Below are 95344 nucleotides of genomic sequence, written 5' to 3'. Positions count from 1 at the left end.
CGCCTGAACAAATTGGTGAAACTGCAGCAAAAGTTGGTGTTACATTTGGATTAACGGTAATTGTTAATGTTGTTGTTGTAGCACATTGTCCTGCTGTTGGTGTAAATGTATAAGTCGTAGTAGCTGTGTTGTTTAGGGCTGGCGACCAAGTTCCGTTGATTCCATTAGTAGAAGTCGTTGGCAAAGCTAATAAAGTAGCACCTGAACAAATTGGTGAAACAGCTGCAAAAGTTGGTGTTACATTTGGATTAACAGTAATTGTAACATCTGAAGTACAAGATAAATCTGAAGCAGTCCATCTAAATACATTTGCACCAGTAGAAAGACCATTAACTACGGTATTTGGATTAGTATTAGAAACAAAAGTTCCAGAACCAGAAACAACACTCCATGTCCCAGTTGCTGGTGATACAGCAGCTAAAGTAGTGGATGTAATATTACATAAAGCTTGATCCGGACCTGCATCACAAGTAAATTCTGTAGTAAAACTTCCTGCTTCTATATACACAACACTGTCATAAGTAGCATCACCTACATCAGTAATTATAAGTTTAATATGATACGTTTGACCTGGAGTTAAACCAGTTTGACTTGCTGTTAGAATTCGAGTATTTCCATTTAATTGTGTACCATCAATAGTTCCTAAATATTCAGCCGTTGGAGTATTTTGTACCCATGCAGCATTTGCAGCTAAACAATTAGCCGCACTAGGAGCACCTCCACTTGATCCTACAACACCAGAATTTACCGAGTTAATAGAAACTTCAGAGCCATTTCCTAAACGTGCAATATTTCTAGCATTATTTGAGAATCCTTGACCACCAACAATGCCTGGCCCACTAATTAAAAATCCAAATTTATCATTATAAGTAGAACATTGATGATTTATAAATCCTGAATTATCACTGTATTCTTCTGATCCAAAAACATATCTAAATGAAACCGAATTTTCAACTGGTACAAAATCAAACTCTAAAATTGCACCATTGAAATAATTACTTGCACCAGCTAAAACATCTAAATCTTGAATTATTGGTGGAGCTGGTGTTCCTGTTTGTCTTAACTCTCCAGGTGTCCCAGAAGTATATGCTGTAGCCATTTGTGATGCTCTAGGATTTGAACCTAAAGCAAGTGGAATTGTTGATGTATTTCCTGTAGTTAAAACAATACCATTAGAAAAACCCATTTGTGCCAAGGTAGTAGTTGCTGTAGAAAAATAACCAACTTGGTATCGGGAAGAATTATTATAAACTCCTCTAAATTGAACATTTGAAATTACTGTACCACTAGTTGAAGGAACTAAAACCCCATCTACTAATTGAGTTGGCGTATATAATGTATTATTAATTGTAATTTGAGCAAATGAGTTAAACATACTCAAAGTCAATATAAATGACACTAAAACTATTCTGAAATTTACTTTCATTTTACTAACTTGTTAATTTAAAATTTTTATAGATTTTTTAACTCCATTTTCGCAAACCACGTTTAGAATATAAACGCCGTTTGAAACAGCAATGTTTTTATGAAAAAATTGTGAGGTATTATTAATTTCATTAATGAAAATTATTTTTCCAGTAACATCATATAATTCAACTTTTGAAATATTAATATTACTTTCAATACTTAGCAATCCATTATTTAAGAAGGCTATTACAGAAGTTTCATCTGAAATATTTTCATTAATATCATCTTTATTTAACTTGTAAACAATTTCAAATCTATCCTGAGTACCATCTTCATAAAAGAAATAATCTGACTGGGTTAAATCATGATAAAAGTTTAATTTTTTATCAAATAAATATATTTTTTGGGTGTTAAAAATACCTTCTTTTTTATTTAAACTTATTGTTAACATTGAAGTTGGATTCGTAATTGAATAATTTACCAACACTTTATCCGTTTCAACAAATTCACCTCTACCCTGAATAATTAATTTTTCATTTCCTAAAACAGAATAAAATTTAATTCTGGAAAGAGAATTAATTGGTCCATCGTATGCTTCATCAAAATCATTCGTAGCCTCTTTAATATATCCAATTAGCAATTCATTATATTTCCCATTTGAGTCTAATAAACGTAACCAAAATCTATCTTTTTCTTGACTTACACCTCTGTAAAATTGATTATTACTCGGTATATCTTTTGTTCGTTGAGAATTTGCAAACAATACGGTACCACTAACTTTAGCTCGCACCATAAAACCTTGCGCAGAAGCAATATAACCATTAGGCAATAATCCGTTAGGAGATTGTGAAGAAGCACCTGGCACACCAACTCCACCTGTTAAATTGAAAGAGGCATAATCCGCTTGTTGATAAAGTCCCATTCCAGGATATGGAGTATTTGCTGACCATAAATATACAGTGCCATAAATTTTATCTTGATTATCGTTATAAAAATTTTGAAAATTAATTGCGCCTGGATATGGATTTCCTAGTAATGTGAAGTTTCTAAAAGCATTATGTTCTGTATCGTAATATTTAATAATTGCTGTATAGTCACCATTATTTGAAGTGCCAGAATAATTTAAAGTTATATTAGTTGGTGTAGTTCCTGCTGATGATTTGACTCTAGTAATAAATCCTGTACCTATTGTTGGTTCACTAACTAAACTTCTCCAACCTTCATAACTAAAATTAACACCATTAACACAAAAATCTGGATCCCAATAATATTTTATATCAAATTTTGAATTAAATACTGGAAGAATTGAATTGCTTACTGGTTTAGACCAATAAACATAATCCCATCTTATTTTGTTTCCTGTGTTTTTTGTGAAATTAATATTTGGTGTAGCAATTGGCTCATCATTTAAATCTAATGGATGGTTAACCTGCACTAAATTAGCTTTAGAAGTAACATTAATTGTACCATTATTAAATATAGAATTTACAACATATACATAAGTTCCATTAGTATCGTCAACAATATCAAGTGTAACACCCGACTTAACTGTCATTTGACATGCGTTTATATTACCATTGGTTTGTGTATTGTAATTAGCATTTAAAATAACATGTTGGAAAATAGTTGGAGTACCTTTAGACCATGTAGAACCGTCCCATTTATTTTCAGTAACACAAGTTATTGTTGCAGATGCTGTTCCACAAACTCCATCAAAACGATCAATACAAGTTGTAAGAGGTAATGAAGTTGGTAAACTAGAAGATGACTCTGTAAATGCTCCGGACATTTCTGGTTTATCAATTGAAACTCCATTTGGAGATGCAACAATATCACCATTTCCACTTGTTCCTGTAGGAGTTAGTAAACCTTCAAATTTAATTGATGCCGCAGGAAAATCTACGTTATGTATATTTACTTGAGTTCCACTATATACTGTAAAAAAAGTATTGTTTTTAAAAGTGACATTAAATGTTGGTGAAAAACTTTGATCAAAATAAATATCTTCGCCTCTATCTGCACAACTATTAGTAGTAAAAGAACATGTTGTAAAATTAATATTACAAGTAACACCACTTGTGTTTTTTACACTTATAGCTCCACCATCTGCACTTGCATTATTTGCTTGATTGTTTGTAAAACTAGTATTACTTATATTGACATTTGTTAACGCTCCAGGCTGAATAAAAATTGCTCCTCCTCCATCTATGTTAGAGTTTCCTGCTGCTATATTTCCAGTAAAACAAGAATTATTAATATTTACGGTACCTGCAACTATGCACATACCTCCTCCTGCTTGTGAGGAATTATCATCAAATGTACATTTATTTATAGTTACATTAGCGGTGGTGCCTTCAACTCTTAGTCCTCCTCCATTGAAAGAAGTTACAACATTGTTATTAATACTGCAATTATCAAATACAACCGTAGAACCAACAATTTTATAGCCTCCTCCATAATTGGCAGACAATATACGATTACAAGGACTTCCTGAATTTCTAAATGTTACACTAGTAGCAGCACCAGAAACCAATACAGCACCTTGACCTGCACTACCAATATTAGCGTATACAAGAACTCTATTAAACTCAATTTCAGTTCCAGATGTAATAGAAAGAGCAATTCCATCACTTGCCAAATTATAATTTGTGATAGTTAATTTAGAAATTTTAACATTACTAGCTGAAACTACACCCCATCTATTTACTCCAGATGTACGTTTAAAAACTGTCAACTCTTCGCCTAAACCAATAATTTCTACTGATTTGTTAATATTTAAACCTACTTCATTATATTCTCCATAATCAACAAATATTCTGTCCCCATTTGAAGCTGCACTTATAGCAGCTGCTAAAGTAGCTTTAGGCAATGCTGCTGTCAAACCACTATTTGCATTATTCCCAGCAGCAGTTGTATAAACATCATCAGCTGTAAGCGCATTGTTTACAAAATAATCTGTTGCAAAAGCATTTCCACTTAAAGTAAAAACGAATAAAAATAAACATGTTTTAAGAGAGAGTAATTTTATTTTCATATATTTTAATGATTATTTAACTATTTATTAATCAATTATTCAAAAGTAAATAAAAAAAACTAAGTAGTATTGAAAAAAAACCTTATTTTTGGACTTTAGAATATACACTATATGATCATAGAAGAATGTAAAAAAATCATAGAATCAATGTCTATGAACGAAAAAAGATACTTTAAAATATTTATTAATAAAAATATTTTTGGAAGTCAGAATAAATACCTACTACTTTTTAACATTATTAATAGTAATGATATAATTAATGAAGAAACGTTAAAAAAACATGTAAAAGAACAAGATTATTCTGATAAAAACATTTCATATGATATAAATTATTTAAACAAAATAATTCTTAGATCATTAAATGAATTTCATCATGATAAAACTATAAGTTTAAAACTTCAAAATCATATAAAATCTGTAGAAATTTTATTTTATAAAGGTTTGTATGACGAATGTTTAAAGATCATTAGAAAAGCCAAAAAACTAAGTCTTAAAAATGAAAACGAAATTCTTATTTTAGAACTTCTCAACTGGGAAAAAAAAAGCATGGGATATTCTAAAGGATTTTATGGAGCCATGTCGGTAAATGAAAAAATTGACTCCTATTTTAACTATATAAAAGAGAATAGAGAAATTACGGATTTATATTATCATAGCTACTTTTTAAAAAATAATGTAGGTAAAATGCCTTTTGATAAAATTATTGAAGAATTTGATTCTATTATAGGGAATCCTATTTTTAAAAGAGATGGATTTGAACTCCATTCTGTTCAATCGAAAATATTTTATTTTTTAACTATTGCAAATTATTTTAATATTCTACAAGACAAAGATAAAGAAACCATTAACTTGGAAAAAACCATTGATGTTTTTGATCTTAATCCTTTTTATAAAGAAGAAAATCCTTTAGATTATATTTCTGTTTACACTAGAATTATTGATATTTATAAAAAGAGTGACGATATTACATTTCACAATAAAATTGAAGCTTTACGTAGTTTTGAGAATATTTTAGATTTTCAAAAGAACGTTGCAAAAGAGCGTATATTTTTCCATACACATCACTCTGAATTAGAATTCTTAATCTTTAATAATAATTTTGAAGAAGGAACAAAAATAATGCAAATCGTTATAAAATCTTTAAAAGAAAACAAGTACAATATAGAACCGTATTATTTCATTGGAATCTATTATCAATTTGCTTGCATTCATCTTATAAATAAAAATTTATCTCAAAGTTTAAAATATGTAAACTTAATTTTAAACGAATTTAAACTAGATGAACGACCAAAATCATTCATAAAAACTGAGATTTTAAATATGATTATTCATTATGAATTAAAAAATTACAAATTAGTTCTTCATAATTATAATGCATTCAATAAAAAATATAAAAAAGTGTTTAAATTAAATTATATTGAGAAAAAAATTATTGAATTAATGATTCAAATTTCTGAAAATCCCTATTCAAAAAACGAAACTATTGAATTTAAAAACACGTATAAGAAAATCATTAAAAAAGAAGTTTTAGAAGACAATATTTCAAACAAGATTTACATGAATTATTTAGTTTCTAAAACTAATCCTCAATAACTTTATTTTATATAGTATATTATAAATAAACTTTGTTTTGTAAAAAATAATCGGCCAAAACCAAAGCTGCCATTGCTTCTACAATAGGAACAGCTCTTGGAACAACGCAAGGATCATGACGGCCTTTACCTTGTTGTTCTATAATTTCACCTTTATTATTTAAGACTTCTTGTTTTTGTAATAATGTTGCTACTGGTTTAAAAGCTACTCTAAAGTAAATATCCATTCCGTTTGAAATGCCACCTTGAATTCCTCCAGAAAGATTTGTTTTGGTTGTGCCATCAGAATTGAATAAATCGTTATGATCACTTCCTTTCATTTTAGCTCCACAAAATCCACTACCAAATTCAAATCCTTTAACAGCATTTATAGATAACATTGCTTTTCCTAATTCGGCATGTAATTTGTCAAAAACGGGTTCGCCCAATCCAATTGGTACATTTTGAATAACACAAGTTATGGTTCCTCCTATTGTATCACCTTGTTTTTTTATCTCCTTAATTAGCACCTCCATTCGTTCAGCAGATGCACTATCAGGGCACCTAACTGCATTACTTTCTGTCTTAGAAAAATCTAATTCTTGATAGGGTTTATCTATATAAATTTCCCCTACAGAAGATACAAAAGCATTAATTTTAATGTTTGGAATAATTTGCTTTGCAATTGCACCAGCTACTACTCTGCTTGCTGTTTCTCGAGCTGAACTTCTACCTCCACCTCTGTAATCTCTAATCCCATACTTTTGTTCATAAACATAATCTGCATGACTTGGTCGATATGTTTCTTTTATATGTGAGTAATCGTCAGATTTTTGATTAGTATTTGGGATAATAAAACCAATGGAAGTTCCTGTGGTTTTTCCTTCAAAAATTCCGGATAAAAACTGCACCTGATCTTCTTCTTTTCTTTGTGTAACAATAGCAGATTGACCCGGTTTTCTTCTTTGCATTTCATTTTGAATAAAATCAAAATCTAATGATATTCCTGCAGGGCATCCGTCTATAATACCACCTAAAGCTTCTCCGTGCGATTCACCAAAAGTGGTTAATTTTAATAATTTCCCAAAAGTATTTCCCGACATTACAGTTGATATTTAATGATTCTTATAATACTCACAAAGTTAGTATTTTTGAGTTATTATTAAACTTTTTAAGTCTATATTAAATAGTTACTAAATACTTTTATATATTAGCGTATTCCAAAAATTAAAAAAAATGAAAAAAATAAGTTCCTTACTAGTTCTATTTTTAATTGCTATTTTATACTCTTGTTCTAGCGATGATTCTGATTCAGGTAGCTCTACTACTTTTTCAACTCCTTTAGCAATAGGTAACTATTGGACTTATGATGTAGAATCACAAACTGGAATAAGTAGAGATTCATTATTTATTGATAGTGAAAACACAATAAACAACAATATTTACAAAGTTTTTAAAACAAAAAATGATGTTGCAACTGGATTTTATTCATCAACACTCAGAAATAATTCACTAAGAGAATCTAATGGTAAATTATTATTAACAGGAGATTTAGCAATTGCAGCCAATCAAACACTCCCTTTTACGATAGATTTATCGTTAAATGATTTTATTATTTTTGATAAAAATGCTTCAAATAATCAAACTTTAAACGCTTCACCAAAAGCTGGAACTATAAATGAAACCGTAAATGGTTATCCTTTATCTATAAATTATTCTTTACAAACTTATGGAGGAGAAACGCTTACTAATTTTACTTCTCCAGATGGAACTCTTTATACAAATGTAAAATCTACTAAAATAAAATTAAACTTAAATATAACTACAGTTATTACGGTTTTAGGATCACCTCAAACTATAACAGCTTTAGCGCCACAAGATGTATTAATTTCTACTTTATATTTAGCAGATGGAATTGGTGTTGTTTACGGAAATACCGTTACTTCATATACAATTAGCAGTTTTATTGCAAATGAATTACTTGTGCCTGAAACCGATACACAAACACAAGACGAATTTTTAGACACTTATGTAATTAATTAGTCTTAAAATACTAAATATTATATCATAAATATGAAGATAGATTTTAAATTTAATTTATCCATAAACAAATCTTCTTCTTTTTTTACATACAAAGAATTGTAAGCTTTTTCTAATTGATAGTTTTGGCACAAATTTTGTAAATAAAAGGCTATATTTGTAAAAATTTTTTAAACATGAAGAAATTAATTTTATCAGCTTTTATGCTATTAGGTTTAGCATTCAGCACACAAGCACAGGACATTTCTAAAAACGCGTTAGGATTACGTTTAGGTGATAACGATGGTTTTGGAGGAGAAATTTCTTACCAACGAGGAATGGGGTCTAACAATCGTTTAGAAGTAGATTTAGGATGGAGAAACAGTAAAGATATTGATGCTTTTAAAATCGTAGGTTTATACCAATGGGTATGGAATATTGATGGTGGTTTTAATTGGTACGCTGGTGTTGGTGGTGGTATAGGAAGCTGGAGCGTTAACAATGACGGATTTAAAGATAGCGGAAGTTTTATATTAGGTGCCGGAGATATTGGTATTGAATATAATTTTCAAGAAGCTCCAATTCAATTATCATTAGATTTTAGACCCGAATTATATTTTGGTGGAGATTATGCCGATTTTAGAGACGGATTTGGTCCGGATATTGCTTTAGGAATCAGATACAGATTTTAATTATAATTCAAAAGTCCCAATTTAATTGGGACTTTTTTTATTCAACAATTATTTTATTTCCTTTAGGAATTAATGCAATACAATATGGCGTAGTAATTACTGATGTAGCCATTTCTCCTTTTTTAGGTCCAGTTTCTTTCTTCTTTACAATAATGGTATTATTATCATTTACAATAGATTCGATAGTAATTTCATAACCACCTGAATTTTTCTGACCTTGATTTAAAACCAATACGTTTTTCTTTTTAAAGTCAACTTTTAAAAAATTAGCAAATTGAGTTTCTTCTAATTTTAAAGATTCGATAAATTGAATATACGATTCATTATCTTGAATTACCATATGTCCGGCATTTTCAGAACCACCTATTTGGTTATTATAAATAATAGTAAAAGTGGTATCCATAATTTTTTTAGGCGGACTACATGAAATTATTAAAAACAAAAAAGGTAAAATTTTGATCATTATTTCGAATTTAAAGCTTTAAAATACACTTGTTCATATAAAGGTAATATGTTTTGAATATCAAAAAGTTTAGCTGTTGCTAAAGCATTCTCTTTAAACTCAGCTAATTTGGTTTCATCTTTAAGTAAAGCAATTGCATCTGAACTCATTTTAGCTATATCGCCAACATTACTTAGATAACCCGAAAAACCATCTTTATTTACTTCTGGCAATCCACCTGAATTACTAGAAATTACAGGAACCCCACAAGCCATTGCTTCAAGTGCTGCAAGTCCAAAACTTTCGGTTTCTGAAGGAAGTAAAAACAAATCAGAAAAACATAAAATCTTATCTATTTCATTACTATTTCCAAAGAAAATTACTTTATTTTGAATACCTAATTGTTCGCATAAATATTCTGCATTTTCTTTTTCTGGTCCTTCTCCAACCATCATTAATTTTGAAGGGACCTCTTTTTGGATTTCAAAAAATATTCTAACAATATCTTCAATTCGTTTTACTTTTCTGAAATTAGAAATATGGGTAATAATTTTTTCATTTTCAGATGCCATTAAAGAACGATGACACGGAATATTTACATTTATTTCCTCTTTATTTAATTCAATAAAATTTGGAATAACTTCAATTTCATTTTTTATATCAAATAAACGATACGTATCATCTTTTAAACTTTGAGACACACTTGTTACTATATCTGATTTATTGATGCTAAAACTTACTGCTGGCTTATAAAAAGGATGATTTCCAACTAATGTAATATCGGTTCCATGAAGTGTAGTTACCATAGGAATATGTATTCCTTCGTCGGCTAACATTTGCTTTGCCATATAACCTGCATAGGCATGTGGAATAGCATAATGAACATGTAGCACATCTATTTTATACAATTTCACCATATCTACTAGCTTACTCGAAAGTGCTAATTCATAAGGTTGGTAATGAAATAATGGATATTCGGGAACGTGCACTTCATGATAATGAACATTCGGATTCAATAAAGCTAAACGAACAGGCTGGCTGTACGTAATAAAATGGATTTCATGACCTCTTTTGGCTAATTCTAAACCAAGTTCGGTTGCCACAACTCCACTTCCTCCAAAGGTTGGATAACAAACAATTGCAATTTTCATTTAAGTTAATTTTGAAATAAAATTACCATTTATAAAATTGGCAACTCTAAAACATTTGTTAAAAATTATTTTTTAAAAGCCGCTTCGTATGTAGCAATCCAATCGGCTACTGTGATTTTTTTTACTAGTTCACCAATCAATTCAAACGGAATATTTTCAGGCTTTTTAATTCGTATGCAACTTTTTCCTATATCTAATTTTTGCTTAGAATATTTTGGATATTCCGAAACAAACCAATTGTATAATTCAGGTTGAGCATAAATTCCCATATGATAAAAGTTGATGCTATTTTTTTGACTAGCAAATGACATAAACGGTAAAGGCAGTTTTGAATCACAATGATAACCAGCAGGGTAAATAGTATGTGGCACAACATATCCAACCATTCCATAACTAATACATTCTTGAAAGCCTTCTGGAAGGTTCTCTAAAATTATATTCCTTAATTTTTGCAACGCTTCTCTTCTATCTTCTGGAGCTTCGTTAATATACTGTTCTGGTGAATTTGTAGCTGATGTCATACTTATTCAATAATTGCTTCGTAAATTACTTTCTGAATGTTTTCTCTTATATTTTCTTTAGACAACTTATTACTCGCATTAGAATCGGGAAAAGTTCTATTTGATAAGAAAACATACACAATTTCTTTTTCTGGGTCTGCCCAAGTCATGGTTCCTGTAAATCCAGTATGACCAAAACTCGTTAACGAGACACAGCCACAAGTTGGTCCTTCATTTCCTAATTGCGGTTTATCAAACCCAACTCCTCTTCTATTTCCTTCTTTGCAGAAATAACACGTATTAAATTTATTAAAAGTATTTTCTGTAATATAAGTTCTACCTCCGTAGGTTCCTTTTTGAAGATACATTTGCATTACTTTTGCAACATCTAAAGCATTTGCAAATAAACCAGCATGACCCGAAATTCCTCCTTGCATTGCAGCAGCCATATCATGCACATAACCTTGCACTAACTGATGTCTAAAATAAGTATCATTTTCGGTTGGAATAATTCTATTTGCATTTATTTTTCTCAACGGATTATACATAATAGAACTAGCACCAAGCGGCTCGTAAAAGTTAGTTTGAGCTAAATATTCAAGAGATTTTTTATGATGTAATTCTAAATATTCTTTAAACAGAATAAAAGTAAAATCGCTGTATTTGTATTGCTTTTTAGGCAATAATTCACTTTCTAAAATAGTTTTAATTATAGTGTCGTTATATCCTTTCTTTAAAAACAAATTATCGGCAACATGAATAGGAAATTCATCAGAAAATTCGCTTCTATAAAAATGAGTACTTGGTCTATTTAAGCTATCTAAAGTTGCTTTATAAAATGGAATCCAAGGCTGAAAACGTGCTTGATGCGTTAACATATCTAAAACAGTGGCATTGGCTTTATTTGAATTTTTAGCTTCAGGCAACATGCTTTTTAATTTAGTTTCTAAAGTCAAATGTCCTTGATCAAACTCTTGCATTATATTTGGCAATGTAGCCACAATTTTTGTTAAAGATGCAATATCATAAACATCTGTATTGTTTACTTTTTGAGTGGCTTCATAAGTATGATTTCCGAATGATTTTTGATAAATTACCTTTCCTTTTCTGGCTACAACAACCTGTATTCCAGGTGTCATTTTCTTAGAAATGGCATAGTTAGCAATCGAATCTATTTTAGTTAAAATTTTCGAATTCATACCTACATTTTCAGGAATTTCAAATCCTAAACGCTTCACTTCTAGTGTTTCAATTCCTTCATTAACTTTAAATTCATCATCTATAGAAACAGGTAATTTTCCCTTTGCTCCCATGGCACCAAAAATAATTTGAGGAGCAATCGTTTGTGTTATATCGTTATTTTGATACGCTACAATAATTGTTTCAATTTCTTCAAAGTTTTTTAAGTTTGTTAACGAGTAAGGTTTTGTAAAACAAGTTAAAATAACGTCGTTTTGTTTTGCAATTTGATTAATCCAAAGCATTTCTTTAAAGTTCAAATTGTGATTTCTCCACGCACCATCTTGTTTGTGATAACCTATAATTACTTTCGTAAAATCTTGTAATTGAACTAAAACAGAATCTAAATTTTTATTTGAAATTTCAGTTATTGAAGCATAATTTCTCAAATTAGCCAAAAACGTATCTGAAGTGTCATTTCCTAATTTTATATAGGCAATTTTTTCTTTTTCAATATCTCGAATCGGAATTAACTTATCATGATTTTTTATAACAGTTATTGCATTTTCATAAAGTTTATAATTTAAAGCATCAAATTCAATTGCATTCAAATCTTTGTATAAATTATCCAAAACAATTGGTTGATAGTTGTTTAAATTGGCTTTGTATTTATAAATTAAAATTTTCTTTACCGAATACATTAAGCGTTCTTCAGTAATAATTCCTTTATCAAAAGCTTCTTTAAATTTTTTAATGGCTACCGGAACATTTTCGGCAAATAGCAAAACATCATTTCCAGCTAAAAATGCTTCTAAATCAATATCGCCAGGCTTTTTAAAATTACTTGCACCTTTCATATTTAATGCATCCGTAAAAATTAAACCTTCAAAATTTAATTCTTTTTTTAATAAATCGGTTACAACAGCATATGAAATTGAAGTAGGATAATTTTTTCGAGGTTCTAAACTTGGTACATTTAAATGCGCCACCATAATACTCGATAATCCATTTTTAATTAGTTCTTTATATGGAAACAATTCTACTTCATTTAATCGTTTTCTATCAAAATTTACAACAGGTAAAGTATGATGAGAATCGGTTGAAGTATCGCCATGACCTGGAAAATGCTTTGCAGTTGCAAAAACTCCTTCGTCTTGTAATCCTTTCATAAGAGCCAATGCTCTTACAGTAACATTATCTTTAGTTTCTCCAAATGAACGATTTCCAATTATCGGGTTTTTAGGATTGGTGTTGATGTCTACCACTGGAGCAAAATTAAAATGAATCCCAATTCTTTTTGATTGTTTTGCCATTTGATTTCCGGCTTTTTCAATCAATTTCATATCTTGAACAGCACCTAATGTCATGTTCCAAGGATAACGATAAGTAGAATCTAAACGCATACTCAATCCCCACTCTGCATCAATTCCAACAAATAATGGCACTTTAGCTTTTGATTGATATCTATTGGTTAAAGTAGCTTGACGAACTGGCCCGCCTTGAAAAAATATTAAACCTCCAATTTTATACTCTTCAACTAATTTATCGATGGATTTATTATGAGCTTCGTCTTTATTAGAATAAGCAGCTACCATAAACAGTTGTCCGACTTTTTCTTCAAATGAAAATTGATTATAAACACTATCAACCCATATTTTTTGAGCAATTTCTTTTGAATTTACCTCAGATAAGGAAGTGTTTTGAGAGAAGGATATAGATATTGAAACTATTGAAAAAAATAGTATAAAAAAATGTCGCATAAATAAAAGTTTGATTTTTTGTACTAAGAACTAAATCTATGCCAAATTACTATATTTCTCTTTTAAATTAAAGGGTGTTAGGTTTATTTTATGAAGAAAGTTGTTAACGACATTAATTGTTCTGGAAATTTGTCAATTTTAATTAAAAAAGATTATTGTAAAAGATCAATATGTCTATCATGATAACCTAACAAATAAAGAACACCGTCTAACCCAATACTAGAAATAGCACTTTGAGCATTATCTTTAACTTTTGGTTTTGCATGAAAAGCAATACCTAAACCAGCTAAATTTAACATTGGTAAATCATTAGCACCATCACCTATTGCAATAGTTTGACTAATATGAATACCTTCTTTCTTTGCTAATTCTTTTAATAATTCTGCTTTTTTATTTCCATCAACAATTTCGCCAATGTAGCCTCCTGTTAAAGCTCCATCTTTAATTTCTAATTGATTTGCAAAAACATAATCGATACCTAATTCTTTTTGAAGATAATTACCAAAATAGGTAAAACCTCCTGAAAGTATGGCTGTTTTAAAACCATATGCTTTTAATGTGTCTATAAGTCTTCTTGCTCCTTTAGTAATTGGCAAATTAAGAGCAACTTCTTCTAAAACATCTTCTTTTAAACCTTTTAAAAGTTGCATGCGTTGTTTAAAACTTTCGTTAAAGTCTATTTCGCCTAGCATAGCAGATTCTGTTATAGCTCTTACTTGTTCTCCTACTCCTGCTAGTTCGGCAAGTTCGTCTATAACTTCCGTTTGAATTAAAGTAGAATCCATATCAAAACAAACTAAACGTCTGTTTCTTCTATAAATATTATCTTCTTGAAAAGCAATATCAACATCTAAGTCTCTTGAAATTTGCATGAATTTTTCTGTAAATTCAGACTTATCTTTAATTATTCCTCTAATTGATAATTGAATTGATGCTCTAGGATAATCATCTTCTTTTACTAAGGAAGATCTTCCTGTTAAACGTTTTATAGCATCAATGTTTAGCTGTTTGTCTGAAATTACTTTTGTTACTTCAGAAATTTGTTCGGCAGTTAATTTTTCTCCTAAAAGAGTAACTATATAACGATCTTTTCCTTGAAGCCCAACCCAATTTTCATAATCTTCAAGAGAAATAGGTTTAAACTTGGCTTTAATTCCAAGTTCATACGATTTGAATAATAAGTCTTTTAAAACAGCAGCTGATTTTTTTCCAGATTTGATTTGAAAAAGAATTCCTAAAGATAAAGTATCATGAATATTTGCTTGACCAATATCTAACACTTTAGCATTGTATTCTGCCAAAACAGCTGTTAAAGATGAAGTTAATCCGGGTTTGTCTTGTCCTGATATATTTAATAAAAAAATATCGCTAGCCATAATGTTTTAAAAGTACGTTTAATAAGAAATATTTACTAAAAAAATCTATTGTGCCAACTTTCGCAAGCAGGAACTTCCCAGAAATCTTTCCATTCACCTAATGTATTTAATAAATTATTAAACACAATTGTATTTTCTGAAACGGCTTTTTCTTTAGCTAATTTTTTAAATTCTAATAAGGGTTTAAATGCAACGTGTTCACCTATTTTAAAAGTCACGTTCATTTTATCTAGTAAATCAACATTGTATTTTTGCTCTAAATTCTGAATTAACTGAACTGACGCATCAATAGAACAGCCTGTAGCTGCTTTTACTTCTTGGTTAACAGCAATTATTATGAATCGATTATAACGAGTAACAAATGACGATTCAAGATGTTCTCCATGAGAAGTCCAGTTTTCTAAAAAAAGTTTTAATTCTGTTTCAATTTCCTGAATTTCTTCATCAGAGAATTTTCTATTCGACTGATAAATCCATATTTTAGAATCTTCTGGTAAAGTATCAAATGGTACAAACATGATTATTTTTTTATGATATCAGAAACAATTTTGTATGATATAAATTGACCTAATTTAGCATCAAATAATTCCATTTCGTAATATGTAACATCTACAGCATCAGCTACTTTTAAAACCTTATCTGTTAATAAGAAAGCGTTTTCAAAATTACTTAACAAGATGAATTGATTTGTTTTTCCAGAATCTTCTTTGATAATAAAAGTTATAAATTGTTCTGATTTGATTTCTGAAACTTTTCCAGAAACTTCAAATTGTTCATCAGCATCATTATCTTCTTCCAAATCATCTAACATAAATTTAAAAACAACAGGACATCTTAATCCCATTTTTTTTCCAACTTCATATCCTAACTCTTCCATTTTTAAATCGTTAGAAATAATGTCTTTTCCATAATGTTTTTCAACATCTTTTTCATAAGCACTAATACCTTCTAACAAACAAATTCCAATTGTTAATTCGAAATTTTCTTTTGTAATTTCTTGTTTTTCAGCACAGCCACAAGCTTTTTCAGCTAATTTTTCAGATAACTGCTCTTTTGTTAGTTTTTGAGCAAAAGTAATATTTCCAACAAGTACTAATAATAATAGTATTTTTTTCATTTTAAGTTTTTAATTTATATGTTTTGTGCATTTGCAATTATTTCTGCAATATCTAACACTTTAACTTCGTTTTCTTTGTGGGCAAATTTCACTCCATCTGTCATCATTGTATTACAATAAGGACAGCCTGTAGCTATAATATTTGGAGTAGTTTCAAGAGCATCTTGTGTTCTTAAAACGTTAATTTCCATATTCCCTTTTTCAGGTTCTTTAAACATTTGAGCTCCACCAGCTCCACAACATAAAGCAGAACTTTTACTTCGTTTCATCTCAACAATTTGTGCACTTGTTTGAGATAATATTTCTCTTGGAGCTTGGTATTCATTGTTAGCTCTACCTAAATAACAAGGATCATGAAAAGTAATACGACTGCCTTTATAAGTATCTTTATTAAAATCAATACGTCCTTCTTTTAAAAGCTGTTGAATAAATTGAGTGTGATGTAAAACTTCATAATTTCCACCTAAACTAGGATATTCATTTTTTAAGCAATTAAACGAATGAGGATCGCAGGTTACAATTTTCTTTACTTCGTAAGCATTTAACAATTCAATATTCATTAAAGCTTGCATTTGAAACAAAAATTCATTTCCAGCTCTTTTTGCAACATCTCCTGTACAACTTTCTTCTGTACCTAAAACTGCAAAATTTACATTTGCTTTATTTAAAATTTTAACAAAAGCTCTTGTAATTTTTTTTGCTCTGTCATCGAAACTACCAGCGGAACCTACCCAAAATAAAATTTCAGGTTGTTTTCCTTCGGCCATCATTTCGGCCATTGTTGGTACAATTAAATTTTCAGACATAATATATACTATTTATGATAGTTAATGTAAAATTATTCGTTTACCCAATTTAAACGATCCATTTGATTGTATTGCCAAGGCGCTCCATTGTTTTCAATATTACTCATCATATTGTTTAGCTCCATTGGTGCCGCACTTTGTTCCATTACCAAATAACGACGCATATCAATAATAATTGATAACGGACTAATATTAATAGGACATTCTTCAACACATGCATTACAAGTTGTACAAGCCCATAATTCTTCTGGCGTAATGTAATCGTTTAATAAAGATTTTCCATCATCTACAAAAACACCTTTATTTAAGTCGATATTTCTTCCTACTTCCTCTAAACGATCACGCGTATCCATCATAATCTTACGAGGCGATAATTTTTTACCTGTTTGATTTGCCGGACAAGAAGAAGTACAACGACCACACTCGGTGCAGCTGTAAGCATTTAATAATTGTACCCAATTTAAATCTTGAACATCAGAAGCTCCAAATTTAGCAGGAATTGCATCTGGATTTGCAGGAGCTGCAAAAGGATCTGCTGTTGGGTCCATCATTAATTTTACTTCATTTGTAACACTTTCTAAATTGTTTAATTTCCCTTTTGCATTTAAGTCGGCATAAAAAGTATTAGGGAAAGCTAATAAAATGTGTAAGTGTTTAGAGAAATATAAATAGTTTAAGAAAACTAAAATTCCTGCAATATGCAACCACCATGCAGCTCTTTCAATAATAAAAACTAAACTTGAATTTACTCCATTAAAAATTGGTGCTATAAATTGTGAAATTGGAAAACTTCCATGAGCACTATAATCTTTAAATCCTCCTGGAACATTCTGCAAATGAAAATCCGCAGCATTCATCAATAAGAATAACGTCATTAATACTACTTCAAAATATAAGATATAATTGGCGTCATTACTTGGTTTACCTTTTAAATCAGTACTTGTAAAACGAGCTAATTTGGTAACATTTCTTCTAATCCAAAAAATAACAACTGTAATTAAAACTAATAAAGCTAAAATTTCAAATGTACCAATAAGTATATTATAAAATCCGCCCATAAAAGATAACACTCTATGAGTACCAAAAAGTCCATCGATTATAATTTCAATAACTTCAATATTAATTACAACAAAACCTACGTATACAATAATGTGTAAAAAACCAGCGATTGGTCGTTTTACCATTTTAGACTGTCCTAATGCAACCATAGTCATATTCTTCCATCGTTCAGAAGCATTATCAGTACGATCTACATCGTGGCCTAATTTTATATTACGAATTAGTTTTTTTACATTAATTGCAAAATAACCTATACCAATTGCTAAAAGCAATGCGAAGAAAATATTATCTAAAAAATTCATCGTATAAAATTTATTTTTTTATTGAATCATTAACTGGTGCAACATAAGGTTTGTTTTTCTTTCCAAAAAGAGAAACATTTACGTATCGCGTTGGATGTAGTCTTACATCTTGCAATAACAATTCTAATTCTTTAGAAGTATTAGTAAAGTTAGTATACATAGCATCGTCTTTCATTAATTTACCCATTGTTCCTTTACCACTATCAATGTCAGACATGATTTTATCTACATTAGCTAATGTTTTTTCTAAATTTTTAACCGTTTGCCCTAAGTTAGCAGAAGCAATTGAATCTGAAATTTTTGAAAAATTAGCTGTTGTTTTATCTAAGTTAGTCAAGGTAGAATTTAGTTTGTTCTTGTTTTCTGCCACTAAACCATTAAGATTTTTGGAAACCTCACTAAATTCAGAAAGGGTTTTATTTAATTCAGATATACTATTTTTAAGATTTTGCTTCGTTTTTTCGTCTAAAATATCATTTACGTTTGCAAACAATACATCAGCATTGTCTAAAAGTTTTTGAACTTTAAATTGTAAAGGTTCTAGCTGTTGTGCTAAAGCATCTGTAATTCCTAACTTACTACTAGCTTTTAAATAATCGCCTGTTTTAATATAATTTTTATCTTGGAAATTAGGTTTAATGGCAATTTGTCTTCCTCCTACTAATCCAGAATCATAGATTTCAGCAATACTAGAATTAGAAATTGGAAAATCGGTATTAATTTGCATTTCTACTAATAACTTTCCATCAGGTTGAATGGTAATAGCGTTTACTTTACCAATTGCTAAACCGTTTAAAGTTACTGGAGCCGAATTTACAAGTCCGGCTACATTGTCATAAACAACATAAACGCGTGTACTGCTTTCAAATAAGTCTTTTCCTTTTAAAAAATTATATCCCCAAATAAATAAAAATATAGATACAATTACTAGAACAGCGGTTTTAATTTCTTTTGTTAGTTTCAAAACATTATAATTTTTAACAAAAATAAACTTTTATTTTATTTTATTGCGTCGGTTACGTTTATTTTTATTCCATCTTTATAAGCAACAATAAAAGCAGTTGAATAACCTTTTTGTTTGGCTTCTTCTAATTTTTGCTTGGCATCATTGTAATTATTTTCTAATGCATAAAAATATTTATAAAGACTTCCCGTAAATTCTACTGAAATTGGCTTTAATCCCTTGAAATTTGAAGGTGTAGTTTGCAATTCTTTTGAACTAGCTGCAATTTGAATTTTAAACAAAATACCTTTTTCATTACTCTTTTCAACCTTCTTAGGAGTTTCTTTACTAACAATTTCTTCTTTTGGTTCTACAACTTTTACATCTTCTTTTACATTATCAGTATTTGATGGGTTAAAGAATTCATTTTTATAATCTAAGATAGAACCCGCAATAGCTTCGGCTAATTTAGCTTGGCCTGATTCTGAATTTAAAAATTCGCCTTCTTCTTTATTAGAAACAAATCCCATTTCAATTAGTACTCTAGGCATGGTTATTTGTCTTAAAACTAAAAAACCTGCTTGCTTTACACCTCTGTTTTTACTATCTGTTTTTTTTGTGAAAAATTGTTGTACTCTACCAGCTAATTCTATACTTTGATCTAAATGTTCTTCTTGAAGTATAGAAATTCCTATAACAGATTCAGGAGAATTCGGATCAAAACCATCATATTTAATTTTATAGTCGGTTTCCAGAGTAACCACCTCATTTTCACTTTTTGCAACTTCTAAATTGGATGCATTACGAGTAATACCCATTACATACGTTTCATTACCTGAAGCCGATTGATTTTTATTTGCATTACAATGCATGGAAACAAAAATACTTCCTTTAGATTTGTTAGCAATTGTAGCTCTTTGCTGCAACTCTATAAAAACATCCGATTTACGTGTATACACGACTTCAATTTGTGGATCTTTTTCTAGAATAGCACCTACTCTTAGCGCTGTTTGTAAAGCAATATTTTTTTCAATATTACCATGATAAACAGCTCCGTAATCTTTTCCACCATGACCTGCATCTAAAATTACTTTAAATTTTTGTGTTTGGCTATACCCCGATAAAAAAAGCATTGTGGAAAATACAAATACAATTTTATTCAACATCTTCAATTAATTTTTAATTTGTGAATTTAACAATATAAGCCGTAGTAAAGCCTTTTTTCTTTGCTTCTTCTAGTTTTATTTTACAAGTATCATAATCGGTTTCTTTTCCGTAAAAATACTTGTATATTTTTTTCTCTTTTTCAAAACTAATAGGTTTTAAACCTTTAAAATTTGAAGATTTTGTTGCAACTTTTTTACTAAGAGCGCAAATTTGAACTTTGTAATAAACTTTATTAGAATTTGAATTATTACTTTCAGTTGTGTTAGAGTTATTATCTAGCGTAGATGAATTATCCGAAGATGTTTGTGTTTGAGTTTCTCCTTCGGAAACAGTGTTATAAAATTTGTTTTTATAGGTAATAATTGCATTTGAAATTGAACTAGACATTTCTTCCTTTCCTCCTTCAGAACTAATATAACTTCCTTCTTCAGGATGAGAAACAAAACCCAATTCTATTAAAACTCCAGGCATTACCGTTGCATCTAAAACCCAAATAGGCTGCTGTTTTACACCTCTAGAATAACGATTATTTTTTGAAACAAAATTATTTTCTATATCAGACGCTAATTCAATACTTTGATTTAAAAATTCTTCTTGCAAAATTTTCAACCCTAATAGCGTTGCCGGATTATTAGGATCAAATCCTTTATATTTTTCATTGTAGTTTTCTTCTAAAAAAATTACCCCATTTTCTTTTTTAGAAATATCTAAATTAGTATCAGTTCTAGACATTCCCATTACAAATGTTTCAGTTCCTTTTGCCGCTGTACTTTTTACACCATTACAATGTACCGAAATAAATAAATTGGCTTTGGCCTTATTTGCAATATTAGCCCTTTCTCTTAATTCGACAAAAACATCTGTTTTACGAGTATATATAACGGTTATATCTTTGTTTTGTTCTAATATTTTACCAATTTTTAATACAACAGCTAAAGCAATATCTTTTTCTTTAATATTTCCCCTCATTGTTCCTGGATCTTTTCCTCCATGACCGGCATCTAAAACAACTTTAAATTTTGTTGAATTTTGAGAGAACACAAGAGTTGAACTCAAAATATATAAAAGAAAAAGTAAGGATTTGATGTTTATTTTATACTTCATAGATAATATCAGTCTTTTTATAAGTTATAATTTTATTAAAACATTATTTTTGCAAAAAAATATATGTAAGTTTGACACTTCAAAAAGTGAGCCAAATTTTTACAAAAATACTATTAAAAGCATTGCATACAAAGTTATTTCATATCGTTTTTTCAGTAATTTTACTAACATTAGGAAGCGCATCTGTTTTTTCTCAAGAAACCCCAATTCTTAAAACAGTTACTTTACCAAAACCAGTTTTAGAAAAAACAAAAGATTCTACCGTAGTAGACACTGTTAAAAAGTCCAAAGCTTTTTTAGATGGTGTCGTAAAAATGAAGGCTAAAGAATATGAAAAGCTAGATCAAAAGAAAAAAACAGTTACTCTTCATGACGAAGCTGAAATATATTATACTGATTTTGAACTTAAAGCTGGTAGAATTGTTTTAGATTATGAAAAAAACTTAGTCTATGCAGGAAGATTAAAAGATTCTGCCGGAAACTATACGCAACGACCTGTATTCAAACAAGGTGAAAATGTGGTAGAACCCGATTCTATAATTTTTCACACCAAATCTAAAAGAGCCAAGGTTTGGAATTCAAGAACAAATCAAGGAGAACTTTTTATAAAAGCTGAAATTTCTAAAAAAGAAAATGATTCGGTTTATTTTATGAAAAATGCTCGACTTACCACATCTAAAAACATTGATGATCCTGAATACTATTTTTTAGTAAAAAGAGTAAAATTTGTACCTCAGAAAAAAGTAGTTATCAATTCTACTCAAATGTACATTGCTGATGTGCCTACTCCTATTTGGTTGCCTTTTGGATATTTTCCAATGTCTGAAAAAAGCACATCCGGATTTATTATGCCAACTCCAGGTCAAAATAATCAACAAGGTTACTTCTTACAAAATGGAGGTTATTATTTTGCATTAAGCGATTATTATGATTTAGCCGTTTTAGGAGATTATTACACCAATGGTAGTTATGGTTTACGAGCCGAAACAAGTTATGCAAAACGCTATAAATTTAATGGCCGTGCTAATGTACGATTTGAAAACAATATTCAAAGTGAAAAAGGTTTTCCTGATTATTTAAAATCTAGACAATATAACATTCAGTGGTCGCATAACCAAGATTCAAAAGCATCACCAAATTCAAGATTTTCTGCTTCTGTAAATTTAGGAAGTAGTCAATATTATAGACAGTCTGTTAATTTAAATAATATTGGATCAACTGTAAACAACAACTTAAGTTCTTCTGTTGCATATTCAAAAACTTTTAAAAGTGTTCCACAGGTAAATATGTCGATATCTGCAACTCACTCACAAAATACAAATACCCAACAAATCGATATGACACTTCCTACATTTCAAGCAAGTGTAGATCGAATTTTTCCATTTGCTCCTGGTGATGGAATAAAAAAAGGTATCATCAAAAACATAAGTTTACAATATAATATTAGAGGAGAAAACAGAATTCGTACTACAGATTCCTTGTTTTTTAAACCTCAAATGTTTAGAGATGCTAGAACCGGATTTCAACATTCTATTCCAATTAGTACCAACTTTAAAATTTTAAAATATTTTAGTGTAACTGCTAGTGCAAATTATAATGAAGTATGGGCATTAAATACAATTGAAAAATCTTTTAGCACTATAGAAAACAAAGTAGTTACAGTTGATAAAAATGGGTTTGAATCATTTAGAACTTACAATTTTAACGTAGGTATTGGAACAACAATATACGGAACATTTAATTTTGGAGAAGACAAAAAAATTGAAGCTATTCGTCATGTACTTCGACCTAATATTTCTTACGGATATACTCCTAGTTTTGATCAGTACTTTGAACGATATGCTTTAGATGCTACCGGAATAAATTTTTCAAACTATACAAAATTTGATAATGGTCTTTTTGGAGCGCCTTCAAATAGTATTTCAAATGCTATGAATATTTCGGTTAGTAATACTTTTGAAGCTAAAGTAAAAGACAAAGAGAGTAAGAAAGGCGAAACTAAAAAAGTAATGTTATTAAATAATTTAAACTTTGCCACTCGTTATGATTTTAATGCCGATTCGTTAAAATTAAAAGAAATTTCTGTTAGCGGTGGAACACAATTATTCAAGCAAAAAATGAATATAAATTTCGCTGCAATTCTTGACCCTTATGCTATTGATAATTCAGGGAAAAGAATTGAGAAATTTAATATAGACAATGGCGGTAGTTTATTGAGATTACCACGAGCAAATATTACATTAAATTATAGTTTTTCAAGTTCAAAAGGTGACGATAAAAGCAAAACATCTGAACAAAATGTTCAAAACGGCGGTCGTGGAGATGATTTATTTGGTGTAGGTGCCGATTTAAGTGATAACCGACAAAGTTTATTTGGAAATGACGAAGATGGCAAGAAAAAAGAACCCAATTCTGATTGGTATCGAACAAAATTGCCTTGGGATTTAAGAATAGCCTATTCTATGAATTACAATAATGCAAATAGACAAGATGAAATTGCTTCCCATTCTTTAATGGCTTCTGGAAATATTGAATTAGCACCAAGATGGAAAGTAGGTTTTTCATCTGGATACGATTTTGTTCAAAAAGGAGTTACATTTACTCAATTACGATTTGAACGAGATTTAGAAAGTTGGAGAATGAGCTTTAACTGGGTTCCGTTTGGTCAAAACACCTATTGGGGATTCTTTATTGGCATTTCTTCTTCTATTTTAAGCGATATTAAATACGACAAACGACAATTACCAGATCGTGTTTTTAGACAATAACAAACGTAACCTATTATGAAAAAAATTATTTTTACAGAAAAAGCTCCTGCTCCTATTGGTCCATACAACCAAGCAGTTTTAGTTGGAAACACTTTATATTCATCAGGACAAATTGCTTTAGATCCTGCAACAATGGAATTGGTTTTAGATGATATTGAAACCGAAACTAAACAAGTTATGGAAAATTTAAAAGCGGTTTTAGAAGCTGCCGATATGAACTTTGAAAACGTAATAAAAACTTCCATTTTTATTATGAATATGGTTGATTTTGCTCGTATTAATGCGGTTTACGGAAGTTACTTTAACGAGGCAACTGCTCCTGCAAGAGAAACGGTACAAGTAGCCTGTTTGCCAAAAAATGTAAATATTGAAATTTCAATGATAGCTGTAAAATAATAACGGTTTCTTAATACAATTACAATCCTCCAATTTATACTTGTGAGGATTTTTTTTATAATTTAGTTTAAATGAAATCGATAGATAAAATAATAATATTACTTTTTATAATAAGCGTAACGTTTGTAAATGCTCAATATAGAGAAAACAACGCCTTATATACTTCTGGTGAACTAAATTTAGGTAATTATATTGGGGTTGATATTAATTTAAACTATATCTATAAAGAAAATTATAGTTTTAAAATTGGATACACAGGAAATATACGAAAACCTAAATCACAACCCGAAGATTATTCTTCTGGTTTAACCGGTGTTTTACTTTTTGGTGCGGCAAATCCTTATGATCAATTAGAGAATTATCAAATTGGAGTTGGGAAAATATATAAACTTAACCCTAGTGGAACTATTAGAGCAAATATTTCTTTAGGAGTAGGTTATACAATTATAAAAGAACCAGAAAATTGGGTAAGAATTAATAATGGATTTTTAGCTGAAAATTACACTTGGAATTATAATAGATATAGTACTTTTAGTTTGATACTAAATCCCAAAATAGAATTTCCCTTTTCAAGATTTTATGGGTTAACCCTTTCTCCTCTACTCCAAATAAACAAAGACCGAACTTATATTGGAATTGGTGTTGGACAAATGATTGGATTATTACGAAAAAGAAAATAATTTCAAATTAAATCTCGTCTAATCCTAACAATAACAACTGAGCCGTAGCTTCATTAGTAGCTAATGGCACATTATGAACGTCACAAATACGTATTAACATATTAATATCTACTTCATGTGCGTGACTTGAATTTGGATCTTTAAAAAAAAGTACCATTTTAGTTTTACCTTCAGCAACTCTGGCTGCAATTTGAGCATCACCACCTAAAGGTCCAGATAGCATTTTTTTAACTTTAAAACCAGCAGCTTCAGCTTTTCCACCGGTTGTACCTGTTGCAATAATTTTGATATTTTCTTTTGATAAAATAGCTTTGTTTTTGTTTAAAAACTGAACCATATCTGCTTTTTTTCCGTCGTGTGCAATAATTGCGATTTCCATAGTAATATTTTTCAACCCTAAATATAAAAAAAAATCCCAAATCAATTGAACAAAGATTTGGGATTGAATAAATTTTAAGAAATTACTTATTTAATATATGATATGCGATTAAGCCATCAATAGGTCTTCTAAGTACATTTCCAATTTTCATATCATACTTGTTAAGAATTGCTGTTAATTCATCAATCAAATAAAAAGCAATAGAACCAATAAAATGTACAGGAACATCTTTTGCATTTTCATATTGCATAATGTAATTTTTGGTAAACTTTTTTAATTCTTTTTTAATGATTTTTTTACAATACGGATGATCTTTATGCTTAATAATAAACTTAGCAAATGTTGCTAAATAAGCATTTGGATTTGATTCTTTATATAAATTATGCTTAATATAATCGGCATCTAAATTGTATTCTTCTTGAAATTCTTTAGCTAAATCTGCTGGCATTGTATTAAAATAGTATCCTCTTATTAAATGTCTGCCAAAACGATTTCCAGAACCATCATCCATTGCAATATATCCTAACGATTGTACTTTTTGATGCAAAGTTTTACCATCAAAATAACTGCAATTAGAACCTGTACCTAAAATACATACAATGGCTTCTTCGTCTTTAGGAGTTGTTGCATAAACGGCCGCAAAAGTATCTTCGTGAACCGTAATTTTAGCATTTAAAAAATAGGCTTGAAAAATATCATTTAAATAATTTTTCATTCTATCAGTACCGCATCCTGCTCCATAAAAAAACAAATGAGTTGCTTTTAGTTTGTTGTGCGAGATATCAAATTTTTCTTCAAGACGATGAATAATTTGATCTTTGTCTAACACCTCTGGATTTAGACCTAATGTTTGAGTTGTGAATAATACTTTACCATTATCATCAATTGCTATCCAATCAGCTTTTGTAGATCCACTGTCAACTAATAATTTCATAATAAACTTGTGAGTTAAAGTAAATTAGAATTTAAAAAATCCTAATAGCTTTTATGTTAGTGTTAAATTACAAAAATCCCGTAAATAAATTACGGGATTTTGAAAATATATAAATTATAAACCAGCTACGTGAACAGATAAATCAATTAATTTGCATGAATAACCATATTCATTATCATACCAAGAAACAATTTTAAAGAAAGTAGAATTTAAACCAATTCCGGCTTTAGCATCAATAATTGAAGTTCTAGAATCAGAAATAAAATCTTGAGAAACCACTAAGTCTTCTGTATATCCTAAAATTCCTTTTAATTCGTTTTCTGACGCTTTTTTTAATACCGCCATCATTTCGTCATAAGTAGTTTCTTTTGCTACTTTTACGGTTAAATCTACAACAGAAACATCAACAGTAGGAACACGCATTGACATACCTGTTAATTTACCATCTAATTCAGGAATTACTTTTCCAACAGCTTTTGCTGCTCCTGTAGAAGAAGGTATAATATTAACTGAAGCAGCACGACCACCTCTCCAATCTTTTTTAGACGGACCATCGCAAGTCATTTGAGTTGAAGTAGTAGCATGAACCGTTGTCATTAATCCTTCAACAATACCAAAGTTATCATTAATTACTTTAGCCAAAGGTGCTAAACAATTCGTTGTACAAGATGCGTTAGACACTACAGTATCAGCCGCAGTTGCATTCATATGATTTACTCCCATTACAAACATTGGCGCATCTGCAGAAGGTGCAGAAATAACAACTTTCTTAGCTCCTCCAGTAATATGAGCATTAGCTGTTTCAATAGTAGTAAAGAAACCTGTACACTCTGCTACAACATCTACATCTACTTTAGCATCATCCCATTGAATTAATTTTGGATCTCTTTCTGCTGTAACTCTAATGAATTTATCATTAACGTATAATTGACCATCTTTAACTTCAACTTTTCCATTAAAACGACCATGAACTGAATCATATTTTAATAAATAAGCTAAATGATCTACATCTAATAAATCATTAATAGCTACAACTTCTACATTATCTCTATTGAATGTTTCTCTAAAAACAATTCTTCCAATTCTACCGAAACCGTTAATTCCTAATTTTACTTTTGACATTTTATTCTGTTTTATTTTTTTATTATTATGATGATACAATATCTGAAACTTTTACAAGTTCCATATCTATTTCATATTGTCCTTTTATGGCTTGCTCTAAAGGTGTTAGAGTAACTTTATCTTCATATAAACCAACCATAAAATTTGATTTACCTTCTAAAAGACTTTCTACTGCTTTTACACCTAATCTAGATGCTAAAACACGATCAAAACAAGAAGGCGAACCGCCACGTTGCATGTGTCCTAATACAGAAACTCGAACATCATACTCTGGCATATTTTCTTCAATGTAATCTTTTAATTCGAATACATTTTTACCAATTTTATCTCCTTCAGAAACAACAACGATACTTGATGTTTTACCTGATTCTTTACTTCTTTTTAAAGAGTCAACTAAACGATCCAATCCAAAAGCTTCTTCCGGAATTAGTATTTCTTCTGCTCCTGCTCCAATTCCTGCGTTTAATGCAATATGACCAGCATCTCTACCCATTACTTCTACAAAAAACAATCGATTGTGAGAATTTGCAGTATCTCTAATCTTATCAATAGCATCGATTACAGTGTTTAAAGCTGTATCATATCCTAAAGTATGACTTGTACCAAAAATATCATTGTCAATTGTTCCTGGAATTCCTATAACCGAAAAACCATATTCTTCATTAAAGATTTCGGCACCTGTAAAGCTTCCATCACCTCCAATTACCACAAATGAATCGATACCTGCAGCAACAAGATTATCGTATGCTTTTTTTCTACCTTCGGGAGTTCTGAATTCTTTTGAACGAGCCGATTTTAAAATAGTTCCTCCTTTGTTAATGATATTTTTAACATCTCTAGGTCCCATAGGTTTAAAATCGCCTTCAATCATTCCTTGATATCCTCTATAAATACCAACACATTCTACATTATAATACGCACAAGCTCTGACAACAGCTCTAATAGCAGCATTCATTCCTGGTGAATCTCCACCTGAAGTTAAAACGCCTACTTTCTTAATCTTATTAGCCATAATTTTTGTTTGTTTATGTAAAGTTATAAAACGAAATATTAAAAAAGAGTATTTTTTGCTAACTATTTAATAATAGCAGCAAATTCAAACGTTTTCGTTAATAACTTTATGATTTTTGTACTAAAAAAATACGAATTAATCGATTTCTGGAACTTTAATTGGTTCCTCTTTTAAAGCTTCAGCAGATTTAGCTTTTCGCTGATTTATGAATTCGATAAATTCTGGTGGAAATTCAGAATCTGGAAAATCATCTTGAGATTTTGATGGATCTACTTTCTTATTGCTTCTGAATATTTTTTGCATCATTTCTTTGAATGTGTCAAATTCAACATTATAAGTAATTCCTAAGCCTTGCGTATATCCTATTCCTTCTCCTACGTAGTTGATATCGTTTTCTCTATTAAATACATGAGCATTTAATGTACCATCTTCATTAATTTGAATTAGAACTTCTAAATTACCAACAATAACGGTTTCTGTTACACCACCAACGGGAACCCCAACTTTACCATTAATAGTAATTCTATCATTAATTCTTGTATTCATAGTAACACCAACTCTATCAGAAATATCGGTTAATCTATTTCCTTGTGAATAATCTAAACCTAATTGTAAGTTACTGTCTTGGTCTGCAAAAAGACCATTAATAATAGAGCTAGCACCTTCTATAAGTGAACCATATGCAGCGTTTCCTGTTGATTCTGCTGTAACAAAAGAACCCGTTGCCATTAATGCAAAAGCTTGAGTTTGTCGTGTATCTTTATCTTGTAATTTGTAGTCTATTTCACTTTTTAACACCGAACTTACGGTTGGGAAATCGATATTAAAATCGGGTTGTGGATTACTTAAATTTCCATTTAATAAGATAGTAACATTAGTATCTACTTTTCTGTTAAAAGAAGCACTTTCTACTAAAACAGCAGGGTTAGCCATTGTTTTATAAGTTGCTTTTAAATCTAAAACAGCATTCATTGGATCTCCATCCCAACGTATAGTTCCTCCTTTATCTACACTAAATTTTTTATCTATAATGCCACCATATTTAAAATTATATTGACCCTCTTGAACAATAAAATCTCCGTTCATTTGAAATTTACCTAATGTGTTAATTTCCATAAACATAGATCCTACTCCAGTACCTTTCATAGCGTGGCCTGTTTCGCGATTTAAAATAATTTCAATTTCGGCATCCGTATCAATATCAAAATCAAATTCAAGTTCTATACCTTGGTAACGATTTTCTTTACTCTTATTTTCAGTTAATGATTTTTGAAATTCTTCAACTGTCATAAAATTAATAAACGAATTATCGCCAATATCTTCATCATCGTTAACCGGAATTTTAATGGAAGTTCCTTTCTCAGATTCTCCTGCTACTTTAATATTTAATGCATCTATAGATCCTGTAATACTTGCTTTACCCTTCATAAATGCAGTTCCGTAATAATAGGCATCATCTGAATCTTTTGTATCTAAAGCTAAAATATTATCCGATATTAAATGTAAATCTAGTCCCCAATCGCCTAATTTATCATGTTTTATAGTTCCATCAATTACACCCTTAGTTTTGTATTTGGTATCGGTAACTTCTATTTTTCTTAAACTAAATTGATGTTCTGTTAAATCTACTATGGCATTTTTTTCAAAATCATAGTCGACATTTAAATACGGAACACGCATACCTGCGTCATTAAGGTAGAGTCTACCATCAATTTCGGGTTCCGTTAACGAACCTTCAATTGTTGTTCTTCCGGTTGCATTTCCTCTTACATCAGACAAAACATTGCCCAGTAATGAACCAAATGGCGCTAAATTAAATTTTTCAAAACCTGCAACTAAATCTAAAGTCGATTGATCTCCAACAAAGTTAATATCTCCATCTAGAAAAAAGCGTTCATCACCATCTTGTTTTAAGCTAGAATTGACTTTAAACTCGTTAAAATTTTCATTTCCTTCTATTCTAAAATCTAAATCGCCTAACAAAAATTTATTTATCTTAAGACTATCAATTGTTATATTAGAAATAGGTTCATATAAATTTTTACTTTGTTTATATGTTATATTTCCATTTATCTTTCCACCAAAATCTAAACTATCTAATGTTGGGGTTACTTTATTTAGATCTACATCATCAAATGACAATTTAAAATCTTTATAAGTTGAATCTCTCATTGTTCCAAAAAAATCAATTTTTTGATCGTTATGAGATAAACTTAATTTTTCAAAATTGAAATTTTTAAAATTCTTATCAAAAACTATTTTATTATCATTGTTTTCTCCTTCATTAATAAACCACAAATAGTCTTTGAACTTAATTTCTGATTTTTTAAAACCTAAAATAGATTGTTTTTCCTCGTTAATAGTATGATATAAATTTAAATCATATGAATCTTGACTCTTTGGACCACCTTTAAATTCTGAACGTACAAACAAAGTATCATTTAACGTTACATTTATAAGATTAAAATCGGCAATTTTATAGGTGCTATTTTTAATAGAGTCAACGGTAATGTATGCGTTATATAAAGGATTTTTGTTATCGATATCTATTTTTATATTTTCAATGATATTTTCATAAGCTATTATATTTGGTGATGTAAAATCGAATACAAATCTTCCTTCATCTCCATTAATTTTACCTTCTAGTTTAGTATTTTCAGAAATTTTTACATCTGGCACAAACACTTCTACAATTTTATCATAAATAGTTAAATCAAAATCTAAGAATTGTCCTTTATCTAATTTATTTGGAGAATAATTAGCATACAAACTTCCAAGAGCATTTTCTACCATTTTTTGAAGTTGGTTAACTTTATATTTCCCTACAATTTGTCCGGTAATTATATCAGGTGAATTAATATCAATAGTTCTAACTCTTTCAGAATCAAAAGAAGAGACTACTTCAAAATCTTCAAAAAAGTAAGCATTTTTGCTATTTTGATACGAAACATCTTTAATATTTAATATTCCAGCTATATCATCAATAGAATTTCCATCTGCTTTAAAACTAATATTTCCTTTAAAAATAGAAACAGAATCATTATCCACTAAATTCAAAACATACAAATCGGCATAATCAATTTGAGCTTTAAAATCATATTTTTTAGCGGTCAAACTTAAATCGATAATACCATCAAAATCCATTTTTAAATTAGGATCATTACTATTAAAATAACCTTTATAATATGGCATTTTCATACTACCATCAACCGTTATATTTTGGTAATTATAACCATTATAATAAAACTTTTGAATATCGCCTTTTATGGCTGTGTTTAGTAATTTTTGCGTAAATCCTCTTCCATCTACTTCCAAGTTTACAGTAGCTTTTCCGATATCTTGCTTTCCTAATAAAGTTCCTAAATCAAAATTATTTAATACTAAAGTTCCTTTATACAATGCATTATCTATAAAATCTATATTTTGCATAGAAAGATTACTTTCTAACTCGCCCAACTTAGACATTAAATAAACATCGGCATTTATATATTTCTGAGTCAATTCTACTCCTCCAACCATATTTACGGTTCCTAACTTATCTAAAGTAGAAGGTAAATTTTTTCCAAGAATTTGAGGTAAAATTGCTACTAAACGCTGATAACTTGAAGTTAGTCTATCAAAATTACCTTTCATGTAAAAAGTTTGATTTCCTTTTCCAAAAAGATTTTTAAAATTAATTGATCCTATAATTTCGGATTGATTTTTATCAACTAATTTTAAATTATGTGTAGTAAAATTATTTAATGTACCTACTAAATGTGTATCAACATAAAATACATTGTTCTTTCCAAACTCATTATAAAAATAATTCAAATCGTTAGTAGCTATTGATGCTTTATCAAATTGAACATCAAAAATTACTTTATTATTAAAATCTGAAAAATCTTTGCGATTATATTTTAACTCTACTCTACCAATCATTTCAGACTCGGTAGTTTTCATTGTTAAATCATTCAGTAAAATATTCTTTTTGGTGTAAGTAAAATCAGATGTAATATTTTCAACCTTTAATCCTCTATGATCTTGAAATGATAATTTGTTTATATATGTAGTTACATTTGCTCCTTTTATGAAAAAATCTTCAATTACACCGTTAAGCTGAGTAAAATCGAGCATTTTTGGAGTAGAAAGATTATAATCTATATATTGAAAACGACTAGTAAAAACGGTCATTTTATTAGCTTTCATCCTAAATTTACCCGAAGAAGGAGAACCATCATCAAAAGCTTCAATGAATTTATCTAAATTAGTATAATTTTCATTTTTATAATTTATGATACGAACATCTAAACCATGCATTATCACATCTTTTAGATACGGGTGTCCTGGATCATAAATTTTTTTGAAACTCAGAATAGATGTATTTAGTTTTTTTATATAAAATAAAGTGTCTTTATGATGGTCCAAAACCAATACTTCGCCTAATTTAACACTTCCAAATGGAGTAACGGCAACTGTACCAATAGTAATGTTTGTTCCAAATGATTTATTTATGCTTTCTGTTGCATATTTACCTAAATACGTTTGAACTGAAGGTAATGACAAAAGAACTCCCAAAAGAAGTAACAACAGGAGAATTCCTATTATAATTCGAAATACTATTTTTTTAAATTTTTTGATACAATCTTTTGTTTTAAATTTGCAATCAATTACCTCTTGAGTAGTAATCCAACAAAAATAAGGAATTTTGTAAGATAATTTACAATATCTTTAATTCAAATTTCGTGCCTAAAAATGCTAGAAAAAAAAATATTTACTTTAGCCATAGAAAGTTCATGTGATGATACATCGGCAGCCATACTTTGTAACGATATTGTTTTATCTAATATTGTTGCCAGACAAGCAATACATGAAGAATATGGTGGCGTTGTTCCTGAACTCGCTTCAAGAGCACATCAGCAAAACATTGTTCCTGTAGTTGATATAGCAATTAAAAAAGCAGGGATTACAAAAGAAGATTTAAATTGTATTGCTTTTACTCAAGGTCCTGGATTAATGGGGTCGTTACTTGTTGGAGGTTCTTTTGCGAAGTCTATGAGTATGGCTTTAGACATTCCTTTAATTGCTATAAATCATATGAAAGCGCATATTTTAGCTCATTTTATTGCAGAAGAAGGTTACGAAAAACCAACATTTCCGTTTTTAGCTTTAACTATTTCAGGCGGACATACTCAAATTGTAAAAGTGACTAGTTTTTTTGATATGGAAATTATTGGAGAAACAACAGATGATGCTGTAGGAGAAGCATTTGATAAATCGGCAAAAATACTAGGACTTCCCTATCCTGGCGGACCATTAATAGATAAATTTGCTCAAGAAGGTAATCCAAAAGCATTTCCTTTTACCAAGCCAAAAGTTCCTGGATTAAATTTTAGCTTTAGTGGTTTAAAAACTCAGATTTTATATTTTATTCAGAAAAATGCGGCATTAAATCCTAATTTTATTGAAGAAAACAAAGCCGATATTTGCGCTTCTATTCAATCTACCATTATCAATATTTTAATGGATAAGTTGAAATTAGCTGTTGCCGAAACTGGAATTAACAAAATTGCCATTGGTGGTGGTGTTTCGGCAAATTCAGGCATTAGAACCACATTGAAAGAAGCTGAAAAAAAATACGGTTGGAAAACTTATATTCCAAAATTTGAATACACAACCGACAACGCAGCCATGATTGGAATTGTAGGTTACTATAACTTTTTAGAAGGGAATTTTAGTAATGCCGAAATAACATCAAAAGCACGAATTGAATTTTAATATATGAAGAAAATTATTTTATTATTATTATTTTCAATAACCTCTTTTTCTCAAAAAAAGCCAGAAGATTTCGGTTATAAACATTTGCTATTAGATTATAAAAAACTAACCGTTGATGTTATAATTAAGTCAAAAAAAGGGGAAGAAAACATTCAGAAACCATTATTTTTTTGGTGTCAAGGAAGTATGCCACAACCCGTTTTAAAATACGATGAAACTGGATTATATGGAACTTTTCCATTTGATGAAAATGATTTTTTAACAGATTTTCATTTGATAATAATTGGAAAACCAGGTATTCCTGTAATTTCTGATGTTAAAGATTTAAAAAATAATTATCAATATTTAGTTGAAAACGACAGTGTTCCTAAAGTTTATTCAGATCATAATTATTTAGATTATTATGTGGAAAGAAATGATTTTATAATTAAAAAACTTTTAAAAGAAAAATGGGTTTCAAAAAACAAATTAGTTCTTGCAGGCCATTCAGAAGGAAGCACAATTGTTGCAAAATTAGCAACAAAAAATAAGAGAGTTACACATCTAATTTATTCAGGAGGAAATCCATATGGTAGAATTTTAAATATGCTTGAAGAAGAAATTTTTAAACAAAAAAGCTATGAAATAATTGAATATTGGAATTTCGTTGTTGAAAATAAAAACAATTTGGAATACAATGGTGGGGATACTTATAAAGCAACTTATGATTTTTCTCAACCATCAGCTAAATATCTTAAAAAACTTAAAATTCCTGTTTTAATTACTTATGGCACAAAAGATTGGAATGCGCCATATAACGATTTGTTACAAATAGAGGGTATTCAACTGGGATTAAAAAAAATAGAATTTAAACCATATTTCGATGTAGAACATAACTTTTTTCCCGTTAATGAAAAAAGAGAACCAAACCACGAAATTTACAATTGGGAAAACGTAGGAAAAGATTGGAAAAACTGGTTAGATAAAAATTAAAAAAATATGCAACTATTCTATAATTCCGAAATAAAACAAGGAGATTCAACCTACTTTTTTGATAAAGAAGAAAGTAAACACATAGTTAAAGTATTACGTAAAAAAGAAGGTGATACAATATTTATCACTAACGGATTAGGTTTTTTATTTGAGTCGGAAATTATTTTGGCTTCCGAAAAAAAATGCGAAGTTAAAATTGCAAAAGAAACTTTTCAAGAACCTGTTGCTTTTTACACACACATTGCGGTTGCTCCTACTAAAATGAACGACCGATTAGAATGGTTTTTAGAGAAAGCTACTGAAATTGGTATTCATGAAATTACCCCAATTATCTGTGATCATTCAGAACGAAAAGTATATAAAATTGATAGAGCTGAAAAAATTATTCAAGCTGCTATGAAACAATCGTTACACTATTATTTACCTAAAATAAACGAACCTATCTCATTTTCTCAGTTTGTAAAATTGAATTTCGAAGGACAAAAATTTATTGCGCATTGTGAAGAAACAGATAAAAAATCGTTTAAAAATGAAATCAAACAAAACTCAAAAATCACGATTTTAATAGGTCCAGAAGGTGATTTTTCTACAAAAGAAATTAATTTATCGATTGCTAATCAATTTATTCCAGTAACTTTGGGAAATACAAGATTACGAACAGAAACTGCCGCTTTAGTGGCTTGTCATACAATTGCATTACAGAATGAATAAATTAATTTTAGTTGGAATTTTGTTACTTTGGAATTGGGGAATTTCCCAAGAAATTGCAGTTGCCAAATATGCTGGTGGTGGCGATTGGTATGCAAATCCGACATCATTACCTAATTTAGTTAAGTTTTGCAATCAAAATATAAACACAACATTAAATACAAAAGTAGGAACTGTTGAAGTAGGAAGTGCCGAAATATTCACCTATCCTTTTATTCACATGACCGGTCATGGAAATGTTGTTTTTAGTGCTAACGATGTAATTAATCTTAGAAACTACCTTACTTCTGGTGGTTTTTTACATATTGATGATAATTATGGAATGGACGAATTCATTCGAAAAGAAATAAAAAAAGTATTTCCTGATAATCCATTAACAGTAATTCCTGCCAATCATATTATCTTTCAAAAACCTTACGCTTTTCCAAATGGTTTGCCTAAAATTCACGAACACGATAATAAGCAGCCACAAGCTTTTGGGATATTTATAGAAGATAGAATCGTTTTACTTTACACGTATGAAGCCGATTTAGGCGATGGATGGGAAGATACAGAAGTTCATAACGATCCACAAACAGTAAGAGAAAAAGCACTTAAAATGGGTGCTAATATTATAAACTACGTTTTTAAAAATTAAGCACATGACTTCAAAAGATATTACCGTAGGAATCGTAAAAGCAGTTGCAATATTGTTAGTCAGTTGTTTAGCATTATTTTTTTTGTACAAAATAACAACCGTTATAATTTATTGTCTTGTAGCAATTGTAATTTCTTTATTATTAAATCCTTTAGTAAATTTTTTAAAAAGAAAATTTAAGTTTAAAAATACTATAGCAGTTATAACTGCTATAGTTGTTGCGTTTATAATCATTTCAGGCTTCATTTTACTTTTTGTTCCGCTTATACTTGCACAAAGTGAAAATTTATCTTTATTAGATGTTAGTTCACTAGAAAGAAACTACCATTTACTTCTTGAAAACATTACTGTTTTTTTAGATTCTTATAACATAAACACAAAACAATTAATAGAAAGCAGTAAATTATCTTCGTTTACAACTTTTGAGTTTATTCCTAATTTTTTAAATAGTTTTTTAAACACAATAGGAAATTTTAGTGTAGGATTTGCTTCTGTCCTTTTTATAACTTTTTTCATTTTAAAAGAAAATCATTCCTTTTATAGTAAGTTTAAAAAACTACTCCCTGAAAATCAAAAAGAAAAAATACTAAACTCTATTCATGATATAAATCGTTTATTATCAAGTTATTTTCTTGGTTTATTATTGCAATTAACCATAATTATGATTTTATACATCATTATATTCTTTATTTTTGGTGTAGAAAACGCTATCATAATAGCCTTACTTTGCGCCATATTTAATATTGTTCCTTATGTAGGACCATTAATTGCTTCAATTGTAGCTAGTTTATTAATTATGACAAGCGGAATTGGAACTGGGGCTGATTTTGCATCCGAAACTTTGCCAACAGCAATTTATGTCTTAATTGGAATGTCATTAGTTCAAGTTATCGATAATAATTTCACTTCTCCTCTAATTTTTTCCAAAAGTACCAACTCACATCCTTTAGAGATATTTTTAGTAATTTTAATTACGGGCATTTTATTTGGCATCGTAGGAATGATTATTGCAGTTCCGTTTTACACTTCATTAAAAGTAATTGGCAAAGAATTTTTCCCAGATAATAAGTTTATTAAAGTACTTACAAAAAACTTATAGATTTGAATATAGATGGTATATTACATAATGATATTCAGGATTTTATAAACGAGAATCTTAATACAGATAGCACAAAATTAGCTTTAAAGAAAAATTTATTTCCCGAAGTTTCTTATGCCGAAATCATCAATCAAATCATTGCAAAAAAGAAAGCAAAAGATAAACTTCCCACGTGGTTTTCTACAGAAAATATCATTTATCCAGAGAAAATATCTATTGAACAAACATCTTCAGAAACTACAGCAAAATACAAAGCTTCATTGGTTTCAGGAGAAAAATTAATCGATTGTACAGGCGGATTTGGGATTGACGATTACTACTTTTCAAAAGTTTTTAAATATTTGATTCATTGCGAGTTAAATTCTGATTTATCGAAAATTGTAAAACATAATTGTGAAGTTTTAAAAGTAAGTAATATTGAATGTCATCAAGGCGACAGCACAAAAATTTTAGAACAATTAAATCAGAAATTCGATTGCATTTACATAGATCCTTCCAGAAGAAATGACGCCAAAGGGAAAGTATTCATGTTGGCCGATTGTTTACCTAATGTAGTGGAATTACAAGATTTTTATTATCAATTCACTAATACCCTTTTAATTAAAACTGCTCCTATTTTAGATCTTCATGCCGGTTTATTGGAATTGAAAAATGTTGCTGAAATTCACGTCGTTGCAGTTGATAATGAAGTTAAGGAGTTACTTTGGAAAATTGAAAAAGACTTTACAGAATCACCCGAAATTATAGCGGTTAATATTGAAAAAGAAAAACAAACGATTACTCGAATTGAAAGTTCAAAAAACTATTCTGCTCGTTATAGTTTGCCAAAAAAATACGTATACGAGCCAAATGCTTCTTTAATGAAATCAGGAGCTTTTGAAGCCGTTTCTGAGTTGTTCTTAGTCAATAAATTGCACCAACATTCTCATTTATATACTTCTGATGAAATAGTAGAATTTCCGGGTAGAAAATTTAGTATTGATGCGATTGTTCCGTTTCAAAAGAAAGAAATTTCAGCCTACATTCAAGGTAAAAAAATGAATGTTTCAACCCGTAATTTCCCCATAAAACCTGAAGAAATAAAGAAAAAATATAAAATTCAAGATGGTGGAACAATTTTTGCATTTTTTACCACGAATATGAATAATGAAAAAATAATTTTACTTTGCACCAAATTATAATCCAAATGAAATACCTTTTATCGCTTTTATTATTACTTACGTTAAGTGTTACCGCTCAAAAAAAAGACTGTATTTACGATATTGAAGAAAAAACAGACTCTACTTCTTTAAAAGTATTACCAAAAGTATTAATGCACGAAAAAATATTTGGCAACTCTAACGAATACTTATTTTTTTCTCTATTGAATAATAATGATATTCCAATGTTGAGCATTCAACAATTACAAAAAAGTAAAGATTTTATTAAAACCAATTGTATTACAAAAAAATCAAAAATTATATTGCAATTGGCTAATGGTAAAATCTTAACTCTATTAAGCGCAAACGATGAAAATTGTAGCGAATTAATGTATGATGAAAATGAAAAAAACAACATTAGAATATTAACCAGTTATTTTTATTTCACAAAAAGTAATTACGAAGATTTAAAAACTAGTCCCATTAGCATAATGCGAATTCAATTTGACGCAGAAACTAAAGATTACATCTTAAAAAGTGAATTAATATCTGAAAATTTACAATCAAAAACCAAACCAGATAGTTATTTTATAGAGTTTTTGAAGTGTGTGGAGTAATTGGAGCTTGAATAATTTAAAATAAGTAATAATCAATTAATTTTTTGAATTTTCTTATTGCTCTCAGAAAAAACACATACAATAAAATCTATTTTTTGACCAGTAAAAGAATTCCATGAATCAATTTTAATGTTAACATCGTAATCTTCCCATTCTGATTTATTTGAAATTAAAATTAAATCATCAAAAATAGTTTTATTACAGTATATCCAACCACTAAAATTATCCTTACTGAATCCTCTGAAGTCAATATACTGATTTAACTTCCCAAATTTCTCATCAAAATCATTTATTATATCTTGGTGACTTTTTAAAGTATCATTTTTAAGTGTTATACTAATGTAAGCCTCTCCTTCATAATCTATCCAATCATTAAATCTCTTATCAGGGTAATAAACTCCTTGTTTTGCGATTATTTTATGATGTATTTTTCTTGCTTCTTCAATTGAATTTGAAGAAAAACACTTTCTATAAATAGGTTTATCAACTTTTAATTTTTTAAAAGGATTACCTTCAAAAACACAAGTTTTACCAATTCCAGACGCAAATACAAATCCACAACTAATATTAATATACATCGTTCCTATGATAGAATCTTTATTAATCACATAAATACTATAATCATAACCACATTCCATTAGTTCATCTGTTTCTTCAGTTACAATCCAGTTATTCTGTAATTCAATTAATTCTTTTTTATCTGAAATCACAAAATCTTTAAATGTATGAGAAATTTGATTAATTGTATCGTAAGCTCTTTCATGAGTAAAGACTAGTTTATATTCATTTTTTGAAAAATCAATATCACTCAAGACTTTAACTTGAGAAAAAGATAAAATTGGAAATATGATTAGAAGGATTCTTTTCATAAAGGAGTATTGCTCATTATATTCTCAAATATATAAAACTTTTCACCAAAACAAAAATATTATAAGAAACTACCAAAAACAAAAAAGCCTTGCAAATGCAAGGCTTTTTGTGATCGCGCCAGGATTCTAATGCACACTGATTGACAGCGAGTTATATTATAAGCGTGTCATTTTCGTGACACAATATGTTCTAATTCATTAATTCTTTCCTTAATTTCTTCTATTAGATCCTCACTACGTTTCTTATAAACAGTATCTTCTTCATTCACTTGAAATAATACCTCTGCATCTTTTAAAAAATAATTATAGTCAAGCTGTGGAAAATATTTTAACATTTTTTCTAAAAAAGCAGTAGACAAATCATCTTTATTCAGAACTTTTGAAATCATCGTTTCTGAATAACCATCCATAATCTCTGAAACTTGCCTATTTGACAAACCTTGAGATTTAAAATACTCTTTTACTTTCTTATTAAAACTCATAAACAATTATTTAGAACTATTATAAATTACAACCAAAAAGGAAAACTTTTACATAAAAGTTTGCTTATATGGTTGAACTTTGGATAACTTTGTAACAAATAAGGAAAACTTTAATACAATGTTACAACAAAAAAAGCAAACAAAAAATATGCACTTACACATTGAGAATGTGTATGGCTTCTTAGATGAACATTTACCATATTCTTATGTTGATGAAGTAATTACAATTATGAAAAAAAAACGTGGTATAAAACTACCTTCTAAATCAACAATTAGAAAAGTAAGGTCGAGAACATCTCCCTCTCATGAAAAAAGATTAGACATTCTTAACGCACTGGTCGACTTGGCGAAAAGAAATAAATCAGATAAAGAAAAATTAACAGAAAAAATTTCAGCTTAAAATTCACTTAAAAATTTACAATTATGAACACAACAATCTCAACTAATGCAAAAGTTTATCCTGGTATGATATGCGATTCGGTAGAATTTTTTCTACACGAAAATCAATTGAAAGCTATTCAAAACGGAAAGATTAAAACATTTTCAGAATTATCATTCGCAACTATTGAAGTCTTAAAAGAAGAAATTAATAAAGACATAGAAGTTAAACTAGCTCTTCATGAATTTCATCCCACATCTGATATTAAAAGAATAGAACAATTTGCCATCTGTAGATTTGGGGGCTTGGACTTTCAAGGAGATATAAAAAATGGAGAATTGCAAAATGGTGAATATTGGCCATGTCCTAATCACGGGAAGTGTCAATTTGAAGGTATTCTTTGTAAACTTCCATTAGTAAATGGACAACGATTAACAAAACAAGAAGTTGATTTAATTAAACTCTCCAGTACTGACAAAACAAATGATGTGATTGCTGAAGACTTAGGAATACCTCTTGGAACATTTCATCAACTAAAACATAAGCTTTATGAAAAGTTTGTAGTTCAAACTAAACAAGAACTTACAAAGCTATCTGCCTTAATAAATATTATTTAAAAATACGTTCTTTTTTTTCAAGCTATGTGTGCTTACATAGTGATTTTCAAACACTCCCTTTTCGGAGGGAGTTTTTAAAACTAATAATTATGACTAAAGAAATTATAAAATCAAAAATCAATGCTGTTGAAGCTCGAATTCAACAAATTAAAGAGAGTGATTTATTTACTCCAGCTCAAAAAGAAAAGTTAGTAAGTGTAAATGAAAAAGAATTAAATCAATTAGAAACTCAATTGGCACTTCAGATAGAAGTGATTAATCCTGAAAGTCTATAACTATGGGGTATATAAAAAGAGAATTTATAGACAAAATACTTGACATTGCAATAATTCAAGATGTGATTGCAGATTTTGTTGAGTTAAAACGTTCTGGGGCTAACCTTAAAGGTAAGTCGCCATTCGTAGAGGAAAAATCACCATCGTTTATGGTGTCTCCAGTAAAACAAATTTGGAAAGATTTTTCATCAGGAAAAGGTGGAAATCTTATCAACTTTTTAATGGAGCTAAAAGGTTGGAGTTATCCTGAAGCTATAGAGTATTTAGCACAGAAATATAATGAAAGTATTCATTACGAAGATTCTGAAATGGCACAAAAGAAAGCGGCCGAAATTTCTAAAAAGGAAGAAATTCGACCTGTTTTAAAAGCAACACTTGAACAATATCAAAAACAGTTCCATCAGCTTCAGGATAATCATCCAGCCAAACAAGAAATTTTTGAGAAAAGAAAATATACTCAAGATGATATTATTGAATGGGGAATTGGTTATGCTCCTGAAAATTTTCTTTATGATTTACTTAAAAATTCTGGAAGAGTAAAAGAAGGGATTAAATTAGGACTTCTAGGAGAAGGACAGCACAATGTGTATGATAAATATACAAATCGTGTAATCTATCCTATTCACGACAAAAATGGATTATTAATTGGTTTAGCTGGAAGAGATTTATCAGGCAAAAAAGAAGCTGCTAAATGGATAAATCCAAAAGTAGATTCGGACAATATACTTTATGACAAAAGTAAAGTATGGTTTGGCTTACATAAAGCACGTACAGAAATCCGTAAACGCAATGAAGTTTTTATTGTAGAAGGTTACAATGATGTAATTGCGATGCATAAATACGGATGCATCAATACCGTTGCACCTTGTGGAACTGCTATTACAGAACAACAAATGAACGAACTTAGAAAGTTATGTGATAAAATTGTTTTTGTAATGGATCCTGATGCAGCAGGAAAACGTTCGGTTGTAAAGCATGCTGAAATATTTTTGAAGCTTGGTTTCCGTGTTGAAGTTATTACATTGGATTTTGACCCTGATGATTTCTCAAGAGCATACGCTGATGTTATTTCGTTGTGCGGTGGTTTACAGGTTATGTTTAATCACGAAATAAGAAAAGATGCTTTTAAAATTTTGATGGAAGAAAAACTACAAGGTTCTGACATTGATAAAAGTAAAGGCGCTCAAAGTTTAGCCGAACTTATTGCACAAATTTCAGACAGTGCAATGGTCGAAATTTATGCAGGATGGCTTCAAAAAGAAAGTAAAATTAAAATCACTTCTATTAAAAAATGGATAAAAGATTATCAAGAAAGCATTGTAGTAGAGTTCGTAAGCAATTCGTTCACACAATACGAATTGCCAAAAAATATAAACATTCCATTACCGGAATTAGAAGAAGACATCAAACGATATGGTCTTTTCATAGCTAACAATCAAATTTGGGCAGCACTTCCAGAAGGAACAGATGGAAAAGTTTATTTCTCTTCTCTTTCAAATTTCGAGATAGAAATTATTAATCATATGCGTGATGAAGGTAAGGCAAAGAAATTGGTTAGAATTAAAAATGTAGTGAACAAAGAATACATTTTTGACACCGATTCAGAGAATTTCTTAACCTTAATAGGATTCAGAAAAATGGTGAGTAACCATGGGGATTTTCGTTTCAAAGGAAATGCTAATGATTTAATGAAGCTTTGCGATTATCTGTTTGAAAAAATGGGAAGCGGTTCTAAAATAGATGTTTTAGGATGGCAACCTGATGGAAAATTTTGGTGTTGGAATAATAATGCTTTGACTGAAGATGGAAAAGATGTAGAGATTAACGATAATGGAATTTTAATTTTGAATGATGTTCACTATTACATTCCATCGGCAAACTCAATTTACAAAAACGACACAACGAAATTTCCTTCGCAAAAGCGTTTTATAAAAATGCAAAATCCAATAAACTTTTCAACTTTCTTAATGCAAGTTTATAAAGTTCACAGAGAGCATACAATTTCAGCAATCCTATTTGGTTTTACCTGCTTATTCCGTGATGTTGTTATTGAAAAATTAAACCGCTTCCCTATTCTATTTTTATGTGGACCAGGAGGAACTGGAAAAGATGAGTTAATTGAAATTGTTCAAGGCCTTACAGGAATTCCTCAAAGCCCTATCAATTTAGAAGCGAATATTTCAACAGCAAAAGGAGCTGTACGTTCTACAGCGCAATTTAGAAATGGTATTTCACTTTTAAGTGAATACAAACGTGGAAATCGTGAGCATGATGGAATGTTAAAGCAGTTCTACGATAACATTGGTTACACCAAAGGAAATTTAGATTCACATATTTCTACAGACTATGTACCTATCGAATCAGGAGTTATTCTTACCGGTAATGATTTTCCAGATGTAGAACCATTAATACAGCGTTTGGTTTGGAACGAAATGTCAAAAAACATCTTTAATTCTGATGAATTAAAAGAGTTTGACAAATTAAAAGATATGATGCGCGATGGTATGAGTGGTTATGCTCACGAAATTTTACGACACAGAAAAGCTATTGTTGAAGACCTGGATAAAGTTCAGCGTAATTGGAAACAAATTTTAAAAGAAACTTTTCCTGAAGCTAAAGAACGTATGATTGCTAACATGTCAATATTAGCATCGTTTTATCAAATTCTACGCGATAAACAGATTGTTCAGTTCCCTTTCACCCAGCATGATATGATTCAGCATTTTAGAGAAGGAGTAAATAATCAGTTACGTAGAATTAACAGCGGATCTATGTTAAATAAATTCTGGGATGTTTTCATTGCTTGTTTACGTGGTTCTATGGATAACAGAATTACTGTACATCGTGAAGTTAATATTGAGAGTAATTTATTATACCTGCAATGGTCACGAATGTACGGAATAATAAACAAACAATGGTGGCAAATGTATCACGAAGCTCCACCAACAAAATCAACATTAATGGAACAAGTGGAAAGTGCTGGTTTAATAAAGGAAAAAGTTTCATCCTATAGTTTTGATACTGGAAGAGCAGCAGTACGTTCATCGGCAATTGTAATTGATATGAATAATATGAATGACATTTTGAAAGACGACATTATAATGAGTGTGAGCTTTCAAATGAATGAAGGTACTTTGTTCAATCCACCGCCATCAGATGACGACATTTTCGGAATTGAACAAAAAATTTCTGGCTGACCCCCTTACACCCCCAAAAAGAAAAACTATTAAAAAAGAGTTGTGAGGTGTAAAAACTAACTCTCAACTTTCTCAACATAATAAAGTACTTAAAATCAATAAATTAAGGTTGAGAAAGTGTTGAGAATGTTACAGAATGTTGAGAAAGTCTTTTTTGTTTCTGTAACAATCTCAACATAAAACAGTGTAAACACTTGATAATCAAGTGTTGAGAGGTTGAGAAAGTGAAAATAGAAAACTAAACTAATAAGATGAAAAAATTAAATTTTTTTTACCATGTATTCAAAAAATGAAATTTCGAAAATATTTTCTAATGTGAAATCTTGGGATGAATTAGAACAAGCATGTAACTGTTTTGTTTACTTAATTCAGAATGATGTTGAATATACATTCAATTTTGGACTAAGTAATTTTATTGGAAATCAATCACAATTAGCTTTTCGAAGAATTGAAAAATTAGAATTATGAAAAAAATAATGATTCGTGCAGCATTAGAACAAGCTTCGTTTGAAGATTGTTTTAGAAAAAATGGAGATTGCGTTGAAAACAAAATTTTATTTGTTAAACATCCAGTATCTAAAGAAATGTATGGTTACACCAAAATTTACGAAGGTGATGGAAATGATTCCTACTATAAAAAAGAAATTAAAACTGCTTTTGTCTTAGGATTATTATACGTACTGCGTCCGGTTCAAGAAAAAAGCAACTTTGTTTTCAAGCTTATTCTTCAACAGGCCGAAAACGATGATTTCTTTTTGTCAAAAGTTAACATGATGGATAACATACTTTTCTATGTAGATACTATGAAAGGCGTACAAGGTCCATTTTACACGAATCATTTTACACCTGAAAGAATTAATCAAGGATTACAGCAAGGAAATTTATACATCCCATGTAATCATCAAACATTTGAACTTATAGAAAATAAAAAGACCGCATAACACTTAATTAATTACATATGAACACAAAACCTATTTTATTTAGTACCGAAATGGTACAGGCTATTTTAGCAGGTCGTAAAACACAAACTCGTAGAACTAAAGGATTAAATTATATCAATACAAATCCTGATAATTGGGAAATAGAATATCTTGACTCAATTTGGGCACATGGCAAAGATTTTGAAATTAAAGAATTAAAAAAACCTTACGACGTAGGAGATATTCTTTGGGTCCGTGAAAGCTTTGCTCCAGTTGGTTATGAAGAAAAACCAATGTACTATTTGTATAAAGCAAATCCAGAGCATCAATCAATGAAATGGAAACCATCCATCCATATGCCAAAAAAAGCTTGTAGGTTATTTTTAAAAATTAATAATGTAAGAGTAGAACGCTTACAAGATATTACTGAAATGGATGCCATCTTTGAAGGATGTATGCAATACGAAAAAGATACTGACTGGATGACTGCCTTATATGGTTTTGAACTTTTATGGAAAAAAATAAATGGAGAATCTTCATGGAAATCAAATCCATGGGTTTGGGTTATCGAGTTTGAACGAATTGAAAAACCAGAAAATTTTTAAGTATGGAAAATCCAAAATTTCAACCAGACATTGTTAGTGAAAATTATATTGAAAAATGTACAGATAAACAAAAGATAGAACTTTTAGAACATGACATAAAAAACCTTGAAGATATGATTCATCACTATTCTAAAAAAAGTGTTCATTCAAATCAAATGAAACATCTAGCTTTTATGAATTCATTAGCCGAAAGAATTAAATTAAAACAAAGTCAAATTAAAAAAATGAAAAAATGAAAATCACACACTACTTCTTGTATTATGCATATTCTACAAGAGCCAAAAACCGACTTCATGAAGAATTTGAATATTTTTTAAAAGCATTGAATGCTAAGATTGTTACGTCATACGAAATCACCGCATTAAAGCAAAAAATTGATGACAAGGTTAAAACGTTAAATGCTGAATACTACAGATGCTCACCTATTGAAATTCGTTTTTATGAACATGAAAACAAAATTCATATCCACGGAACCAATTGTCAATTTATGATTATTGCAGCTTCACTTACTCCAGTAGATCAATTGAAAGAATAATTGTAAAAAAAATTTGTCAAATTCAAAAGTTTTCCTTTTTAGGAAAACTTTTTTTGTTTAACTTTGAACAAAAAGGAAAACATTTTTATTTATTCATAATGAGTCAGTTAGCAAAAGTAAAAGGATTACCAGTTTATATCTGCGGTGTAGAAGTTTCATTTGTAGCAAATGCATATCCATCGGCTATAGATAATTGGCAACCATTCTTCAATTCATTATTTGATAACTATGATTTTCAAAAAACATATGTTGGTTTAGGTTCCGTTTCCTTTGCTGAACAATCAGAAGAAAATAATGCAGGAAATCCTTTCAAGCAAAAACTTGAATTCCGTTTTCCTAACCATGACGAAAACCGTTCTGAAAGAATTGCTTTAATTAAAAAGGCTAAGTATTTCAAAATCAATTTAAATAATGGTAAAAATATCATTATTGGCAGAAATGATTTTTACCAAAATGCAAAGCCAAAATGTGTTTTCAAATCAAATCAATCTTCAACTGAAGTTGAAGTACAAACGATATCAATGTTTCCTGCCGGATATGGTGTATTGACATCGTTTGGTTTACCTAGTTTCTTACCAATTCAATTATAGACATGAGTAATTTACCCATTCAATTTACAGATAAAGTAAACTCAGCCGAACTTCTTGCAATCATGCAACAATTTGGAGAACATACTTATGTGGATGCAGAATTAATTAATAAATTGCGTGATGCTCTAAACGAGCTTCATGCTAGAACTGCTGATACTCGTATTGTAGAAAATACAGGATTAGAAATAGTCGGCACAGATATAATCATAAACGAATTATGGAAGTGGTTAATATTAAGTGTCTTATATACAAACAATTCCGAAATAACAATTCCAATAACACTATCAACTGAAGGAAAACAAAAGCTTTGTTATTTATGTGCTAATCAAGAAAATGGATTTGAATTAGTCTATGGTCCTGAATCAGATACTAATCCATCAGCACCAACAATAGAAAACAATCTTCTTCCAGTAACGTTCTTTTTAGTTACCGATGGAACTGTAGGAACTCCAGCAGAACCAATCGTAGGCAATGTTTATAAAAAGAAATCGGAATCATTAGGCTATGGTGATCCTTATCTATCAGGAACAAACGCAGTCATTCAATTACGCCCTGAAGGTAATAGTCGTTATGCTTTTTCTAATCCTGGGTTGATTTCAATAGATGGTTTTGGTCTGTCTTTAATTTCTGGAAATCCAAGTGCTGAAGTTCCTTATGATGGAAAAGATTTATTTGTTGAAAATACAGGAACAACACCAATTACTTTATTGCATGATGGAGCAGGAACCGCTAATTCTAAGTTTTTCTTTTTAGATGAAACCGATTTAATTATACCTCCAGCTGGTAAAGTTTGTTTGAAATATGGTAATTCTTATAGCGAGCTTTTATTTAAGAATTGGGATAACACCAAACTCGACAAATCCACTACACCTGACAGCGTTTACACTACTGATGCTTCAGGAAATCAAGAAATGATTCCAAAGAGTAGTTTTAGGCAAACATTCAATCAATCAACGTGGAGTTTTTCTGATTTTTATTATGATAATTTACTTCAACCTCCATTTATAGGTGCTGCTATATCAGGAGGAAGTCGGACAAATGGTACATTTTCAGATAGTGGAAGTGATTATACAGGTTGTCATATACTAATGTCAGGAACGACTGCGAATGGTGGGTATCGATTTACTGATACATCTAATCCGATTTATACAGGACTACGATCAAGAAAAGGACTAACATTCTTTGGGATTTTTAAATTAATGTCAAATTCTGATGCAAGAGATAGACAAATTCGTATTGGCTTTCATTCTTCTACGACATCTACTGCTCAAGCAAATGGAGTTTATTTAGAAATATTAGGTAGCGAAGCATCGTTTAAAGCAAGAGACCTCAATGTAGAGAGTTCAAGTGCATCAGTAACATTAAGCAGTAATGGTATTTCAAGTCCAGGAGATGATTACAAAGTATTAATTGAGTATATAGATAATTATGAAGTTAGATGTAAGCTAATAGATTATTTTGGCGTAGTCGTACTTGATGTTACACATACTACTAATGTACCTGTAAATGGTCGAAGATTTGGATGTGGATTAACAGCTACTATAACAACAGCGGGAGCGAATCACCAAATTATGACTATTGACTATATGGGAATTGGACGTGAAAAACCTAACTTTTTAAATGAATTTTAATTATGATAGTTTATAGAGTTTATAACGATAATGGCGGTTATACAGAGTTTGCAGAAGAACCGCAAGGAGTTAATTTTGAAATAATTTATAAAACACTAGAGGAAATATCCGATGCTAACAAGCCGATAATTCCTGACACAATTAGCGTAATTCCTTTTTTTGTTCAATTAGAGTTAATGGGAATTACTGAACAAGATATAGTTGATAAAATCATTGAGTTGCATCAATTAGGAATTTTATCAAATAAAGAAAAGATAGAGGCTTTAATTTCGGTTAAGCGTGCAACTAAATTTGAGCGTTCACATCCTTTTATTGGAATTGTAGCACAGGCTTTTAATATTTCTGAATCACAAGTTGATGAAATATTTATTAACGGAAACATTTTCTGATATGAAAAAATCAAGGCTTAATCGTTTTATATATCAAGTATCTCCAGAAGAATGGGAAGAAGGAAAGCAATTCATGCTAAGTGAGCTTCATCCATATCGTTGGAATTCTCCAATTAGAAAAATACTTTGGAAAGCTATTGCAGATTTTGAAGCTGGCAAATTTTCATATGATGGTGCAACATTTGTAAAAGAGCGTTCATCATCTTTATTTGAAGTTGCTGCTTTCCTTCACGATTGGCGAAACGCAATGGGATATGTATCATATCAAGTAGACCGAGAAATGTTAGATGTCATGATTACACTTGATTATAATTTGAATTTAATTAAGTGGCGTTGGTTCCTAACAAGATTCACATTTTTAAACATCATTCGTCATCGCATAATGTTTACTTATGTTTCAAAAAAACCGAGTGATTTATACAAATTAGTTGATTATTAAATAAAAGATAAATTATAATGACAGAATTGATTCCGGTAAATATTAGACCTCATTTAGTTTCTTTTCTTTTCAAAGAATTGGAAGGTAAAGAAGCCAGCTACATGAGTGTTAAATCGAAATCAATTAAAATTTATCCTTTTTCATCATTAGGTAAAATATTATATTCTCAATTAGTTAATCATGTAAAGATTGGAAGAAATGATCAATTTCTTATTTTCTTGAGTATTGAAAAAAAAAGAAACCTAGAATTTCAAGGTCAATTGTATATTGAAGTAAAAAAACTTTACGAAGAATTATTACTTCCTGAATCTAATGTAAAAAATATCAATAACCTTTTGGAAGATATATTTAGAATATCATTTATGTACTATGTTGATGGTTGCTTAGAACATGACAAAGAAGCGAACATTACAAAAGCAATTGATAGATTTATAGATAAATATGAATTACTTGAAGTTGGTTTTTCAAATGAAAACCTGAGAAGACTTTTCTACAGGGAAAAAGATAAAAACAAAAGGCTAGCAAGAATGCAAAATCAAAGTTCTACAAGGGTTTTGAACTTCAAAACTATGTCACAATAAAAGAGAAATAACGTCTTTACTTTCGTAGGAAATATATTAAAATGAAGCATCTTAATTATTTCCTCAAAGGATTCGGTTTTGAAAACTATAATGATTTTTTACACTCCTGTTTTAAAATTCTATACTTCAAAAAAATAGAGTTAGTTTTTTTTATTACATCAATGTCTGGAACTATCCGATATTATTTTGAACAAAGTATAGGAGTCGATATAGTTGTTTACATCGCATTTTCTTTTTTAATAATTGCAGAAACACAAACTGGAATTAAAGCTTCAATTAAAGTAAAAAATAATCGTTTTAGAAGCCGACCTTTTGGAAGAATGCTTTTTAAACTTTTCACATACACTACCCTACTTTTTGTACTAAACTCATTTTCCTCAAGAATTAAAACACCTGAACTTTTAGGTTTTGAAGTAAATCCATTTCAGTGGCTTTACTATGTAGTGTTCGCGGGAATTATTTTCCAGCTAGTAATATCATGGCTTGAAAATTTAGCAGTGTTAGGTTATTCAGAAGCTAAAGGATTATTAGGAGTTGTATTGAGAAAATACAATAAGTGGTTTGAATTTGATGGAACTAAAAATGCAGAAAATGAGTAGAGCTAAAAAAGTAAAGTACATCGTGATTCATTGTCAAGCAGGCACAGGAACACGAGAAGCAATGGAAAAATTTTGGTATTCTCCAAAACCTAAAGGGTTAGGATGGAAATCACCAGGTTATCATCGTTGGGTTGACTTTGATGGAACCGTACATCAACTTCAAAATTTTAATTTACCAACAAATGGGGTTGCTGGATTTAATGAAGAATGTATCCATATTTCATATCGTGGTGGTATTGAAAATTTAGGAACAAAAGAGAAACCTATTTGGAAAGGTAAAGATACCCGAACACAGGCGCAGAAAGATGCTATTTTAAAACAAATTATGTTAGCTATTCAATGGCTAAAAGATAACGGAAATGATTTGCAAAATGTAATGATTCTTGGGCACTATCATTTTTCAGATGATAAAAATAAGAACGGAGCAATTGAATCATGGGAAAGAATTAAAGAATGTCCTTGTTTTGATGCTTACGAAGAATATAAGCCATTCTTTTTATCGAATGTTAAAGCTCCAAATTATTCAAAATTAAAACTTCCAAAAAACAGATAATATGAAAACAAATCCGATGTTAAAATTGTCAATTCAATCTATTCTTTATTGGATAATAGTAGTAGCTTTTTTTAATTTATTTACTAGCTGTGCCGTTTCCAAAAACAAGCAGAAAGAAAAAGAGGAAATTAAAGTAGAAGTAAAATCAGATATCAAAGAGGAAACTAAGTATGAATCTACAAATGAAACTAAAACAGAAAATCAAGTTAAATCCGAAAACACTTCTTCTGAAAATTCAGTTACATATGAAGGTGAAAAAGGAGATAGTTTAACAGTAATAGAAGAAAACCTTACTACTGGAGAAAAGAAAAAAACCACTTTCATTGGTTCCGGTAAGTTTCAAAGAGGAAACAAAACATCAGAACAAAAGAAATCAGGCGTCCATTTGGAATCTAAAAAAGACAAAACAAATACCACCAATAAAAAAGAATATCAACATTCGGCTTCTTTTAATAGCAATTCGAAGAAAGTTGTAGTTCATAAGAAAACAACTTTCTCCTGGTGGTGGTTATTATTATTGCTCATTCCATTTTTCTATTTAAACAAAAGGTTTAAGTGGATAATCAAACTGACAAACTATGTCACAAAGTTTACGAGGAAATAAATCAAACTTTGATAAAAATTAGGTTATGAAAGTAAATCCACTTTTAAACGAAATCGCAAAAGGTCAATGGGCAATGTCTATTGAAAGTTTGAACTTTTGGGGTTCAATTGCACATCAAATTTTAAACGGAAGTTTTTCCGATAAAATGCCTACGGTTGAGGCTAATGGATTAATTCGTTTCGTTTATAACGGAACTACATTAAGACCAGACGAAAACGGAGCTATAAACACACCAAAAGGTACTGTGGCAATTGTGAACATGATTGGAGCATTAATCAAATATGGAGATTGGTGTACGTATGGTTCAGACGAAATTGTTTCGGCTCTTTATGCAGCAGAAAGAAATCCAAACGTAATAGGAACTGTTTTGTATTCTGATGGTCCTGGTGGAAGTGTTTCTGCAATTGCACCATTTTTAGAATTCGGAAAAATGCGCAAAAAACCATTAGTAGCATTATACGATGGATGTTGCTCTGCTCACTTGTATTCTATGTATGGAACTCGTCCAGATTATGTAATGGCTGAAAATGACATATCTGCTACAATTGGGTCTATTGGCGTGGTAATTTCATTTGCTGACAATAGAAAATACCTAAGCGAAAAAGGTTTTGAATTACACGAAATCTACGCGGATGAATCATCCGACAAAAACCTTGCTTTCAAATTAGCATTAGAAGGAAAATACGAAAAAATTAAGGAAGAAATGTTGAATCCTTTGGCTCGTAAATTCCAAAACGATGTGATGTTGTTTAGACCTAATTTGAAAAAAGAAGTACCAGGAGTACTTACAGGTAAAACCTTTTTCACAGATGAAGCTCTTGAAATTGGCTTCGCTGATGGCGTAGGTTCTTTACAAAAAGCCATTGATATGGTTCAAATGTTGAGTGAAATGAAATCACTATAAATTAATTATTAACTAAATTTTATTTATTATGCCTTTCGAGAAATTGAAAAAAACGGCTATAGCGATGATGGCTTTTCTAGGATTAGCCGAAATTCCGCTAAATGCTGCTAAAACAGAGGTTGATTTTTCTGATGACCAATTAGGAAAATTAAAAGCGCAATTCGGAGACGATTTTGTGGCTAACATTAAAACAGCTTTCAACAAAGAGTTGAAAGAAATGCACGATGGAAATTTGGAACTAAAATCTATCCAAGATGAAGTTGCTGCAATGTTAAAAGAAGCTAATCTTACAGAAGAAGAGGAAGCAAAATTAACACAAGGAAATGGTAGTGGTATTGAAGCCACTGAAGCATTAAAAGCATTAAAAGCTAAGATGACAGAACATGATCAGTTAATTAAAAAATTAATGAACGAGTCTGTTGGAGATGTAGCTGAAGCAATTAATAAAAATGGGGCATCTGCTATCAAACATTCAGCTTCTCACCTTTTTGCATCAAACAAAGATTATGATGCTTTTGATGGTCGTAACTGGAACAAGCGTGCTTTAAACAGAAGTTTAGGAGCTACCGACTTTACATCACAACCAACAATCCAAAAGTTGAATGATGACATGGATTTATATTTCCGTGAAAATCCAGACACAATTGTTTCTTTACAGCGTGATAATTTTGGTTTACCTGCTTTCTGGCCTAAGCGTACAAAAGTTGACGACAGAGTGGCTGATGCTTCTATCGTAACTGCGGAAATTTCGCAATCTCGTAAATTACCATGGTTACCAAAAAACAAACAAATGATTCAACCGGAAGAAGGAAAAATTTTCCCAATCCAAATTGATATCGAATTTGTTGGTTACTACTTACAAAAAATAGAAGCTTCATGGTTAAACATGATGAATAAAGAAGGTTCACAACCTTACAAAATGTCTTTTGTGAAATATTTAGTTTCTGAATTAGACAAAAAAGCTAGAGTTGAAGATCGTATTGCAACTATCAAAGGTATCTATGTAGCTACTCCAGATAATGCAACTGAAGGAGGTAGATTTATCAACAGACAAAATGGTTTATTGTACTTATTACAACAAGCTAGAGATTACGATAGAAAATACCGTGCTTTTGATTTAGGATTACCAACAACTACAAATATTGTAGATTATATTGATAATTTCATTAAGCGTTTGCCACATGAAATTAGAGAAGCTTCAGGAGTTGTTTTCTATTTATCTGACGAATGGTTGCGTGCCTACAAAAGAAGATACGAAACTATTTATGGTACAAACAATGATTATTCAGGATATCCAACGAATCCAAAAGATTATCCAAACATAAAGTTTGAGAGAATGGTGGATTTATCAGGTACAGACTTTATGTTTGCTACTTTTGATGATAATATTGAAATCTTAGAAAATGTTCCTGCTGAAAAATCAATGTACAAATTCGAGATGTTAAAACGAATGATTTACGTTATGGCTGATTACAAATTAGGAATCAGATTAAAACATATCGGAAATGTGGTTGATGCTGGAGACCCTGATGAATTCAAAGTACAAACAGTATGGTCAAATACAGTTCCTGTATTCGGTGCTGATACTTTTGTTCCAGTTCACGAAAATGGAAGCACTACTTTGAAATTAGCTCATCCGAATGTTTACGTTACAAAAGATAGAACATCTACTATTACTGAAATTTCAAACAAAGCGGACTACGCTGGTAAAGTAATTAAAATCAAAGGAAATGAATCTTTAGTTGCTTCTTTGAATGTGGTTCATAACGCTTCTAAATTAAAATTAGTTGGAAACGCAGCATTTGATTTAAAATCAGGCGGAACGTTAACTTTATTCGTTCCTGCTGATGGTGGTGTTCCTTTTGAAATTTCAAGAACTACAACACCTGAAACTGCTCCTGTTGAAAATGTAACATTTGATACTGGTGTAATTGATGCTAACGAAGGTTCAGTATTCAAATTCAATGGTGATGCAACTACTGCAATCACAGAAATTGTAAACGGTGTTCAAGGAAAAACAATTTCTATTTACGGAACTGATACTGCTTCTGTAGATGTAACGCTTTCAAGCGTAGGTAATATTTCTGTTGCAAGTGCAGCTACATTAGGAGCTTCAACACATTACATCCAATTAACATTAATTGATGGTGTTTGGACAGAAACTAAGCGCGTAGTAGCCTAATCAAATAGATAACTTATAATAATTGTGTTATGTACAATAAAGTAAATTTATTAAAGCCAGCTGGGATTTCTCCCGGCTCGGCTGCTCCAAAAAGCGAAACTATAATTGTTGATGTAGAAGACATCCAAGTATTTCCTTTGTCTGACCAAAACGGAGTTAAATTAGTCGGTCAGTTTGTGTTGAAGCCAGGAGCTTCAATGATCAAAATGTATGGAACAAAATCTAAAACTGATGCACCTTATGAAAGTGATGGTGATGAAGATTCAATCTCTATCAATCAAAAGTTCATGATTCAGCATCCGGGTAATAACTTAGAGATTAAAGAGTTTGTTCAAAACTGGTTAGGTAGAAATGTAATTGTTTTACACAAAGCGTGTCAAGATGTTTTCTATGAAGTAATGGGAACACCATGTGCTCCATTACAAGTTAAACCTGCAAAAGTTGATAACAATGATGGTCGTTACCATACATTAAACTTCGAAAGTTTTGCTAAAACGGCTTTAGTTCCTAAGCATTATGAAGGTGCTGCAGTTTTTGCAGATCCTTTTGCTGTTGCTGATGCTACTGCTGTAGCGGCTACAACTGCTAATGGTAGTCATTATTTATTACCTGCTTTAGCGGTAACTGATGCAATTGGATTTGGTTCTGTTACTTTACCTCATGGAGCTATGCTAACATTAATTGGTGATGGTGGTGCTGCTCCTGCTACTTTAAATAGTGGTGTTGCTGGTTCTGCTACTGTTTTATTAGTAAGTGGTGCTGAATGGGTAGCATTGCGTGATGCAACTATTCATTTAGAAGTATTCAACGATGATGGAACCATTTATTTAATTGAAAAATCCAGAGGATAGTTTTTTTCATAGTTGTGTTGATTTGAAAAGCCTTGCTATATGCAAGGCTTTTTGTTTCATGTCACAACATTAAAAAAATGTAATTACAATCTTTGAGTTCTGTAATTACAAATAAAATAATTTGAATCATGACAAAAATTGTATTAAGAACATTAGTTATTGCTTTATTGGCCGATTTGCCAAAAAGCAAAACCGAACAATTCAATAAAGCTTTTGAGTTGTATCGAAAATCACCGCATAAGAATTTAGGCGTAGAGCGTAGATTAAATATGGCAGGTTTCACAGAAGATGGTTTGCAAAACCTTCTTTACGATTTAAAACAACTTCATCAAATCTCTGATATAGAAGTTAAGAATTATAAAAAAGAAACTACTGCTATTGGAGAGTTTAGTAAAATTGAATGGTTTATTACCCAAATGTCAAAAGATCAATTAAAAGAATGGATGTCTAATGGTTGTGAAGGCACTAAATCGACAATTGATGAATTAATTCAGTTTTCTCAGGAAGAAGAAAAAGAAGAATTAACTATTATTTTAATAGAAGCAAAGCAAGAATTTGAAGCCGAAAATTACACTTTTGCTGATGATAAAAATTTGCATCCAAATTTAGATTCATCGGAAAAAGTAGACGAAGCTAAATCCATTCGCGAAGAATATCCATTCTTAAACGATAAAGATTGTCCAGAAGAATTATTGATTGTAGTAGGTAAAAAAATTGGAGCGTGGAAACGTTACCAGGAACTACATGCAATGATTCAAAATTTTGATGTAGAAAAAGATGGTGAACAAGCTTTAACAAAGCTTACTGCTGAAGCTACAGCGGAATACGAAGACAATCAATCATTAGATTTAGAATTAAAGCATTATGCTGATAATAAAGAAGTTTTAGCGGCTCACCCATCATTAATTGAATTCCGTATCAAAAAAGAAGTTGAAGCCATGAGTAATGACGAATTACACAAGTTTGTTCAATCTTCAAAAACTTTCTTTTCTAGAGTTCCAAAAGATTTAGAAAAATTTAAAGATGATGCGGAAAAAATTGCTGATATTAAAAAGAAAGCAGCAGATAGAGAATTGAAATTAACCTTAGTAAAAAACAAACTAGGAATTAATTAATGAGCTTATTTCTGCAAAGATTAAAGGAAGTTCAATCTAAAGGAAAGGAGGTTGAATCTTCGGGAGTTTGGAAATCAAAGTTAGTTGTTAAACACTTTGAAAAAATTGCCAATTTGGAAGACGACTTAATTCGTCTTCCTACTCCCGAAGAATTCTTTTTTCTGCAAACCGATAAAGCTTTCAATGCCTTCACATTTATTCCTTTTATTGCGAAACATCATCCAATAAAAGAATTATACGCTACAACATATAGCATTTCAAGAAGGACAATTGAAGCATTAATCGAACTGCATGATAAGGGTATGATTGAACAAGTTACTTTGCTAATATCAGATTCAATGATTAAACGGAATCCGGTTACCATTGATAATCTGATGGCAATGCAAACTACTCGTCCAAATTTAAAAGTTTTGTATGCTTGGTCCCACGCAAAAGTGACTTGCATAAAAACGCACCATGAACATTTTGTGATTGAAGGTTCTGGGAACTGGAGTGAAAACGCTCACTATGAACAATATGTTCTAGCAAATAGTAAAGGGTTGTATGATTTTAGATTACAACTTTTTACCACTACTAATTTAAAGAAGTATTGACATGAAAATTAAACAGATTCTTTCAATTATTGGGATTGTCTATTTTGCCTTATTTTTTATTTTAGGTATAAAAAGTGAATTTACCCATGACTTAAAAGAAAAAACATATCTTATATTTTCCTTATTTATATGTCTAATCGTAGCATTTATGTTTTTGATACTGGCTAAAAAAGAAAAGGATTAGTATGGCTAAAGAATTAGATTTTCTAACAGAAGAAGAAGAAAAAACCATTATGGATATGGCGGCTTGTTGTTTTACTACAAGTAGTATTGCAAAGGCATTAGGTTATAATCATAAAGATTTTCTTAAAGAATGGCTGGATAAACGTTCTGTTGTTCGTGAAGCTTACGACGCAGGTAAACTATTGGCCGACTTTCAAGTAATAAACAAACAGCGAGAATTAGCAGAAAGCGGAAATATTACCGCAGCTCAAATATTTCTAAAAGAAATAAAGGAGCGTGAAGTTGCTAATATTCGTGATAAAATATTAAGAGAAGATGCTAATTAACGAAGTAACATTAGACGATATCTACGACTTCATTCAAACAGGTAATCCCGATAATGCTCCAGAGCATATTGTAGAGTACTTGGAACTACTTACTAGAGTAGATGGAATGATTCGTCGTATTGATAAGTTCGGAAGCAAAAACGCTGTTGTTAAACACATTGTTCTCATTGAAAAACTATTTGGACAAAAACTGTCCTATTACAAAGCATCAAAAATTTATAGCGAAGCTATAGAGTATTTTTTTAGTGATGCTGAAGTTTCAAAAAAAGCATGGGGAAATTTTTATGCTAACATTATTGATCAGGAAATAAATTTTGCAAGGCAAATTAAAAAAGATGGTCAAGATAGCAAGCGTATTGTTGACATGGCAAAAGTTGCTGCAGAAATACGTGGTGTATTTGAAGAAGACAAAGAAGAGCTTCCAGACGAATTATTCCGTAAACCTTTTGTGGTTTACTCCACAAAAGCTGAAGAATTAGGATTGCCAAAAGTAGATCGTAATCGTTTGAAAGAAATGATTGATTCTAAGATTCCTGATTTATCAGAAAAAGAAAAGCTGCGTATATATCAAGAAGCAGATATTGTTCAATTTGAAGTTTTCCCAGATGTCGAGAAGGACCCGCGTAAGAGTTGATGATGATAATGTAGAAGCACGTTTTGCATCTAAAGCTAAAATGCTTGTGGACTTAATTGCTCCACAAGATTTATATATGGTAGCAGGTAGAGCTACTGCTAAAACTTCTGATATTATTGCAGAACGTTCTATGCATATTATTCACGATATGCCTAGAAGCTATCAAATGTTTGTATCTGACACGTATATGAATGCGATGACAAACGTGGTTCCGGCACTTATTGAAGGTTGGCAACGTAAAGGATGGAAAGAAGGAATTCACTTTGTTACAGATAAGCGTCCAAATTACGGAAAGCATTTCCAAATGCCATATAAACCGCCATTGAGCTACAAACATACGATTTCATTATACAATGGAACTTTCTTTGTGTTGGGTTCACTAGATCAACCTTCTGGACTTGCGGGTGCTTCTTATCAACATCGATATGGTGATGAAGCTCGTTTGCTTAAAAAGAAGAAATTAGACCGCTCTACTCCTGCTCTACGTGGTGAATATGCTGCCTTTGGTCATTCTGTTTATTACATGGGAAATACCTTTACCACAGATATGCCAAATATTATTCTTGGCGATGATGATTGGATTTTGAACATGGAAAAGGAAATGAACCAGGAACAAATTGAACTTGCATTACATTGTGCACTTGTGCTTAATGAAATCAAGCAGGAAATTATGGCTAATGTTCAAATAGGAAATAAGTCGGAAGTTGCGCGTTTGAAAAAACATATGCAACGTTGGACTTACGAATGGACAAGAGTCCGTAAAGGTTCTGTATTCTTTTATGCAATTTCTTCTTTTGTAAATGTGGATATTTTAACTGATGGATTTTTCACTAACAATTTAAAAGCTTTAGGACCAGAAGAATTTAAGTCAGCAATTTTATCTTTCAGAATTGCCATTTCTCAAGGTGAAAAATTCTACGGAGCATTAGGTGAACATCATTATTATGAAGATGGAGTAAACAATACTTACTACGATAGATTTTCAATTTTAGACACTATTGAAGAAAGTTCTTTGGCGTTGCGTCATATCAACCACGAACAAAGATTAGAAGCTGGAGTAGATTTTGGAGATATGTGTTCTATGGTTGTAGCGCAACCTCGTGGGAGTTACTTATATTGCTTGAAAGAGTTTTATACTTTGGCGCCTGAAAACGAATTGGAACTTGGAAAGAAATTCAGAAACTTCTTCAAGCATCATAAAGTTAAAGTTTTGGATTTGTATTATGATCGTTCGGGAAATCAGAATTCTAAAACAAAACGCGATTGGGCTTCCGCTGTGAAAAAAGCCATTGAGTACGAAAACGGAGTTAGTACTGGATGGATTGTTAATTTGATGTCATTGAATCAATCAACAATTTTGCAGGAAGAAGAATATCAATTTGCTAACAAATTACTATCTGAGGGCGTTGCTACGCTTCCAAAAGTAAGAATTGACAAGTTTCTGTGTAAATGCTTGAAATCGTCCTTAGAACTAACTAAAATCATTGTAAAAACAGATAACAAAGGAAGTAGAACTATTCATAAGGATAAATCATCCGAGAAACTTCCGTTAGCTTCTCGCCCGATGTTTTCTACAAACTTTTCAGATGCTTTCAAATATTTAATTTACAGAAGAAATTTTGTTAATCAGGTTAATACGCATTCAGCCTATTCAGGCAGTGACCCTAGTATTATATAATTTATTATATTTGGGAAAATTATATTATTTATGGATGATATTACAAATTCATTTGCATCTACATTAAAAGACAGATTTAAAAATCCGTTTTTGTTTACTTTCTTATCATTAACAATATTGAAAAACTGGAAGTTATTTGTAATAATATTTAATTTTGAGAAAGATTGTAATATGTATGATAAGATTTTCATAATTGAAGAATATCTTAGCAAAAATATTACTTTAAAAAATTTCTTACTTAATATTTTATCTACATTTTTAATTTTAATAATTACATTTATTCTTCTGGCAATTAGTAAATTTATTGTTGATTTTTATTATAAAATTATAATAAAATTCATAATAAAAACTATAGATAAAAACCAAATTGCAATAAAATCAGATTTGATTTCTAAAAATGAAATAATAGAGAAAATAAGTAATGAAAATCAAATTTTAAAATCTAAAAATGTAACATTAAATGAAACAATAAATAGTAATGAGTCAAGACTAGAACAACAAAGAAACGAATTATTAAATTTACTAGAAAACAGTAAAATATTAGATGGCTCTTTGGAAACATTCAAAGAAGCTTTAGAATCGAAATCAGCTGAAATCGAAATAATTAAAAATGAGAAAAACAGATTAGAAGAAATATATAAACAAGATATTAATTTTATCTTTCAATTATATGAAGATAATATTGAAATAGAAAATATTGAACAAAAAGAAGTGTTTGATAAAATAAGAAAACAATTTTTTCTTAAAAAAGATGAAGAATTAAATACTAAAAATTTGACAATTAATGAAAAGTTTAAGATATTGATGCAATATATGAACAACACCGACTTTAATAATATTTTAAGATTGTCAGAAGGTAAAATAGTTTATAATAATAATTTTTCTTCATTGTTTTATGATTTTGCTATTAAATATTCCATATTTAATGTTGTTGAATCAAAAGTTAAATTATCTTCAGTAGGAATAAAATTCATTTCATATATAACTAATATAAATGATTCAAACTTAAAATTAAAAAAATAGAGTTGACATCGCCCGAAGGGCGAAAAATAATTTTATAAAAAATGCCTTCTCAATCGGAAGGCATTTTCATTATTATATGTGGGGTTTTAACTTTCCAAAAATGATAATTAATGTAAAATGAAAATCTCAAATTGTTCATTTGTATTGCATCCATACAATGAACCTCGCATTTTATTTCGTGCATTGCTAAATTAATAGCGGTCATTTTTGCACATATTGGGTCAAGGTCTTGACAAACGTAGTAATTACCTTTTGTAGAATTGTCAAAAGCTAAAACCATTCGACCACTTCCGGAACACGGTTCATTTATAGTTTGTCCCCATTCTCCGTTATCAATCATTTTCGCCATCATATCGCAAAGATGTGGCGGTGTAAAAAATTGTCCTAATGCTGACTTTTTAGACTTACTAGCTAAAAATTCATAAAAATTGCCTAAAGGGTCAACCCAGCAATTTTCTGTTTTGGCTTTGGAATAAATTTGAAGTAATTCGCCCATTAATTTGGCGAATATTAAAAGTTCATCTTTTTTATATCTTTTGATAGTTTCAAAATATAAATCTTCATTTGTTCCAAAGCCAAAACAGCAAATATAAATCGTTAGAAAATCATCAAATAATGTGCTTGGCTCATATCTATAAGCTAATTTATTGAATAGGGAGTTAAACTCTTTTAACTCCCTATTCTCACTAATTTCTAAAATCATTTTTTTGTTACTTGTGCGTTACTGAATAAAAAACAAATTGGGTAAAATTCGGTTTCGTCTTCGGGTTCTTGCTTGTCTGGGTTTTCGTTCTTTTGGTTTTTCTTTGGTTTTCCCCAAATTAAAAATGCTTTTTCTCCTTTGTTAACCTTGAAGCCTTCTTTGTTCCAATCGTGCAAGGTTTTAAATTCTTTGTGTTCCTCACTTTTATAAAAATGCTCAATCAAAATTTCATTTATTGTCATTTCTGCACAACTTGTATTTTGAAACATTTTTGCGATTTTTGAGAGTTCTCGGAGTTCTTCTCTTTTTGTCAATTCTTTATGCTCTGTTGTTTGTGTTTCCATCTTGTAAGGGTTGAATGATTAATTTATTTTTATAAACTTGAATTTCTACTTCTGCGCCAATTTTAAAACCAGCCATTTCGAGCCAATCGCCCGAAACGGTTATTTTTGGTTTTAAACTTCTTTTAAATTGTGCCTTCGCTAGTAGATAAGATATTTTTGCGGTTCTACTTTTAAAAAACATACTCTGAAAAATCTGTTTCGGTTGGTTCGTGGTATTGGATAAATAAATTTGCAATCTCTTGCGCTTTGTTAAAAGTGCTATTAACTTGACTTTTAAAATACTTGTAATCCTGGTAAGTAAAAAGGAAAGAAAGTCCTTTTTCGTGAAGTAAATTTTTAACTTGGTTGCTTAACTTAAAAGCATTATTTTTACGGCTGTTATTCGTCTGTGTGTTCATGGCGTGTAATAATTAAGTGAAAAAAAATCCCTACCCTCGACCAGTAGGGATTTTGTTTTTTGATTTAGATTTCAAAGGTTAAAACTTCGTTCTCTGCTTCGTTCAATAAAATTTTTAATTCTTCTTGTGCGGCTTTTGTTAGTCTGTCGATAACATTTGAATTTTGAATGTTAAACTCGAAACCTTGCGCATTTTTAAAAATGATTTTTGCGCTTGTTTTGTCGTTACCAGCGTGAAAGGTTTTTAGTTCATTGTCCTTTTCTTTTAATTGCTCGTAACGTTTGGCGAGTGCGTCGAATTGGTTTTTTCTCGAAATTCTGTCTTCTGCACTTTTGAAAGGTTCAGGCTTGAACATTTCCATACTTTTTAAAATGTTCTCCTTTTTTTCATTCTCGGCAGAAATTTCATTTTTTGCGCTTGGTAAACTTTTTACCTCTACTGCCTTTTTAGGCGCGGTTGTTTGTGTGCTCATAAATACTTTATTTAAGTGATTTTCAATACACTAATTTACAAAGAAAGTCGCATATATACAACTAATTTAAAGTAAAAAACACTAAAAAAGTAGTATAAAAACCAAATTTAGAAACATTCTAAATAGTTGAATTTCAACAAAATAAAGCTAAATATTTAAACAAAAAATAAAAGTAAAAATAAAAAAAACCAATAAAACAAACATTTTAACCTTAATCAAAAAAGGTTAAAATGAGAATGTTTTAATAAAAATACCGCCCCGCTCGTTCGTGTGGGTGTAATTACATCGAAAGGTTTTTTAATAGAAATATGATTTCGATACCGCTTCGCTCCACCAAGTCGACGTGCGGAGCACACCACTTTTAATTGTTTCATGTCACAACATTAAACAGCACCATTAATTAAACTTGTATCAAATTAGTAATTACATGAATAGTATTACACCAAAGATGGCAGTCAAAAGAATGCGTGAGCTTACGGATGTAGGCGTACCATTTAGCTTTGAGTTTGTGTCCTATTCTAAAAAGAAGAAAGAAAGCAATGGAGTTAAGTCTGTGACAAGAGCTATGTTGAGACGCTCTTATACAGCAAAACAAAGTAGTTTAAGTCAACAACTTATTGCTTACGTTGATTTAGATGAAAAGAAGAATAGACAGTTCCATTTGCCTTTGTTATTAAAGTTTAATAATTACACAATAAAACCATGAGTTATATTGAATACATAGATAGAGGTGCAATAGTAGAGACACCAGAGGTAGCATTTACTTATGCTGTATCGGAACAACCTAGAGACTTTGAAAAGTTTCGTTTAAACAATGATACTCTTGATTGGAGTAACTATGAGAATTACTTAGGCGACTATGTGGTTATGCCTTATGGTTCTAACAATGATTTAGACGAAATAATCAGAGAGGTTATTCAGAACAATTACATTGCTCCTGGTTTATTAAAGAGAAAGACTGAATTGCTTTGGGGACTTGGACCAAGATTATACACTGAATCTTTCGATAACAATAGAATAGTTAAGAACTGGTTAGATGATAAAGAGATTTGGGATTGGTTCGAAGCTTTTAAGGGGGAAGAGTACTTGTTGAATTGCGCTGTAGATTATCAACATGTTCAAGGTGCGTTTACCAAATTTGAATTAAACAAAGGTTCTCGTGTAGGAAAGCCTATGATTAAGAAGCTTGAGCACATTCAACATTCTAAATCTCGTCAGGCTCGAAAGATGTCAGATACTAATTCAAAACCTACTCATATTATTGTTACTGATTGGAATTTGAAAACGGCTAATTCAATAGAGTTAGCTAGAGTATATCCAATTTTCGATTACTTAAATCCATTTCTTTATCCAAACAGTATTATGTACAGTAATATGTACACATTCTGTACTGATTACTATTCGGTTCCTGATATTTATGGTTCATTAGAATGGCTTAATCGTTCAACTGCTGTACCTCTTATTTTCAAAGCTTTATCCAAGAACTCTATTAACTTGAAATATCACATTGAAAGTCCACAGGCTTTCTGGGATAAGAAAGAAGAAACAATTAAACAAAATTGTACCACTAAAGGTATTGAGTATAAAGAAGAAATGCTTCAAGAATACCAGAGAGAATTCCTTATGAAGATATCAAAAGTATTATCTGGTGAAGAAAACACAGGTAAATATTTACATACTACAAAATCTTTCACAGTTGATGGAACCAGCCTATTAGAGCATGGTTGGACTATTAAAGTAATCGACCAAAACATAAAAGATTTCGTTGAAGCTCAAATTAAAATTTCTCAAAGAGCAGATAGAGCTGTAGCATCTGGTATCAGTTTACACAGTGCATTAGGTAATATGTCCGAAACTGGAAAAGTAGATAGTGGTTCTGAACAACATTATGCGCTTATCTCCTACTTAAATACCGGAATTGATATCCAAGAAATGATTATTTGTAAGCCAATAAATTATGCTCTAAAAGCGAATTGGCCAAACAAAAATATTAAAATGGGATTCTACCATAATGTTCCAGAAAAACAAGAAGATGTTAGTCCATCAAACCGAAGTATAAATACCGCACCAACAAAGCAATAGTATGAAACTTTTATTTAACTCCGATAATATTGATGACTTATTCAAGGAATTACTTGGATTTGTAGATGCCAATTTCAAATTTGAAAATATTATTTCAGATGTTATCACAGCATCAAATGAAGTATATGATCTAATAGGAAAAGATTCTTATGAACATATTGCTGAACTGACAGATTCTGAACCTGAACAAAATTTTGAAGATAATAATTATATGGTTCTTAGAACTGCTAGGTTAGCTATTGCTGTTTACTCTTATCGTTTGTACGCACCACATAATGACTTGTCACATACAAATGATGGTAGAAAAATGCGTGCAGAAGAAGGTGAAAAATCTGCTTTCCAATGGATGATTGATGCAGATGATAAAGCTCTAGAAAAAAAATATTATCGTACACTGGAATATCTACTTAGGTTATTAGATGAATCAAAACCTGAGAACTATGAAGAAATCACAGAAGAGGAACAAAAAGAAACGTTATATTATAAATGGATAAATTCTGATGCATATGATCAAGTAAAAAAACTTTTCATATCTACAGTAAAAGAATTTGACAACATCTACCCTATTAATTCACGTTTATTGATGATTCGTTTTGCACCTGGTATGTCAGAATGCGAACGAAGAGAAATACTTCCTAGAATTGGAAAAACTTTGTTTGATTTAATGAAATTAGCCTACAAAGGAAAATCAGAAGAAGAAATTCCAAACAAAGATTCGCTTTTACTTTTAATTCAAGAGGCTATTGCCTCTTATGCTCTAGCTTGGGCTATTCCGCGTTTCAATGTAAATTTCTTTCCTGAAGGGATCTTACAATTCTACGGATCAGACAGACAAACCACATCAGGAAATAAACCATCGTTGATGATGGAACCAGAAGCTGCACGTCAAGCTTATGCGCTTACATGTAAAAGAGCTTTGTCCGACATCGAACAACTTTTAAAGCCTGCAACAGAACCAACAGATAAAAAGGTTTTACCGGACATTGATTCGGAATCAATAGACAATCATTTTTCCGCAACTTAATACACACAAAAACTATGAAGAATTTTAAAAAACCGTTATGGATTATCCGTTTTCAAATTTGGCTAACCAATTTCTTTGCTTTTGATTTACTTAAGAAAGATGATAAACTAGCAAAAAAAATAGAAGATGGATTAATAGATTTTGAAGCCAAAAAAGCAATTCTTATGCTAGATATTCAAAAAGTATTGCGTAAGAAATTAAAAAAAGGTCGTTCAAAGTATATTCCTCTAACCAAAAAAAATAAAGCGGAAATCAAAGCAATGATTGAAGCCGATTTTGGTACGCAAATGAAAGAGCATCATTTACGATTAACGGATAATTTGAAATTGGTTTAGCATGCACAGCATAGACATTCCAGAATTAAATAAAACGCTTTATATGCCTTCTGACTTATCAGAATGCGATGCAAGGCAGTATATTGAAATGAGTGGTTTAATGTATCAATATCAAATTGGTGCATTAAGCTATGAAGACTTACGAGTTCATGCGGTTTATAAATTATTGAATTTAAAAAGAAAACAAAATCCAAACCAAGCCGTTGAGGAAGAGAAATTGGATAATATTTTGGCAATATCGAAATTAATTGACAATTTCTTCACTCCTACTGAAACACAAATGATTATTAACCAGCATTACATAAATAATCCGGTTAAATCATATTCGCCTGCATGGAAACGTTTTTATGGTCCGCTAGATGGATTTCAAAATGTAAAATTTGGCGAATATGTTACCGCATTGCGTATTTTCTTAGAGTTTTCGGCTAATCCGTCATACGATTTATTATTGCAGCTTACAGCAACGCTATATCGTCCAAAGAAAAGCTTTCATTTCATTAGAAAAATGCATCCAAAATATGATGGTGATTGTAGAGTGCCTTTTAATGCTTATTTTACTGATAAATATGTAGAAAGTTTTAAGTATGCACCTGTAGGCTTTATTTATGGTACATTTTTATTTTTTGGAGCTATGCAGCAATACATCACATCTGCTGAAATCCCTTGGGCGGGTAAGGTTATCAATTTATCAATTCTTTTTGATTCCGATTCTAAATCAACTGAATCGGAGCATGCTGGTTTAGGTATGGATGCAGTTCTTATGTCAATGGCCGAAGGTGGAAGCTTTGGAAATATGGAAGACGTTATGCAAACACCATTTTGGACAATAATGCTAAAAATGTATGATATTAGAATAAGAAATTTGGAACAACAAAAACAATTTGAAAAATATGATAAGCATCACTAGACTGCGTGAATTTTTGGTAGAAACCAAAACCGCAATTAACGGCATAAATTTTAGTGAATTAATTATTGATGATTCTCAATTTATTAGTTTCTTAAAAGAACGAAAAGAATCCGAAAATTCAATGCTTTTTGGGGTTATACCTCAATATCCATTGGAAGGTCAAGAAGATATGTATAAATGGCTAAATCAATTGCAGTTTTTTATCATAAAAAAACGTTCTGCTAGATTTGCTCATGACGAATTAATAACTAATATGGAAGATACAAGAGCTCTAGCTCAAGAATTTGTTGAGTACATTATCGAAAATTCTGTTGGAGATAGTAATTTGTTTTGTGGGCTTTCAAATGAATTAGTTAGTGGTTCTCTATTGGTTATGCCAATTTGGAACAAAGGACAATGTGATGGATGGGCGATTGAATTTGATTTGCGAACTAGTTAACAAAGTTGTATATTTACCACTTTAAAAACTTAATTATGTCACCAGAACAAATCAACGAATTATTTGAAGCGGAAATAAAAAAACGTGGATTAGCAACTAAAATTCCAACTATTACAAAGGCGGTTTTATACAATTGGCGTCAAGGGCGTTCAGAAGCAACACTAGGACAAAAGATTGAAGTTTTATACTTCTTGGGTAAAATCAAAATCAAGAAAAACAATGAATCTGATTGAAGTTAGAAAAGAAAATCACGAAGATATTATCAAAGGGCGTTTCATAAGAAAAGTCCTTTCAGAAACTTCACGTGATATAGACAAAGCGCAACGCGAAAAGATGTCATCTTTCCGTTCTTCATTTTGGAATAATCGAACTTTTACTGTTACAGATTCTGATATGACTTATTCGCATTTAAAACAACATAGATTTGTTGATATGCGTTCCAGAAACACCAAAGAAGGAAAAGTGAAAAAGAAATCTCATCCTATTCATAACCGTATTATTATGGGGCATTATAATAATATTGTAAAAGAAATGAAATTTGGATATACAGATGCTGTAAAACAAACACTTTTAAAAGATAATAGTTAAATAAATTTTAAATAATATTCTTACATAATAAAAGTAGTTTATTTCGTGTTATTTAAACACAAACAAAATATTTATTATGGCAACAACTAAAAATCCCTACGACAAAAAAGAACTGAAAAAAGCCTTAAATACTATTAAATTTTGGTATAAAATATTACTTGAAACTGAGTACATGAATGATTTGGATAACAGGTTAGAATATCAATCAGCAATAAATATTATCAAAGAACATAAAAAAAAAATGAAAGGGAGTTAATCCCTTTTTTTTATATTTACAACTTTAAATAAAATACATGAATTATGAAAAAAATATTTGTTCTTTTACTTTTTACATTGAATTATTCTTATTCACAAATAGATTCAATATCATCAATATATCCAAATATTGATTCTAAAATAGTTAAATTAGATTCTATTTCAGATGAAGTTATATATAATAAAATTAAATCTTGGATTCAAACATATTATAAGAATCCAAATATTGTTTTAAAAGGAGATATTAAAAATGAAATGGTGAGAATTGAAGGTGTTTCCTATTTTATTTATAATTGGATGGGAAAACAAACTGCACCAATGTATTATACATTAGAAGTTAATATTAAAGACAATAAATATAAATTCGATTATTTATCAGTAAGATTATTTGATGATAAGAAACAAATATCATATTTGTATGATAACAAGGGTCATTTAAAAAAACAACGTTATATAAAAGACATGTATGAATCTATTTTAAATAATTTAAATGAACTTCATTTTGGTATTTATAAATATATAACTAACAACAATAAAAATGATTGGTAATGAACTATCACATTAGAAAACTAAACGACCCAGATTATTGGAAATTCTTACTGATTGTAATTATTATAGTAATCATTATAAGCCAATTCGTTTAATCCATATGTAAATACATATGGATTTTTTGTTTTTTACAATTTACATTTGTACGTTTGCTGTGCGAAAAGATTACAAACATTATGATTAACACAGTAAAAAATCCAGCCTATCCCATAGGAAGCCACGAGAGAAACGTGGTATCTTCAACTTGTTTGTTGTCTTTTCGCAGCCTATGGGTAGGTTTTTTATTTGTATCTTATGCGAAAAGACAACAAGCACCAGGAAACGGAGGTGAGAAATGCTTAGCATCACTTTCTTCGGTTCAAAAGCCGAACGCCTTAAACTAGAAGGAACCAGTTTAAGAGAAGTATTAGAATTACAACGCAGTGAAAAGTTTACCTTTTCTCCTATTGCATTTCAATCATCGAGCGGAAAACTCATGTATTATCACGAAAATGTAATTTATTCCTTCTTACAAGATGAAGACATATCAATTTCAGAACTCCTAGAATTTTGCGAATGTAAAGCTGTATGGAAAAATACTAAAGATGTTTTTACTTCCACCAAATTTCAAGTAGACAAAGGTCATTTTTGGAAACAAAACAGAGAAAGTTTAATTCTTGTAGATGACGATCAGTTTGTTGAATCTGAAATAGATTTGAATTGTTTTGAAAGAATTGTATAATTTAGTTTAATAAAAAAGCGTTTTCAATAATAGAAAACGCTTTTTTATAGTAAATAGTTAAAACTATTTGATGTAAGATTATATTATTTATTACCCTTTGCTCTATTATGAGACTTACAAAGCATTTCGCAATTTTTAATGTGAGTTGCTCCACCTTTACTCCAAGCTGTTACATGATCTGCATCCATTTCACTAATTTTCCATACTTTAGTTTTATTTGAGTCATGTCCAATTGCACAAAAGGAACAATTTGAAATACCTTTTTTTTCTGCTTTATCTGTTTGAATAGCATAAGTAGATTTTTTTGTTGCTTCGTCAAACACTCGTACTTCTAAAAGTTTTGTATCTGTTAAGCCACCCAAAATATATTCAAATACTCCTTTTCGATTTTTTATATATGGGTCAGCATACAATTTTTTAACTTGTTCTGATACAGTTTTTGAGTTGTAGGGTTTTTTGCTGTATGTTTCATAAATCCTACCCCATTCAAGTCCTCTCATTTCAGTTTCAACGTCTATAAAAACAGTAGAAACCCAGTCAATAACGCTTGTAAAATAATTTTTTAGTTCGGTTATATTATTGTCATATCTATGTTGGCTCATATAATCTCCTACTTTGCCTTTACTTACCCATTCCAAAGCTCTTTCTAAAAAGTCTTGTCTGTTAGCACTACCTGATATATATGCGCTCCATTTTTGAATATTAGAATTTTGACTATTGCTAAATTCCTCTTTTCCAAGTGTAACAAATGGACCAGAATAAACTGCATTCAATAATTCTTGATTTGTTAATGGAACACCAGAAATATTAATTGTTCTAAACCATTCTTTTATTTCGCTTTCTGTTCCTTCGCATTCATAAATTAGTAGCTTAGTATTTAAAATCTTTTCTTGTTTGTCTTTTGCAATACCGTTAAAATATTGCTCCATTCCATTTTCATCTTTTATAGCAAATTTTCCTGTTACATATCTTCCAAAACTTGTAATTCTTTGCTGTCCATCCAAAACTTCTAATGAATTTTCACTTGGTTTATTAAAATAAATTAAACCTAACGGATAACCTTTTAATAATGATTCAATCACTCGAACATCTCTAATTCCATCTGCATAAATATAGTTTCTCTGGTATTCGGGTTGAATTGTTAATTTACCTGATAAACCAAAAAGTCCTTTTCCCTCAAGTGCATTATAAACAAATCCCTCGCAAATATCTCTAACGGTTATATCTGTTTTTAGTGTTGTTTTCATTTTTTATGTTTTATAAATATTCTTTGATATGCTGATTGAACAATATGACCATCTTTATTAATGAAGTAATTTTTTTTACCATCATTTAAAGCAAGATTTGCATTTTCATTAGTTTTACCTCCTGACGAACCAGTTCGTTCTCCGTTCTGTTTAACTTCCCAATAATCATCATACTTTTTTGTATCAGGAACTTTATCGTGGCAACCTCTTTGAGTAGCACCTAAAATAATAAATTGTTCAGGATTGTACTTTGGTAAAAAACTTATAGGAACACCCATAACACCGTCATAATCGCTAGGAATAGCATCTGTAAATGGAATTTCAATTGCGTCATAGTTGTCATATTTTTGGTACTCTTTTCCTTTTATTTCTTTATGTTTACTAAATTTAATATTATCCGCCATTGTCATTAGTGGCAAAAATATATGTCTAATACCGTGGTCAAGATTTGTAAACCACCCAGTACCAGCGACACTGACCATTTTTTTTCCTTCTGCACTAACTTCTACTTCAGTACCACTTAATGCATAATCATCAGGAACAGTAAATGTCATATTCTTACCGTTTAACCTTTTGTTAAATCTGCTTCCAGTCCACATTTTATTGTTTTGAATTAATGGAAATACTTCTTTGTAAGTAATAGCATTCATATTTCCAATAATCACAAATTTTTTATCTGCTTCAACTATCCAAGCTAAAAATTCTCTAAATAATGAAAATGGAGGATTTGTTATTATTACATCTGCTTCGTCTCTTAGTTTTTTTATCTCTTCACTTCTGAAATCACCATCACCGTTCAAATATTTCCACTCCAAATCATTAACATCAATTTTACCATCACCAGTTCTGTCATTCTTTAAAGTAAATATTTTACCATTTATAATTGTTTTTTTGTCGTCAAACTGAGGATTTCTAGTTTCAAATAATGTTGGTTGGTAATTAATTTTAAGATTTTTACTTTCAGGGGCAAAACTTGTACTAATAAGTTTTTTTAATTTAAGACGTTCAAAATTTTGTGCAAAAAACTTTGTAAAATTACTCCATTCTGGGTCATCACAAGGTAGTAAAATTGTCTTATTCTGAAAAACATTTGGGTTATATTCTAAATATGCGTTAATTTCATTCTCAATATCGTGATATTGAGTGTAAAATTCATCATTTTTTCCTGTTTTCGCTTTTGATAAATCTTTATTTGCCATTTATTATAATTTAATTTGTAAATATACAATTATATTTTTTTTGGATAACTTTAAATATTTTAAGCGATATTTAGATATCATAAAATTTATTTTTCATGTCACAACTTTTACTACTCCATTTTATGAATTTTGATAAAATTCATTTACAATGGCACGTACTATTTCAGACGAACAAATTAAACTTTCAATTATCATCGAAGGCAATCCTGCACAAAAGGAATTACACGATGCAGAAAAGTCAATTCGTGATCTAAATAAACAACAAATAGAACTTCGTAAAGAAAAGCAACTTCTTGAAAAAGCTGGTCAAAAAGAATCAGCACGCTATAGAGAAGTTACTCAAGCTATGCGTGAAAATACTGCGGCAATAAACGTAAACAAATCACGCATGGAACAATTACAGCGTGAAATTGGTCTCACTGGTTTAACCATGGCGCAATTAAGAAGTAAAGCAACTGCATTGCGTGCCACCTTAAACAACCTTATACCAGGTTCAGAAGATTACAAAAGATTTGATGCGGAACTTAACAGGGTTAATGCTCGAATTTCAGAACTTCGAGGTAATGCTCAAGCCGCGGGATTCTCACTTGGTCGATTAGCAGATAGTGTTAATCGTTACGCTGCATTAGGAACTACTATTTTAGCTACAGCTACTGGAGTTGTTTTATCTATTCAACAAATGTTAGATATTTCTGGTAAGCTTTCAGATGCACAAGCCGATGTTCAAAAAACAACCGGAATGACAAAAGAAGAGGTTGACGATTTAACCAAATCATTTGGTTTACTCCAAACTAGAACCCAAAGAATGGATCTTTTAAAAATTGCGGAACAAGGTGGTAGAATTGGTATAGCAAAAGATGAGATTCAAGATTTTGTTCGTGTTATGGATAAAGCTTCTGTTGCTCTTGGAGATTCTTTCACTGGTGGCGCTGAACAAGTATCTGATGAGTTAGGTAAGATTAAGTTTCTTTTTAAAGAAACTAAGGATGTTGGTGTGGAAAACGCTTACCTAGCTATCGGTTCTGCAATAAATGTTTTAGGAGCTGAAGGTTCTGCATCAGAGGCAAATATTGCAAACTTTACAAAAAGAATAGGTTCGCTTGCTGATGTTTTAAAACCTAGTGTTGCTGAAACAATGGCTCTTGGTGCTGCTTTTGAAGAAAGTGGTATTGAAGCAGAAATATCTGCACGTGCCTATTCTATTTTCTTAAAACAAGCAAGTACAGAAACAAAAAAGTTTGCTCAAGTAATGGGCATATCTCAAGAGGAAGTTGAAAAAATGATTAATGATAATCCCCTTGAATTTTTCTTAAAATTTTCAAAACAACTTTCTGAAGGTGCGAAAAAAGGAACTGATATGTCTAAGGTTCTAGACCAATTAGGTTTAAATGCTGATGGAGTAAACAAAATTGTTGGTGCTGCAGGAAATAATGTTGATAGATTTAGACAATTAGTAGACATGTCGAACAAATCTTTTAACGAAGGAACCTCTTTAATTGAAGAATATGACGTAAAGAATAACAATTTAGCCGCTACATTAGACAAAATCAAAAAGAAAGTAATGGGATTGATTGTTCCAGAAGATTTTGTAAATAGTTTAGGAAACGCAGCAAATTGGTTTTCAAAATTTATTGGAGCAACAGAAGATTCAGATGGAAAAGTAACTGCATGGAAAAATACGCTTTCATTTACAGCAAAAGTTATTGCTGTTGTTACTGCTGCAATTATTACAAATGTAGCTTGGCAAAAACTTGTTGCCATGTGGACCACAAGAAACACCGAAGCTACATTACTTTATAACATTGCATCTAAAGCTCGTGCTTTTGCAGATGGTGTAGCAGTTGTAAGTACACAAGCTTTAGCACTGGCACAAATGCTTTTAACTGGAAACTTAAAAGGAGCCGCTCAAGCATTCAGAGTTATGACCGCAACCATGATGACAACACCATGGGGATTCATTTTAGGAACTTTGGCGGCTATAGGAACCGCTTATGTAGCATTTAGACAAGAAGCCGAAAAACTTACAGCAGTTCAAAAAGTTTTGAATGATGTTCATTTAGAAGCGGAAAAATCAATCGCAGGTGAAAAAGCCGAAGTAGATTTATTAGTTAAAGCGGTTAAAAGCGAAACCACATCCAAAGAAGAAAAAGAAAAAGCATTAAAGAGATTAAACGAAATTATTCCTGATTATATAGGATTGCTTACTGCGGAAAACATTAAAACACTTGAAGGTAAAAACATATTAGATAAATACACCGAAAGCTTATATAAAAATGCAAGAGCAAAAGCTGCACAAGCAAAATTTGAAGAGTTAGCAAAAAAACGTTTGGAAGTTGAATCAAAAACCACATCTGATTATACTACTACTGGTGAATCAATAGCTAAATTTTTCGGTCAAGGAGAAGGTCCTGAATTTAAAAACAAAAAAGATGTAGAAGATTATGTAAAAAAAACCTTTGGGAAAATTGATAAAGAAGCTTACAATAGTTTAGTAAAACAATATATTAAATCTTCTGGTCTGAATTTAAAAGAATCTGAACTTAATGATATTGATGCTCAAATGAAAGCTTTAGAAGATGAAGTTTTAAATGCCAACATTAATAAATCTAATAAAAATACTATAACTCCAGATTCAACTTCTGAAATTGATTTATCAGGTGGAAAAGGTGGAAAAGAAAAATCTTCAAAGGAAAAAAAATATGATGATTCGTATTTAGATCAAGAGAAAAGATTAAGAGAGGAATTAATAAAACTTCAACAAAAATCTGAAGACGAAAGAATTGCAATTTTAGGGGAAGGTTATGCAAAAGAAATGCAAATTCAAATTGCAAATTTCAATAATAAACAAAACGCTTTCAAACAAGAATCAGAATCTATCAAGAGTTTACAAGAGCAATTGAATAAAGATTTAATTGAAGCTCAAAAAAATGGTGATACTAAAAAGGTTGCTTCAATCAAGAATATGCAACAAATTCTTTTTGATAAAGAAAAAGAATTGAATAAGCAGATGCAATATGAAGAGCAAATGCATTATTTAAAAATTGGTACTATTCAAGAAAAAGCAGGTCAAAAACAAGTCGAAAAAATAAAATCGCAATACGACCAAGAAAAAACAGCAAGAGAAACCGCTTTCTTATTGGAATTAGAATCTCTTGAATTATCAGAAAAAGAAAAACAAAAAAGAAAAGAGCAATTTGCAAAAGATGAATTAGCATTTGAAGAAAAAATGCTAAACGACCAATTGAATAAGTTGAACTCAATGTTGCAAAATGTTGAGTTTGATGGAATCATATTCGACTTATTAAGCGAAGAGGAAAAAGAAAAATTAAAGAATGATATTTTACTTGTCGAAAATGCAATTGCTAAACTTAGAAATGCAAAAAATAATCCAGAAGGAGACCAAAAAGAACTTGATCTAGGAGTAAGTTCTAATACTGATATTTTAGGGTTTTCTCAGGAACAATGGGATAATTTTTTCCAAAACATTGATAATGGTACTGTAGGAATTCAAACTATGCAAATGGCAATTTCTGCAGCTCAACAATTATGGTCACAATTTGACCAATATTTGACAGCATCTGAAAATGCTCAATTAAAGAAATATGAAAAAGGTCAAGATGCAAGAAAGCGAGCTTTAAAAAGACAATTAGATAATGGACAAATTAACCAAGTTCAATACAAGCGTAAGGTTGAGGAACTAGATCAGGAATTAGACCGTAAAAAAGCCGAAGTAGAATACAAACAAGCAAAGCGACAAAGGTTAATGTCAATTGCTAATGTAATTACATCTACCGCTCAAGCGATTATGAGTATTTGGGCTCAAGTTCCAAAGTTTGACTTTGGTGCTACAGCTGGAATATTAACAGGAATGGTTTCAGCTATGGGTGCTTTACAGCTTGGAACCATTTTAAAAACACCACTTCCCGCTAAAGGATATGAGCAAGGTTTATATCCTGAAGATGTAGTACGTGAGCAAGATGGTAGAAAATTCAAAGCAGGTTTCGGAGGTAGAACAAAAAGTGGAATGGTAACAAAACCAACTTATTTTTTAGCTGGAGAAAACTATAAACCAGAAATGGTAATTGATAATAAAGCTTACCGAGATTTATCACCATACACAAGAAATTTATTAATAAATGAATTACGAGGAATTAAAGGCTTTGAAAACGGATATTATAATCCACAAGCTATGAGAATAGAGGTTCCTGCGACTACTACTCAAAACACTCAAGATAATAGTAATGATTTGGTAGTAGCTTTACTTTCCGAAAATCTTAGTTTAATGAAAGATATAAAAGAAAACGGAATGGTTGCTTTTGTTACCAATAAAGACATGAAATCGATGAAGTATTTGCAAGAGGGACTACAGAAATATAAAGAACTACAAGAAAAAAATCGCAAGTAACATGAACTACATCACCACTCAAATATTCACAGATAATAGAATAAATATCATTGCTGATAGATTATTCTACTACTTAAATGAAAAATTCACATTTGATTTCGTAAAAGAAAAAATTGTTCTTTCAGGTCATTGTTCTGCAATATTGCAAGAAGCGGAGGTTTCTCCAACAGCAAATAATGTTGTATTCTTCTGTGTTAATTCTGAAATTTATAATTTTCTTTTACTAGAAGTAAGTAAAATACTCAATCCAAAAATATGTATGAAATTCAAAGAGCGAATATTATTAGATTTTGATTTTGTGAAAATTGAAATTTGGTTTCAAGAAACCGGAATGGATGCAATTAACTATGAAGTTTCAAACGTATTTATTCATTCGATAGATAAAATACCATCAATAATTTTATAATATGTCAATACCTGTAAACACAACATCATTTGTAGATACTCCATCTACACAAGCGTTTCAAAATTGGGAATCTAATTTACCAACTAATTTCTTTTATGTTCAAACTAGTCCAAGCGGACTATTTCCTGCGATAGTGCCATTAAAGATAAAAGATATTATTGGAACACCTGAAGCTTCGGGGTATACTGAATTTCGATTAAAAGCAATGAAGTTTTATTTTGGAACGACTTCTCCAGTTGATTGGTTACTAGTTAATAGTTTGCTTATGTCTGCAAATATTACAGGTTCTCCAACTACTTTTCCAATTTCTTCTTCTGGGCTATTAGATACTTTAAACTTATCTATTCAAAATTTAGCTTTAGTTAATGTTGGTATTCATGAGTGTAGAATATCATTTTCTATTGAAGGTAAAACCGCTGCAAATGTTTGGAATGAAATTTATAATTATCAACATATAGCAATTTTAAACGTTTATGAAACGGAACAAACTACATGGAATGAAGATAATTTTATATTAAATCATTACCAAGGAACACCAAGACCTGAAAAGGTAATTACCATTAATGGTCCACAATGGACAGTTGTAACTCCTATAGATTTTATTATAGAGAGTTTAGATCCTGGCGTAACAATTGTTACCACTCCTTCATCTGTCGGTATTCAATATAGTGCAAGTGGTTCAGGAGAAAAAAATATTATTTTGAAAATAGGTGATTATTTTGATACATCTCAAGCTCTTTTGAATCCTACTTATAATAGATTTCTTATGGTTATTGCTGGTGCTTCAACATTTGTTGGTGCTATTAACTTTATATTAAATGTTTTAACGCCTGGCGATTTTCTTGTAAATCCTAGTCCGCTAAATTTTGAAGCTACAAAAGGAGGAACAGAACCGATTGCAATAGATGTTTTTGTTTTTGCTCAAAATGCATATTCAATTAGTCATCCATCTTGGTTATTAGTAACTCCATCACAAGAAAATAGTCCGAGTAATTATGCAAATTTGAATGTAGTTCCAATTTCTCATGCAAATTTATCTGGAGGGACATATTCGGGAAATATAGAACTTACTTCAATTGTCTTAGGCTCTCCCGTTACAATTGAAATTCCTGTTACCTATGTTTTACATGAATTTGTTTCGTCACCATATTCTACAACGCTATTTAACTTTACAAAGGATCCATTATTTTTTGAATTTTATACACAAACAAACGACACTTATTTTGATATTCAAATGAATGTTGAAATATTTGATTGGTATTTTCAAACCGGACTTTCAAAAAATTATGTAATTCCTTTTAAAGTCCCACTTTATAACAAGCGTCAAAGAGAAAATATAGGTCAACGAATTGATAAAATGATTACTAGATTAGTCAATCCATTATTTCAAGATTCAAATTTATACAATGCAGCAAATGTAAGTTTAGAAATCACTGAAAAAACATATCCTGCTCACGAGGTAGTAAGAAATACAACTTTGAATACAATTAAGTTTTTAGCTGGAGTTACACCAAAAAATAAAAATGGCAATTGCGCCTTTCTTGAAATATCTAATGCGACAAAACGTATTGCAAAAGCCTCTTTCGATTTTATTAATTTGCTTTTACAACCAGGAACAATTTATAATTGTGAAATTTTAAGGAATGGAAATCTAGAAAATGAGTTTCAAATTTCTTCAATTGTTCCATCTTATTTATATGTGTTAGATATTGCTTCATTTGAACCAGTACCTGGTGATGTAATTGAATTTAAAGTTTTTGTAAACGCAACGGATTTCATAAGTAAAAAATATTTAGTGTTTCCAGAATCGGAATATTCAAATATGATACTTTGGGAAGACGAATTTAAATTAGTTCAGTCTTATGAGTTTACAGGTAAACATTCTGTTAAATCAGACTTTACATTTCAAAATTCAAATCAAAAAAGAAACCTGATTGATTATATAAAAGGAATAGATTCAAAAGATGTTGAAAAAGTAACAATTAATTCTGGATTTATTCCAAAATCAGATATTGAAATAGTTAAGAACATTATTAAAGCTAAACGCGTTTGGATTTATATTTCGGAAAACAATTTAGTTGAAATGGTTAATGAAACAAAATCTATGATTAATGATGATGTTGACCGCGAATTAAATTCATTTGATTTAGAATTCACAATTAATAAAAAGCGCCATGAGGAAAGTAATTCATTCTAATTTTGAGCTAGACTTATCTAGTAAAAAAATAACAGACATATCGGAGAATCCTATTTTCTCCGATAAGTTTTCTACAAAATACTCCTATCCTATCGAAATAGATTTAGAAGATGATTTGGATATAGCTTTTGGATTTATTTCTTTTTACAATTCTTCTGACCCATTAACATTAATCGATGTGACCTATGTTCATAATGATGTTTTATCTCCAGCAGTTTTAGAAGTTGAAGAAATTCAAGGAAAAAAAATGCAGATAACAATTTCATGGGGATTTGAAGAATTTCCAAGTTGGAATAAAAAGTTATCAGAATTACCGTTAGATAAATTTGAGGTAGCAAATATTTACACTCATGCAGCTGGAATAATTTCACAAACTTATCCAGCAGTAAATTATAATTTTCCTCAAATTCACACCGATAAAATCGATACAGATGATGAAATATGGTTTGCATTTGAAAAGATATTGAATAATTTTAAAGATGGGGCTTTTTTGGAAAACTATGTAGATACATTAGAAGACATTACCTATAACAAAAACATCATGCAGCCTCTTCCTTATTTACTTCATGTATTAAAAAAAGGTTTTGAAGATGGGGGCTATAATTTAGAAGGTTCTTTTACTACTCATCCTTTGGTTCAAAAAATATGTATGTATACGGATGCTACCTATCATACAACATTTGAACAAGAAAGTTACACTATAATGCAAATGTCTGAAGATGCTACAATATCTCTAAGAGAAATAGTTGGTACATTTACAATACCTCCAACTTTTTCGTGGCAACAACCTCAAATTATTACTAATCCAACACAGCGAGTTGCTACATATACTAGTTTAACAACAATTATAGCACCAGGTAAGTATAGAATCATAGGAAAAATAACGCTTTATTCTTTAAGATTTCTACCAAGTTCTATTAAAATAAAATATAGAGATACCATTATTCATTCGCAAACAATAGGATTATTTAATTCTAGAATTAATGGTATTAAATTTGAAAAAAATATAGATATTGTTTTTGAAACTTTATCAGATTTAGAACCAAACGAAATCACTATAATAAGTGAACAATATCCGACAGAAGAAAAAGTAATATTTGATATAAATATTAATCCTATTCGATTACATGATATGTCTGGAGAAGCTATTCCAACTGTCTTAAATCCTAATCAAATTGATTTAACACGAGCAGTTCCAGATATTACATTTGGTGATTTTGTTACCACTTTGAAAAATTGGTTCAATTTAAATTTAGATTATGATTCAAATAACGCCTATTTAAATTTTACTCAAGATGATATTGATTTAGCTAGGCTTAAAGATTTTAATTCTTTTGAAATAATGGAGCCGGTACGTAAGCTTCAAAAAGGAAATTCATATGTATTGAAATTTCAAGATGTAAATTCTAAAGAATATTCTTTTGTTCCTGTTTATCATTCTTTTGACACTATTTCCAATTCAGGTTATGTTGTAAATGAAAAAACAACAGAAATACAAATTAATGGATATCCTCTTCCTTTGGCTTTTAGAAATGGAATTCAAACAGCTCATGCCTTTGAAGAATCTAATGATAAATTGCAATTTGTAATTTATGATGGCTTAACATCAGGTATTAATATTGCGAAGGACCCAACGCAATTATTATTACCAAGTGTGCATGAGAATTTTTGGAAAAAGTTTTTTAATCGTAGAATAAATTCACAACCTTTTACATGGAGTTTCTTAGCCGACAGTTTTGAAATATTAGGGCTTAATATAAAGGACAAACTAAGTTGTTATTCAAATATTCATTTGATAAAAACAATTTCAAAAACCGAAATAGAACCAGAGATATTCGAAGTAGAAATAGAAACTGAAGCAGAGATATAAAAAAAGCGGACTATTCTTGTCCGCTTTTTTTATTAAATAGTTCATCAAGCTTGTAAACATCTTTATTTGCATCGAGTGCTACAATATGAGAATATATCATTGTAGTTTCAATTTTTTTGTGGCCTAGTAATTGCATTAAATTTTCTATTCTTCCACCGGCAATTAAATACAAGGTTGCAAAAGTATGTCTCGATGTATGAAAAGTAACTTTTTTTCTCATCTTCATGCTTAAAGCAATTTTCTTGAGAGTTTTATTCATTGTTTGTTCTGCAACTCTCTTAATGAATAAGTTTGGTTCAGCTTCAATTATTTCACAAGCTAGCTTGTTCAAGTTTATTAATTGGTCTTTCTTAGATTTTTTTGAGATAAAAGAAATGTATTCATCCAAAATGTTTTTACGTTCTAAGTTTCCTACATCAGAAACTCTTAATCCTGTCATGCAACTGAATAAAAAATAACCTAGAGTTAATTTATCAGTCTGATCAATAAATTCAGAATTGTAATAACGAATAAACTTTTTGGTTTCTTCTAAACTTAAAGGAGTTCTATTTCCTCTGGAACTTCCGGCTCTTACATCTTCTAAATCGATTTTTAATTTAATACCATCTTTAATAGCCATTTTTAAAAACTTTTTTATTGATGCTATATTTGAAGCAATTGTTGTGTGAGCATTTCCTCTTTTTCTGCACCAATATTTAAAATCATCAAAAAACTTATGGTCAATCTCATTAAATGGAATGTATTCTTTGTATTCCAATAACTTATGATAAACTGCACGATGCCTTTTTAATGATCCTTTTTCTAGAAATTTTTCTTCATGTTTTAAGCCTTGTTTAAAAAATGCTAAAAAATTAAGCCTAGATAAGTCTTCTTTCAATTCCTTGACTAAAAGTTCTGGAGTTAGAATCATATCATTTGCAAGATAGTTCAATTTGATTTTTTCAATTTTGGTTTCCATTTGTCCAATAACCAAATTAGTATGAATTAAATTTTGATTTAATTCTTTGGCACGTTGTCTTTTTTTATCCCATGTTTTTAATGGAATTGAAAGATTCAGAGATATTCTTTCTCTCTGATCATAACCAGAAGCTACTAGATAAATTCTAGAAGCGCTAGTGTAATTTCGAATAGTAAAATAATAATTCACTGACACGGTAAAATTAAGCGTGTCAAAAAGCGTGTCAGAAATCCTTTGATTTGAAGTTGAAATCATAAAACCACTAAGTTTGAAAATTAAACAAAAAAGCACACAACGCCTTGATTTATCAAGTGTTTGTGTGCTTACTTAGTGATTGCAAAATATTAAAATTTTGCCATTTGTGATCGCGCCAGGATTCGAACCTGGGACCTACTCATTAGAAGTGAGTTGCTCTATCCAGCTGAGCTACGCAACCTAAAATTATTATCGTCGGGGTGGCAGGATTCGAACCTGCGGCCTCCTGCTCCCAAAGCAGGCGCGATAACCGGGCTACGCTACACCCCGAAAACAAAAAAAAGCGGAGAGACAGGGACTCGAACCCTGGCGACGGTTACCCGTCGACAGATTAGCAATCTGCTCCGTTACCACTCCGGCACCTCTCCTATTATTCTGTAAGAACTTATCTTTTTTGCGGTTGCAAATGTATGTTTTCATTCCTTAATATACAACTATTATTAGAGTTTTTTTAATAATTTTTTAATATAAATTTTAAAAGCTCTAATATTCAATACAATAACAAAAGTATTATTTTTATAAATTAATTCAATTTAGATGAAAACCAAAATTAATACACTAAACCACAGAAATCAATTTTAATTATTAATAATTAATTTCATTTGCTTTTTTCAATAGAATAATCATATTTTCTTTATTAAAATTAGAATAAAAATAGTAATTTCGCAATTCAAATAAAAAACCTTTCTATCATGAACAAAAAAGTAGTTATCGTTTCTGCCGTAAGAACTCCAATTGGAAGTTTTATGGGAGCTTTATCTAGTGTACCAGCTACTAAGTTAGGTGCAGCTGCCATAAAAGGCGCTTTAAATAAAATCAATTTAGACCCTAAATTAGTTGACGAAGTTTTAATGGGAAATGTAGTTCAAGCTGGAAACGGCCAAGCTCCTGCAAGACAAGCTGCATTATATGCTGGTTTATCTGAAAATGTAGCTTGTACAACTATAAATAAAGTTTGTGCTAGTGGTATGAAAGCTGTTATGCAAGGCGCTCAAGCTATTATTGCCGGAGATGCTGAAATCGTAGTGGCAGGTGGTATGGAAAACATGAGTTTAATTCCGCATTACGTTCATTTAAGAAACGGTGTTAAATTTGGACCTACTTCGTTAATTGACGGGATGCAAAAAGACGGACTTACCGATGCATACGATAATAACGCTATGGGCGTATGTGCAGACTTATGTGCGTCTGAATATAACATTACAAGAGAAGATCAAGATAACTTCGCAATTCAATCGTATGAGCGTTCTGCAGCTGCTTGGGAAGCTGGTAAGTTTGATACAGAAATTGTTCCGGTTGAAGTTCCTCAAAGAAGAGGTGATGCTATCGTTGTTTCTAAAGATGAAGAATTTACTAATGTTAAGTTAGATAGAATTCCTTCATTAGCTGCGGTTTTTACAAAAGAAGGAACCGTTACTGCTGCTAACGCTTCCACTATTAATGACGGAGCCGCGGCTTTAGTTTTAATGAGCGAAGAAAAAGCACAATCTTTAGGATTAACACCTTTAGCTTATATTAAATCATATGCTGATGCTGCACAAGAGCCAAAATGGTTTACAACTGCACCTGCAAAAGCATTACCAAAAGCATTAGACAAAGCTGGTTTAACGATTGCTGATGTTGATTTCTTTGAATTCAATGAAGCTTTTGCTGTGGTTGGATTAGCTAATGCACAAATCTTAGGATTAGACAATGATAAAATTAATGTAAACGGTGGAGCTGTTTCATTAGGACACCCTCTAGGATGTTCTGGAGCTAGAATTATTGTTACTTTAATTAATGTTTTAAATCAAAATAATGCTAAAATTGGAGCAGCTGCTATTTGTAATGGTGGTGGTGGTGCTTCGGCAATTGTTATTGAAAGAGCATAATTTATAACTTTTACTAATGATGAATTTTGAAATTTAGTTACATTTGTAATTAAATTCTTAATTCATCATTTTTTATTTTTACCAACATGTTTGGAATTTGTAATTTATCTATAGTACCCGTTAGAGCCGAAGCCAGCGATAGAAGCGAACAAGTTTCGCAATTACTCTTTGGCGAACACTTTAAAATTATTGAAATGACAGCCAAATGGGTGCAGGTAGAACTTGCATTTGATAGTTACATAGGTTGGATCGATTCCAAACAATATCAAGCTATAAATGAAGAACAATATAACATCTTATCTAGTTTACCAATTGTTTTAAATGCCGATTTAGTAGAATATATTACTACACCAAACAATCAATTGACTTCTATAATATTGGGCGCTTCATTATCATTTTTAGATAACGAAGAAATAAATACCAACAAATACAGTTTTGAAGGTTTAAAAGTTTGTGGCGAAAAATCGAAATCTGATTTAATTAAAACAGCTTTCATGTATTTAAATACACCTTATTTGTGGGGAGGAAAATCTCCTTTCGGGATTGATTGCTCTGGATTTACCCAAATGGTGTATAAATTAAATGGTTATAAGCTACTTAGAGATGCTTCGCAGCAAGCAACACAAGGTGAAGCATTGAGTTTTATTGAAGAAAGTGAACCCGGAGATTTAGCGTTTTTCGACAATGAAGAAGGCAACATTATCCATGTAGGTATTATGATGGAAAACAACTACATCATACACGCTTCTGGTAAAGTTAGAATAGATCGATTAGATCACCTAGGGATTTACAATGCCGAAGTCAATAAGCATACTCATAAACTTAGAGTTATTAAAAAAATTATATAAAAAAATCCCAATTTTCATTGGGATTTTTTGTTTAGTTTATAGCTTTAGCTTTTTCAGGTTGCCCTGTAATATCATAAGACATTTTCAAAATACTTTTTAAATTCTCATTACTTGAATCTATAGAATAAGCTTTTTCAAAATCAGGTAATGCTTTCGCAAACATTTCTTTTCTTTTGTTTACAAGTTCATCGTATTTTTTAGGATTATCTCTTGATGCATTAATTTCGTTTACAATTTTTTCTTCATCTGCTAATAAAGCATAACCAGAGTTGTAGTAAATTTGAAATTCACCTTTTTTTAAATCCTCATCATTTGGAGCCAATTTTCTAGCTGCATCATAGGTAGATTTTGCTTTTTCAAGCTCAGCATTTTGAGAGTAAAGTAATGCTAAGACTTTTAAAATTTCATGTTTTTTTGTTGAATTTTTTACTTCTCTTGGTTTTTCATGAGAACCTAAGGTAATAAATTGAGATCTCTCTGTTCTAGAACCAAATTCGTCCTCTTTACCATTTGCTTTATTTGTTGCATAGTAGGTAAAACCATTATTTAAATAATCGCTATTAGCATATTCTTCATACATTTTTTGAGATAGTTTATAATCTTCACTTTGTACTGCTAGTATAGCTGCATTTTTTAACGATTTACCTTCTTCTTTCGGATCAAAAGTATACAAAGAGTAAAACAATGCAGATGATTCCTTAAATTTTGAAGTATTATTTAAATTCATAGCTAATGCTGACAAACCTTTCTTGAACTCTGCTTTTTCTTGAATTAATTCATCAGAATACACTTTTTTTCCTGATTTTTTCTCAAAATCAATAGTTTCATTAATTACAGCTCCATAATCTTTTATAAATTCTGGATTATATAATTTCATTTGATCTTGCATGGTTGCTTTTTCTCCTTTAGAAGCTAAAACAACTGTAGGATACATTACTTTATAAAACTTAGCATATACTTTATCAGATTCTTCTGAAGCTAATGATTCTAAAGCATCACTTGCTGTTTTATATTCTTGTAAGTCTTTTTCAGAAATTGTATTCTTACTATAAATTTTCTTTAATGTTTTTAGCTCGTCTTTTTGAGCAAATGTTGCAACCGATAAGAATAATGCTGCACTTAATACTAATTTTTTCATGGTTCTAAAGTTCTAAATTATACAAAAGCCCAAAATAAATTTGGGCCTTATACTTTTTTATTCTTGTGTTTCTTCTTCTGATGAATCAATGTCTGTGCTTGTTTCAGCATCTGAAATTTCTCCATTTTCGTCTAAAACAATTTCTTCCTCTTCACGAAGTACTTTTGTAACTGCTGCAATAGAATCGTTACCTTTAATGTTAATCAATTTAACACCTTGAGTTGCTCTACCCATTACTCTTAAATCAGAAACCATCATTCTAATAGTTAACCCCGATTTATTAATAATCATTAAATCATCGTCATCTGTTACATTGTTGATGGCAATTAAAGCACCCGTTTTTTCAGTAATGTTTAATGTTTTTACACCTTTTCCACCACGATTAGTAATTCGGTATACATCTACTCCATCTTCTTCAACTAATTTAGTACGTTTTCCGTAACCGTTTTCAGTAACTACTAAAATTTGTGTTTCGTTCACATCTTCTTTGTTTACTGTCACAATTCCAATTACTTCATCATTCTCATCAGCTAATGTAATTCCTCTAACTCCTGATGCAGTTCTACCCATTGGTCGCGTTTTTTCTTCTTCAAAACGAACCATTTTACCCGATTTTCCAGCAATTAATACTTGACTTGAACCGTTAGTTAATTTTGCACCTAATAATTCATCGCCTTCTTTAATTGTAATAGCTGCAACACCGTTTACACGAGGCTTAGAATATTTCTCTAAAGATGTTTTCTTAACCTGACCTTGTTTCGTTACCATAATTAAATTGTGGCTCTTAATGTAGTCTTGGTCTTTTAAGTCTTGAGTACAGATAAATGCTTTTACTTTATCATCACTTTCTATGTTGATTAAGTTTTGAATAGCACGACCTTTACTTGCTTTAGTTCCTTCAGGAATTTCGTAAACACGCATCCAGTAACACTTACCTTTTTGCGTGAAATACATTAAATATTGATGATTTGTTGCCACAAATAAATGCTCTAAGAAATCTTGATCTCTTGTTCCAGCTGATTTTTGTCCAACTCCTCCTCTATTTTGTGTTTTGTATTCTGATAATGAAGTACGTTTGATATATCCTGCATGAGAAATAGTAATTACTACACTTTCATCTGCAATTAAATCTTCAATACTAACATCGCCACCTGAATATTCAATTTGTGAACGACGCTCATCTCCATATTTATCTCTGATTTCCGCTAATTCGTCTTTAATTACCTGCATTCTCATTTCTTTGCTTGCCAATAATTCTTTCAAATACGTAATCAATTTCATGATTTCTTCGTATTCAGCGCGTAATTTATCTTGCTCAAGACCTGTTAATTGTCTTAAACGCATTTCTACGATTGCACGTGCTTGAATTTCCGATAATTTGAAACGTTCTATTAAACTTGATCTAGCTTCATCTCCATCTTTAGAAGCTCTAATAATTTTGATAACTTCATCAATATTATCAGAAGCAATAATTAACCCTTCTAAAATGTGAGCTCTTTCTTCTGCTTTTCTTAAATCAAATTGAGCTCTACGAACTACAACATCATGACGGTGTTCAACAAAATGATAAATCAAATCTTTTAGATTTAACATTTGCGGACGACCTTTTACTAATGCAATATTATTTACACTGAATGACGCTTGTAATTGTGTATATTTATAAAGAGTGTTTAAAACTACGTTTGGAACTGCATCACGCTTTAATTCATAAACAACACGCATTCCATTTCTATCCGATTCATCACGAATATTAGAAATTCCTTCAATTTTCTTATCATTAACTAAATCGGCAGTATGTTTAATCATATTTGCCTTATTCACTTGATAAGGGATTTCGGTAACAATTATAGCTTCTTTTCCATTTACTTCTTCAAAACCAACTTTAGCACGCATAACAATACGACCCCTACCTGTTTTGAAGGCTTCTCTTACCCCTTCATAACCATATATAATACCTCCTGTTGGAAAATCGGGAGCTTTTATATAATTTATTAACTCATCAATTTCAATATCATTGTTATCGATATAAGCCAAAATACCATCAACAACTTCAGTTAAGTTGTGAGGCGCCATGTTTGTAGCCATACCTACTGCAATACCCGAAGCTCCATTAATTAATAAGGTAGGAACTTTAGTTGGCATTACTGTTGGCTCTTGTAAGGTATCATCAAAGTTCAATTGGAAATCCACTGTTTCTTTATCGATATCTGCCAACATTTCTTCCGAAATCTTTTTCATTCTGGCTTCAGTATAACGCATTGCCGCCGGACTATCACCATCTACTGAACCAAAGTTACCTTGTCCGTCAACCAATAAATAACGCATACTCCATTCTTGAGCCATACGTACCATTGCGTCGTAAACCGAGGTATCTCCGTGTGGGTGATACTTTCCTAAAACCTCTCCGACAATTCTCGCCGATTTTTTGTGGGCAGATCTTGAGTTAACTCCCAAATCATACATTCCATAAAGTACTCTACGGTGAACAGGTTTTAAACCATCTCTAACATCAGGAAGTGCACGCGACACAATAACAGACATCGAATAATCGATGTAAGCTGATTTCATTTCTTCCTCAATGTTAATAGGAATTAACTTTTCTCCTTCTGACATAAGTATTTATATTAAAATTATCTATTAGTACTAAAACGTGCCAATATACGGCTTTTTGAACTTTTAGGACAAATTTTAAAACACTAATTTCGACTATTTATTAACAATTTTGTTTACAAATTGGTTATAAATCCTATTGCACTTTCTTTCTATTGTCAAATATTTTTTGTCATTTAGCATATCTGTACTTTTATAAGGTATGATTTTTGTATATCCTTATAGAATTTTGTACTTTTACTTATATTACAATTGCTATGGACGATAATTTTTCACCAAGAGTTAGAGACGTTATAACCTTCAGTAAAGAAGAAGCTTTACGATTAGGTCATGACTTTATAGGCACTGAACACCTAATGCTAGGTATACTTAGAGATGGTAATGGAAAGGCTATCAATATTTTAAACAATTTAGCTGTAGATTTATCTCACTTAAGAAAAAAAGTAGAGATTTTAAGTCCTGCAAATCCTAATGGAATTCAAAATATTGAAAAGAAGAATTTACATCTTACACGTCAGGCCGAGCGGGCTTTAAAGACCACTTTTTTAGAAGCTAAACTTTTTAATAATTCCGAAATCAGTACAGCTCACTTATTGCTATGTATTTTACGCAATGAAAACGATCCTACAACCAAGTTGTTGAGTAAATTAAAAATAGATTATGAAACCGTTAAAGAACAATATACAGCCATGATGACAAACGAAGACGATTATTTAGAAAACTTGCCCAAAGCTGAGTCGTTTAATGACGATTCAGGACAAGATGACAGTTCAAAAGAAAGCGCATTTAACAACCCTCCTTCAGGAAATAAAACCAATAAGAAGTCAAAAACCCCTGTTTTAGATAATTTCGGACGCGATTTAACAGAAATGGCCGAAGAAGGTAAATTAGATCCTGTGGTAGGACGTGAAAAAGAAATTGAGCGTGTTTCTCAAATTTTAAGCCGTAGAAAGAAAAACAATCCTCTTTTAATTGGTGAGCCAGGTGTAGGTAAATCTGCAATTGCAGAAGGCTTGGCTTTGCGTATTATTAAGAAAAAAGTGTCTCGAAATTTATTCAATAAACGTGTGGTTACACTTGATTTAGCTAGTTTAGTAGCTGGAACTAAATACCGTGGTCAATTCGAAGAAAGAATGAAAGCGGTTATGAATGAATTAGAAAAAAACGATGACATCATTTTGTTTATCGATGAAATTCATACTATTGTTGGCGCAGGTGGAGCAACAGGTTCACTTGATGCTTCTAACATGTTTAAACCGGCTTTAGCAAGAGGCGAAATTCAATGTGTGGGCGCAACAACTTTAGACGAATATCGTCAGTATATTGAAAAAGATGGTGCACTGGAAAGACGTTTTCAAAAAGTAATTGTTGAGCCAACATCTGTTGAAGAAACGATTACCATTTTAAATAATATTAAGCCTAAATACGAAGATCATCATAATGTAATTTATACACCAGAAGCTATTGAAGCGTGTGTTAAATTAACAAATCGTTACATGACCGATCGTTTTCTTCCAGATAAAGCTATTGATGCGTTAGACGAAGCTGGTTCTCGTGTTCACATCATCAATATTGATGTTCCGAAACAAATTTTGGAATTAGAACGTCAGTTAGAAGAAGTACGCGAACTAAAAAACACAGTTGTTAAAAAACAAAAATATGAAGAAGCAGCTAAACTTAGAGATGATGAAAAACGCATCGAAAAAGATTTAGCTATTGCACAAGAACAATGGGAAGAAGATTCTAAAAATAACAAAGTTACCGTTACAGAAGATAACGTTGCCGATGTAGTTTCTATGATGACCGGAATTCCAGTAAACCGTATTGCTCAGACTGAAAGCAATAAGTTAGCTCACTTACCCGAACTAATTAGAGGTAAGGTAATTGGACAAGATGAGGCGGTATTAAAAATTGCTAAATCAATACAAAGAAATCGTGCAGGTTTAAAAGATCCTAACAAACCAATTGGTTCCTTTATTTTCTTAGGTCAAACTGGTGTTGGAAAAACACAATTAGCAAAAGTAATTGCTAAAGAATTGTTTGATTCTGAAGATGCGTTAGTTCGAATCGATATGAGTGAATACATGGAAAAATTCGCCATTTCTCGTTTAGTTGGAGCGCCTCCGGGATACGTTGGATATGAAGAAGGTGGTCAATTAACTGAAAAAGTAAGAAGAAAACCTTATTGTGTAGTACTTTTAGATGAGATTGAAAAAGCACATCCAGATGTATTTAACATGATGCTTCAAGTTTTAGATGACGGACATTTAACAGATAGTTTAGGTCGTAAAATTGATTTTAGAAATACGATTATTATCATGACTTCTAATGTTGGAGCGCGTCAATTAAAAGATTTTGGACAAGGAGTTGGGTTTGGAACAGCTTCAAAAACAGCACAAGCCGAAGACAATTCTAAAGGAATTATAGAGAATGCGCTTAAGAAAGCATTTGCACCTGAGTTTTTAAATAGAATTGACGATGTAATTGTATTTAATGCTCTTGAAAAACATGATATTGATAAGATTATTGATATTGAATTAGATAAATTATATTTGAGAGTAAAAGAATTAGGCTATACCTTAAAACTTTCTGACGCTGCTAAAGATTATATTGCCGAAAAAGGTTTTGATAAACAATTTGGAGCTCGACCGTTAAAAAGAGCTATTCAAAAATATGTTGAAGATGCATTAGCAGAAGAAATTATTACTTCTAAAATTCATGAAGGTGATCAAATTTTTATGGATTTAGATGCTGATAATCAAGAACTCAAAATAGTTATTAAAAAATTAGAAGAACCAAGCTCATAGCTTGGTTTTTTTATTTTAAACAATTTTAAAAATATATTAAAAAATATATTACATTAGATTCTTAATTTATTCGTTTAAAAATGTTAGACAAAGTTATTGTAGGTAGTGAAGAATGGTGTTCCTTCCCTACTTTGGGTATTCCAACAATTAAAGCACGTGTAGACTCTGGAGCTAAAACTTCGGCAATTCATGCACTTAATATTGTTACATTTGAAAAAGACAGTGAAAATTGGGTCAAATTTGACATCAATCCAATTCAAAACAATGCAAAGGCAATTATTCATTGTGAAGCTCCTTTAGTAGATAAAAGAGTCGTAAAAAGTTCAAGTGGGTTTAGAGAACAACGCTATGTTATCAAAACCAGATTAGAAATTGGTGGAAAAACATGGGAAATTGAAGTTACTTTAACGAATAGAGATTCCATGGGTTTTCGAATGCTTTTAGGGCGCGAAGCCATGTCAGGACGAGTTTTAGTTGATCCAGAACAAAGATATTTATTAGGGCAACCAACTACCGAAAAACTTAAAGAATATTATTACGCAACAAATGAATCTAAAAAAGGGCTAAAAATTGGATTATTAGCAAGTAATCCTGAATTATATAGTAACAAAAGAATTTTAGAAGCAGGCGAATTAAGAGGTCATGAAATGCATTTCCTTAATTTAAAGTACTGCTACATGAAATTAGATGCTGATACTCCTGAAATTCACTACAGAGGTGGAAAAGTACTTAATGACTTTGATGCTGTTATTCCAAGAATTCGCCCTAGTATGACCTATTATGGTTGTGCTTTAACAAGACAATTTGAAGCTTTAAAAGTATTTGCTCTAAATAACGCATCTGCTATTACGCAATCCAGAGATAAGCTATTTTCTTTACAATTATTACTAAATAACGGAGTTGATATTCCTACCACTGGATTTGCAAATTCACCTTTAGATACAGACGATTTAATTAAAATGGTAGGTGGTTCGCCATTGATAGTAAAATTATTAGAGGGAACACAAGGAAAAGGTGTTGTTTTAGCAGAAACTAAAAAGGCTGCTGAATCGGTAATTAATGCGTTTAAAAGTTTAAATGCTAACATTTTAGTTCAAGAGTTTATTAAAGAAGCAAACGGTAAAGATTTAAGACTCTTTGTAGTAGACGGAAAAGTAGTTGCTGCAATGCAAAGAGAAGCTGCTCCGGGTGAATTTAGAGCAAATATTCACATGGGCGGAACTGCTTCTGTTGTAAAAATAACTGCAGAGGAAAAGAAAATCGCAATTAAAGCGGCTAAAGCCATGAACTTAAAAGTTGCAGGAGTAGATATTATTCGATCTTCTAAAGGGCCTTTATTATTAGAAGTAAATTCGTCTCCTGGTTTAGAAGGAATTGAAGGAGCGACTCAAAAAGACATTGCTGGCGAAATGATAAAAGCAATTGAGAAAAACTTTAAGTGGAAATAGTTCAGTGTTCAGTGTTCAGTGTTCAGTGTTCAAAATTAGATAGATTATGAAAAAACAATATACAGTTCCGTTTGTTTTATTTCTTTTAGGAATGGCGATTACAATAATTGGAGCTCTATTTAAACTCATGCATTGGCCTGGAGCTAATTTTATGTTGATAATTGGAATGATTGCCGAGGCAATTGCAATTATTTCATTAATAATTGTTTTACTTAAAAAGGATAAATGAAAATAGTTTTCCAAATATTAATTATAATTATAGCCCTACTACATCTCTATTTTTTGTGGCTTGAAATGTTTGCATGGACAACAAAAGCAAAAAAAGTATTTAGAAGTTTACCAGAAGATTTATTTGAAAAAACAAAAGTTTTAGCAGCAAATCAAGGTTTATATAACGGATTTTTAGCGGCAGGACTGTTGTGGTCGTTATTTATTTCTGATAAAAATTGGAGCAACCATATCGCTTTATTCTTTATGTGTTGTGTAACAGTCGCTGGAATTTATGGATGGTATTCTACAAAATCAAAAAAAATATTTTATGTACAGGCCTTGCCTGCCATTTTAGGAATCATAATTGTTTTATTTACATAAAAAAATGCTCAAGTACAACTGAGGGCACTGAAAAAGTTCCTTTAAATAATAATTGCAATAATTTAAGGAGTAGA

The 95344-nt window shown here is 30.6% G+C and carries 91 protein-coding genes and 3 tRNA genes; 60 read left to right on the top strand and 34 right to left on the bottom strand.

The features are described 5' to 3' along the window. Positions 1 to 1426 (bottom strand): choice-of-anchor L domain-containing protein (locus GFJ99_RS11980; RefSeq protein WP_238990967.1); only part of this gene is annotated, 1426 nt, incomplete at its 3' end. A gap of 12 nt (positions 1427 to 1438) precedes the next feature. Continuing rightward, a complete protein-coding gene (locus GFJ99_RS11975) occupies positions 1439 to 4441 on the bottom strand; it encodes a T9SS type A sorting domain-containing protein (protein WP_153209107.1) in 3003 nt (1000 codons plus the stop codon). A 153-nt stretch (positions 4442 to 4594) separates the two neighbouring features. Here GFJ99_RS11975 and GFJ99_RS11970 point away from each other — a divergent pair, with 153 nt between their 5' ends. Continuing rightward, positions 4595 to 6034 (top strand): hypothetical protein, encoded by a 1440-nt coding sequence (locus tag GFJ99_RS11970; protein WP_153209105.1) that lies wholly within the window; start codon positions 4595 to 4597, stop codon positions 6032 to 6034. A gap of 19 nt (positions 6035 to 6053) precedes the next feature. Here the strand turns inward: GFJ99_RS11970 and aroC are convergent, their stop codons facing one another. Continuing rightward, on the bottom strand, positions 6054 to 7115 hold the full coding sequence (gene aroC / locus GFJ99_RS11965) for a chorismate synthase (protein ID WP_153209103.1): 1062 nt from the start codon (positions 7113 to 7115) through the stop codon (positions 6054 to 6056). Between the two features lie 133 nt (positions 7116 to 7248). Here aroC and GFJ99_RS11960 point away from each other — a divergent pair, with 133 nt between their 5' ends. Both GFJ99_RS11960 and GFJ99_RS11955 read left to right on the top strand, forming a co-directional pair. Continuing rightward, a complete protein-coding gene (locus tag GFJ99_RS11960; RefSeq protein ID WP_153209101.1) occupies positions 7249 to 8055 on the top strand; it encodes a hypothetical protein in 807 nt (268 codons plus the stop codon). A gap of 173 nt (positions 8056 to 8228) precedes the next feature. Then, entirely contained in the window at positions 8229 to 8723 is a 495-nt protein-coding gene (locus GFJ99_RS11955) for a hypothetical protein (RefSeq protein WP_153209099.1), read from the top strand. Between the two features lie 37 nt (positions 8724 to 8760). Here the strand turns inward: GFJ99_RS11955 and GFJ99_RS11950 are convergent, their stop codons facing one another. From GFJ99_RS11950 to GFJ99_RS11895, 12 genes are all read right to left on the bottom strand, one after another. Next, entirely contained in the window at positions 8761 to 9186 is a 426-nt protein-coding gene (locus GFJ99_RS11950) for a protease complex subunit PrcB family protein (protein ID WP_153209098.1), read from the bottom strand. Then, entirely contained in the window at positions 9186 to 10316 is a 1131-nt protein-coding gene (gene bshA, locus GFJ99_RS11945) for an N-acetyl-alpha-D-glucosaminyl L-malate synthase BshA (RefSeq protein WP_153209096.1), read from the bottom strand. Before bshA ends, GFJ99_RS11950 begins: the two co-directional genes overlap by 1 nt. Positions 10317 to 10381: 65 nt before the next feature. After that, entirely contained in the window at positions 10382 to 10837 is a 456-nt protein-coding gene (locus GFJ99_RS11940) for a DUF1801 domain-containing protein (RefSeq protein WP_153209093.1), read from the bottom strand. A gap of 2 nt (positions 10838 to 10839) precedes the next feature. Next, a complete protein-coding gene (locus GFJ99_RS11935; protein WP_153209091.1) occupies positions 10840 to 13755 on the bottom strand; it encodes a glycoside hydrolase family 3 N-terminal domain-containing protein in 2916 nt (971 codons plus the stop codon). A gap of 152 nt (positions 13756 to 13907) precedes the next feature. Further along, a complete protein-coding gene (serB, locus tag GFJ99_RS11930; RefSeq protein ID WP_153209089.1) occupies positions 13908 to 15131 on the bottom strand; it encodes a phosphoserine phosphatase SerB in 1224 nt (407 codons plus the stop codon). A 35-nt stretch (positions 15132 to 15166) separates the two neighbouring features. Continuing rightward, positions 15167 to 15649 carry an ABC transporter ATPase gene (locus GFJ99_RS11925; RefSeq protein ID WP_153209087.1) on the bottom strand — a complete coding sequence of 161 codons (483 nt, stop codon included), beginning with the start codon at positions 15647 to 15649 and terminating at the stop codon, positions 15167 to 15169. Positions 15650 to 15651: 2 nt separating this feature from the next. Beyond that, positions 15652 to 16248 carry a hypothetical protein gene (locus GFJ99_RS11920; protein WP_153209085.1) on the bottom strand — a complete coding sequence of 199 codons (597 nt, stop codon included), beginning with the start codon at positions 16246 to 16248 and terminating at the stop codon, positions 15652 to 15654. A gap of 14 nt (positions 16249 to 16262) precedes the next feature. After that, positions 16263 to 17054 (bottom strand): (Fe-S)-binding protein, encoded by a 792-nt coding sequence (locus GFJ99_RS11915; protein ID WP_153209083.1) that lies wholly within the window; start codon positions 17052 to 17054, stop codon positions 16263 to 16265. A 32-nt stretch (positions 17055 to 17086) separates the two neighbouring features. Further along, on the bottom strand, positions 17087 to 18415 hold the full coding sequence (locus GFJ99_RS11910) for a (Fe-S)-binding protein (protein WP_153209081.1): 1329 nt from the start codon (positions 18413 to 18415) through the stop codon (positions 17087 to 17089). Between the two features lie 10 nt (positions 18416 to 18425). Beyond that, entirely contained in the window at positions 18426 to 19379 is a 954-nt protein-coding gene (locus tag GFJ99_RS11905) for an MlaD family protein (protein WP_008257177.1), read from the bottom strand. A 35-nt stretch (positions 19380 to 19414) separates the two neighbouring features. Continuing rightward, the gene (locus GFJ99_RS11900; RefSeq protein ID WP_238990105.1) at positions 19415 to 20491 is read right to left on the bottom strand and encodes an N-acetylmuramoyl-L-alanine amidase; all 1077 of its coding nucleotides are present in this window, start codon (positions 20489 to 20491) and stop codon (positions 19415 to 19417) included. 46 nt (positions 20492 to 20537) lie between these two features. Further along, complete coding sequence (locus GFJ99_RS11895) at positions 20538 to 21629, bottom strand: N-acetylmuramoyl-L-alanine amidase (protein ID WP_238990106.1); 1092 nt, start codon at positions 21627 to 21629, stop codon at positions 20538 to 20540. A gap of 71 nt (positions 21630 to 21700) precedes the next feature. On the opposite strand from GFJ99_RS11895, the gene GFJ99_RS11890 reads away from it, so the two are divergent. The 3 genes from GFJ99_RS11890 (at position 21701) to GFJ99_RS11880 (ending at position 25473) form a co-directional block, all read left to right on the top strand. Further along, positions 21701 to 24397 carry a putative LPS assembly protein LptD gene (locus tag GFJ99_RS11890; RefSeq protein WP_203228789.1) on the top strand — a complete coding sequence of 899 codons (2697 nt, stop codon included), beginning with the start codon at positions 21701 to 21703 and terminating at the stop codon, positions 24395 to 24397. 15 nt (positions 24398 to 24412) lie between these two features. Next, on the top strand, positions 24413 to 24793 hold the full coding sequence (locus GFJ99_RS11885; RefSeq protein WP_153209077.1) for a RidA family protein: 381 nt from the start codon (positions 24413 to 24415) through the stop codon (positions 24791 to 24793). A gap of 71 nt (positions 24794 to 24864) precedes the next feature. Further along, complete coding sequence (locus GFJ99_RS11880) at positions 24865 to 25473, top strand: hypothetical protein (RefSeq protein ID WP_153209075.1); 609 nt, start codon at positions 24865 to 24867, stop codon at positions 25471 to 25473. Positions 25474 to 25480: 7 nt separating this feature from the next. Here GFJ99_RS11880 and GFJ99_RS11875 read toward each other — a convergent pair whose 3' ends face one another. From GFJ99_RS11875 to GFJ99_RS11855, 5 genes are all read right to left on the bottom strand, one after another. Next, entirely contained in the window at positions 25481 to 25852 is a 372-nt protein-coding gene (locus tag GFJ99_RS11875) for a methylglyoxal synthase (RefSeq protein WP_040470893.1), read from the bottom strand. A gap of 82 nt (positions 25853 to 25934) precedes the next feature. Next, the gene (locus GFJ99_RS11870) at positions 25935 to 26786 is read right to left on the bottom strand and encodes a BadF/BadG/BcrA/BcrD ATPase family protein (protein ID WP_153209073.1); all 852 of its coding nucleotides are present in this window, start codon (positions 26784 to 26786) and stop codon (positions 25935 to 25937) included. A gap of 114 nt (positions 26787 to 26900) precedes the next feature. Beyond that, positions 26901 to 27908 (bottom strand): type I glyceraldehyde-3-phosphate dehydrogenase, encoded by a 1008-nt coding sequence (gene gap / locus GFJ99_RS11865; RefSeq protein ID WP_008257161.1) that lies wholly within the window; start codon positions 27906 to 27908, stop codon positions 26901 to 26903. A gap of 25 nt (positions 27909 to 27933) precedes the next feature. After that, the gene (gene pfkA / locus GFJ99_RS11860; RefSeq protein WP_008257159.1) at positions 27934 to 28920 is read right to left on the bottom strand and encodes a 6-phosphofructokinase; all 987 of its coding nucleotides are present in this window, start codon (positions 28918 to 28920) and stop codon (positions 27934 to 27936) included. A 135-nt stretch (positions 28921 to 29055) separates the two neighbouring features. Then, entirely contained in the window at positions 29056 to 33465 is a 4410-nt protein-coding gene (locus GFJ99_RS11855) for a translocation/assembly module TamB domain-containing protein (RefSeq protein ID WP_238990966.1), read from the bottom strand. A 189-nt stretch (positions 33466 to 33654) separates the two neighbouring features. On the opposite strand from GFJ99_RS11855, the gene tsaD reads away from it, so the two are divergent. Genes tsaD through GFJ99_RS11820 form a run of 7 tightly spaced genes read left to right on the top strand, consistent with a single transcriptional unit; the run spans position 33655 to position 39849 of the window. Next, positions 33655 to 34677: a tRNA (adenosine(37)-N6)-threonylcarbamoyltransferase complex transferase subunit TsaD gene (tsaD, locus tag GFJ99_RS11850; RefSeq protein ID WP_153209071.1), complete on the top strand. Its 1023-nt coding sequence runs from the start codon at positions 33655 to 33657 to the stop codon at positions 34675 to 34677. 3 nt (positions 34678 to 34680) lie between these two features. Continuing rightward, on the top strand, positions 34681 to 35649 hold the full coding sequence (locus tag GFJ99_RS11845) for a S9 family peptidase (RefSeq protein ID WP_153209069.1): 969 nt from the start codon (positions 34681 to 34683) through the stop codon (positions 35647 to 35649). Positions 35650 to 35655: 6 nt separating this feature from the next. After that, the gene (locus GFJ99_RS11840; protein ID WP_153209067.1) at positions 35656 to 36360 is read left to right on the top strand and encodes a 16S rRNA (uracil(1498)-N(3))-methyltransferase; all 705 of its coding nucleotides are present in this window, start codon (positions 35656 to 35658) and stop codon (positions 36358 to 36360) included. After that, complete coding sequence (locus GFJ99_RS11835; protein WP_153209065.1) at positions 36353 to 36994, top strand: DUF4159 domain-containing protein; 642 nt, start codon at positions 36353 to 36355, stop codon at positions 36992 to 36994. The genes GFJ99_RS11840 and GFJ99_RS11835 overlap by 8 nt, the downstream gene beginning before the upstream one ends. 4 nt (positions 36995 to 36998) lie before the next feature. Further along, complete coding sequence (locus GFJ99_RS11830) at positions 36999 to 38093, top strand: AI-2E family transporter (RefSeq protein WP_153209063.1); 1095 nt, start codon at positions 36999 to 37001, stop codon at positions 38091 to 38093. Between the two features lie 2 nt (positions 38094 to 38095). Next, positions 38096 to 39274: a class I SAM-dependent methyltransferase gene (locus GFJ99_RS11825; protein WP_153209061.1), complete on the top strand. Its 1179-nt coding sequence runs from the start codon at positions 38096 to 38098 to the stop codon at positions 39272 to 39274. Between the two features lie 5 nt (positions 39275 to 39279). Next, entirely contained in the window at positions 39280 to 39849 is a 570-nt protein-coding gene (locus GFJ99_RS11820) for a hypothetical protein (protein ID WP_153209059.1), read from the top strand. A 32-nt stretch (positions 39850 to 39881) separates the two neighbouring features. Here GFJ99_RS11820 and GFJ99_RS11815 read toward each other — a convergent pair whose 3' ends face one another. Continuing rightward, positions 39882 to 40718 (bottom strand): hypothetical protein, encoded by an 837-nt coding sequence (locus GFJ99_RS11815; protein ID WP_153209057.1) that lies wholly within the window; start codon positions 40716 to 40718, stop codon positions 39882 to 39884. 167 nt (positions 40719 to 40885) lie between these two features. Next, positions 40886 to 41200 carry a helix-turn-helix transcriptional regulator gene (locus GFJ99_RS11810; protein WP_153209055.1) on the bottom strand — a complete coding sequence of 105 codons (315 nt, stop codon included), beginning with the start codon at positions 41198 to 41200 and terminating at the stop codon, positions 40886 to 40888. Between the two features lie 148 nt (positions 41201 to 41348). Here GFJ99_RS11810 and GFJ99_RS11805 point away from each other — a divergent pair, with 148 nt between their 5' ends. The 26 genes from GFJ99_RS11805 to GFJ99_RS11680 all read left to right on the top strand — a co-directional run bounded on the left by GFJ99_RS11805 (position 41349) and on the right by GFJ99_RS11680 (position 62603). Beyond that, positions 41349 to 41600, top strand: coding sequence for a hypothetical protein (locus GFJ99_RS11805; protein WP_153209052.1), 252 nt, complete (start codon positions 41349 to 41351; stop codon positions 41598 to 41600). Between the two features lie 23 nt (positions 41601 to 41623). Beyond that, on the top strand, positions 41624 to 42196 hold the full coding sequence (locus tag GFJ99_RS11800; RefSeq protein ID WP_153209050.1) for a hypothetical protein: 573 nt from the start codon (positions 41624 to 41626) through the stop codon (positions 42194 to 42196). A gap of 89 nt (positions 42197 to 42285) precedes the next feature. Beyond that, positions 42286 to 42471: a hypothetical protein gene (locus tag GFJ99_RS11795; protein WP_153209048.1), complete on the top strand. Its 186-nt coding sequence runs from the start codon at positions 42286 to 42288 to the stop codon at positions 42469 to 42471. Between the two features lie 2 nt (positions 42472 to 42473). Then, complete coding sequence (dnaG, locus tag GFJ99_RS11790) at positions 42474 to 45668, top strand: DNA primase (RefSeq protein WP_153209046.1); 3195 nt, start codon at positions 42474 to 42476, stop codon at positions 45666 to 45668. Positions 45669 to 45944: 276 nt separating this feature from the next. Next, positions 45945 to 46136, top strand: a complete 192-nt coding sequence (locus GFJ99_RS11785) for a hypothetical protein (RefSeq protein WP_153209044.1) — start codon at positions 45945 to 45947, stop codon at positions 46134 to 46136. Beyond that, positions 46133 to 46609, top strand: coding sequence for a hypothetical protein (locus GFJ99_RS11780; RefSeq protein ID WP_153209042.1), 477 nt, complete (start codon positions 46133 to 46135; stop codon positions 46607 to 46609). The genes GFJ99_RS11785 and GFJ99_RS11780 overlap by 4 nt, the downstream gene beginning before the upstream one ends. 17 nt (positions 46610 to 46626) lie before the next feature. Next, positions 46627 to 47193, top strand: coding sequence for a hypothetical protein (locus GFJ99_RS11775; protein WP_153209040.1), 567 nt, complete (start codon positions 46627 to 46629; stop codon positions 47191 to 47193). A gap of 2 nt (positions 47194 to 47195) precedes the next feature. Further along, positions 47196 to 47429: a hypothetical protein gene (locus GFJ99_RS11770; RefSeq protein WP_153209038.1), complete on the top strand. Its 234-nt coding sequence runs from the start codon at positions 47196 to 47198 to the stop codon at positions 47427 to 47429. Beyond that, on the top strand, positions 47426 to 47728 hold the full coding sequence (locus GFJ99_RS11765) for a hypothetical protein (protein WP_153209036.1): 303 nt from the start codon (positions 47426 to 47428) through the stop codon (positions 47726 to 47728). Before GFJ99_RS11770 ends, GFJ99_RS11765 begins: the two co-directional genes overlap by 4 nt. 98 nt (positions 47729 to 47826) lie before the next feature. Continuing rightward, on the top strand, positions 47827 to 48318 hold the full coding sequence (locus GFJ99_RS11760) for a hypothetical protein (RefSeq protein ID WP_153209034.1): 492 nt from the start codon (positions 47827 to 47829) through the stop codon (positions 48316 to 48318). A 2-nt stretch (positions 48319 to 48320) separates the two neighbouring features. Further along, entirely contained in the window at positions 48321 to 49949 is a 1629-nt protein-coding gene (locus GFJ99_RS11755) for a hypothetical protein (RefSeq protein WP_153209032.1), read from the top strand. 2 nt (positions 49950 to 49951) lie between these two features. Beyond that, positions 49952 to 50338: a hypothetical protein gene (locus tag GFJ99_RS11750; protein WP_153209030.1), complete on the top strand. Its 387-nt coding sequence runs from the start codon at positions 49952 to 49954 to the stop codon at positions 50336 to 50338. Next, positions 50307 to 50777: a hypothetical protein gene (locus GFJ99_RS11745; RefSeq protein ID WP_162524029.1), complete on the top strand. Its 471-nt coding sequence runs from the start codon at positions 50307 to 50309 to the stop codon at positions 50775 to 50777. The genes GFJ99_RS11750 and GFJ99_RS11745 overlap by 32 nt, the downstream gene beginning before the upstream one ends. A gap of 17 nt (positions 50778 to 50794) precedes the next feature. Further along, positions 50795 to 51358, top strand: coding sequence for a hypothetical protein (locus GFJ99_RS11740; protein WP_153209025.1), 564 nt, complete (start codon positions 50795 to 50797; stop codon positions 51356 to 51358). 161 nt (positions 51359 to 51519) lie between these two features. Continuing rightward, positions 51520 to 51957, top strand: coding sequence for a phage holin family protein (locus tag GFJ99_RS11735; protein WP_162524028.1), 438 nt, complete (start codon positions 51520 to 51522; stop codon positions 51955 to 51957). Beyond that, complete coding sequence (locus tag GFJ99_RS11730; protein WP_153209021.1) at positions 51950 to 52510, top strand: N-acetylmuramoyl-L-alanine amidase; 561 nt, start codon at positions 51950 to 51952, stop codon at positions 52508 to 52510. The genes GFJ99_RS11735 and GFJ99_RS11730 overlap by 8 nt, the downstream gene beginning before the upstream one ends. Before the next feature lies 1 nt (position 52511). Continuing rightward, positions 52512 to 53114, top strand: coding sequence for a hypothetical protein (locus GFJ99_RS11725; protein WP_153209019.1), 603 nt, complete (start codon positions 52512 to 52514; stop codon positions 53112 to 53114). A gap of 25 nt (positions 53115 to 53139) precedes the next feature. Further along, the gene (locus tag GFJ99_RS11720) at positions 53140 to 54018 is read left to right on the top strand and encodes a S49 family peptidase (protein WP_153209017.1); all 879 of its coding nucleotides are present in this window, start codon (positions 53140 to 53142) and stop codon (positions 54016 to 54018) included. Positions 54019 to 54046: 28 nt separating this feature from the next. Next, complete coding sequence (locus GFJ99_RS11715; RefSeq protein ID WP_153209015.1) at positions 54047 to 56200, top strand: hypothetical protein; 2154 nt, start codon at positions 54047 to 54049, stop codon at positions 56198 to 56200. Between the two features lie 29 nt (positions 56201 to 56229). After that, a complete protein-coding gene (locus tag GFJ99_RS11710) occupies positions 56230 to 57051 on the top strand; it encodes a hypothetical protein (protein WP_153209013.1) in 822 nt (273 codons plus the stop codon). Between the two features lie 128 nt (positions 57052 to 57179). Continuing rightward, positions 57180 to 58166: a hypothetical protein gene (locus GFJ99_RS11705; RefSeq protein ID WP_153209011.1), complete on the top strand. Its 987-nt coding sequence runs from the start codon at positions 57180 to 57182 to the stop codon at positions 58164 to 58166. Next, positions 58166 to 58759, top strand: a complete 594-nt coding sequence (locus tag GFJ99_RS11700) for a hypothetical protein (RefSeq protein ID WP_153209009.1) — start codon at positions 58166 to 58168, stop codon at positions 58757 to 58759. Before GFJ99_RS11705 ends, GFJ99_RS11700 begins: the two co-directional genes overlap by 1 nt. Before the next feature lie 185 nt (positions 58760 to 58944). After that, complete coding sequence (locus GFJ99_RS11695) at positions 58945 to 59268, top strand: hypothetical protein (protein WP_153209007.1); 324 nt, start codon at positions 58945 to 58947, stop codon at positions 59266 to 59268. Next, positions 59258 to 59902: a hypothetical protein gene (locus tag GFJ99_RS11690; protein WP_153209005.1), complete on the top strand. Its 645-nt coding sequence runs from the start codon at positions 59258 to 59260 to the stop codon at positions 59900 to 59902. The genes GFJ99_RS11695 and GFJ99_RS11690 overlap by 11 nt, the downstream gene beginning before the upstream one ends. Beyond that, complete coding sequence (locus GFJ99_RS11685) at positions 59874 to 61580, top strand: hypothetical protein (protein WP_153209003.1); 1707 nt, start codon at positions 59874 to 59876, stop codon at positions 61578 to 61580. The genes GFJ99_RS11690 and GFJ99_RS11685 overlap by 29 nt, the downstream gene beginning before the upstream one ends. Positions 61581 to 61610: 30 nt before the next feature. Beyond that, positions 61611 to 62603: a hypothetical protein gene (locus tag GFJ99_RS11680; RefSeq protein ID WP_153209001.1), complete on the top strand. Its 993-nt coding sequence runs from the start codon at positions 61611 to 61613 to the stop codon at positions 62601 to 62603. Between the two features lie 49 nt (positions 62604 to 62652). Here GFJ99_RS11680 and GFJ99_RS11675 read toward each other — a convergent pair whose 3' ends face one another. The 4 genes from GFJ99_RS11675 to GFJ99_RS11660 all read right to left on the bottom strand — a co-directional run bounded on the left by GFJ99_RS11675 (position 62653) and on the right by GFJ99_RS11660 (position 64520). Further along, positions 62653 to 63306 (bottom strand): N-6 DNA methylase, encoded by a 654-nt coding sequence (locus GFJ99_RS11675; protein ID WP_153208999.1) that lies wholly within the window; start codon positions 63304 to 63306, stop codon positions 62653 to 62655. After that, positions 63303 to 63650: an ArdC-like ssDNA-binding domain-containing protein gene (locus GFJ99_RS11670; protein ID WP_153208997.1), complete on the bottom strand. Its 348-nt coding sequence runs from the start codon at positions 63648 to 63650 to the stop codon at positions 63303 to 63305. Before GFJ99_RS11670 ends, GFJ99_RS11675 begins: the two co-directional genes overlap by 4 nt. Continuing rightward, positions 63625 to 63831 carry a SymE family type I addiction module toxin gene (locus GFJ99_RS11665; protein WP_153208994.1) on the bottom strand — a complete coding sequence of 69 codons (207 nt, stop codon included), beginning with the start codon at positions 63829 to 63831 and terminating at the stop codon, positions 63625 to 63627. The genes GFJ99_RS11670 and GFJ99_RS11665 overlap by 26 nt, the downstream gene beginning before the upstream one ends. Before the next feature lie 281 nt (positions 63832 to 64112). Further along, positions 64113 to 64520, bottom strand: coding sequence for a hypothetical protein (locus GFJ99_RS11660; protein WP_153208992.1), 408 nt, complete (start codon positions 64518 to 64520; stop codon positions 64113 to 64115). 448 nt (positions 64521 to 64968) lie between these two features. Here GFJ99_RS11660 and GFJ99_RS11655 point away from each other — a divergent pair, with 448 nt between their 5' ends. The 11 genes from GFJ99_RS11655 to GFJ99_RS11605 all read left to right on the top strand — a co-directional run bounded on the left by GFJ99_RS11655 (position 64969) and on the right by GFJ99_RS11605 (position 71420). Continuing rightward, complete coding sequence (locus tag GFJ99_RS11655) at positions 64969 to 65226, top strand: hypothetical protein (RefSeq protein ID WP_153208990.1); 258 nt, start codon at positions 64969 to 64971, stop codon at positions 65224 to 65226. Then, the gene (locus GFJ99_RS11650) at positions 65223 to 66602 is read left to right on the top strand and encodes a hypothetical protein (RefSeq protein ID WP_153208988.1); all 1380 of its coding nucleotides are present in this window, start codon (positions 65223 to 65225) and stop codon (positions 66600 to 66602) included. The genes GFJ99_RS11655 and GFJ99_RS11650 overlap by 4 nt, the downstream gene beginning before the upstream one ends. A 1-nt stretch (position 66603) precedes the next feature. Continuing rightward, on the top strand, positions 66604 to 67626 hold the full coding sequence (locus GFJ99_RS11645; RefSeq protein ID WP_153208986.1) for a DUF6712 family protein: 1023 nt from the start codon (positions 66604 to 66606) through the stop codon (positions 67624 to 67626). A 14-nt stretch (positions 67627 to 67640) separates the two neighbouring features. After that, a complete protein-coding gene (locus GFJ99_RS11640; RefSeq protein WP_153208984.1) occupies positions 67641 to 67961 on the top strand; it encodes a hypothetical protein in 321 nt (106 codons plus the stop codon). A 1-nt stretch (position 67962) separates the two neighbouring features. Beyond that, on the top strand, positions 67963 to 68868 hold the full coding sequence (locus GFJ99_RS11635) for a hypothetical protein (protein WP_153208981.1): 906 nt from the start codon (positions 67963 to 67965) through the stop codon (positions 68866 to 68868). Then, complete coding sequence (locus GFJ99_RS11630) at positions 68852 to 69307, top strand: hypothetical protein (protein ID WP_153208979.1); 456 nt, start codon at positions 68852 to 68854, stop codon at positions 69305 to 69307. Before GFJ99_RS11635 ends, GFJ99_RS11630 begins: the two co-directional genes overlap by 17 nt. Positions 69308 to 69342: 35 nt before the next feature. After that, positions 69343 to 69540 carry a hypothetical protein gene (locus GFJ99_RS11625; protein ID WP_153208977.1) on the top strand — a complete coding sequence of 66 codons (198 nt, stop codon included), beginning with the start codon at positions 69343 to 69345 and terminating at the stop codon, positions 69538 to 69540. Further along, a complete protein-coding gene (locus tag GFJ99_RS11620; RefSeq protein WP_153208975.1) occupies positions 69527 to 69895 on the top strand; it encodes a hypothetical protein in 369 nt (122 codons plus the stop codon). The genes GFJ99_RS11625 and GFJ99_RS11620 overlap by 14 nt, the downstream gene beginning before the upstream one ends. Positions 69896 to 69971: 76 nt before the next feature. After that, the gene (locus GFJ99_RS11615; RefSeq protein WP_153208972.1) at positions 69972 to 70151 is read left to right on the top strand and encodes a hypothetical protein; all 180 of its coding nucleotides are present in this window, start codon (positions 69972 to 69974) and stop codon (positions 70149 to 70151) included. A gap of 44 nt (positions 70152 to 70195) precedes the next feature. Beyond that, a complete protein-coding gene (locus tag GFJ99_RS11610; protein ID WP_153208970.1) occupies positions 70196 to 70699 on the top strand; it encodes a DUF4468 domain-containing protein in 504 nt (167 codons plus the stop codon). A gap of 334 nt (positions 70700 to 71033) precedes the next feature. After that, positions 71034 to 71420 carry a hypothetical protein gene (locus tag GFJ99_RS11605; protein ID WP_153208968.1) on the top strand — a complete coding sequence of 129 codons (387 nt, stop codon included), beginning with the start codon at positions 71034 to 71036 and terminating at the stop codon, positions 71418 to 71420. Between the two features lie 83 nt (positions 71421 to 71503). Here the strand turns inward: GFJ99_RS11605 and GFJ99_RS11600 are convergent, their stop codons facing one another. Together GFJ99_RS11600 and GFJ99_RS11595 are read right to left on the bottom strand one after the other, a co-directional pair. Further along, the gene (locus tag GFJ99_RS11600) at positions 71504 to 72667 is read right to left on the bottom strand and encodes a DUF262 domain-containing protein (protein WP_153208966.1); all 1164 of its coding nucleotides are present in this window, start codon (positions 72665 to 72667) and stop codon (positions 71504 to 71506) included. Further along, on the bottom strand, positions 72664 to 73866 hold the full coding sequence (locus GFJ99_RS11595; RefSeq protein ID WP_153208964.1) for an adenine-specific methyltransferase EcoRI family protein: 1203 nt from the start codon (positions 73864 to 73866) through the stop codon (positions 72664 to 72666). Before GFJ99_RS11595 ends, GFJ99_RS11600 begins: the two co-directional genes overlap by 4 nt. Before the next feature lie 148 nt (positions 73867 to 74014). Here GFJ99_RS11595 and GFJ99_RS11590 point away from each other — a divergent pair, with 148 nt between their 5' ends. The 4 genes from GFJ99_RS11590 to GFJ99_RS11575 are packed head-to-tail and all read left to right on the top strand — an operon-like array spanning position 74015 to position 82744. After that, on the top strand, positions 74015 to 78271 hold the full coding sequence (locus tag GFJ99_RS11590; RefSeq protein ID WP_153208962.1) for a phage tail tape measure protein: 4257 nt from the start codon (positions 74015 to 74017) through the stop codon (positions 78269 to 78271). Position 78272: 1 nt separating this feature from the next. Next, entirely contained in the window at positions 78273 to 78677 is a 405-nt protein-coding gene (locus GFJ99_RS11585) for a hypothetical protein (protein WP_153208960.1), read from the top strand. A 1-nt stretch (position 78678) separates the two neighbouring features. After that, complete coding sequence (locus GFJ99_RS11580) at positions 78679 to 80874, top strand: hypothetical protein (RefSeq protein ID WP_153208958.1); 2196 nt, start codon at positions 78679 to 78681, stop codon at positions 80872 to 80874. Continuing rightward, positions 80852 to 82744, top strand: coding sequence for a hypothetical protein (locus tag GFJ99_RS11575; protein WP_153208956.1), 1893 nt, complete (start codon positions 80852 to 80854; stop codon positions 82742 to 82744). The genes GFJ99_RS11580 and GFJ99_RS11575 overlap by 23 nt, the downstream gene beginning before the upstream one ends. Positions 82745 to 82754: 10 nt before the next feature. Here the strand turns inward: GFJ99_RS11575 and GFJ99_RS11570 are convergent, their stop codons facing one another. From GFJ99_RS11570 to GFJ99_RS11555, 4 genes are all read right to left on the bottom strand, one after another. Beyond that, a complete protein-coding gene (locus GFJ99_RS11570) occupies positions 82755 to 83957 on the bottom strand; it encodes a site-specific integrase (protein ID WP_153208954.1) in 1203 nt (400 codons plus the stop codon). Between the two features lie 107 nt (positions 83958 to 84064). Continuing rightward, positions 84065 to 84138 (bottom strand) — tRNA-Arg (locus tag GFJ99_RS11565). Between the two features lie 14 nt (positions 84139 to 84152). Beyond that, positions 84153 to 84227, bottom strand: a tRNA-Pro gene (locus GFJ99_RS11560). Between the two features lie 14 nt (positions 84228 to 84241). Then, positions 84242 to 84325: transfer RNA gene (locus tag GFJ99_RS11555), tRNA-Ser, on the bottom strand. A gap of 324 nt (positions 84326 to 84649) precedes the next feature. Here GFJ99_RS11555 and GFJ99_RS11550 point away from each other — a divergent pair. Beyond that, entirely contained in the window at positions 84650 to 85828 is a 1179-nt protein-coding gene (locus GFJ99_RS11550; protein ID WP_153208952.1) for an acetyl-CoA C-acyltransferase, read from the top strand. An 86-nt stretch (positions 85829 to 85914) separates the two neighbouring features. After that, positions 85915 to 86676 (top strand): C40 family peptidase, encoded by a 762-nt coding sequence (locus tag GFJ99_RS11545; protein ID WP_153208950.1) that lies wholly within the window; start codon positions 85915 to 85917, stop codon positions 86674 to 86676. Positions 86677 to 86707: 31 nt separating this feature from the next. On the opposite strand, the gene GFJ99_RS11540 is transcribed toward GFJ99_RS11545, so the two are convergent. Together GFJ99_RS11540 and gyrA are read right to left on the bottom strand one after the other, a co-directional pair. Further along, the gene (locus GFJ99_RS11540) at positions 86708 to 87814 is read right to left on the bottom strand and encodes a hypothetical protein (RefSeq protein ID WP_153208949.1); all 1107 of its coding nucleotides are present in this window, start codon (positions 87812 to 87814) and stop codon (positions 86708 to 86710) included. Between the two features lie 57 nt (positions 87815 to 87871). Then, entirely contained in the window at positions 87872 to 90427 is a 2556-nt protein-coding gene (gyrA, locus tag GFJ99_RS11535) for a DNA gyrase subunit A (protein WP_153208947.1), read from the bottom strand. Positions 90428 to 90681: 254 nt separating this feature from the next. On the opposite strand from gyrA, the gene GFJ99_RS11530 reads away from it, so the two are divergent. From GFJ99_RS11530 to GFJ99_RS11515, 4 genes are all read left to right on the top strand, one after another. Next, entirely contained in the window at positions 90682 to 93231 is a 2550-nt protein-coding gene (locus GFJ99_RS11530) for an ATP-dependent Clp protease ATP-binding subunit (protein WP_153208945.1), read from the top strand. 80 nt (positions 93232 to 93311) lie between these two features. Beyond that, positions 93312 to 94679, top strand: coding sequence for a 30S ribosomal protein S6--L-glutamate ligase (gene rimK / locus GFJ99_RS11525; RefSeq protein ID WP_153208942.1), 1368 nt, complete (start codon positions 93312 to 93314; stop codon positions 94677 to 94679). 46 nt (positions 94680 to 94725) lie between these two features. Beyond that, on the top strand, positions 94726 to 94908 hold the full coding sequence (locus tag GFJ99_RS11520; RefSeq protein ID WP_153208940.1) for a hypothetical protein: 183 nt from the start codon (positions 94726 to 94728) through the stop codon (positions 94906 to 94908). Beyond that, positions 94905 to 95270 carry a DUF1304 domain-containing protein gene (locus GFJ99_RS11515; protein ID WP_153208938.1) on the top strand — a complete coding sequence of 122 codons (366 nt, stop codon included), beginning with the start codon at positions 94905 to 94907 and terminating at the stop codon, positions 95268 to 95270. The genes GFJ99_RS11520 and GFJ99_RS11515 overlap by 4 nt, the downstream gene beginning before the upstream one ends. Positions 95271 to 95344: the final 74 nt, after the last annotated feature.

The sequence above is a fragment of the Flavobacterium sp. LMO6 genome, from assembly GCF_009495795.1.
Classification (GTDB): Bacteria; Bacteroidota; Bacteroidia; order Flavobacteriales; family Flavobacteriaceae; genus Flavobacterium.
Note: the sequence above shows the minus strand (reverse complement) of the source record. Positions and strands in the feature narration are given on the sequence as shown.

Coding starts and splice junctions, on each gene's coding strand:
- GFJ99_RS11940 (WP_153209093.1), bottom strand. CDS start 10,837: ATGACATCAGCTACAAATTCACCAGAACAGTATATTAACGAAGCTCCA.
- gyrA (WP_153208947.1), bottom strand. CDS start 90,427: ATGTCAGAAGGAGAAAAGTTAATTCCTATTAACATTGAGGAAGAAATG.
- GFJ99_RS11615 (WP_153208972.1), top strand. CDS start 69,972: ATGGCAACAACTAAAAATCCCTACGACAAAAAAGAACTGAAAAAAGCC.
- GFJ99_RS11840 (WP_153209067.1), top strand. CDS start 35,656: ATGCAACTATTCTATAATTCCGAAATAAAACAAGGAGATTCAACCTAC.
- GFJ99_RS11710 (WP_153209013.1), top strand. CDS start 56,230: ATGTACAATAAAGTAAATTTATTAAAGCCAGCTGGGATTTCTCCCGGC.
- GFJ99_RS11540 (WP_153208949.1), bottom strand. CDS start 87,814: ATGAAAAAATTAGTATTAAGTGCAGCATTATTCTTATCGGTTGCAACA.
- GFJ99_RS11740 (WP_153209025.1), top strand. CDS start 50,795: ATGACAGAATTGATTCCGGTAAATATTAGACCTCATTTAGTTTCTTTT.
- GFJ99_RS11900 (WP_238990105.1), bottom strand. CDS start 20,491: ATGCTTTTTTTATCGGGGTATAGCCAAACACAAAAATTTAAAGTAATT.
- GFJ99_RS11895 (WP_238990106.1), bottom strand. CDS start 21,629: ATGAAGTATAAAATAAACATCAAATCCTTACTTTTTCTTTTATATATT.
- GFJ99_RS11685 (WP_153209003.1), top strand. CDS start 59,874: ATGTCGAGAAGGACCCGCGTAAGAGTTGATGATGATAATGTAGAAGCA.
- GFJ99_RS11765 (WP_153209036.1), top strand. CDS start 47,426: ATGAAAATCACACACTACTTCTTGTATTATGCATATTCTACAAGAGCC.
- GFJ99_RS11925 (WP_153209087.1), bottom strand. CDS start 15,649: ATGTTTGTACCATTTGATACTTTACCAGAAGATTCTAAAATATGGATT.
- GFJ99_RS11720 (WP_153209017.1), top strand. CDS start 53,140: ATGAAAGTAAATCCACTTTTAAACGAAATCGCAAAAGGTCAATGGGCA.
- GFJ99_RS11830 (WP_153209063.1), top strand. CDS start 36,999: ATGACTTCAAAAGATATTACCGTAGGAATCGTAAAAGCAGTTGCAATA.
- dnaG (WP_153209046.1), top strand. CDS start 42,474: ATGGGGTATATAAAAAGAGAATTTATAGACAAAATACTTGACATTGCA.
- GFJ99_RS11805 (WP_153209052.1), top strand. CDS start 41,349: ATGCACTTACACATTGAGAATGTGTATGGCTTCTTAGATGAACATTTA.
- GFJ99_RS11625 (WP_153208977.1), top strand. CDS start 69,343: ATGTCACCAGAACAAATCAACGAATTATTTGAAGCGGAAATAAAAAAA.
- GFJ99_RS11800 (WP_153209050.1), top strand. CDS start 41,624: ATGAACACAACAATCTCAACTAATGCAAAAGTTTATCCTGGTATGATA.
- pfkA (WP_008257159.1), bottom strand. CDS start 28,920: ATGGCTAATAAGATTAAGAAAGTAGGCGTTTTAACTTCAGGTGGAGAT.
- GFJ99_RS11750 (WP_153209030.1), top strand. CDS start 49,952: ATGATAGTTTATAGAGTTTATAACGATAATGGCGGTTATACAGAGTTT.
- rimK (WP_153208942.1), top strand. CDS start 93,312: ATGTTAGACAAAGTTATTGTAGGTAGTGAAGAATGGTGTTCCTTCCCT.
- GFJ99_RS11955 (WP_153209099.1), top strand. CDS start 8,229: ATGAAGAAATTAATTTTATCAGCTTTTATGCTATTAGGTTTAGCATTC.
- GFJ99_RS11725 (WP_153209019.1), top strand. CDS start 52,512: ATGAAAACAAATCCGATGTTAAAATTGTCAATTCAATCTATTCTTTAT.
- GFJ99_RS11530 (WP_153208945.1), top strand. CDS start 90,682: ATGGACGATAATTTTTCACCAAGAGTTAGAGACGTTATAACCTTCAGT.
- GFJ99_RS11640 (WP_153208984.1), top strand. CDS start 67,641: ATGAAGAATTTTAAAAAACCGTTATGGATTATCCGTTTTCAAATTTGG.
- GFJ99_RS11870 (WP_153209073.1), bottom strand. CDS start 26,786: ATGAAATTATTAGTTGACAGTGGATCTACAAAAGCTGATTGGATAGCA.
- GFJ99_RS11745 (WP_162524029.1), top strand. CDS start 50,307: ATGAAATATTTATTAACGGAAACATTTTCTGATATGAAAAAATCAAGG.
- GFJ99_RS11835 (WP_153209065.1), top strand. CDS start 36,353: ATGAATAAATTAATTTTAGTTGGAATTTTGTTACTTTGGAATTGGGGA.
- GFJ99_RS11590 (WP_153208962.1), top strand. CDS start 74,015: ATGGCACGTACTATTTCAGACGAACAAATTAAACTTTCAATTATCATC.
- GFJ99_RS11630 (WP_153208979.1), top strand. CDS start 68,852: ATGATAAGCATCACTAGACTGCGTGAATTTTTGGTAGAAACCAAAACC.
- GFJ99_RS11670 (WP_153208997.1), bottom strand. CDS start 63,650: ATGGAAACACAAACAACAGAGCATAAAGAATTGACAAAAAGAGAAGAA.
- GFJ99_RS11620 (WP_153208975.1), top strand. CDS start 69,527: ATGAATCTGATTGAAGTTAGAAAAGAAAATCACGAAGATATTATCAAA.
- GFJ99_RS11935 (WP_153209091.1), bottom strand. CDS start 13,755: ATGCGACATTTTTTTATACTATTTTTTTCAATAGTTTCAATATCTATA.
- GFJ99_RS11920 (WP_153209085.1), bottom strand. CDS start 16,248: ATGAAAAAAATACTATTATTATTAGTACTTGTTGGAAATATTACTTTT.
- GFJ99_RS11820 (WP_153209059.1), top strand. CDS start 39,280: ATGAAATACCTTTTATCGCTTTTATTATTACTTACGTTAAGTGTTACC.
- bshA (WP_153209096.1), bottom strand. CDS start 10,316: ATGAAAATTGCAATTGTTTGTTATCCAACCTTTGGAGGAAGTGGAGTT.
- GFJ99_RS11585 (WP_153208960.1), top strand. CDS start 78,273: ATGAACTACATCACCACTCAAATATTCACAGATAATAGAATAAATATC.
- GFJ99_RS11700 (WP_153209009.1), top strand. CDS start 58,166: ATGAGCTTATTTCTGCAAAGATTAAAGGAAGTTCAATCTAAAGGAAAG.
- gap (WP_008257161.1), bottom strand. CDS start 27,908: ATGTCAAAAGTAAAATTAGGAATTAACGGTTTCGGTAGAATTGGAAGA.
- GFJ99_RS11960 (WP_153209101.1), top strand. CDS start 7,249: ATGAAAAAAATAAGTTCCTTACTAGTTCTATTTTTAATTGCTATTTTA.
- GFJ99_RS11810 (WP_153209055.1), bottom strand. CDS start 41,200: ATGAGTTTTAATAAGAAAGTAAAAGAGTATTTTAAATCTCAAGGTTTG.
- GFJ99_RS11650 (WP_153208988.1), top strand. CDS start 65,223: ATGAGTTATATTGAATACATAGATAGAGGTGCAATAGTAGAGACACCA.
- GFJ99_RS11705 (WP_153209011.1), top strand. CDS start 57,180: ATGACAAAAATTGTATTAAGAACATTAGTTATTGCTTTATTGGCCGAT.
- GFJ99_RS11885 (WP_153209077.1), top strand. CDS start 24,413: ATGAAAAAAATTATTTTTACAGAAAAAGCTCCTGCTCCTATTGGTCCA.
- tsaD (WP_153209071.1), top strand. CDS start 33,655: ATGCTAGAAAAAAAAATATTTACTTTAGCCATAGAAAGTTCATGTGAT.
- GFJ99_RS11545 (WP_153208950.1), top strand. CDS start 85,915: ATGTTTGGAATTTGTAATTTATCTATAGTACCCGTTAGAGCCGAAGCC.
- GFJ99_RS11690 (WP_153209005.1), top strand. CDS start 59,258: ATGCTAATTAACGAAGTAACATTAGACGATATCTACGACTTCATTCAA.
- GFJ99_RS11575 (WP_153208956.1), top strand. CDS start 80,852: ATGAGGAAAGTAATTCATTCTAATTTTGAGCTAGACTTATCTAGTAAA.
- GFJ99_RS11845 (WP_153209069.1), top strand. CDS start 34,681: ATGAAGAAAATTATTTTATTATTATTATTTTCAATAACCTCTTTTTCT.
- GFJ99_RS11580 (WP_153208958.1), top strand. CDS start 78,679: ATGTCAATACCTGTAAACACAACATCATTTGTAGATACTCCATCTACA.
- GFJ99_RS11880 (WP_153209075.1), top strand. CDS start 24,865: ATGAAATCGATAGATAAAATAATAATATTACTTTTTATAATAAGCGTA.
- GFJ99_RS11950 (WP_153209098.1), bottom strand. CDS start 9,186: ATGATCAAAATTTTACCTTTTTTGTTTTTAATAATTTCATGTAGTCCG.
- GFJ99_RS11600 (WP_153208966.1), bottom strand. CDS start 72,667: ATGAAAACAACACTAAAAACAGATATAACCGTTAGAGATATTTGCGAG.
- GFJ99_RS11730 (WP_153209021.1), top strand. CDS start 51,950: ATGAGTAGAGCTAAAAAAGTAAAGTACATCGTGATTCATTGTCAAGCA.
- GFJ99_RS11785 (WP_153209044.1), top strand. CDS start 45,945: ATGTATTCAAAAAATGAAATTTCGAAAATATTTTCTAATGTGAAATCT.
- GFJ99_RS11915 (WP_153209083.1), bottom strand. CDS start 17,054: ATGTCTGAAAATTTAATTGTACCAACAATGGCCGAAATGATGGCCGAA.
- GFJ99_RS11675 (WP_153208999.1), bottom strand. CDS start 63,306: ATGATTTTAGAAATTAGTGAGAATAGGGAGTTAAAAGAGTTTAACTCC.
- GFJ99_RS11515 (WP_153208938.1), top strand. CDS start 94,905: ATGAAAATAGTTTTCCAAATATTAATTATAATTATAGCCCTACTACAT.
- GFJ99_RS11520 (WP_153208940.1), top strand. CDS start 94,726: ATGAAAAAACAATATACAGTTCCGTTTGTTTTATTTCTTTTAGGAATG.
- GFJ99_RS11970 (WP_153209105.1), top strand. CDS start 4,595: ATGAACGAAAAAAGATACTTTAAAATATTTATTAATAAAAATATTTTT.
- GFJ99_RS11665 (WP_153208994.1), bottom strand. CDS start 63,831: ATGTTTTTTAAAAGTAGAACCGCAAAAATATCTTATCTACTAGCGAAG.
- GFJ99_RS11605 (WP_153208968.1), top strand. CDS start 71,034: ATGCTTAGCATCACTTTCTTCGGTTCAAAAGCCGAACGCCTTAAACTA.
- GFJ99_RS11655 (WP_153208990.1), top strand. CDS start 64,969: ATGGCAGTCAAAAGAATGCGTGAGCTTACGGATGTAGGCGTACCATTT.
- GFJ99_RS11645 (WP_153208986.1), top strand. CDS start 66,604: ATGAAACTTTTATTTAACTCCGATAATATTGATGACTTATTCAAGGAA.
- GFJ99_RS11570 (WP_153208954.1), bottom strand. CDS start 83,957: ATGATTTCAACTTCAAATCAAAGGATTTCTGACACGCTTTTTGACACG.
- GFJ99_RS11775 (WP_153209040.1), top strand. CDS start 46,627: ATGAACACAAAACCTATTTTATTTAGTACCGAAATGGTACAGGCTATT.
- GFJ99_RS11660 (WP_153208992.1), bottom strand. CDS start 64,520: ATGAGCACACAAACAACCGCGCCTAAAAAGGCAGTAGAGGTAAAAAGT.
- aroC (WP_153209103.1), bottom strand. CDS start 7,115: ATGTCGGGAAATACTTTTGGGAAATTATTAAAATTAACCACTTTTGGT.
- GFJ99_RS11735 (WP_162524028.1), top strand. CDS start 51,520: ATGTCTGGAACTATCCGATATTATTTTGAACAAAGTATAGGAGTCGAT.
- GFJ99_RS11910 (WP_153209081.1), bottom strand. CDS start 18,415: ATGAATTTTTTAGATAATATTTTCTTCGCATTGCTTTTAGCAATTGGT.
- GFJ99_RS11680 (WP_153209001.1), top strand. CDS start 61,611: ATGGATGATATTACAAATTCATTTGCATCTACATTAAAAGACAGATTT.
- GFJ99_RS11715 (WP_153209015.1), top strand. CDS start 54,047: ATGCCTTTCGAGAAATTGAAAAAAACGGCTATAGCGATGATGGCTTTT.
- GFJ99_RS11755 (WP_153209032.1), top strand. CDS start 48,321: ATGAGTAATTTACCCATTCAATTTACAGATAAAGTAAACTCAGCCGAA.
- GFJ99_RS11770 (WP_153209038.1), top strand. CDS start 47,196: ATGGAAAATCCAAAATTTCAACCAGACATTGTTAGTGAAAATTATATT.
- GFJ99_RS11610 (WP_153208970.1), top strand. CDS start 70,196: ATGAAAAAAATATTTGTTCTTTTACTTTTTACATTGAATTATTCTTAT.
- GFJ99_RS11815 (WP_153209057.1), bottom strand. CDS start 40,718: ATGAAAAGAATCCTTCTAATCATATTTCCAATTTTATCTTTTTCTCAA.
- GFJ99_RS11550 (WP_153208952.1), top strand. CDS start 84,650: ATGAACAAAAAAGTAGTTATCGTTTCTGCCGTAAGAACTCCAATTGGA.
- GFJ99_RS11875 (WP_040470893.1), bottom strand. CDS start 25,852: ATGGAAATCGCAATTATTGCACACGACGGAAAAAAAGCAGATATGGTT.
- serB (WP_153209089.1), bottom strand. CDS start 15,131: ATGGCTAGCGATATTTTTTTATTAAATATATCAGGACAAGACAAACCC.
- GFJ99_RS11695 (WP_153209007.1), top strand. CDS start 58,945: ATGGCTAAAGAATTAGATTTTCTAACAGAAGAAGAAGAAAAAACCATT.
- GFJ99_RS11975 (WP_153209107.1), bottom strand. CDS start 4,441: ATGAAAATAAAATTACTCTCTCTTAAAACATGTTTATTTTTATTCGTT.
- GFJ99_RS11635 (WP_153208981.1), top strand. CDS start 67,963: ATGCACAGCATAGACATTCCAGAATTAAATAAAACGCTTTATATGCCT.
- GFJ99_RS11780 (WP_153209042.1), top strand. CDS start 46,133: ATGAAAAAAATAATGATTCGTGCAGCATTAGAACAAGCTTCGTTTGAA.
- GFJ99_RS11760 (WP_153209034.1), top strand. CDS start 47,827: ATGAGTCAGTTAGCAAAAGTAAAAGGATTACCAGTTTATATCTGCGGT.
- GFJ99_RS11595 (WP_153208964.1), bottom strand. CDS start 73,866: ATGGCAAATAAAGATTTATCAAAAGCGAAAACAGGAAAAAATGATGAA.
- GFJ99_RS11795 (WP_153209048.1), top strand. CDS start 42,286: ATGACTAAAGAAATTATAAAATCAAAAATCAATGCTGTTGAAGCTCGA.